We start from the raw sequence: 115,343 nt of genomic DNA on the forward strand, positions 1-115,343 counted from the left end.
TTCTGGAAAGTCGGCCGGATGCACGAATGCCTCCCAACCACGATGCTTGAACTCCTCAAACCTCATGCCGCTATAGTCCAACATGCGCTGACTGACATGGGTCGGTTCGCCTTCGGGCCCATTTGACCAGATGAGGCCTGGCACCGTTTCGATGATTTGACGGAGCCTGTATTCGCTTTCCCGCAGGGCCTCGTCGGCCCGCTTGCGCTCCGTCACGTCGATCTGTGTAGTGACAATTTCGACAAGGTCCTCGCTTGGCGAGAACACGGGTTGGCCGATTGATTCGATGTGTTTGACCGTTCCATCGGGCAGTACGATTCTGTACCCGATTGAGTAGTCTCTTTTCTCGCCCACTGCGCGCTGAACCTCCGCGTTCAGCCGATCGCGGTCGCCCGGGTGGATCCGTTCGAACACGTCTTCGCGGCTCGGAACACCCTGTGCCGGATCAAACCCCCAGATGCGGTAAGTCTCCTCCGATCCATAAAGAATCTTCGTGTCGTTGTACGCCGACACACCGCTGTGACTGAGCCTCTGTGCTTCCGCCAGATAGGCTTCGCTGCGACGCAACAGATCTTCGGCCCTCTTGGCTTCATCAATGTCGATCAGGACGCCGTACCAGCAGAGCACGGTGCCATCACTGGCCCGCAATGGTTCTCCGCGAACATTGAACCAGCGATATCGGCCGTCCGCTCCGCGAAATCTGCAGACTACATCGTGAGGATTTTCCGTTTCCAGATTTTCGAGCCAGCTGCTAACGTTGAATGTGACGTCCTCCGGGTGGACTCTTTCCGCCCATCCCCAGCCAACGATTTCGCCAAGCGGTGCGCCAAAATATTCAAGCACACGCTTGTTGACGTATTCGACATTGCCCTCGGGCCCAGCGCGCCACACCAGCGCCGGAATCGTCTCCACCAGCAAGCGAAGCTCTTGCTCGCCGCTGAAAAGTGCCCTCTCAGTTCCATCACCGTCCTTTGACATAGTTCGCTCCATGGCCGCCCGACCATTCGGACTCGTCATTGGTGGAGACGTCATCTCGCAAAGCCTGACGCTCCGGCACAGACCATGCAGCATCTTACCGATTGGACGGGAGACGGACCAGACCATCTGCTTTCGACCTGTTTGGCCACTTGACAAAGCTTTGCGCCCAAATTTGGTCCGGGGGTGGCAACCTCGGCTGTCGGTTTAGGGAATTAGTTGTCTATCCATGTTAGTTAGCGGTTGAGAGGCTGGATCGGCTGCTCTAGAGCAACCGGCTTTTCCACAACGGACTCGCTTGCAATGGTGATTTCACGCAGTTTGGCGGCAAGATCCGTACTTACTTACCAGCATCAGGAGTTTGGCGCGGAGCGCCGGCCTGAGGGCGGCGAACCCCAGCAGTCGTTGCCAATCCCACTTTACGACAGTTCCATAGCTGCGAGCCACGACATTCACCGGACTGGAAAGACCGCTTTAGACGCTCACATCCCCGATAAGTTGACCGGGGCGAAATGCCATCCTAGCGCCATTGACAAAAATGGCTTCAACTTCGCCTGAAACGAGGACAGTCACGTCGGAGATCGGCTGGCCCTTTTCCAGAATGACGTCCCCGAACAGTCGACCCACCGGGCAAGATTGATCAATGTCAAAAATTCCTTCCTCTCGATAGATGTGAAGGCAATGCGATAAAGCTGATCCTCCTTTTCGCTGAGAAGGATAGGCCGTCGCTCCAAAGCAGTTGCCACGATGCGAACCGCATTGACGACCATGAACATTACGCTCCAAAAAGTGGCGCCCATAGAGTTTCATGCTGAAAGTAGTAATACGGGAGTATCGCTGCCTCGCCGAAGAACGACAGAAGCCGCAGCTTAAGGATGTCCCGGACCGAGAACACAACCAGAAACAGGATGTTCGATAGGTTAACGAGACCCTCAATTCCGAGAACCTGATTGGCCACAACCTCGTACATATAAACTTCCCGATATGGACGCCGTCGATGGACACCGGATTCGACGGAAACTGCGATCCGCCATGCCTATGGAGACGCTTTGATGCGAAGCCATACAATACCTTGAGCGTCCCCCCGGACGCTCTTGCCGTGTTCAAAATCAAAACTTCATCTGCATGTCCATCAGATCGGGCGGCGGCATCATGCTGCTGTTCAAGTTGAACATGATGGCTAGCGAACCGACCACTACCAACGTTACGATCAGCACTCCAAAGGCAAGTGCCAGGACATTGTTGGTGTTCTCCGGGCCTGTGGTGATGTGCAGGAAGAACACGACGTGAATCCCCATCTGGGCGATGGCGAGAACGGCAAGGCCAAGCGGGATGCCTGGTGCCCAGAGTAGTTGCGTGTTGGCGACCCAGAACGAGGCCCCTGTAAGAAGGACCGCGAGCAGCAGGCCAATGCTATAGGTGATCATGCCTGACGACGTCGCTTCTTCGGTGTCGGTCGGTATTGCCCCCTCGCCGGGGGCACGATGATGAGTTGGTATTGTCATGAGGTGACTCCCATCAGATAAACAACCGTGAACAGCCCAACCCAAATGATGTCGAGCGCGTGCCAGAACAGCGAAAAGCACTGCAACCGACGAAGCACTGGATCACGAAAGCCCTTCCTGGCGACCTGCCCCATCATCACCACCAACCAGATCAGCCCTGCTGCAACGTGCAGTCCGTGGCAACCAACAAGCGTGAAGAGAGCCGAGAGAAATGCGCTTCGTTGGGGGGTTGCGCCCTGGCCAATCATGTCGGTGAATTCGTGGAGCTCGAGAGCGAGAAACGCCGCCCCCAGCACAAATGTAAGCAAAGCACCGATATATGTGCCAAAGCGGCGGCGCGAATTGACGGATAATGTCATCAGCCCGCAGGTATAGCTCGAGGCGAGAAGACAGGCGGTTTCGATGGCGACCCTGCCCTGACTGAACAGTTCGGAGCCAGTCGGTCCGCCTGCGGTGGCGTTCCGCAAGACAACGAAGGCGGCAAAGAGCGCTGAGAACATAACGATGTCGCTCAGCAGGAATATCCAGAAGCCGTAGGCTACGACGATGCGCTTCGACGCCGGACCAGCTTCGCTTACGCGAAGTGGCGTTTCTTCTGCATCAATGGCAGCGGTGGCGTTCATCCCGCAACCTCCGCCGTGTGGATCCTGTCAAATTGGGCAAGTTGCACTGGCGGCACCTCGTCCTCATCCTCATCGCGAAAGGCGAAGATAAGTACCGCCATGAACGTGCCGAGCAGTCCCAGTATGGCCAACCACCAGATGTGCCAGACCAGGGCAAAACCGGCCACAACCGCGAAGAATGCATTGACGAACCCGACCGGACTGTTTCTCGGCATTTCGATGGGTTCGTACTCGGGCGTCTGTTGCGCTTGAGCCGGTTGCTCGCTCGCGCGTTGCTTCCTGACCCAAAACGTGTCGCGCTCGGCTACTTGTGGCAGAACCGCGAAATTCCAGGCCGGTGGTGGGGACGCGGTGGACCATTCGAGAGTACGGCCATTCCAAGGATCGCCGCCAACGCGGAGCAAGTCGCGGTTGCGGATCGACACAACCAGCTGCACGATCTGGCAGACAATTCCGCCCAGAATGATAACGGCGCCGACAGCCGCCACGACAAGCCACGGTTGCCAAGCCAAATTGTCGTAGTGCTGCATGCGCCGGGTCATGCCCATGAGGCCCAGCACGTAGAGCGGCATGAACGCCACGTAGAAGCCGATCAACCAGCACCAGAACGATGCCCTGCCCCAACGTTCGTCCAGCTTGAAGCCGAATACCTTGGGGAACCAATAGTTGTAGCCCGCCATCGCTCCGAAAACCACGCCGCCGATGATGACATTATGGAAATGGGCAACAAGGAAGAGGCTGTTGTGAAGCTGGAAATCCGCAGGGGGTACCGCCATCAACACGCCCGTCATGCCGCCGAGGACGAAAGTTACCATGAACCCCAGCGACCAGAGGATGGGAACTTCGAAGCGAATACGGCCACCATACATCGTGAACAGCCAGTTGAAGACTTTGACGCCTGTCGGTACCGCGATGATCATGGTCATGACGCCAAAAAAGCCGTTGACGTCGGCGCTGGCGCCCATGGTGAAAAAGTGGTGCAGCCAGACGAGGAACGAGAGGACGCAGATCGCCATTGTCGCGGCAACCATGGAGCGGTAGCCGAACAGCGGCTTGCCCGAGAAGGTCGCAACCACTTCCGAAAAAACGCCGAACGCCGGAAGGATCAAAATGTAGACCTCCGGGTGCCCCCAGATCCAGAACAGGTTGACATACATCATCGCATTGCCTTGTCCGTCGACCGTGAAGAAATGAAAGCCGAGATAACGATCGAGCAGCAACATCGCGAAAGTTGCGGTCAGAACAGGAAATGCCGCGACAATGAGCCAGTTGGCCGCCAGCGAGGTCCAGCAGAAGACTGGCATACGCATGTAGCCCATTCCCGGCGCGCGAAGCTTCAGAATTGTGGTGACGAAATTGATTCCAGTCAGCAGCGTGCCGACGCCAGAGATCTGGAGTGACCAGAGATAGTAATCGACACCGACGCCGGGCGAGAACTGCAACTCGCTGAGGGGCGGATAGGCGATCCACCCCGTTTTGGCGAACTCGCCGACCACTAGGGACACGTTGATCAACAGAACGCCGGAAGCCGTCAGCCAGAAGCTCACCGAGTTCAGCGTCGGAAAGGCGACATCGCGGACACCAAGCTGCAGCGGCAAGACAAAGTTCATCAAGCCGATGACCAACGGCATCGCCACAAAGAATATCATTATGGTGCCGTGCGCCGAGAATATCTGATCGAAATGCTCCGGCGGCAGGTATCCTTGCGCATCACCCGCCGCGACCGCCTGCTGACTTCGCATCATGATCGCATCGGCGAATCCGCGCAGCGGCATCACCAGCGCCAGCAGGAAATACATCACGCCAACCCGCTTGTGGTCGACCGATGTGATCCATTCACGCCACAAATAGGGGACATATCCTTTCAGGGTAACCCACGACAGGATAGAGACGATCGCCAGGACAATGAACGCCCCCGCGCCCATGATGATCGGCTGGTCGAACGGAATTGCGCTCCAGCTGAGTTTGCCAAGAAGATTCATTTCTCTTCCCTTTGTGAAGCCGGACCGGTGAGCGATGAGTGGTCGTGCGGTTGCATCGCAGGGCTCAAGACACCGTTGAACAGATCCGCTGCAACACCGCGATAAGTGAAAGGAGCAACCGCCTGGCTGGGCTTCACCAGCTCGGCATAAGACGCCGTATCAAGCAGTGGACCGGTCTTGCGAACATCGGCGGCCCACTGCGCGAAGCCTTCCGGTGGGACCGCCTCGACAGAGAAGCGCATGTCCGCGAAACCCTCCCCGCTGTAGTTGGCCGAAAGACCGCGATATGTCCCAGGATCGTCTGCCTGGAGATGAAGTCTCGTAACCATCCCGGCCATGGTATAGATCTGGCTGCCGAGCTGCGGCACGAAGAAACTATTCATCACGCCTGACGAGGTGAGATCGAAGCTGATCGGCGTGCCTACTGGAATTGTCAATTGATTGACGCTGGCAATGCCCTCGTCAGGATAGATAAACAACCATTTCCAATCGAGCGAGACCACCTGAACCCTCACAGGGTCAACTGCGGATGCAATTGGTTTGCGCGGATCGAGGTCATGTGCGCCGACCCAAGCAACGCCGCCCACCAGAAGGACCGTCATCGCAGGAATCGACCAGACGAGCATCTCGAGACGGCCCGAATACTCGAAATCGGGCATGTAGTGAGCGCGCCAGTTTGACGAACGAAACCAAAAGGCGACAGCCGCCGTGGCGAGGATCGTTGGGATCACGATCGCCAGCATGATGCCAAGCGAATTGAACAGAATCTGCCGCTGGGCGGAGGCGATTGGCCCCTGCGGGCTGAGCACACCCTCCGAACAACCGGCGTGTGTTGCGGCCCCGATCAAGCTGACGGCAAGTAGCGAATGCCGCATATCAGACCTCATCTAGCTGGATGTTGATGTAACTGCAGGCGGTTCCGATGGCTGCCGCCCACGTCCAATCACTGGTGCCCACACGCCAGCCAGCGGCACCGACGATACCGACTTTCCGCAGTTCCTGCGGCATTTGGCTATTCTGGCCCGCAAGGGAGTTGACGCCCATCATGCTGCTCCGTTCATTCGAAATGAGGCAATCTGTGGTGTGGTAGTCGTGGTCGGCGATCATTCTCCGACGTTGCATGTTCATGGAAATAACGCTTGTACGGCACTGCTGAACCGAGGGCGATCGTGCTCAAAGAATAGATTGATGCGTGAGGTCAACATCAACTGTGCATGCCCCCCTAACAAGCTGCAACGCGTTGCAGTTGGCACATGTTGTTCCACCCTGGTGTAATGGGGAAAGTGAACCGAAGCATCACGACCGGAGACTGCGGGTAGGCATCTATTGAGGTCAGCTACGGTTTGCTGTATTTCGCTCTGAGCTCATTCTTGTTGAACTTCCCGACACTTGTCTTGGGGAGCTCTTCGACAAATAGAACGGTTTCCGGGATTCCGTACTTCGAAATTACTCCGGCATCGGCGAACGACTTTAGATGCGACTTGATCTGCGTGTCGTTGAGATCGTCGCCCGTTACTGCATTTCTGACGACGAGCGCCAATGGCCGCTCACCCCATTTGTCGTCTTTAATGCCAATGACAGCGGCTTCCGACACACCCTTGCATTGCAAAATGAGGTCTTCGATCTGGAGCGATGACACCCACTCGCCGCCGGTCTTGATGACGTCCTTGATCCGGTCGACGATGCGAAGATAGCCGTCCGGCTCAATGACGCCGATGTCACTGGTGTGCAAGTAGCCGCCAGCCCACAATTGCTCCGACGCTTCGGGGTTGTCGACGTATCCCTGAGTGAGCCATGGCGCGCGCACGACGACCTCGCCAGACGTCTTTCCATCGTGGGGTACGTCGTTCAGATGCGAATCGACCAAACGGATATCGACAAGTGGTGCGGACATGCCGCCCTTGGTTCGGATATCCACCTCGTGATCCATGTCACCAGTAAGGTCTGCGGATTTCACCTGTGCCAAGCAAAGCAGCGGCGCACTCTCCGACATCCCATAGCCACTATAGACATCAACGCCCAGCGAAAGCGCCCTCTTCGCAAGCGCCTTTGATAGTTCCGAACCTCCCACGACCATCTTCAGGCCGGCAAGATCGGTATTTGCTTTGCTGGCCGCATCAAGCAGCATTTGCAGGATCGTCGGCACACCGTGCGTGAAAGTTACGCCTTCCGTTTTGATTAATTTTACGAGAAGAGCGGGGTCGTAACGACCCGGATACACTTGCTTGACACCAGACAGCGTTGCGGTCCACGGAAAACCCCAGGCATGCACGTGAAACATCGGGGTGATGGGCATATAGACGTCGTCGCGGCAAAATCGGCCCTGTTTCGCGGCGCTACCAAAGAAAGCCATTTCGGCGAGTGAGTGAAGGACCAGTTGCCGATGGCTGAAGTAGACACCCTTTGGCGAGCCTGTTGTTCCGGACGTATAGAAAGTGGTGGCAAGCGTGTTCTCGTCAAAGTCCGGGAACTCGTAACCTGGCGAAGCGCCTCGTAGAAGTTCCTCATAATTGCCAGCGAATGTAAGCCCGCCGACTTCGGGAACCGCGCGATCCGACATCAGGATCAGCGTTTTGACTTTCGGCAGTTGGTGCTTGATGCCTTCCAGAATCGGGACGAAGTCGTCATTGACAAGAAGGACCGACGAGCCCCCGTGATCGATCGTATAGGCGATCTGCTCGGGCGACAGACGGACATTTACCATCTGTAACACAGCCCCCATCATCGGAATTGCAAAGTAGGTTTCCAGAAAACGATTGCTGTCCCAATCCAGCACCCCGACCGTATCGCCAGCGATGACACCGAGCTTGGCGAGGCTTGACGCGAGCCGTCCAACGCGCTCGCGCAACTGCCGGTAAGTGAAGCGACCCGCGTCACGATAGACGATCTCTTGGTCAGGCGCTTGCTGCAGCGGCGTATGCCACAACTGCTTTATGAGCAGTGGATACTGATACGCGGACTTGGTGACTTGTATGGGCCTTCCTGTCATGGCGGCGTCCTCGATATATGTTGCGCGTGAGCGCTCAATGGCGAGCACGCCGGTTTGACGCGCCTCTAGGCGACGCGGTCACTTTGTCTCGACTGCGCCGCGTTTTCGGCCGTCTTGTTTCGCAATTCCAGTAGCCCAAGCAGGACTTCGTCCCGTTCAGCCGCCAAGTCCTCAATCGAGCGGGAGCCCACTTCGGCGCGAACGCCTGCGATTAGCTTTTGCTGGAGCTCGGGGGTCAGTTCCGGTGAACCCAGGACCTTCCACCACGCCGTCATCGGACCGGTAAATTGCTGGAGGAAATGTTCCATGCCACCTTGGCCGCCACCGAGATGATTGAGGAGAACTTGGCCCATGATGCCCCACCGCAGTCCAGGTCCCCAGGAGAGCGCGGTGTCGACGTCAGCGACGCTGACGACACCCTGGTCCACCAAATGATACACCTCCCGGGCAAGGGCAGCTTGCAGCCGATTGGCAACATGTCCCGGCACTTCCTTGTGCAGTCGAACGGTTCGCTTGCCTAGCGCGGTATAAAATTCAGAAGCGCGCCGGATTGTTTCTTCTGCCGTCTTCGCACCACCGACAATCTCGACCAGCGGAATCAGATGTGGGGGATTGAACGGATGCGCGATGACGCAACGTTCCGGATGAAAAGGGCAACCGGATTGGATTTCGCTCATCGTCAGGCCGGACGAACTCGACGCGATGATAACATCGGGCGGCAGCAGTTCGTCGAGCTGACCATAGAGCTCCTTCTTAAAATCGATCCGCTCCGGTCCGTTCTCCTGTACAAGATGGGCACCATTCGCAGCCTCTGCCAAATCGTCCGTAAAAGCCAGCCGAAGCGGAGAGGCGCCAGAAGTGAGGCCCAGTCTTTCGAGCGCTGGCCAAGCGTCATCAACGAAGCGCCTCAACGACGCCTCGGCGTGCGGCGCTACATCAGTTGCCACGACATCAAGACCCTTGGCGAGAAAGAGTGCCGCCCAACTCGCGCCGATGACGCCGGTGCCAATAATGGCAACTTGAGAAATGGGGTTGTTGTCCATGATTAGTTCTCCTCTGAAGCGATTTCGGCGTATGCGACGCCGGACAGATTGCCTTGGGCGAAAAGAAACGTGCGCTTCTCGGAGCCGTCGAGCTTTGCAGAATAGACCGAGCCACCGAGATCGGTGATGAACATTCGGTTGCCGGGAACGTCGAGCGCAATGCCGATGCCCTCCATCAGATCGCCGAGGACAGGCTGAGGCGCGTGTCGATTTCTGGCTGGCGCATCGATTGAGGAGCGATTGACCGTGTTTCCAAGCGGTGGGTTGCCGCGATCCGTCCAGTAGAGGACCCGGTTTTCGAGATCGAGTTCGAGGTCGATCGGTTCAGGCAGATTGTCCAACCATACTTCGACGTCCGTTCGCTTTGCGGCGTCCTCGCCGTTGGGTATGTCTATGCTCGCGCGGAGAATACGGCCGAGGCCGGAATTGTCCGCACCCTTCTGTGTCCAGTAGACTTGCCCACGCTCGGGGTCGATGGTGATTCCGACACACCACCGCGTGGCGTCACGGCTTTCGATCTCGCCCTCACCTGTCTTGACCAGCGTCTCGACGTTGGTGCCATCGAGATTTGCACGCATCACCCGCATGCCTTCGCGGTCGCACCAGTAGAGCTTACCGCTCCGCTTTTCGAGGTGAAGTTGTTTGGGAGTGTGCGTGACGCCTTGCGGGACGACGACCTTGCGATTGCTTCCGTCGAGATCGGCGCGCTCGATCGAGCCGTCGTTGAGGTTGGGAATCCCCATGTTTGTCCAGTAGATGTGACCGGCTTCGGCATCGACCACAATGCCGTCGGGCAGATGACAATCGGTAACGATGACCCTTCGGTTAGAACCGTCCGGACTCATCGAGTGAATACGCCCTCCGCTCAATTCGAGGACAAACAGCCGGTCGACCACGTGATCGTGCCCAGGCATTGATTTTGAATTCGTCGCAAAAGCGTCGGTCATGTCTTTCTCCTATGAACGCTTGGGCCTCAAGGCCAAATAATGCTGCGGCATCTCTGCGTGGTCGCCCGCGCCGTTACTTGCCCGATACTGATTTCCCGGCTTTGATGAAGTTGGGGGGACGTTTTTCCAGGAAGGCCGTCAACGCTTCCTTCGCGTCCTCTGAATGAATTTGCACGCTGAATGCCTCGTTCTCGGCCTTCATCGCCGAATTGATCTGCTCACGAAAGGAATGCTTGAGAAGTCGCTTGGAGACGCGCATCGCTTCCGCCGGTTTCGCGGCCAGATCCTTTGCCGTGTCAGTTGCCACTTCAAGGAGATTCTGGTCGGGCACGACCTGCGTGATCAACCCTAACTCCAGGGCGCGCTTGGCACCGAACGGCAATCCCAGGAGGATCAGCTCAGCGGCGCGAAGATGCCCGATTGCAAGCGGAACCAGGCAGCTGGATCCAAATTCCGGCACCACGGCGAGGTTGATGAAGGGCATCTGAAAATTGGTGTTCTCCGCTGCGTAGACGAAATCGCAGTGCAACAGCATGGTGGTTCCGCCTCCGATCGCGGCGCCGTGGACGGCTGCAACCAGCGGCTTGTCGAAATCGACCAGCGCTGTCATGAGCCGTGCTTGAGGCGATTCCCCGGGACCCGGAGGGTTGTCCAGGAAATCCTTGATGTCATTGCCGGCGCTGAAAGCATCTCCAGCGCCATGCCAAAGCACAACGCGTATGTGCTCGTCCTTAGCCGCCTCATCGAAGATGTTGGCGAGCTTCGTATACATGCTCGACGTCATCGCGTTAAGCTTTTCTGGGCGGTTCAATTCGACGCGAAGGACGCCTTCGGTGCGTTTAGTGACTATGTCATCCACGGTCTTCAACCTCGTATGCTTGACAATCGCCGGATCGGCACGGATTGAGCGGCTGACCCGCCCCAACTCTAGGCTGCCCGGTCTTTTGGTTTCGGAACGGCACCGCTGCTGTGGAGGCCGCCAATCGCATTAGCACTGAAGCCGAGTTGCTTGAGGATTTCCTCGCTGTGTTCACCGAGTTCCGGAGCCCGTGTGGCCGGTACCTTGGCTACGCCATGCACCTGAAGAGGACTGCTGATCGTAAACTCGAGGTTTCCGCCCGCGCCCTCGAGCGGAACAACGATGTCGTTTGCCCTGAGCTGCGGGTCCTTGATCACTTCGCTGGGTGGCTGCACGACACCAAACGTAAGATGCGCCTGCTCGAAGACCTCATGCCAATGTGCCATCGGCTGCGAGGCAAAGGTCTGATCCAGGATCGCAGTGAGCTGCATTGAATTGGCTGCCTGTTTTGCAGGGTCGGCAAACCGGTCATCCGTCAAGAGATCCGGACGGCCTATTCCATTGGCCAGAGCCGTCCACTTGTCGGGCGTCAGGACGATCACAAACCATGTGTCGTCGTTGGCCCGATAGACATTGAAGGTCGGGTTCGGCGGGTTCGCCCGATCGTGCAACGGGAAGAACGTGGCCTCGGCAAGCGCAGCTTGGGTCGAGACGGCAGAGGCCCAGACGCCAGCAGCAAGCAATGAGGTTGTGACGTACGAACCCTTTCCGGTGTGTTCCCGTCGGTAGAGTGCGGTTACGATCGCCGAATAAAGGCTGACTGCCGTCGCATGGTCCCCGCTGCCTGCCACCGGCAGTGTCGGCGGAGCACCCGCGTCTCGCGTCAGGGAGAGCAGTCCGCTTCGTGCCCAATAGGCCGTAATATCAAACCCTGGCAGCTGTGCATCGGGCCCGTTGTCGCCATAACCGGTCACGTCCGCATAGATCAAACGCGGATTCCACTGTGCAACATCGTCATAACCGAGCTTCAGTTTTTCGCGAGCGGGGTGTGGCGTGTTGACGATCAGAACGTCGGCCCACTCGACAAGGCGCTGCAGAACTTCCCTCGCCTCGGGCGATTTCAGATCGAGCGCCAATCCGCGCTTGTTCCGATTGTTGAGATGCCAGGGATAGTTGTCCTTGGCACGAGGTTGCGGCGGAATCTTGTAGCCGATCCGCCAGGTGTCGCCGGTTGGTGCTTCAACCTTGATCACGTCGGCGCCGAAGTCGGACAGGATCACTGCGGCGCCAGGACCTGCGATGAAGCTCGCCAAATCCACCACCTTCAGTCCGGAGAAAATGTTGTCGCTTGCCATGGGCTTTCCTTCTGTTGGCGTGTGCGCAGGGTTTCTTCACCGCCCGCGGAATTGCGGTGCGCGCTTTTCGAGGAAGGCAGACGTACCCTCCTTCTTGTCCTCGGTTGCGGCGCAAAGCCCGAAGTAAGCGGCCTCGAGCAGCAACCCTTGGCTCTGGCTCGTCTCCATCCCCTTATTTGTCGCCTCGAGCGCGAACTTGATGGCTATGGGAGCGTTGAAGGCGATTTTCCTAAGGATTGCCTCGGCGCGTGTGATCAGACCAGCGGCCGGAACGATCTCGTTAACCAGGCCGATGCGATAGGCCTCCTGTGCTGTGATCATGTCGCCGGAGAGGATGAGTTGAAGAGCCCGCCCTTTGCCGACCAGCCGCGGAAGACGTTGCGTTCCGCCACCACCGGGTAGCAACCCAAGTGCGACTTCTGGCTGGCCGAACTTCGCCGTTTCCACCGCGATCCTGATGGTACAGGCCATCGCCGTCTCACAGCCGCCGCCAAGCGCGAAGCCGTTTACAGCGGCAATCACCGGCTTGCCGAGATTCTCGATGAGATCGAGGACCTCCTGTCCAAAGCGACTGGACTGCTCAGCCTCGAACGCCCCTACCTGAATGAGTTCGCTGATGTCGGCGCCAGCGATAAAAGCCTTCTCGCCGGCGCCGGTCAGAATGACGCCTCGTATTGCGGCATCGTCCCGGGCATCCTCGAAGGCAGTTTTCAGGTCCGACCACGTCGGCGTATTCAGAGCGTTGAGCACTTTGGGGCGATTGACAGTGATGTAGGCAATGCTACCCTTTTTCGCATAAACGACATTTGCGAGCGTCAGGCCCGCGCTTTCTGAAGCCATGATGATGAATCTCCTGTTTTAGGAACGGGCGAGCCAGGGTGGGGGGAAGCCCTGGCCCGCCTTTGCTCACACAAATGCACCAAGCCCGGTAATGGCTTTGCCTACGATCAGATTCTGCATCTGATAGGTGCCTTCGTATGAGTAAAGCGCTTCGGCGTCCGCGAAGAACCGCGCGACGTTGTAATCGGCGACGATGCCGTTGCCGCCCAACACTTCGCGGCCCCATGCAACGGTCTCGCGTGACTTTGCAGTGCAGAACGCCTTGGCTAGCGACGCGTGGTGGTCGGCAAGCTTGCCTTCATCATCCATCTGCGCGAGGCGGACCATCAGGCACTGGCATGCGGTAACGTTGGCGAGCATCTTGGCGAGGAGATCCTGGATCATCTGGAACGAAGCGATCGGCTTGCCGAACTGTAGACGCTCCTGAGCGTATTTCAGTGTTGCTTCGAACGCCCCCATCTGGATGCCGGTCGAGGCCCAGCCAACCATGTACCGCGTCATCCGCAGCACGCGCGCGGTATCGCGGAACGAGTTGCCGCCCTGAAGGCGGTTCGCTTCCGGTATCCGGACATCATTCAGCGTGATCTGGCCGTTCTGAACGACCTTGAGCGCGATCTTGTGCTCGATCTTCTCGACACTGAATCCTGGCGTCGTTTTGTTCTCGACGATAAAACCTTTCACCTGATTGTCGGCGAGGTCGCGCGCCCAGATGATCGAAACGTCGCACCACGTCGCATTGCCGATCCAGCGCTTCTGCCCATTGAGCACCCAGGTGTCGCCCTCGCGCTTGGCAGTCGTCGTCATCCCGCCGCTCGTGCCGGAACCGACCAGTGGCTCGGTAAGACCGAAGCAGCCGATCTTTTCCCAACGCGCCATCGGCGGCAACCACTTCTGCTTCTGTTCTTCCGAGCCGTCGAGATAGATCGAGCCCATTGCCAGACCGCTGTGCACTCCGAAGAAGGTGCAGAACGAAGCGTCGACGCGTGCCAATTCCATTGCGACGAAGCCGAAGAGCTTCTGGCTCCCGCCAGCGCAGCCGTAGCCCTCGTACCCAAGGCCGCCAAGTCCGAGCTCTTTGAACGAAGGCAGCACCTCGAAGGGAAACGCGTCGTCGGACCAGTATTTGTTGATGATGGGTTGGACCCTGGTCTCCATGTATGTCCGTATCTGCTTGACCATCGCCAATTCGTCGGAAGTCAGGACATCGACCAACTGATAGAAGTCGCTGTTTGGCGCTGGCAAAGGTTTGGTCTTCTTGTCTTCCGTGGTTGTTGCGGTTGCCATCTCATTCTCCTGCTCAATGGTGCCGATCTCTCGGTATGATGCGTGAGTAGGGATACGACTTAATCCGACTATCCTCTTGAAGAACTCTGCGGCGGGTAGGATGCCTCTGCCCCATCTCTAGCGTGTCTGGGAGATCGTTCGTGTGGAGTGATGTGAGTTATAGCCAGGCGCTGAGCCCCGGAACGCGATCGGGTGTACTGGTTCGTCACGATGGCCTCCGATGTTGGACGCCAGTCCGGAGGAATCACGCCAACAGGATGCGGGGTAGAATCAGCCCGACTGTCGTCCAAGATGATTAGAAAAGCTGTAGCTCCGTCCGCGACTACGCCGGCCAGCAAATCCGCAGGTGCCCGCGACCCTATGGAAACGAGTTCGACCAAGGTCCCGGCTGCGTGGACAGGAGGAGGCCAGGCATCATCGAAACTACGGCAGAGAAACCGAGCGCGGCGAAGGGCAAATGTAATCGGTCCGCGATCGGCGTCACGACTAAACTGACCAAAGCAGAGGCGACGAGCGTGCCTGTCGAAACGTCTGCTCCGACGAAAGAGAGGACTGCCCATCGCGCCGCATGCGCCACCATGCCGATGCCCATCCGGAACGCCAGCATGCGCCATGGCATGGAAAAGAAGGTTCCAAAGGCGGCAACAGCGCACCCTGCCGCGACCACATCGGCCGCGAGTGGCACGGAGATGGACGCTCCGGTGGTCTGAATTGTTGCTCCACCGGCCGCGAGGCCGGCCAACACTCCGCTGCTGATCATGAGGATGGTTACACCAGCGTAGGCGAGGCGCACGATGCCAAAGGCACTCCCAAGTCGTTCGGCAGCAATGACAGTCTGTTCGGTGGTCTGCCCATTCTCGAAGAGAATCAGGGCTGCGAGCGCTATGGTGTCCAACATCGTGTCGTGCGTTTTCGGGACGCCAAGAGGTGAGGACTGGACACCCGCGGTCAGGGGCAGGCCGTATGCGCCTGGCTGAACAAAGCACCTCTCGTATAAGCTACCGCATGTTTTTGAACGTCGGTTCGGCTATTGATCACTGGACACGATCTTTGATCATTGCGGAAGCGTCTGCTTCGTTGGTTGTGACGCATTTGCGATTGGCGGCGCTTCAGAAATCAGCCGTGAGCTGCGCTGGCCGGTCAGATAAGACCACAGCCATTGGGATTGAACTCTCCAACGGTTCTGAAGTTGGGGGAGAGCCAAAAGGTGAACGAAAGCCCATATGAACCAAGTGAAAAAGCCTCCTATTTTCAGATGACCGGCCTCCAGGATGGCGAAATTCTTGCCGACGACTGCCATATTGCCCTTGTCCCGGTACCGAAACGCTCGTTTTCGTCCCCACCCGCCAATTTGATCGGAGATCAGACGTCCCACGTAGCGCCCCTGCTGGATTGCAGCTTGCGCAACTCCGGGTACAGGTCGCCCGTCCTGCTTTATGGACGCCGCGTCGCCGACGACGAATATGTTCGGCTCACTCGGCAAATTGAGAAAGGGCTCGACCAAAGCCCTGCCCGCCCGGTCCGTTTTGACGCCGAGCAGCTGAACGATCGGTGACGCGGCCACGCCTGCCGTCCACAACACGGTCGCGCTTGGGATTCTTGTGTCTTTTGCGATGACTCCCAGTGCGTCAACACCCTCGACCTTGACGCCTGTCAGGACCTTGACGCCCAGCTTCGCGAGACGCTTGGCGGCCTTCTTTGACAGTGAAGGAGCAAAGCTCGGAAGAACCCGGTCGCCTCCTTCCAGCAGGGTGATTGTGCTGGTAGCAGGATCGATTTGCCGGAAATTCCCACGCAGTGTGACGGTGACCAGTTGTGCGATCGATGCCGCGAGTTCGACGCCGGTCGGTCCGGCACCGACGAGCACAAAATTCATCTGGCGGGCGCGCTCGTTCTCGTCATCGGTCGCCTCTGCCATTTCGAACGCGCTCAAGATCTTCGTTCGGATCGCCTCGGCGTCGGCGAGATTCTTGAGACCCGGTGCAAAGGCTGCGAATTCGTCGCGGCCGAAATAGCTCGGACGCGTGCCTGTAGCGACCACGAGGAAATCGAACCGCACCTTGCGGATGCCGATGCCGGGACATAGAGCATCGACCGTGCGATGGGTTGAATCGACGTCGACAACGTCGGCAAGTATGACATTCAAATTGGCTTGCTTCGCCTCAAGCTGCCGGATAGGCGCCGCGATCTCGGATGGTGCAAGCACTGCCGTCGCCACCTGATAAAGCAGCGGCTGGAAGATATGATGATTGCGGCGATCGATCAGAACCACCTCCGCATCGGATCTCCTAAGGGCCCGTGCGGCTGCAACTCCCGCAAACCCCCCGCCTATAATCACGACACGCGGCCTTGCGCCTGGGACGTGAATCTCGAAGGGATCAGTTTCCGCCAACATCGTTCATCACCTCATCTGACAACCATGCAATGGAATATCTTCCCTATGCATCTCTCTTGTACTGATCTGCCGCGAGCCGAACGTGCTTGCTGCGTTCGCATATAGACAAGGTCAATCGGCGGATGACCGCGACCACGCCGGACGTGGCAATCAAGGTTCCAACGGGCGCGTTGAAGACGTAGGCGATGACGGATAGTACTGCCCCGACATAGATCACCCCAACAAGGAGATCCTGAAAAAGCCGGCCCTCTCGGGGCTGCCGTTCGAAGATCAGAAAAACCCGATGCTTATTAGGGACCAGGCGGCGTTGATCCACCAGATGACTTTCGCGATCCCTATGAACACACGTTGTAGCGTGGACGTGTTCGGCGGGCCGAGTTCGTAAGGAACTATGCCGTGATAGAGCATCAGGGTCGTGAGCGCCAAAAAAGAATGTCAACTGACCGACAAGACGACGTGTCGGGTGGCCACGTAGGAGAACACGCGTAACCAAGGCCCCCAGCGCTGCAAGCACACCAGTCTGTACGATAGGATCAGCGATGGCATTTAGGAGGTCAGTGTAGTTTGTCATTGTTCCTGGCAACGAACCTTGTGCCCCTACGGTTGGGCGGTTAGCCAAACGGTCATGCCGGGCTCCAGTCCATCTGTATTGCCGGTTGGTTCAAGGCGGAGCCGGAACGAATTGAGATCATGGTCGCCGACGGCACGGGCTGCGCGCCAGGTCGCGAACTCCCCGAGTGGACGCAGTTCCGTCACATGAGTATCGATTTGGCGGCCGTCTTGCGCCGTGAGCGTTAGGGCTTTGCCGACCGTTATTTCCTGCAGATCATCTTCGCGCAGTGTAAAGGCGAACCAGGCTTGGCCATCGGCCTCTAACGTCATTACCGGTTTTCCAGGCTGGATGATTTCGCCCGGCTCCGCAACGCGGATGCCGATCATCCCATCCGCCGGCGCTGTAAGTTTGGTCTTATTCAACTGGGCCTCGAGGTCCGCGACTGTCGCCTCTGCGAGAGCCACCCGGGCATCGGCCAGAAAGCGCTCCTCAGCGGTGGGACCTGCGGCTGCTTTTGCAGCTTGTGCACGCTTGAGATCGACGTCGGCTTTTGCCTTTGCAAGCGAGGCTGTACTCTGGTCGAGTGTTTGTTTGCTGGCGAAGACCTTGCCGGCAAGGTCGGATGCACGCGCATACGTCTGCTTCGCTAGCAGAAGATTGGCTTCAGCCGTCTGGACCGCCTGTGTGGCGATTGCCACCTCTTCCGCCCGCACACCTGAATAGACCCGATCCCGCTCAGCCTTGGCGCTCGCTGCAGCCGCCTTAGCTTCACCAACCGATGCTGTCAGCTCTGGATTGTCTAGCACGGCAAGAAGCTCACCCTTGTGGACATGCTGGCCCGGCGTCACCGCAATCGACGCCAGCCGGCCGGTTGTATCGGGTGCGATACGAATCTCGGTCTGCCGTACTATACCCGGAATCGGTCGCTTGCCCTGCTCCGCCGCTGCCTGTCCAACGATACATGTTATAGCGCTCGCGATAGCGAGTACGATTGCAAATCCGCGTCTCGATCTAACGCGCATCAGACATCCTCTTGCGCGAAGCCATCCGGGCAGCAACAACGGCAAGGATCGCGTAAACGACTGTCAGCACCCAAAGCCGCATCCAATCTCGCGAGACGTCCGCCAGAGTCGCTCCCATTTGGTTGACCCGCACCAGGCCGTCGATCCCGGAGGTGCTTGGAAGGACAAAACTGATCGTCCGAAGGATTGGCGGGATCGCTTCCAGCGGCCACGCGACGCCAACCAGAAAGAAGATCGGAAGACTGATCGCAATGAACAGCATTACCGCGGTCTCGCGCCGCTTGAACCAGCTACCGACGAACTGGCCGAGGAGGCTGACCGACAGGATGAAGGGAATGGCCAGGACGATCAGGTCGAGCACACGATCATTTGCAGAGAAACCGTAGACCCTTGGCAACACGACTAGGAACAAGGCATAGCCCGGCAACGCCAGCAGCAGATGCGCTAAGGTTTGACCAATCATCGCTGACACGGTGCCACGACGGCGGCGACCGCTGCGACCGCCGTGCTCATAGGCGACCCCACCTAACGTTGCGGAGCCCATCAGCAGCGTCTGCTGCAAGATCAATAGAAAAGCGGCCGGAACAACATAACTGGCATAACCGCCGGTGGGGTTGAACAGCGGCTGGTTCAGAATCTCGACAGGCGAGCTTTTCACGAGAGCAGCGCGGAACAGGCTGCCATCTGGCCGGGCGCCGCGCCCCGCGATATCCGTCGTTACCGCTCCTACTCCCTCCTGAATACCCTGCAATGTCCGGTTGTAGAGCAGGAAATAGGCCGAATCGACGTAGGCGGGCAATCTGGCTTGATCGCCCTTCAGTATCTCGCGCTCAGTTCCTGCTGGAATACTCAGGATACCGAACACTTCCCGGCGTGAGAGAGCCGCCTGCGCTTCTGCCAACGTCGTCGGTCGAAGCGCTACTTTCACTGCTTCGTCGGCATCGACCGCTTGGATGATCGTATGGCTGACGGCGGAGGAATCGTTGTCCACGACGGCGATTGGGATGTCCTTGATGAGCTGGCTGAGATAGGGTTGCGGGTAGAAAACACCGTAGATGATCGGCGCCACAACAATCAGGCCGAAGGCGCTGCGGTCGCGGATGACTCGGCCATATTCCTCAGTGAATGCCCGAACGATGCCGAACCTACAAGACGTGTGCCGTTCGGGAGCTTCGACCGGCCTTGGTAGCGGGTGCCGTGCAACAGAGCGCAGCCTCAGCCAGGCCAAGCCGAAATAGACCACGGCCAATCCCCCGAGCATCATGAAAGGTTGCACGGAATCTGCTACCGGAGCGCCACGGGCCGCTTGGTCGAACAGGATTTGGATGTACCAGCGCAGAGGCAGTATTGTGCCCCAGGCGAGGGCGAAGGCATTCATTGCCAGGACCGGAAAGCCGACGCCGGCGAAGCCGAAAGCCGGTGAGCAGATGACGCCGGTCAGGCTGAGACCGAAAGCCAGGTTCTTGACAAGGAGTTGCAGCAGTGCGCCCAACGACAAATAGGCAACGATCAGAAAACAAGCCGCAGAACCCGCCAACGCGGGGTCGCCACGGAATGGTATCTCGAAACCGCCGTGAATAATCATAAGCCCGGCAGCCATCATGACGAGGAATATCCCAAAGTAAGGTGCCAGCTTGCCGACAAGTGCGATGAGCATGCTGTCTCCGGCCGTGGAAAGCCATTCGCGCATGTTGCGCGACCCGAACTCGGAGCCGACCGCAAAGCCCCCCGAAATTGCCATCATGACATGGAGCACAGTCGGCAGGATCGCCCGTAGCAGAAACTGGGCGTAGTTCAATGCGGGATTGGTCAAGACATATTGTTCGACAACAAGCGCCCCTGGCGCGTAGGCAGTACTCTGTGACCCTGGCTGCAGGTCGGCGACGGCCGCCGATATCGCGGCCTGCAGCGCACTCGATGCGACATTGCCGGGCGTGAAGAACTGTTTGTTGAAGAAAATCACCGCTTGGGGTCGACTTCCTTTTGTGATGTTGCGCTCGAAATTATCTGGAATATAGACCGCCGCTATCGCATCGCCTGAACGGACGGCGTGCATGGCACCATTGAGATCGGAGGAACGTCTCGCCACGCTGACCCCGGGTGCTGAATTGATTGCCTGCACGAAGGTCTCGGACGTTTTGGACCGGTCCTGATCGACCACGTCCACCTGGAGATCGCGGATCACGGCATTGCTGAATGTTGCGGCAAGGATCGCAAAGGCAATCACCGGGATGCCGGCAACGAGCAGCAGCGCAACCTTGTCGCGCCAGATCCAGATCACCTCGCGGACGGCGACGTCGATAATCCCGAAACGACGCACGCTTGGCATCAGTGCGCTCCATTCCAGTCCGCGTAGGCACTCATGCCGGGCCTGAGGTTGGCGAGCTTCTCGATCGGATAGGCCCGCACCTCGAAGGTCCTGAGATCGAAGTCGCCGGTCGCGCGCGTGGCACGCCATCCGGCGTATTCACCGCGGGTGGCGATCGTGCGGACCTCGACGGTTATGGGAGTATCGCCAAGCGCAGGAATCTTGGCCGTGAACCGGTCGCCCACTTTCAGATCCTTGACCAGATCCTCGCGAAGATCGAAGCGCAACCAGATGTCGTCGAGATCCACAAGCGAGAGTAGCGGCACGCCGGGCGAGACATATTCGCCGAGTTCCACGCCGATCTGATACACCTGCCCCGCAATCGGGGCCTTGACGGTTAGCTCGTTAACCTGTGCCTGGAGGGTCGCGATCGCAGCCTCAGCTTTGGCGACGGCAGCCTTGGCCACGCCACGCTCCTGGGCAGTGTAGCCGGCCACAGCTTCCTGATAGGCAAGCTTTGCTTGCTCCAGAGTTCGCCTGGCCACATCCAGCGATGCGGTCGCCTCATCGAGCTTCGCCACTGGCTCGAAGCCGCCCGCAGTGACTTGCTTGACCCTGTCATACGTCTGTTGGTCAAGCGTCAGACTGGCCTCGGCCGACGCGACCGCAACCTTTCGTTCTGCAATATCCTCGGCGCGCGTGCCTACCTCAATGCGTGCCAGGTCGGCTAGGGCGACGGTCCTTGCGGCCTCCGCCTCATGGAGCTTCATCAACAGCTCCGGATTATCGATCGCCACGAGCAATTGCTGGGCCGCGATGTTGTTGCCACGTGAAACCGGCCGCTGCCCGACCCTGCCATCAACACGAGCCGCAATATCAATGCGCGTGGCGTCGGCTTCACCCTGCACCAGAAGCGGCTGCGGTTGAACGAGATACCATAATGACAAACCAACGATCGCCAGCACACTGAACGCAACGATGATCGCCGCCGCTTTCGAAGCCTTGGGCGGCTCAGCGGCCGCAAGATGGATTGGTGTGGGCTCGCCAAGATCATCGGTCTGATCTTTTGATATGCTTAGCGAGTCACGTGACGTGTCCGGCACCTTAAGTCTCCACTCGTTTGGTTGGGACAATATTTGATGGCGCTCGTTAACTGGTCTTGTCGGTTCCTGCTCCAAAGCACCAATTAGCTGACGCCTTGGGGTTCGACCGCACGGTTGAATGTCTCTTTCTACGAGCTTGGCATTTCGTGCGATTCTTAATCAGAAGCTGCAGCCGGATTTAAGGTTACAGTTATGACCCCACGGGCAATGTTTATGCCTTCCTGACCTTCGACAGAGATCGGCTGCAATGAAAATGCGCGCCTGTGCCACCAGCCAGGATATTTGCTCCTGCGCCGGGGCCGACCGACGCGTTTGCACCAATTCCGCTATACGTGCCGGCAAGCGCCCCCTTGGGCAGACCGTTGGTCTCCGCCAGGAGATAGCGCTCAGGAATGGTCTGCAAACGGTGTGCCGGAGAGTGTGATGTTGCAAAAACCGTTTGTGATCGCACAGCTCGTTACCGCCGTAACCACCCTGTTGAACGCAGCAAGCAACGCTACTGCTTTAAGTGATGCAATGTCGCCTGATGATAGTTCGAAGCCAGTAAATAGCTCGCCTAAATCACTATGATGTTCCAAAGCTGCCCACCAGGATACATTGACTCTGTAGCAACAAATTCCATTTAGTACTACGCCCCCGTGAACCGACTATCTCGAATGATAAAGTTGTTAAAGCGCGTGACTGTGGAAGTGGTTGGAATTGGTAATTGGTTTAATAGCCCATGACGAAATACGATGATGCGATCAAAGCCGCGCGAAATGCCAAGGCCGCTGAAGGGATGCGGAAGTGGCGAGCCGCCAAGTTCATCTGGCCACCGAACTCGCGCCGGGTTGCACCTGGGCAATCGATGTCTGGCGTCTCAGATGCCGGTGATCGAAGATCAACAGCGACCAAGACCAGCGAGACACTATCCCGCCGATCCGTTTCGAGCCTGTCTCAATGCTGTTTCGGCGATGGATCAGGCCTAGCCCTTCACGAACGCTAAGAGGTCGGGATTGATGACGTCGGCGTGAGTCGTGAGCATGCCGTGCGGATAGCCTTTGTAGACCTTGAGGTTGCCGTTTTTGACCAGCTTAACCGACAGGCGGCCGGCGTCGTCGATCGGCACCACCTGGTCGTCATCACCATGCATCACAAGCGTCGGCACGGTCATCGCCCTCAGGTCTCCTGTCTGGTCGGTTTCCGAGAAGGCCTTGATACCATCGTAGTGAGCCTTCGCGCCACCCATCATGCCTTGACGCCACCAATTCTGGATGACTCCCTGGTAGACCTTGGCACCCGGACGATTGAAGCCATAGAACGGGCCAGTGGGGAAATCGACGAACAACTGAGCACGGTTCTCAGCGACGCCCTTGCGGATGCCATCAAACACTTCCATTGGAAGGCCGCCCGGATTGGATGAAGTCTTCAGCATCAGTGGCGGTACGGCGCTGACAAGTACAGCCTTGGCGACCCGACCCTGCGGCTCACCATACCTCACAACGTAGCGAGCGACTTCGCCGCCGCCGGTCGAGTGGCCGATATGGACCGCGTTCTTCAGATTCAGGTGTTCGACGACGGTCGAGGCATCGGCAGCATAGTGATCCATATCGTGACCATAGCTTACTTGCTCGGAGCGACCATGCCCACGACGGTCGTGAGCAACAACACGGTAGCCGTTGTGAAGAAAGAAGAGCATTTGTGTATCCCAGTCGTCCGACGAAAGCGGCCAACCGTGATGGAAAACGATGGGCTGCGCATCCTTCGGACCCCAGTCCTTGTAGTAGATGGAAACGCCGTCTTTGGTTCGCACGTAGGCTTCAGTCATGGATTCAGTTCCTTTGCGGTGAGTTGACTTCTGTTGCGCTGCGAGCGTCGGGACGCTGATGGTAAGGGAAGTGGTTGCTCCGGCGATCAAAGCTTGTCGGCGCGTCAGAGGGAAAAAAGATTCAAAATTCACTTGAAGCTCCATCTGGTGGATTGGGCCGGGACGTTTGGCTTGTTTAGCCTTGCCACCGCCCAGGTTCTTGTCGTTTCCTCTGCCGTTTTGTATTTTTGTAGGGTCCAATTGTGCTGCGAGAGCATTGCAATCCGGCGGGCAAACGACCCGAACGCAGTCCCCTGTTCAGACTTTGCAACTACGGCGAGGCACCTGCCGGGACTTTGCCGTGCTGATGATCGAGGCCGCCCGTTTATTGGGATTAGCGGCGCGCTTTGTCACGCGTTACATTTACGTGCCAAGTCGCGATGGCTCGACAACTCGCGGCGGCGGATCGACTCATGCGTGGTGCCAAATCTATCTTCCGGGAGCCGGATGGGTGGAATTCGATCCGACGAACGGGATATTGGGAAACAGGGATCTGATCCGGGTGGCTGTTGCCCGTGACCCGCGGCAAGCCATTCCATTGACCGGAAGCTACGACGGTGACGCCTCCGCCTATGATGGAATGTCGGTGCAGGTGAATGTCACTACAGAGAACACGATGCCATAATTAAAGGTTTGCAGGGAACCCATTGTGGCTCCCTGCGTTGCCGCATGATTGTCAACAAGGCAGTCGGCTATCAATCAAGGAGAGACGATGAAGATACGCGCCGGGTTCACGTTGGGCTACGAGTGCCCGCAGCCGACAGCGATGTTGCTCGAGCTGATATTCATCCCTCGCGGCGTGTCGATCTTCTGACGGAACAGAAACTGACTTTCGACCAGCCAATCGATGCGTGGGGTTATAAGGATAGATTTGGCATGCCTGCACCCGTATCGTCGCCCCGCCCGGACTTACGACAATTTCCGCTGAATTTGTAATCTATGACGGCGGCGAGCCAGACGTCATTCCCCGAAATGCATCCAGCACTAAATCAAGGATTTGCCCGACGATGTGCTCGTCTTCCTCCTCGGCAGCCGCTATTGCGACACGGACAGACTGGGCGACTTTGCCTGGTCGCAGTTCTCATCGACACCCTTGGGATGGCCTCGGGTTGAGGCGATCCGGGACTATGTCCATGACCACATAACCTTCCACTATCAGAAAGCCGATCCCCTCAGGACAGCCTACGGCGGATATACGGACAGGACAGGCGTGTGCAGAGATTTTTCCCATCTCGCCATCACCCTTTGCCGCTGCATGAACATTCCCGCGCGTTATTGCACGGGCTATCTTGGCGACATCGGCGTCCCATTCAATCCGGATCCCATGGACTTCAGCGCATGGTTCGAGGTGTATCTTGGCGGCCACTGGCACACCGTCGATGCCCGCCACAATACGCCGCGCATAGGGCGCATACTCATGGCCACCGGGCGTGACGCAACCGACGTGGCCATATCCACCAGTTTCGGTGCCTCATTACTAACTCGCTTCGAGGTAATTACAGAGGAAGTAACGACGGCCAATCCGACCTAACCGAGGTCACTCCCAACGGCCCGTGCTGGTGGCACACGTTGACAGGTTAAGGGAGCGTTTTTGGCGTGACGGCGTGCGCCCCGCACCCCTATCACTGTTCGAGACCGTCGGAAGGCTTGCGCAATTGGTTTTCGATAACGGCGAACTTGATGTCGCTGTGGATATAGACTTAACAACCACCGTGCAGGAAGGTGCCAAATTAGCTGTCTATGGGACTCGGTACGAACGAAAACCAGAGTTGCGCGCGTTAGCTATCAAGATTCACGGAACGGCCTGCCTAGCGTGCGAAGCTGACTTGAAAAACGTTTATGGAGAGCTCGCTAAGGGCTACATTCATATCCATCACAAACGTCCCCTTTCGGTATCAGGCCCGACTATCGTAAATGCGGAAACTGATCTAGTTCCTTTGTGCCCCAATCGTTCTATCTTGCCCGCTTTCGTGTAGTGGCGATCGCCTCTAAGAAGCTTCGACTTTCTGCTGGGCTTTGTAGACTAGCATGCTCGACTCAAGCACATCCAATATCGATTAATTTATTTGGCCACAATATCCATATTGTCGGCCTCCCGGATAAGGCTGTCGCGGAAAGCCGCGAGCGGGTCCAAGCCGCCTTGCATGCATCCGGGTTGTCGATGCCGGTCAAGAAGGTAACCGTCAACCTTGCGCCCGCGGACCTTCCCAAGGAAGGCAGTCACTACGATCTTCCCATCGCCGTGGGGTTGATGGCCGGGCTCGGCGCCATCCCCGCCGATGTGCTGCAATCCTATGTCGTACTTGGCGAACTCTCGCTCGACGGCACCATCACGCATGTGGCGGGGGTTCTCCCTGCAGCCATCGCCGCTAACCGCCAGGATCGGGGGCTGATATGCCCGGCCCCGTGTGGACCTGAGGCTGCCTGGGCCGGACCCGAGATCGATATCCTTGCGCCGCGCAGCCTCATTGCCCTCGCCAACCACTTTCGCGGCACACAGGTTCTCTCCCGGCCCGAGCCGGCCATGCAGACGAGCGCGACCGGCCTGCCCGATCTTGCCGACATCCGCGGGCAGGAAAGCGCCCGGCGCGCACTCGAAGTCGCGGCGGCTGGCGGGCACAATCTCCTTATGTTGTGTGATATTAAATTTGACTAAGCGACCTTTCGGAAACCTCAGTTTTCGGGTGCAGACAACTGCATAAAACCTGCGCAGTGTCCGCTAAGGATCACGATGCTTGCTAAACACAACTCGACCGTAGACGGTCCGGTAATGGACACGAAAATACGGGCCGGTGTATGCGCGCCTCCATTATGGAGGACGCTGAACATCGACAAAAACAAAGGGTTGAACAATCTGGCGGAAAATTCCCACCTGCCGATGCGAAATGGGAGCGATTCAATGTTTCCGATAGTCGGGATGCTTGCAGCGGTTTTGACCACCGCGCGCAACTTCTTCGTTCCACCCATTTACGCCGTTCGGTACACCCAATGTATCTCCACCGCCTGAATGCCCTGCCAGAGTGGAAGGCCGTGCCGAAAACATGCGCCTGAAACAGGCATCTTAGTACCCCGAAAAGTTAGCCTGACATCGTGTTGACGGTTCGCCGGGGCACCAGAAACGGCTACTTCTTGAATTTAAACTCGGGCAGCTTTTGCAGCGCCTCTTTGGAGGCTCCCGCAAGCGTGATTTTGCGCCCGTCATCACTGATGTTCAGGCTCTCGTAGGGGATAGCGACCAAATAGCCACCGAGCCCCAGGAAACCCCCGACTTGCAGAATCGCAAAGAGGCTGCGATCCTTTGTGACAATGAGATCGTCAAGGGTACCAATTTTCTCGTCCTTATCGTTCTTGATTGCTGTTCCGACCAGTTCCGAAGTTTGAAAACCTTGGGCCACCTCCTTAACATTGACTTCGATAAGCGCCACCGCCGCCTGCACCAAGGTCTGGGGTGCTGCGGATGCAAACAGCACGGCGATTGACAGCATCACCCCTGATAGGGTGCGGCGGCTTACGCTATGAGGGCGCGTTGTTGTGAGGACGCCTGCATTCGAGTTATCGTCGAGCGATAGCATAGTAAATCTCCTTGTGGCAGAGCACCGGTTGTGATGCGGTAAAATGATGGTCAATCGCCCCTGTACGCCTTGACGATTGTCACTTCACGCAGAGGCGTCATCACGCTGCAGCGGCAAGGATCGCCTGATCAATCGCTGAGGACAGCGTCGCCACGCCGTAGGGGCTGTCGTGCCGTACACCATTCACGAAAAACGTCGGCGTTCCATTGACGCCGCTTCGCACACCTCCGATGAAGTCCCCTTGGATCTTGATCGCAAACGTGCCGGATGCGAGCGCGTCGCGCAGCGCGATTGGCGAAAGCTTCAGGTTTGCGGCCAGCGAAATGAGAAGCGGTATGCTCAATAGGTGTTGATTGGCAAAAATGGCCTGGTGCATCTGCCAGAAGACTCCGCGGCTGCCGGCGAATTCTGCTGCTTCGGCCGCCGCACCGGCGAAGGGATGGACCTCAACCAACGGGAAGTGCCGGTAGACAAGACGAAGCCGGTTTCCAAAGTGCTCCAGGATCTGAGCGAGGATCGGCTGCGCCGCCCCACAATGCGGACACTGGTAGTCGCCGTATTCGACAATCGTCACGATCGCATTGTCGTCTCCCAGGATATGGTCATGCGACGTTATGGGAATTCTGAGCTGTGCCATCTTTCTTCTCCATCGGAGGAAGCGCTTCGAGCGCATCCAGGATACCGTCAGCGCCTGGATTGACCGCAATAGGTGAGCAGTAGCTCCACGCGATCATCCCCTTTTCGTCGATGACAAAAAGCGCCCTCTCGGCAACCCCCTCCGCACTTCGATAGGCGCCGTAAGATTTGGCCACGTCACCCTTTGGCTCGAAATCCGACAGTAGTGCAAAGTGCAGCTTGCGTTCACGCGCGAACGCCTGATGACACCAGGCTCCATCGACCGAAATACCGAGCAGCTCTGCGCCGTGCTTGCGAAATTCGGGCAGGATGTGGTTATAAAGACTCATCTGGTCACCGCAGACGGGACTCCAATCGGCGGGGTAGAAAGCGAGGACCACGCGTCTACCCGTAAACTCGTTCAGGGACAGGGTTTGATCCGGCGTGACATGCAGGGTGAAGCCGGGAGCTCGTGTTCCTTTAGCAAGGGTGTTGGCCATGACTCTCTCCATAACTCAGCCCGATGCCGCTATGGCATCCGGCATATGTTCGCCTCGATGCTTGCGAAGCCTGAAGGCAAGCGCGAGCAAAGTTACGCCGAAAACAAGTGCGTGTGCTCCCATCCACCATGTGAGCACGAGGGCACCAATCAACGGACTTACAAGCAGAAGCGCCCCATAGATGATGGAAGCTATAGCACCAAAAACAAGCAACCAGCGGCCGTGGCTGATTTTGAGCGCGAAGGCCGCCCCAAGCATCAAGCCTCCCGACACCAAAGCCCAAGCAGCGACCATGAGGACGAAGGCGAGCACCGTAATGCCAGGCAACATCGCCGCGGCGATCCCGATTGCGATCCCGAACAGTCCATTGAGAAACAGGAGTCCCCAGCGTTCACCCTTACGGGCGCCTCGTACTGCCAGCGCCATGCTGAATAGCCCGTCAACGAGGCTATAGGCGGCGAAGACCAGCACGAAGGCCAGCATCGTTGCAGCCGGCACAATGAATGCAGCGACGCCAAACGTGATCGCCAACGCGCCCCGCAGTGCAACGACCCACCAGTTGTCTGCGAGCATCGCATTTCGTGCGCTCTCTAGGTCTGAATTGTAGGCCTGGAACCAGGTCATGGGGCACCTCGTCGGTCTGGTCGTTTTTTGCGAAGCTGTACTGCGCACCGTATCGGCGGGAGGAAACGATCGCCTTGACGATCGTCAACGGCGCGAAATCGGAGCTGTTGCATGGCCGCACGTCGTCAGATGTCGACTTCTTCCCGAAGCTCCGAATTGAACTCGGCGCGAAGGGAGGTAATGACCTTTGCTGCTCGCTCGCGAACTTCAGGATCCGTTCCAACGCGGAGTGCCTATCAAAAGTTATGACGACCGCCTGGCCTTTGCGAGGCCGGCGGCGGACAGGATCCGGCGATGTGCGGCATCACCGTGAACGACCGTGTGGCCTAGTCGTTGAATTTCGTTGAAGCGCGCGAGATCGGACTTGATGGCGATGTATGACATCTTTGCCACCCTCAAATGCAGTAGCAACGAGGCGCCCGACGCGTCCGCATTCACCCATCACAACATGTCGGTCGAGCAATGCGCTTTTCGTGCGAATTGCGGTTTCCGGCCACGTTCGCGACGCGCCTTCGCAGCATGAGCCCAACGTAACCGGGGACCGGCTACTTTTTTCCCGTCCGGCAGGCATCATGCGGACCTTCATCGGGTGACTGTTTCGCAAGGACATCCACGATTTGCTCATTGCGACTCCCCGGGGGGTGTGGATCGGAGAACACAATGCCCCGGAAGGCAAACTAGCAAGTGCTGGTCGCAAAATCCAAAGAACCTTCTGAACCGAGACGATGCGCCGGTCGCCACGATCTTCCGTAGCGCTTCCGGCGCATCATTCAAGCGGGTCGTCCTGGTCTAAGCTGATCGGCTGCCGCTGGTGCGTCAGACGCTGATGGTAATACGGTTATCGACCTTTGTAACTCCAGGCGCCCGCCAAGCGGCGCGTTCGGCTTCTTGACGCTCGGCCCAAGATCGAACTGTACCCTTCAGGATCACCTCGCCGCCGTTGGCTTCGACGGTGATGCGTTTGGCGTCAATCTCCGCACTGCGGCGGAAAGCTTCCTCTATCTTGCCCTTGATCTCGGACGGCGCCACGCTGGGCTTGAGAACAATCAGGTTTCTCACCCCCCTGACACCCTTGACCCGCCGCACCGCCTCCTCAGCGCGCGTGCGCTGGTAGTTCCACTCGGCGCTACCTTCGAGTTCTACCCAGCCACTCTTGACGGTCACCTTCATGTTCTGGGAGGAATACGGCAGCTCTGCCTTGAGGGCGGCGACCGCATCGCGTGCGATTTCCGGGTCTGGCCGTTCACTACCCGACGGAAGTCGGACTTCAATGTCGTTGGCGACACCGGCCACACCGGCGACACGCTTCACATCTCGTTCGGCTTGATATTTATGCATGTAGCTGCGCACGAAACCGGTTAGGGTCACGACGCCACCCTTTACGGCAACACCGATGTCCGTCGCATCGATGTCAGGGTCCCATTTCAATTCTGCTTCGACGTCGCGCTTAATGTCACTATCGGTCCTCATCTCAATCTCTCCCTTGGTTGGTGCGGTTTGACCTGCAACAGCAGGACTTGTGCAGCGAGAGAAATGCTAGGACGGGGACATCCTGACCGCCTTGACGGTTATCAGATTCGGGCAGAGCTGTTGCAACAGCTCGTCTAATGTCGGCTTGCTTGATCGCGCTGGGACTGGATGAGCAACGCTTCGTGGAGAAGCGCCAAACCTTGCATCGTCCGGCCGTAATCGAGGCGTCGCGATGCATATCCGTGCGCCATCTGCAGGAGTTCGGGGTTGGCAACTTCGAGATTGTCGATCGCTTCGCGTGTGAAAGTTTCGCTGCCGGTACGATCGATGCGTTTGACGATAGCGTCGCGAACTTCGATCGACACGCGAGGAAGCGGGTTGAGGGCACTGGATCTCATGGGAGCATGCACTTCTGCCGCAAGGAGCCGGTAGAACATACCGAACGCTGTCATGAGACCGGCTGCTTCTGGTTCTCCCCCGGCCCATCGAATCGCCATGTCAAGCAATTCGGGATTATGCTGGCTCAGGTCCGCCTTGATCTCGGCCAAGCAGGCGTCTGGTCCGAGGTCGTCGAATTCCCGCGAAATCCGTTCCCGGGTCAATTCCGTCACACGTGGCAACACACTCATCGACTGCCCTTCCTTCTTCGCGTAGGTAGCCGTGAAGATGCTAGAAAAAATGCGGCGCCTTTGTGACAGCACCGCATTCAGGTGGGGAGGCTCATCTGTGTCGTCGATCGTAGGCAAGTCCCCGCCAGTGCCGTCAATTGGACCGCACCGGGATGCGCTTTGAGCCGCTCTGCGCTTCAGCTGTCTTCGGGATCGTCACTGTCAAGACGCCGCTCTTGAACTGTGCCTGGGCTGCGCCCGCATTGATGCCGTCTGGTAAGGGCAAGGCTCGTTCAACAACACCGAAACTTCGCTCGCGCAGAATATAGCCGTTCTCATCGACCTCACGGTCGGTCTTTTTCTCACCGCGGATCACAAGTGTGCCATCGCTTACCTTGACGTCAATGTCCGCGTCGTCCATTCCCGGCAATTCCGCCGAGACCTTCACCTCTTTATCTGTATCGGCGACGTCAACCTGAATGCCGGAGCTGCCGTCAAGAAACGAGGCGGGGAAACCAGAGAAGGGCACATTAAATAGGCGCAGGAAATCATCGAAGGCACGGTTGACGTCGTTCTGCAGCGTCGCAACGGGATCACGCTCGCTGCGCGCTGCGGGCTCGAACCCGCGCGCAGACTTCCACGGGATAAGATCGGTCACTCGCATGGCATCCTCCTTTATTCTGACTTGACGTGGATCTTCTTGGTGGTGTTGGTAGCCTTGGGGATGGTCAGGCGGAGAACCCCGTCCTTCAGCAGGGCGTCGATGTGCTCGCCGTCCATTTCTTCTGAAAAGACAAAGCGGCGCTCATAGGTGCCGTCTCGAAATTCGATATAGGTGGGCATATACCCCTCCGGAGCGGCCGACGTCACACGAGCCGCAATTGTCAGGATACGTTTGTCGAGCGTGACATCAAGGCTCGCGGGATCGGCGCCCGGAATGTCAAGAAGCATGACGACCGTTTCTCCCTTTTCAAGGATGTCTGCCGGGGGCGTGAAGGTCGGACCGGAACTCGTAGGCTCGGTCGAGACTGAACTCCCGTTTGAAATGATCTGGTTCATCGCGGACTCCTGTTCAGTTGGCGGACATCACGACCGCGTCACCTTTATCTGGTGGGGTTTGTCATCCTCGGGGCGGGGTAAGGTCAGGGTGACGACGCCGCGCTCGAACTTGGCCGACGCCTTGTCGGCATCGATCAGAAATGGAAGCACGACGGTGCGTGCGAAGGGACCGTGCATTCGTTCCTGCCGTTGCACGAGAGTACCGTCATCGACTGTCTCTGGAGGTCGGTTCCCCCGCACGGTGACGGTGTCGCGACGGATCGTGATGTCGAGATTCTCGGGCGCAACGCCAGGGACCTCCCCCGCAACGATGCCGCCATCGGGACCCGTCCACAAATTCAGCAACGGGAATTCCGTTGCGGGATAAAAACGCAGGCCACCGAACAGTTTGTTCAGGTCGGTCTGCGCCCTTTGCATCTGGTGGACCGGATCAAATCGTCGGCCTGCAGGTGGCATTTCTCTGAACGTCGTCTCACCGCGCATGGCACCTCTCCTTTTGTCCGAAAGCATGGAATTTGGGAGCAACAATGCCCAGTCCGGTCGTCGGCGTCGTTGACGACCGTCAATTCATGTCGCCTGTCCAAGGATTATCGTCGCAAAGATGATCAGCGCCCTTTGGGCTCATCCGAAACGGAGAATGGAAGCGATGGCCAGCGCCGATCCCTATGACCAACTTGGAGTGGCACGGGATGCATCGCAGAAGGACATCCAGAAGGCCTATCGCCGGCTCGCCAAAAAACTTCATCCCGACCTCAATCCGGGGGACAAGGAGGCGCAGGGCAAATTTCAGGACCTCTCCGCCGCCTACGAGATCCTGAGCGATGAGGAGAAGCGAGCGCGTTTCGATCGCGGCGAAATCGATGCATCCGGCGCGGAGCAGCAGCAACAGCGATACTATCGCGACTTCGCGCAGGCTGGTACCGGTTCACAGCGCTATGAAGATTCGTCCGGTTTTGCCGATTTCGGCGACGCGAGCGACGTCTTTTCGACCTTCTTCTCCCAACGCGGCCGTCGCAATTTCCGTCTGCGCGGCGCTGATAGGCACTACCAACTCGAAGTGGATTTTCTGGATGCGGTGAACGGCGCATCACGCCGTATTACTCTGCCAGGAGGGTCCACCATAGACGTGTCTATTCCGCCTGGCACGCGCGATGGACAAACACTTCGTCTGGAGGGAAAGGGCGAACCCGGGCCGGATGGCGGCCAAGCTGGCGACGCATTGATCGAAATCGCCGTCCGACCGCACCCCTTCTTCAATCGTGACGGCAGGGATATCCGCCTCGATCTGCCGATCTCGCTGACCGAAGCGGTACTCGGTGGCAAGGTGACCGTGCCGACACCCACTGGGCCGGTCACGGCGACGATCCCCAAGGGGTCGAACACCGGTAAGACGCTTCGGCTGAAAGGCAAGGGCATTCCAGGGCGGGACGGCAGGCGCGGTGACGAATATCTTACCCTACAGGTGACGCTCCCCGATCCACCCGATGCCGAGCTTGAAGCGTTTGTCTCCCAATGGGCGGCGGGACGCTCCCATAATCCACGACGCAAGATGGGGTTATAATGTTCGATTCGACCGAGTTTTGCCGAATATCCGGTATCCAGCCAAAAGCACTCGCGGAATGGATCGAGGATGATTGGATTCGTCCGGTGCAACAGCACGATGGCTGGCGATTCTCGACAATAGACCTTATGCGAGCGCAGCTCATTCTTGATCTTCGTGGTGACATGGGTGTCAATGACCAGGGCATCGCCATTGTCCTGCATCTAGTGGATCAGATCCACGGACTTCGCCGGGCGCTCCGCGGTGCAGCGTCAACACTGGTCGAAGTCGCGCCTGCTCTGCGGAGCCGGGCATCCCGACTGAAAGGCCGACGTACTGCCATGTAAGCGCAGCTTTTAGAGGATCAATCAATGTCAATCAGGGAAGAGTTGAAGGTCGCCAAGGCAGAGTTCAGGCTTCTTACGTTTTATCAGCGTTTCGAACATGCCGTCATCCTGATCTTGACGGCGCTTATTGCATTTGTCGTTGTCGCCGCCGTCTGGAATCTCATCCTGAAAATTCTATCAGACTTCATCTTTTCCGGTAACTTCGATCCATTGGACTATTCGGTGTTTCAGGCTGTATTCGGCATGATATTCACTGTAATCATTGCCTTGGAATTCAAGAAATCCCTCCTGGTCGTTGCGGAGCGCAAGGATAGCGTCGTGCAGATACAAACGGTCGTGGTGATCGCCCTGCTCGCCATTTGCCGCAAGGTTATTATCCTTGACCTGACCGAGGCGGACGCCTGGCACATCCTTTCGCTGGCAGCGGCGATCCTCGCACTCGGTGCGGTCTACTGGCTCATCCGCGATCGTTATCGGGCCGATAAAGTCTCTGATTGAGAAAGATTATGGTGCATCGGTCTTAGAGCGGGTCTCGACAGGCGTGGCGGACGCGTCTTCGAACGTCTTATTGACGCCAACAAGCGCCGGTCGCAGGAGGCGATCATGATGCACATAACCGGACTGAATGACGTTCGTCACGGTTCCTGGCGCGTATCGCGGATCCGCAGCTTCGAAACTGGCTTCGTGTTTATGCGGGTTGAACGGCTCACCGATTGGGTCCAGGCGCTTGATCCCATGTTTATTGAAGGCGTCGACAAGCGCCCGCCGCGTCGCTTCGACCCCGGCCAGAACTCCGGCGACTGCCGGGTCCGAGCGCTTGTCATTCGGCACGCTGGCAATGGCACGTTCCAGATTGTCAACCACCGACAACAAATCGCTGGCAAAACCCGATGCCGCATATCTGATGGCTTCATCCCGATCCCGTCGTGCCTGATTGCGAATGTTTTCCTGCTCGGCAAGCGAGCGCAGCAAACGGTCCTTCGTCGCCGCCAATTCTGTAGTAACACCAGCAACCGATTGTTCCGGCCCTTGCAGGGGCGTTGCCGCGGGGGTATCACGCTCGGAATCGGGATGGTACTTCGGGGCGTCTTTCTCGGGCATGTGTCGGCCTCCCGTAATGGGTCCAGCTAATTTACGATTTGGAACCCTTTTGATTGTCGACCTCCTCAAACTCGGCATCTACGACTTCGTCATCGCCGGTCGTGGTCGACGTCTGGTCGCCAGCGCCCTCCGCCTTGGGCTGGCTGGCTTTATAGATCGCCTCTCCGAGCTTGGTGGCAGCTTGCGTCAAGGCGCGGGTCTTCGACTCGATTTCGCCAAGATTGTCGCCAGAAATCGCTGATTTGAGGTTGGACAGCGCCGTCTCGATGCCGGTCTTGTCTGCCGCTTCGAGCTTTTCGCCGTGCTCCGTCAAGGTCTTTTCCGTTGAGTGAATCAAACTCTCCGCCTGATTGCGCGCTTCAACAAGGGCGCGGCGCTTCTTATCCTCTTCCGCATGGGCCTCGGCTTCCTTCACCATCTTTTCAATGTCGGCTTCGGAAAGTCCGCCCGATGCCTGGATCCGGATCTGTTGCTCCTTGCCTGTGCCTCTATCCTTCGCCGAAACATTGACGATGCCATTGGCGTCGATGTCAAAGGTGACCTCGATTTGGGGCACGCCGCGCGGCGCCGGTGGAATGCCCACGAGATCGAACTGGCCCAACAGTTTGTTGTCGGCAGCCATCTCGCGTTCACCCTGGAAGACCCGGATCGTCACAGCCTGCTGGTTATCTTCGGCAGTCGAAAACACCTGGCTCTTCTTGGCCGGGATTGTGGTGTTGCGGTCGATAAGGCGCGTGAATACCCCGCCAAGCGTCTCGATGCCGAGTGAGAGCGGCGTCACGTCGAGTAGCAGGACATCCTTCACATCGCCTTGCAGAACACCGGCTTGGATCGCGGCACCTATGGCGACGACCTCATCCGGGTTCACGCCCTGGTGCGGATCCTTGCCAAAGTAGTTCTTCACGATTTCCTGAATTTTAGGCATGCGGGTCATGCCGCCGACAAGTACAACTTCGTCGATCTTCTTGGCGTCTATACCAGCGTCCTTGAGGGCCGCTATACACGGTCCGATCGTGCGCTGGACGAGATCGTCGACGAGGGTTTCAAATTTTGCGCGCGAGAGTTTGATATCGAGATGCTTCGGCCCGTTTTGATCGGCGGTGATGAATGGCAGGTTTATGGTTGTTTCCGTCGTGGAGGAAAGTTCGATCTTTGCCTTCTCTGCGGCCTCACGCAGGCGCTGCAAAGCGAGACGGTCGTTACGTAGATCGATGCCTTGCTGCTTCTTGAACTCGTCGGCGAGGAAATCCATGATGCGTTTGTCGAAGTCCTCACCGCCGAGGAACGTGTCGCCATTGGTCGCCTTTACCTCAAAGACACCCTCCCCAATGTCAAGAATCGAGATATCGAATGTACCGCCACCGAGATCATAGACGGCGATTGTCCCATGTCTCTTTTTCTCAAGCCCATATGCAAGGGCCGCCGCTGTCGGCTCGTTGATAATGCGCAGGACTTCAAGGCCAGCGATCTTGCCCGCATCTTTGGTTGCCTGACGCTGGGAGTCGTTAAAATACGCGGGGACAGTGATGACGGCCTTCTCGACTTTGTCTCCGAGATAACGTTCCGCCGTCTCCTTCATCTTCTGCAGGATAAAAGCGGAGATCTGGGAGGGAGAGTATTTTTTGCCATTTGCCTCCACCCATGCGTCGCCATTGTCGCCGCGGACAATCTTGTAGGGGACGAGCCCCTTATCCTTCTCGACAATGGGATCATCAAACCGACGGCCAATCAGTCGCTTGATAGCAAAGATGGTATTTTCCGGATTGGTTACGGCCTGGCGCTTCGCCGGTTGACCCACGAGTACTTCGCCGCCCTTACCGAACGCGACCATGGACGGTGTCGTCCGTGCTCCTTCAGCATTTTCGATCACCTTCCCCTGCTTGCCTTCCATTACGGCAACACAGGAATTCGTCGTTCCCAGATCGATACCGATCACCTTGGTGCCCATGTCCGCCTCCATCGCTGACTCTTCACTGCACGCGGGGGATGATCTTGGCCCACCGCAACGCTTGAGACGCACTCAACACCGTTCGCCAGGTGCCCGCCTTGACAATCGTCAACACGTCGAACACTCGCGAGAACGACTGGGATTAGTGGCAAGTGGGTCGTTGGGGAAGTAATTAACTCACCAACGACTTTGCTGGTGCCTGATCAACAACAGCATTAAAATTGACGGTGGTCAGCGCGGGCGGGGAAGCAACACGTCATACTGATGGCGATCTGCCAAAAGAACCCGTCATTGGCAGCAAATCTATAAAAAATGACACCAGGAGCGCAGCCATGAAATCCGATACAAGATCCGACATCGATATTAAACGCGACGTTGAGGAAGAACTCCGATCGAACCCCGACATTGATGCCACTGACATCGCCGTCGCCGTTAAAAGCGGCGTCGTTACGTTGAGCGGCTTCGTCCGCAGTTACAGTCAGAGGTGGGAAGCCGAACGCACCGTCAAGCGTGTCAATGGAGTCACAGGTGTGGCCAACGACATCGAAGTGCGCCTGCCTGTGTTCAATCAGCGACCAGACCCGGAGATTGCCCGCGACGCTGTTTCTGCCATCCAGGCCGATCTACCGTATTCTTCCGAGCATATCCGCGTGGTCGTCCGCGACGGCTGGCTGACGCTCGAGGGCCAGGTTGAGTGGTACTACTCGAAGGATCGGGCGGAACGTGCGGTTCGGCACGTTCGCGGGGTCAAAGGCGTCTCCAACCTCATCCAGGTCAGCCCGCGCGTACCGCCGGTGGAGGTCAAGCGTAAGATCGAAGAGTCCTTTCGTCGCAACGCCGAGGTCGATGCCAATCGGATAACCGTCGAGACCGATGGTGGAACCGTCACACTGAGCGGCTCCGTTCGATCTTGGGCTGAACGCCGGGAGGCTGAGCGGGTCGCCTGGCAGGTGCCAGGTGTCTCGCGCGTTGAAAACCTGATCACCGTCAGTCCATGACGTGATGACCCGCGATGCCTCCGCAATGGCAGGGACTGACGCGGGTCTACCACCGCTTCGCCACGAACACGGGCCTGGTTGTGCTTGAAGAGTCATTGCTGCACGCGCGATGCAGGCCGATTCTGCGGCTGGCGGTTGCGACGCTCTGATGAACCGTTTGCCCCAATGATTGATAATCGTCCGTCAGCATCAGCGTGGCCACGCTCCTCGTCTTGGAGACACAAAAAACATCTATGCCGTGGGAAGGGAGGCGAGCCATGCGCGCAAGGAGGCTCGGTCAAGCGCACCAGCATGATGTGCGAGGAGAATGCCGTTGCGGAATATCATCAGCATCGGAATACTCCTGATCTGAAAGCGCGCCGCCATTGCCGGTTCCGCTTCGGTGTCAACCTTCAGAAAGCGCAACGCGGGTTCCATCTCAGCGGTGACGGCCTCAAAATTCGGGGCCATCATCTTACACGGGCCACACCATTCGGCCCAAAAATCGGCGACCACCGGGATGTCATTGCGAGTGATGTGCCTGTCGAATGCAGCCTCGTCAACGGCGTGTGGGTGGCCATCGAATAGGCGTTCCCTGCATTTGCCACACTTCGCTCGTCTGGCGTCACGGTCGTCGCCTAGTCTGTTGACGCTCAGACAGTGAGGGCAGACAATTTTCATTGTTAAAGGCATCAGCACTATTCCATCGTTGATATCACACTTGGTAAATCTTCAGGCTTCAGAGGTTGTAGAGAAAAACCGGCAGTTTCAACAGGGCTGCGCGACTGGCGCCAGGCAGCACGATCGAACCCAATCGATCCTCGAATTTGAGGTTGCGAAAGGGTACGGCTATCAGGTGGCTACCAAAACCGACAAAGTCGCCGACAGCCAGGACAGCGAAGACCCGTTCGCGATCTCGACTGAAGATGAAATCATCGATGCGGCCTATGGTTTCGCCCTTGTCGTTCACCACCGATCGCACTTTGAGGGCATTGCCGCTGATACCTTTTGCAACCTCTTTAATGTCGAACGCTACGAGGCCAATTTCCTCGGCCGATGCGCCAGAAGGCGCCAACAGGAAGAGTGCGACTGCACAGGCAAGCGCCGATCTACGATGTGAACGTCTGCGTATCATGGATGATCCTGCCTCCATTTTCGTCACCTTGGCGTGGCGCGGTTTCGGCGTCATCGCGGCGCGCGATGACATCGGCAAGCGGAATATCTTCCAGACGCTTGTCGATCACGATTTCGTGGATACGGACGTGCTCGACACCCTGCTCTCGCATGATCTCCTCCGCCTGCCTTTCGGCCTCTTCCGATCGCACCCGCACCCAGAGTACAAGACCACCTTCCATCATCATGGTTTCGATCATCCTGGCTCGCTCGCGGGTAAGGAACCGTGTGGCGAGGGCTCCGATGCCTCCGCTCGCCGCGCCTGCCGCGGCGGCGGCAGCGAGAGCGGCGGCCAGGCTGCCGCCGGATGCAACTATGCTTAGAGCCGCGACGGTAGCACCGACATAGAACAGCACGCCAGTCGCTCCGACGCGTACCATCGAGACGTCGTCCCGCTGGATGAAGGCGCCGCGGGGAGTGCCCGGGACATCGGCGAGTTCGTCGACAGGAATGAACATGGTTCCGAAGCGGTCTCGGATGGTCTCAGAATCCGCCATAACGTCGATGTCCCCGCGATCGAAGCCAGCGTGTTCGAGAGCCTCCACCACATGGTCCAGAATCTTTGGGGTCCGGACGATGCCTGCAACTTCGCGGACAGCACTCTGTTCGAGGATTTCATCGGCTTCGGGCTTCATGGTCGTCCGCTCCTAAGGATAACGCCTTCATGCCTCCGGAATTCGTGACGCGCCTTGACGATCGTCAGGGAGATATCGCCGCTCAGGAGAAATCCTGCAATATTCCGTCGGCCAGCTTCCGGGTGTCGCGTACGACCAAGCTGCGTGGAGTTTCGAGTTCGATAACCCCCTGCCGTCGCAATTCGGTTATGGCGCGGCTCACCGTCTCGACCGCAATCCCGACATGATCCGCGATGTCATACCGCGACATCGGCAAAACCACCGGTGCACCGTGTTGTTCAGATAGTCGGCGCGACAATAGGCAAAGGTAGCTCGCGATCTTCTGCGCCGAGGTTGTGCGGCCCTGAATCAGTATATGGTCTTCGAGTCGGGAATTGGTCTGACACGTTCGCTCATAGAAGAACCGATAGAGCACGGGCTGCAGCGTCGCCAACGAATTGAAATCCCGACGTGCAATTCTTGCTGTCACCGTTTCATCTGTCGATACCTCGAAGGAAAATTGCCGGGTGTCATCACTCTTAAGACAGAAAAAATCACCCGGCATGATCAAGTCGACGATGCGTCGCTGTCCACTTTCAAGTATGAGGCACTTCCGAACGATCCCAGACAACACCCAACCGATTCCACCATTGGCAACGATAGAGTCACAGCAATCCGCACGCTCCCAACGCGCCAAGGTCACGACAGCGCCAAGTTCCTGCGTGAAGAACATCACATTGTCATCTCGTGGCAAATGAGGAGTTTGGCGCGGAACCTCGTCCGGAGGGGAGGAAATTTTATCAAGGCTGATTATGTTCATACCGTTCCTCCTTTAGCGATGAATACCAAGCATACCCGGCATGTCGTCGCGCGAGATCAGAAGTGCAGCGCCTTCGTCCTGGGCTTTGGAAATCCTCTCGCTCAAGCGAAGTGTCTCCTGCTAAGCCCCCCCCCGCGATCAACAAAGTGGCATCAGCATCGGCGGCAATCCTTACAAAGGAAATTCGGGGACTTTCCGTATCGTAATTTCCCTTAATCCAACCCGCTGTCCTCCAATCCATCAGGCCATCACACTCCTCCCAATTGATGTCTTGCCGAAGACAACAAGCTCCCATCCGCAGGATTGGCCGACTGTTGGTCGCGATGGTCAAACGGCCAATAAACAACACCCAGCGCAAAAATCGCCGTTGCAAGTGCCACGATATGGAGGAATTAGGAGATTGAGTGTGCGTCGGGCTGGTATTGCCTGGCGGCCAGCCTGCGAGTGTGTTGCGGATAAACCCGAAGCATTTTGGACGCAGGCCCAATTCGCGTGTGTCCCTGCGCTGAGCCGGGCTGGTGCGTTCCAGACTTCGATGGTCCGCAGCGTGAACGATTCGGCGCCCTCTTCATCGATTCGCGCACAGCGAATCGCGCGTTTTCGCCGTCACGCAGAGCAATGGGTGCATAACTTGCATCTCGTTTGTGTCGGACGATGCCGAAACCAGGAGCTGATAAAACATGCCAATGCCAACCTTACTTAGGCCCGTTGTCCACATCGGTTGCGGAGTTGCGCGCCATGTCGAGAAGTTCCGGGTTTTCGCGCGTCAGGCAATCGTGATTTCCGTAGGCAGGCCTCCGGCTCGAGATCATCTCCCGGGTCCATTTGGTCACACGATGAAGAGAATTCCTTGGCAGCGTTCCTTCTGGAGCGATTCCATTTTGCACAAAATGGGTGGGGCTTGTGCGAAAGAAAAATTAAGGATCCGTAGAAGAAAGTGCCGACGGTCGCAGCAACGCACCTTTGACTTAGGGCCATGTTCATTGACCACCGTCAACGCGCTGCCGGCGGCAGGATCTAAACTGAGTGCTCCGAGAAGAAGCCCCGCCCCAGGATCTTCTGCGAGGAGCAAAACATGTGGATTGGCAGTGATCGCCTTTTGCAAGAACTTCAGTCCGCCGTCATAACGTGTCGTCGCGACGTCCGGTTCGAACGGATACGTTACGAGAGGAATCGTGTTCGCCGCGCGCCGTTGGCCGCCCTTGCACCCACAGCGCAGGCAAGGGCGACACCAGCTACAGACGAGACGACGGCCTATTTCCTTCGCAGCGAAATGGCAGAATTTCTTGCAGTTATCACCCGCCGCTATACGGTATTGCTAAGGCCCTGGCTGAATTTTTGATGGAATTGCCACCGTGGCGATGACATCTTGCAGCAATTATGCGCGATTGGATACTGAGCGTTTCGTCTCCACACCCACGTCCGTCGATCTGCAAACTCCAGCAGTCGCAAACGGAACGCAGACAGAAATGTTTGGGCATTATCGGAACGTAAGCACGGAAGGTCGGTCGTGTCACCTGAATGGATTTCCGCATGGGCCAATCTAATGACCGGTATGGCGGCTCTTCTGGCTGGCTGGGCCGGGATGCGCGGGCTCAATGCATGGCGGGCCGAAACAGTCGGCAGGCGAAAGGCCGAGCTGGCGGAAGAGGTTTTGGCTGGTTTCTATCGCACCAGGGATATTCTGACATGGGCGCGATTTCCCGCGTCGGATGCCGATCAAGGTGAAACTGCTCGGCTAGAAATTGGCCAGGATGATGATGAGCCCGAAAAGAGCGAGATCATCGCCCCCGTGGACCGCTTGACGAAGGAAAGCCAGGTCTTCTCTGAGCTCCGGGCGAGCCGGTACCGCTTCATGGCTTACTTCGGCGAAGAGGCTGCGCGGCCGTTTGACGAGATAAGGGCAATTCACAATGAAATTGTCGATTCGGCCCGCAATTTGGTCCGCACGCATGGGCAGGACCCAGCCGGACGAGAACAAGAACGCAATCAATGGGAGGCCGCGATCGGTTGGGGAGAAACGGAGGGAGACTCTCTGAGGAAGAGACTTGACCTTGCAGTAAAGGCGGTCGAGCAGACCTGCCGCCCCCTAATCGAGGAACGTCATAAGGCGCGTCGCGATAGTATCTTCTAATGGTTTTGAGTGCATGACTTCACCAGTGTATATCGTGGCGCGGCGTTGATCGTTTCCACCAAATTGCGCTCGACGTAGGGGTTGAAGGACCCGCAGAATCTACCGGGCCGAGCAGCTCGCGGGGCTTTCCGTCGTTCCCACGACCATGCCACAGCCGCACGAGGCTAAGGGCCGCCCGCAATTTCGCACCTTAATCGCGGGCCATCGTCACGCCCGCTTGAACCAGCTTTCGTCGGTGTCATCTTTAGATTTTGCCGCTGCAGGCGTCGCGTCCAATCTCGCGATACGACATTGCGGCTATCTGGCGGTTTGGGTTGAAACCGCGAGGGGAGCGCCGAACGAACTCAAATAGCGCAGCCTGATCCATCACCGGAACCCCATGTCATCCAAATCATTGGCCTGGAAGCGCTTGAGGCTGGCGAGCATAACGATGTGCTGAAGCGGACACCCTCAGCACAGCAAATATCCGCTCACCCCTGCCCCGTTGAAAGGCTCGCGAGAACTGAAAGCCGGACAGCTTGGCCGAGCTGATGCACCCCCAAGCGGTCCATCATATGTGAGCGGTGAACCTCGACCGTGCGCACACTAATACCGAGGCGGAAGGCAATAACCTTGTTTGGCTGCCCGGCCACCAGCGCCTCGAGAACCTGCCGCTCTCGTGGACTGAGCGTATCGATCAGCACTTCCGCCGCAGCAATATCATCCGTTCGCCCCTTAGCGGCGCCGGTCTTCAGCGCGGACTCAATCGCCGCTATCAGGGCGTCGTCGCTGTAGGGCTTTTCAATGAAGTCCACAGCTCCGGCCTTCATCACTCGGACCGCGGTCTGCACGTCGCCTTGAGCCGTTATCACAATGACCGGCAAGTCCCGGTTTACCGGCAGCAAGCGAGCCAAAACCTCGAAGCCGTCCATCTCCGGCATGCGAAGATCCAGCAGAGCGCAGCCCGCGGGCAAGTCGCCCGCGACGCCGAGGAATGCGTTTGGCGTGGCATACGACACCACGCGGAAACCGACGGCATCCAGTAGCCGCTCCAGCGACCGGCGGATCGCCGGGTCGTCATCAACAATATATATGGATCGCTCGGCGGCCATCTTCGGCTCATCGCTCCACCGGGACAGGCAGCGTCACGCGAAAAATTGCTCCGCCGCCGCGATTTGGCTCATAACGCAACCTGCCCCCGTGGGCCTCGACAATCGATCGGCAGATCGAGAGGCCCAATCCCATGCCATTGCTTTTTGTGGTCTGAAATGGCTCGAAGAGGTGTTCGGCAATATCGTCCGGCAGGCCCGAACCACGATCTGCTACAGCGATATCAATCGTCTCGTCATCGAGCAACGTCGTGGCCACGTCCAACTCACGCCCCTCACTCTCTGCTAACGCCTCACGCGCATTGCGTATCAGGTTAAGCATGACCTGCTGCAGTTGAATTCGGTTCCCCATCACCGCGTCAGCCCGCGGATCGAAGCTCAGCCGGACCTGCACGCCGTGGTCTCCGGTTCCCGCGGAGGCAAAAGCACTCGCCTCGCGGATCAAGTCGGGCAGTTTTTCGAGCCGCATTTCCGTCTCCCCGCGCGAAACGAACTCTCGCAGGCGCCGAATGATCTCGCCGGCGCGGAGCGCCTGATCGGCGGCTTCGTCGAGGACATCGCGTACGGTGTCGACCCTGGGCGCGGCGTTGGCCATCATCCGGCGCCCAGCGTTAACCGAATTGGTGAACGCGGTCAGCGGCTGGTTCAATTCATGCGCCAACGCGCCAGCCATCTGACCCGCAGCGCTCAGCCGCGACGCATGAAGCAGCTCCAATTGCAGCTCCTGCGCTCGGACATCCGCTCGCATGCGCTCTTCGGCTTCGAGCGTCAGTTGTTGGAGCGCGTCCGCCAATTCCGACGTTCGTTCCGCCACCCGCTGCTCCAACGATTCGTTGAGGCGTCGAAGATTGTCTTCAAGCTGTCTCTGTCCCCTCAGATCGCGGCTGACGGTCGCTATGTTCATAGGGCGGCCCGTGATCACGTCGTCGATGCGGAACCAATCGACGAGGAAGGGAATGTCTTCTCCAGTTTTAAAGTGCCGGAGATTGAGCTCGCCGAGCCAGCGTCCGGTCCTCATCACCCGCGGAATCAACTCACGATGCGCCCGATTCCGCTCATCGGGAGCCAGGAAATCGACGATATTAAACCGCTCCATTTCCTCAATGCCAGAAAGGCCCAGTAGCTCGCAGCCAGCCTTGTTGAGATATTGCGGCGTGCCATCTAAGCGGGCGAAACCAACGAACTCGGACGACCGCTCGATCAGGCTCGCCAGACGCCGTTGCTGAGCCTCCACGTGCCAGCGTTGGATGGCGAGCGTTGCTTGGCTCGCCGCAATTCCGAGAAGCAGTCGATGCGTCTCGCTCGGAAAACTCGGATTGACGGAACCCGCGATAATCGCCGCGTCCCCGCCAAAGCCCATCGGCATCGCCGCGATTTGTAACGTTCCCTTTCCAAGCGGGTTGTCAATTGCGAATGTCTGCTCGCGGCTTCCAAGCCACGCACCGCGTAGGATGCGTTCAATATGACCAGACGACCCAACGGATACCGCTTGGCTCGTGCGCATCACGTCGACCGCAGCGTCGTCGCGTACCCTTGGCGCAGACACATAAATGACGTCTGCATTGAGCATCGAAATCAATGCGGCCGCCACACTGTCGGCGATCTGCCGCGAATTATAGTCTTTCCAGATTGCCGGCAGCGTAGAAAGCGCGACGAGATCGCGGATGCAGTGCCTAAGCTCTTGCGGCTCGGTAAGCTCATCGACCCTGGGCATGTCACCTGATCCAAATACAAACGGACTGAGATATTCAGCGCCTGTTCCGACGCCGAATCAGAACTGCAGAGATTCACCTTCGAAACGGGCGATCCGCGGTTGCAATGCTTTATGGCTTCGCACAGGCCGGACGTGGCTATTTCTTACGGCCCGTCCACACAACTGAGACAACGTAAAAAACCACTCTACACCACCCACGTCAATTGCCGATTGGATTGATTCCAACGTTTGGCACCCTCGGTTTCGGGCGCGATGATGTTGTCGGATGGGCTTTCGCTCCCCCCAGAGGTCCTTCTGTCCGCTCTCGGGGCCGCCGCAATGGCACCAATCGCTGACACTCGGCGGGGAGACACTGTGAAAGAATACCCGTGCGCATGCGCCAGACTCATCCTGTCATGGCCACATCGGACTCTGCCGATCCGTTTCTTCGTCGTAGAACTGTGTCGGCACGAACAAAACCGCCAATCAGAGTGTCGTCAGTTGCCGGGAAGTGCTTCTTGCAGGAGTCACAGCACTGCCGATGTCGCCGCACGCACATCGACTATTATCAGATTTCGCTGGCGGGCATGACAAAAATGACGATAATTACCTAATCTGGCTGGCAATCCCCGGGCGCGGCAATGTTCGCGCGTCACGATTCGCAGAGGCAAGGAAATGGCAAAACTCAGGGATCCGCTCGACGCCGCAAATGAGCAACAAAACTATGCTGTCCTGAAGCGGCTGAGAAATTCCGAGGATGTCGGTGCGGACCTGCAGCGGGTCCTCGATATGATGATCGGCGTAACGCGCGCAGAATTTGGCACGCTGCAGCGCTTCGACCAACGAGCCGACTGCCTGACAATTGTTGCCAGTCGCGGATTCTCTAGTGAAGCCCTAACTTTTTTCGGCGTCGTACGCCGCGACACTAACACCACATGCGCTGCCGCGCTGACGCGGCGCATGCGTATCTTTGTCGAGGACGTCTCGACGAGCTACCTATTTGTGGGCACGAGCGAGCTCGATATGCTGCGTGCCCACGGTATTGCCGCGGCTCATTCGACGCCCCTCATCAGCAGCAACGGCCGCCTCTTTGGCGTGTTCACAGCGCACTTTCGCGAACCGCAGAAAGAGAGCGAGTTCGATCATGCTCCGCTGGATCGGCTCGCCGTCCAAGTTGCGGACAACCTGGAGCAACGAGAGGGCCTGGTACCGAGCCGGCACGTTCACGGCAGGGAGGTCCCAAAGCACTCTTAACCGGGAGACTGATTATGGGGACAACACAGACGCGCATCGATGGACTTATGCACCGGAACGACGCCGGATCAACTCCTGAGCAATGCGCGGACGATCGCCGAAACATAACACAAGCTCGGATCGGAGGACTGACATGAATTCAACGGCCCAGCCCATTCCTTTTGGCGGATCCATGTTGGGTGAGCACCGCCATGTCTGCGCGTTCTTCAACTCGGCGGAAGAGGAATACGACACGCTGGTGCCGTTCATTTGCGACGGCATCAACTGCGGCCAGCGCGCCTATCATGTGCTCCCTGATAGGCATAGGCAGGATCACCTCCAGCGGTTGCGCAACGCTGGCATCGACGTCGAGAGGGCGATGAAAAGCCGCCAACTCGAAGTCGTGCTGCCACAGGACACCTATCTCAAGACTGGACGTTTTGACAAGGACGCTATGCTCGTCCTCATCCAGGAAGCCTTGAAGGCCGGCGCCGCGCTCGGCTTCCCGTTGACGCGCATGATCGCGCACGCTGAAACTGCCGTAGAAGACTGGAAGAGCGGGATCGATTGGATTGAATACGAGATGCGGCTCAATAGCGTGCTGCCGAATTACGACGACCCGGTGATCTGCACCTTCGACGTCAATCTGCTGACGGCGCCGCATGCCGTCGATATTCTTCGCACGCATCCGATGGTCATCATCGGAGGCGTTTTGGTCGAAAATAGCTTCTTCACGCGCCCGGAGGACTTTATCCGCGAGGTGCATTCGCGAACTGAACCCAGCCGATCCTATATGGGATAGCCCGACGAAGCTCCAAGTCCATTTTGACGATCGCCACGTTCGCAACATTCTCAGACACCGCGCGCCGCCGATCGGGCGTACTGTCGCCATTCAACACATCATAGAACGGTGCTATCGACGCCTCGCCGGGCCTTATGAGAGTGGACTAGTTTTGGCATAATCAGATCGATACCGCGGAGATGTATGGCGCCGGCGCCGCCGAGACCCGACGCGGCGATCAAACGGGGGGATGGTCGCGTCGATCGCGGTGAAGTTTCCGCTGGGTCAAGCGGCGGAAGTGTATCAATGCCTCGCGGCCAGCCATGTGCTCGGAAAAATCGTCCTACGCCTGCAGCCGGATTGACCGCGCGCTCCGATGAACAGTCTGGTTCCCTTTGCCGCGCGTCGCCGAGCGCGTTGACCGTCGTCAATGCGCTGCGCCGTGTATCGCGCTAGTAAAGGCTCCAGTTGCGCCAGTTGAGGGCGATCCGATATTCGCGCCGGCGGATGCCGATACCGCGGCATTGCGCCTGCGCATCGACCTGGGCACGAGCTTGATCGACACGGCAGACAAGTTCGCCGACGTGCTTGTGCACCAAGGCCGCGCGATCAAGGCCGTGAGATGAACCCGTGAGGTATATGATGCCGAAGGTCGATCCGAGCGATGAGAGGATGTTTCCGAAATTCTCGGCGGCGGAAATCGATCGGCTTTGTCGCTTCGGCCACCAGCAGCGTTACAGCAAGGGCCAGCCGCTGTTCGTGACGGGAGAGATCGCGCCCGGCATGTTTCTGCTCAAGAGCGGTCGCGCCCAGGTGACAGGACGCGACCCGCTCGGACATCTCACTCCGATCGTGGAAGAGACTGCAGGCGATTTCGTCGCCGAAGTGGAACAACTTTCCGGTCGGCCGGCGCTGGTGGACGTTCACGCGGTCGACGATATCGAGGCCATTCTCATTCCGGCCGAGAACCTGCGCAGCGTCATGATCGCGGAGCCAGAGCTTGGCGACCGCATCATGCGCGCATTAATTCTGCGCCGCGTCTCACTGATTGAAGCAGGCGCCGGCGGACCGGTGCTGATCGGGCACGACGACGCTCCGGATGTCGTGCGGCTGCAAGGCTTCCTCGCTCGGAACGCCTATCCCTATCAGATGCTCGATCCTGCGAAGGATCGCGATGCCGCGGATCTTGTCGACAGATATGCGCCGGATTCGAGCAACCTTCCACTGGCGGTATGTCCAAAGGGCACCATCCTAAAGAACCCCAGTGAGGCAGACCTAGCACGCGCCCTCGGAATGGTGCGGAGGGACGGTCGAGATCGAACGTACGACGTCGCCATCGTGGGCGCCGGCCCCGCGGGTCTTGCCACCGCGGTCTATGCGGCGTCCGAAGGGCTTTCGATCGTGGTCTTCGACGCACAGGCGTTCGGTGGACAGGCCGGGGCGAGCGCGCGCATCGAGAACTACCTCGGATTCCCGACCGGCATTTCTGGCCGGGACCTCACTGGGCGAGCCTATGTGCAGGCGCAAAAATTCGGCGCCGAAATGGCGATCCCTTCCACCATCGCACGCCTTGACTGCGGTCACAAACCGCTGATGCTTGAATTCGCGGACGGAGATCTCACCAAGGCTTCAGCCGTGGTGATTGCCTCCGGCGCACGTTACCGTCGGCTCGACATCCCCAATCTGAGCGAGTTCGAAGGACGAGGCGTGTGGTATTGGGCCTCGCCCATCGAGGCGAGGCTTTGCCGGCGCGAAGAAATCGTCCTTGTCGGAGGCGGCAACTCCGCGGGGCAGGCCGCCGTGTTCTTGCGCGACTACGCCGCCAAGATCTGGCTGGTCGTGCGTGGGCCAAGCCTGTCCGAAAGCATGTCCCGATATCTCATTGACCGGATTTATGCGACCAGCACCATCGAGGTGCTCACGAACACCGAGGTTGTCGCGCTCACGGGCTCACCGCAACGACAGCTTGAGCGCATCCGGTGGCGCAACCGGGTTTCAGGTGAAGAAACGGAACGGCCGGTTCGGCATCTGTTTTTGTTCATCGGAGCCGAGCCGGAGTCTGGGTGGCTGCACGGCTGCGTTTCTCTCGACGCCAAAGGCTTCGTGCACACAGGTGCGAGCGTGCCGCAGGCGATCCGCTCCGCCATCGACGGAGCAGAACCGCTGTCGCTGCAATCCAGCATTCCCGGCGTCTTCGCGGTCGGGGACGTGCGCTCCGGCTCGGTCAAACGCGTCGGCGCTGCGATCGGCGAAGGAGCCGAAGTGGTCGCCCAACTGCATACCTATCTTGCGGGCAAAGCGAAGGCCGCCGCCGAGCTTCCGCCCATCTCTCCGCCTCCAACAAAGTGATGTCAGGCCCTTGTCGCGGCCTGACGCAGCAACGCCAGATAACGTCGGCTCCTTTTTTCGACCGGCAACACGATCTGGCAATGGGTCTCAACGAGACGAGTTACCCGTGTAGTCGGCACGTCAGGCAGGCAACCAAGAGGCAGCTCGCCAAATAGGTAGCACAGTATCATTTTAACCACGGGATGGGATTTTCTCTTACCACCCGTATATCAGTTTTGCAGTTGAGAGCCAAATTTCGACAATTGCTTTCGTTCATGCCGGGTACGGCATGAAGTGCCTCCGAGGATTGGCGAGAAAAATTCTACTTTTCGTGTCAATTATTCATTGGAATAGCCGGAAGCAAAATCCGCGTAGGAACGTTCCAGCAAGGATAACCGCCACCTGGTTCTAACGTGACAGCCAAGTGCGGCTCGCCATCGATTTTGGTGGTATCGGCAACACCTGGATGGGGCATCGCGCAAGCAAAAACAATACTTCCCCGGACAATTAGGTAGCCAGGTTCCAGAGGGTACAACACGGTTTCAGTAATATAGAAAGCTTGAGGAGAGTTTAGTTCCGGGGCGTTTTTCATCTAATAATCCTCGTTGCCAACCATATGATTGGCAACAGCGAAAGATTTTTTTGATCCATGCCCTACGGCAAAATCCAAAGAGCCGGCGCACTCGGAATTTCAAAGCTGGGTGACTGGGCATTGTCTCCGACGTTTGTCAAATGGCTCATTTGAAACGGCGAGGATGCCAAGGAACCAGTGGACTTATTATTACAGAGGGGTATTAGGCCGGGCAATTAGTGCAGAGGATCATAAACATATGGAAGAACAAACACTTTGGGTAGCCCGACCAGTTTTGAGAGACGTATTTATAAATCCAGTTTATTACCTATTGGCGATGACTGGTGTTGGTGCAATGATCCCGCTTTATGCCATCGGTAAAAGTACACGCTGACCACTCACAGGCTTATCGTAGAGGTCGGTATAATTTCTAAGCGGGTTGACGACATCGAGCTTTATCGTATCAAGGACACTAAATCTAACCAAGGCTTGATCGACAGATTGCTCCAAATTGGATCGGTGAGTGTGAATACAACCGATGCGTCTGGTAACTGGAATCTGCAAAAAATAACGTCACCAAGACAGGCCCGTGAAACCATTCGCCACGCCACTGAACAGCTGAAACAAAGTCGCAACGTTCTCATTCACACCGAGTAGCAATCTAACAGTTCAAGGTTGGAATGGATGGGTGTTGCGCACGGCGACGGTAAAAAAAATGACAGGCTATGTGCTCTCCCGAACAAAGTGGATCTTCTCGGTTCCAGACGGCATAGAGGTTCCAAATCGGGGCTGTCTAGCGGCTGAAGTTGCGCGAGAAGAATGCCGCGGACTGACAGCCTTGGGCGGATGAAGCGCCTATCTTTCCCCAACCTCGATTAAATGGCTCGCAAGATTTTCCATCATTGTCTGCGTCGAGATTGCCCCAATATCCGGGTTGGCCGCGATGTGCGGGAGCAAGCCCCTCTCCGGTTACTTAGCGAGATGTGCAATCAATTGCGATCCATGTGAACGCTTTAATCGTGGCATCTCGGTAATGGCGTTGGGAACCGCCGACGGAAAGAGGAGAATTTTGCCAATAAGCGTAGCAGCTGTGCAATACCATTTCTTGAGAACCTCTCCGAACATGGCTAATCGTTATTCAGTGGACGCGGTGCTCCTCCCATTTTGCCGCTTCCACTGTTCCCCTCTGGAGGTTTTACATCCTTCACAATTGGGCCGGGCTTTTCAGTCCGGCTTTTTTGCATTCGTGAACGCCGCGGTGACGAATATCTTTCGTGCCTGGCGTCAGGCCTGAAGGCCGGATTAGATGAAGATACCCGACGCAACATCGCTGCTGAGGGATTGGATTCGAACCAGTCACCTACAGAATAATGATCCGAATGCTCTCCACCTCGGCGAACTACAGTCCTGGGAAAACCAGCTGCTGTGAACCGCCACCGACAAGACCAGCAAAACGCTGGTTAAGCACTTTCCTTCAGATAATCGTGGAAGATGTTGGCTTCTTTCGCTGCATCGATAAACGCGGCACGCGCTTCTGCGGTGCCCGCCTCTCCTTCCAGGGCGTCAAAGCACAGCTGGCGGGCAATCTTCAATCTAGGTCCGTCGTATATCGGCCATTTCATAAACAAAAACTCTGCCGCTTGCGTGACGGAACAGATATTCGTCGGCTTCCCAAGGCGGGCGGCCTCGATGGTAACTGGCGGGAAGGATTTAATCATGGGCTGAAACTCCTATAACATTCAGGTTCCACACCGGTTCGCAGGATACAATACTGCCGCACCTTACAGCCGTATGACGCGTTTCTGCGAATCTGTTTTGTTATCCCGCGGCGCTGGTAGCAGCGGACCTTTCTACCGCAATAAACGGCCGTACTTCACTTACGGCCTGGGTAATCCGTGCGTTGAGGTTGGCGGTGGCAATTTCATAGTCCAGAAAATCACGATCGACGGCAGAAACACGGTCGGCAATGTGTGTGCCATGAAGAAGCCGAAGTGCGGACGCAGTTGGTGCTCGGTAATCAACGCATGCCGGTCACTGCCTCCTGTGGCCGTCAGGAGAATGGGTTTGCCCTCCAAGGCCAGCGGATCGAGCAAATCAATGAGGTGCTTGAAAAACCCGGTGTAGCTGCCTTTATAGGTCGGCGTTCCGACCACAAGAACGTCAGCTGCCAGTATCTTCTCAACAATGCGCGTTGAGGGGCGTCAAGATCCTTGACGTGGCGGGCTACGCCAAGGCTGTCAGTGAAATCAACCAGATCAAAGAGGAAGAAGCCGCTTCCCTGCGGCTTCTTCAGACGAGACGAAGATTAGCTGTCCGGCAGTCCGGGAGGGTTGGTCGTAGCCTTATCGATCGCCTCGGAGCCAAGATTCCAGCGGTTGAGAACCTGCTTATATTTCCCGTTTGCGATGAGCTCATTGAGCGCTTCGGTAATGCCGTCGGCAGCACCACTTCCCTTACGCGTTGTCACGGCGACCTCGGCCGTGATCGGCCAACCGCCGCTCACGGTACCGACGAGCCTAGTCTTGCCATTGACCTTCGCCTTGTAGGCTTGTGTGGCGTTGACGCTGAAAACGGCATCAGCACGTCCGGATTCGATCGCGAGGTATTTCACCGCCTCGTCATCGTAATATTGAACTTCGATCGGCTTCAGGCCGTTGCCGACGTTCTGCTTGTCCCAGGCAAGCAGAATTTTCTCCTGATTCGTGCCCGGATCCGTGATCACTTTGAGACCGGCTATATCCTTTGGCTCCTTGATCTCCTTTATGGGGCCATCGGCCTTGACGTAGAAGCCGAGCTCGTCCTTGCGATAGGTTGAAAAATCGAATTTCTGCTTGCGCTGCTCGGTAACGGTGACGTTGGAAATAACGGCATCGAATTTGCCGGATTCCAGCCCCAGCGGCCAGTCGGCCCAGGCGACTGGAACGAGCACAAGTTCGCGCCCGAGACTGTCTGCGACCAGTTGTGCGAGATCGACATCATATCCGACCACCGTCGTCGCATCGGTTGCATAGGTGCTGAGTGGGGGATTTCCGGGGTTCAGACCAATAGTGAGTTTGCCGTCGCTGATAAACTTGAAGTCCTTGGAAACGGCCTCGATCGCCTTTTCGCTTTTCTCCGCCCGGACACGGTCCTTTTGCTGTGGACTTAGGTCGAAATCATCGCTTGCCGCGTAGCCCAGCCCTGCACTGGCGGCAATTAAACAGCCGGCGATTGCAGTTATCAATGCTAGTCTCTTTGTCATGATTGGCCCCTTTCAATAGTGGTGGTGTTGGTTGACGTCTGTCGGTTATTTTCAACTCTTTCCCGAACAAGAGAAGTTTGCTCAGAGAACTTTGGCCAGGAACTCGGCAGTCCGGGCGTTTGCGGGACGGTTCAGGATCTGATCGGGTGAGCCTGTTTCAACGATCTTCCCGGCATCCATGAAGATCACCGTGTCGGCAACTTCGCGGGCAAAACCGATTTCATGGGTCACGATGATCAGTGTCGTGCCGGAGCGCGCGAGCTCCTTGATCACATCCAGAACCTCGCCGACGAGCTCGGGATCGAGTGCCGATGTCGGCTCGTCAAACAACAGGACTTTGGGACGAAGCGCGAGCGCTCGAGCAATCGCAACACGCTGTTGCTGGCCGCCCGAAAGCTGCCGGGGATAGGCGTTGATCTTGTCGCCAAGACCGACACGGGCGAGCAGGTCGCGTGCGAGGTTGATGGCTTCGGGACGGCTCAGCCGCTTCAGCGAAACCGGTGCTTCTATGATATTCTCAAGCACAGTCAGATGAGGAAAGAGATTGAAACTCTGGAACACCATGCCGACTTCGGCGCGGCGCTTCAAAATGTCTTTCTCCTTCAGCTCATAGAGTGTCCTGCCGCTCTTGCGGTATCCTACGAGTTCACCGTCGACAGTGATAAAACCATCATCCACACGCTCAAGATGATTGATCGTACGCAGGAGAGTGGATTTGCCCGAGCCTGACGGGCCGAGAATTGCCGTGACGCTTCCGGCTTTGATATCGAGGCGGATATTGTCCAGAACCTTCAATTGTCCGAAGCTTTTTGACACGCCGTGGATTTTCACCGATCCCGGTGCGCGCCATTGCCCGAATGTCTCCCGTTGCGTGCCCGTCAACCGCCATGTCGGAAGCTGGCCATGCGAACTGCCTGGAGACGCAGGCGCAATTTGCGGCTGCACCAGGACCGGTGCGCCGAACAGACGGCGTAGTGTAGGGCCAAACAGCGGGGCCGGCGCGCTGCGCAGCGCGCCTTTGGCAAAATATCGCTCGATATAATACTGCCCGACGGAGAGCACCGTCATGATGATCAGGTACCAGACGGTCGCAACCATGAGCAATGGCACAACTTCAAGGTTGCGGCGATAGATCACCTGCACCGTGTAGAAGAGTTCCGGCAGGGCGAGCACGTAGACCATGGACGTGCCCTTGGCCAGACTGATGATCTCGTTGAAGCCCGTCGGCAAGATGGTGCGCATCGCCTGGGGAAGCACGATCCGGAAGGCTTGCCGGCGACGCGGGAGACCGAGAGCCGCCGCCGCCTCGAGCTGCCCCTGGTCGACCGACAGGATCCCTCCGCGGATGATTTCCGAGGAGAAGGCCGCCTGATTGAGGCTGAGCCCGATCAGGGCTGCGGCAAAGGGGCTCAAGATCGATATCGTCGGATATTCGGCGAACAGAATATCCGTGTAGGGAACACCGATCCGGACGGTCGCGTAAAGATAGCCGAGGTTGTTGAGTATCAAGAGGAGGACGATCAGCGGGATGGAACGAAGCAGCCAGATGTAGGCCCAGGAAAGTCCGCCCAGCAGCGGCGATTTCGAGACCCGGGCCAGAGCCAGGGCCGTGCCAAGCGTAAAGCCCAGGACCGTCGCCAAAGCAGTCAGCAGAAGGGTTCGGGCGAGGCCGGCCAGGATAGGCTCTGCAAAAAACCACTCGGCAAAAACGCTCCAGCCCCACTTCGGGTTTGTGAGTATAGACTGCAACGTGACGAAAATGACGGATGCGGCAAATAGTGTTCCGACGAAACGCGCCGGGTACTTTGCCTTGACAATCTTGTAGTGCGTGTAGTCCTCACCTCCGCTGGAAGATTGCGTCAGAGATCGATTATCGGAATAGTCTGTCGCAATCGCCATGTGGCCAGATCCTCTTTACAATACGTGCCAGTGAGTATCACGGTTTGGCGTAATACTTTCCGGGAGCAAATTTTACTCTACTGATTTAGTAGTGTATTGAGAAAACAGTCAAAGACGGATGCTGCGTTTCCTGGCAATTATCGGAAGCATTGTTGCAAAGATTGCTGCTTCCTGAGCATTAAATCCCATTGCACGTTTGGCCGCTGGATGGCGGTATTTGGCCCATCAGGCCGCATGTGTGGAAAGCCTGCCGGCTTCAACGGCAGGCGACGGCGTCTGAGTTGCAAGGTGGCTGATGTCTTTTTCGAATGCCAAATGCCCATAGACTTCCGGATCAACATCGACGTCAAAGAGCGCGGTATACCCCGAACGCAGATAGAGCTGGGTAGCCTCCGGCTGCCTGAATCCGGTTGTCAGGTAAATGCGGGAATATCCCTGGCGTGCCGCCTGCGCCTCCAGTTCATAGACAACCTTCCGCGCCAGTCCCTGCTGGCGCAAATCAGCATGGGTCCAGATACGCTTCAGTTCTGCCGTCCGCTCATCATAGCGCTTGAATGCGCCGCCGCCGATGGTCAGTCCGTCACGCAGCACCAGGAGGAATGAACCGTGTGGCGGTGCGAAATATTCGGCTGGATAACGGCTCAGTTCATTCCGTGCCGGTTCGCCGAAGTAGTTGCCGTAACGGCTTTCATATTCTTCAATCAGCGCTTCGATAAGGGGGACTGCCCTCTCGTCATTGGGAGTGGTGTAGACGAAAACATCAGTCATGATTGTCTCGTTTCCTTTCACAATTCAGGATGGATTCTTGGCAAGATATTCTTCGGCCAGCCTGACCCAGTAACGGGATGCCGGGACGATGATCTCGTCATTGAAGTCATAGCGCGGGCTGTGCAATGGCGCGCTGTCGCCGTTCCCTATGAAGAGATAGCTGCCGGGCAAAGCCTCAAGCATGAAGGCGAAATCCTCGCTTGCGGAAATCGGCTGGAAATTGCTCTCAACTCTCTCTTCGCCAAAGTGGGCGACGGCGACCTGACGTGCGAATTCCGTCTCGCCGGGGTGGTTGACAAGCACAGGATATCCGCTGGGATAGTCGATTTCGGCGGTCGCTCCATAGCTCTCCGCTTGTGCCTTAGCCAGGTCCGTGATGCGTTGTTTGATTTTTTCACGCACGTCCACACGGAACGTCCGGACCGTCAGTTCAAGTTCGACACTATCGGGAATGACGTTCGGTGCGATGCCGGCGTGAATGGTGCCAACAGTGATGACGGCCGCGTCCAGCGGATCGATATTGCGTGCCACGATGCTTTGCAATGCCATGATCAGGGAAGCGCTGGCAACTACGGGATCGACCGCTTCCTGCGGACGCGCTCCGTGACCGCCCTTCCCCACTATACGGATCGTCACCTTGTCAACCGAGGCCATGGCGGGACCGGTGATAAAGCCAAATTGCCCCGTTGCCACGCCCGGCCAGTTGTGCAAGCCAAATACCGCGTCGCAGGGGAAACGCTCGAACAGGCCATCCCTTATCATGCGGCGAGCACCTGCCCCACCCTCTTCCGCCGGCTGGAAAATGAGATTGAGAGTTCCGGAGAAATCTCGCGTGTCGGCGAGATAGCGGGCGCTGTTCAGGAGGATGGTGGTATGGCCGTCATGACCGCAGGCGTGCATCCGGCCCGCAGTGCTGCTGGCATAGGAAAGACCGGTAGTTTCAATGATTGGCAGCGCGTCCATATCTGCCCGAATGCCAAGGCGTTTTTTACCTTTTCCGTTCTGCAACTTGCCAACGACGCCCGTACCGCCGATCCCGGTGGCAACCTCATATCCCCAGGCGCTGAGCTTTTCGGCAACGATGCGGCTGGTCCGATGTTCATGATAGCCGAGCTCAGGGTGGGCATGCAGGTCGCGCCGAAGTGCGATCGCCTCGTCGCGAAATCGATCGAGGCCTGCCGCAACCTTGTCCGGACGATGCGCCATCGCTAGACAGTTTCCTTTTGAGTGAGAGGCGTGGTGGGCGACGCGTTCTTTTCGGCATAGCGGCTTTCGCGGAATGGAAGTCCGAGATTTTCCCGCAGGGTTGCTCCAGCAAGGACGGAACGGTGGTAGCCGCGGCTTTCGAGAATGGGCAGCACGTCACACACGAAATCGTCGAGTCCCGCCGCGAGAATCTGGAAACCGAGGATGAAGCCGTCCGCCGCATTATTGTCGATCCAGCGGATCAGTTCCTCGGCAATCTTTTCCGGCGTTCCGGTGAAGGAATTGCGGGGTGTCGTGACCTCAAGCGCCACCTCACGCAGGGTCTGGCCCTTCGCCTTCGCGTCACGTTTTATGCGATCGGTGGTGGAGCGAAAATTGTTCTTGCCGATGTCGCCAAGTTCCGGAAACGGCGCGTCGAGCGGATAGGCACCGAAATCATGGTGATCGAAGAAACGCCCAAGATAAGCCAGCGCCTCGTCGATCGTGACCAGATCGCGGATTTCGCGGTATTTCGCTTCGGCCTCTTCTTCCGTTGCGCCGACGATGGGCGAGATGCCTGGGAAAATCAGAATTTCATCGGGGTTGCGGCCATGCGCCTTGGCGCTTTCCTTGATGCGGCGGTAGAAGATCCGGGCGTCCTCTATGGGCACGTGATTGGTAAAAACCCCGTCGGCGTGCTTGCCGGCCAATTCGATGCCATCATCCGACGAACCAGCCTGGAAAACTACAGGCTGGCCCTGCGGCGAGCGGCCAATGTTGAGCGGGCCTTCTGAATTGAAGAAGCGGCCGTGGTGATCCAGCTTGTGTAGTTTCGACTTGTCGAAAAACTGCCCCGTGGCGCGATTCCGAATGAACGCGTCATCGTCCCATGAGTCCCAAAGGCCCTTGACCACATCGAGATGCTCTTCCGCGATCTCGTAGCGGAGGGCGTGATCGGGATGGTCGCGACCGTAGTTTTTACCCGAACCTTCGAGGGGCGAGGTCACAGCGTTCCAGCCAGCACGGCCGTTGCTGATCTTGTCGATCGATCCGAACTGCCGTGCAACGGTGAACGGGTCACTGTAGGAGGTGGACAACGTGCCGACCAAGCCAAGCTTCGAGGTGGTGGCGGCGAGCGCCGACAGGATCGCAATCGGTTCGAAGCGATTCAAAAAATGCGGAATCGATTTTTCGTTGATGTAGAGTCCATCGGCAATGAAAGCGAAGGCTATGCCGGCCGCTTCGGCCTTTTTGGCCTGCTCCAGATAGAAATTGAAGTTGACGCTCGCATCCGGCGGCGAGCTCGGATGCTTCCACGAATTCATATGGCCGCCAGGGCCCTGCAGCATAACCCCGAAGCGGACAGGTTTCTTAGTCATCTGATTTCTCCGTGCTATGCGGCGACCGCATATTGTGCCTGCGCCAGAAGTTCGATCGACGCGAGACGTCGCGCCGCATCGTTGACAGGTGTGTCGATGATGAATTCCCTGATGCCGTAGCGTTCGTGAAAATGGTCAAGATCAGCAATGACCTTGCGAGCAGATCCGCAAATGACGTTGGGAATTTTCTTTTCGATACGGTAGTCGCGCGCTCCGGACTGCCGGGCAAACTCCTTGGCCTGCTCGACACTGCCGACCGTCACGCTCTGCCCGCCGTTGACATGAACCTTGAAAAGATCGAGATCGTCCACAAGCCGTTCTGCCTCAGCGTCCGTTTCCGCCGCAACCACGCCAACGGCGAGAATTGGACTGCGATCAGGTGCCAGTCTCCGGTACGCATCTAGTGTATTCCTCAGAACCTCCTCGTCGCCGTTGAGATGGCTGGCGAACACGAAGGCCCATCCCTGCTCTGCGGCGAGCACCGCACTGTCGACACTCGCTCCAAGCAGGAAACGCTGGACCGCAACAGCAGGCACCGGAGTAGCCTTCACGCCGGCAAGCGGATGAACCGATGGCAGGGTATCGTCGAGAAATGCACTGAGCTGCGCGAGCTGCGCGGCAAAATCCGGCTTTTCCGGGCGGGCGAGCAATCCCTGCAGCGCACGGGTCGAGAATGGCAAGCCGCCAGGCGCTTTCCCGACACCGAGATCAATCCGGTCAGGCGCAAGAGCCGCCAGGACATTGAAATTTTCCGCGACTTTGTAGGGGCTGTAGTGCTGCAGCATAACCCCGCCGGAGCCAATGCGGATGTGCGAGGTATTTGCCGCCAGGAAAGCGATCAACACCTCAGGTGACGAACTTGCAACGCCTGATGTATCGTGGTGCTCGGCCACCCAGAACCGGTGAAAACCCCATTTCTCGGCCTGTTTGGCGAGCGCAACCGTTCGTTTTAACGCTGCACCAGCAGTTTCGCCGTCAAAAATCGGACTTTTGTCAAGCAGACTGAGTGCATAACCCATTTTGAGAAATCGCCTCGTTAAGGGAAGCGCTCAAGTGGGATGGGATGAGCGCCTCGTGTCAGAGCACCTAGATTTTCTTCAATTGGGTCAATCGTCAAAGAAAGCCTTACTAAAATCTCGGGGAACCTCAGAAATAAATCACACGGAATTAGGCACAGCAATTTCCGGCGAATCCAGCGTCACAGCATGCAGCCGCAGTATGCGATCGCATTTGGATGTGAGGTTTCTTACGCGCACGCGTTCGTTTATGCTGATGATCTCAATCTTTCTGGGCGGTCTAATTTCGCGCCCATAGGAATTTCGTGTCGAATTTGCGAGCGGGTCAGTTGCCCGCAGAGAGCCGTTCCTCCGCTAATGCGGAGACTTATCGTTGACCACGACAACAGATCGGCTCTGCCTTACACAATTGGCGAGGGCTGAACGAGCCTGGCGTATTCATCTGCCAGGGGAAGACGACAATACGATCCGGTGTTTCTGAGCATGGTGGCCGCTGCGTCTTTCCCCAGCAGCCAGTGCTTTCCTGTCCAATTCCGGCCAGTGGGGCGGGCTAGATATTGTTCAGCAAGCTACTTTCCAACAGAGACTCTTTCGCGTGGTGTTGAGACACTCAGATTGATCGCACTGCTGGGCCGGACCAATTTTTTGCAACCGGTTGCAATTTTCTACTAACCGCAAAAAACCTCGGGATACGCGCCCGAAGACCTTTGCGGCGCTGTCGATGGCCTGCCAATCATATGGGCGGCGATGGCCTTAGCACTATGGAACGGCGCAGAGTGCGGGGCTGGTCGCGACCAGAAGTCCCCCAATCCGGAGCTTCGGAGGGGTCTTTGTCTTGGGAGGCGAAACGTCTTAGCAGCGAGGGAGTGCCAGCCGATTATCAGGTTCGATGGGGTCCGGCTGCGTCTTGAGATATTTGCGGCGATTTGACCGTCTCGCTACGGTCACCCACACAGACTGACCTTTTGCGACTGCCCAGAGACGGTAGCTGCCGCGTTCGATGCCTGCAATGAGGTTATCTATGGTCTCGTACCAATCGACGCCGCCGACACATGGTTTTTGGGTAACGCCACGCACGTTGGCGGGGCAAACACATTCCGCGAGACGATCAACGTCCCTGGGATACCGGCGCCCCACCAAGAGGGGCAATCGTGGTATAAGGAACTTGACCACACCGCCTAGTTCGCCCTTATCGCAGGGATCAGCAACCTCATCGGTACCGTCCAAAATGGATAATCCCCTGCCGGATCAAGCGTGACCGCCAAATAGGGTTCCCTCATCGCCAGGCTGTCACCGATGGCAATGCCATAGTCTGGTTGCAGACATGCAAAGACAATGCTTCCACGTTTAATCCAGCAATCCGGTTCGGGTAGGTAAGGAACGTCCTCAAACAGTATATAGGCTCGAAGATTTTCGGGAATTGAGGCTTTCGGCATATTCATAGTGTCAGACCAAATGAGCCTTTAAACAACGGAGCGATTCTTCAAGGTTTCAACTCAGCTTGCCTGCAATCGCCATTTTTTGAATCTGTGCGAGTACCAAGGGCCTACCTTGAATAAAATCAAATACTTATGGAGTATGTCAGAAATCTGCCAGGCCGAATTGGGCCGAAACGTTGATGAAATGAGCGATTTTAACTTGTTTCGCCGGTACCTCAGTGCCCCTAAAACTCATTAGAAATGCATGGAAATGCAACTTTGTACGCAAGGGAGCCGATCCGCTTATGAAGCGCTGGGATAGTAGTTGTATAGTGTCAATTTTGTGTTGAAGTAATTGTTTTAAATAATTTATCATTGTAAAGAAGAAAACTTCGCAAACTAGCTTTTTCGATTGCAATGAAATTGAATACATGATATAAGTGGAACGTGTTTTAAAAACACAACCCACATCCTTCTATCACAGCTTAATATACATCATTTTATATTGACAATATTACAAGGTTTTAAATGAATAATTACATCTATAATTCAACAATATATTTCAACGGTCCGATTAGCCACGACAGCATCCACGCCTTTAAGCGAATGATCGACCACAACATCACTTCGGACGAGTGCACGATGGTGCTCGTCACTGAAGGGGGTGATTATAACGCGGCCTTTCATCTGGCTAAATTTTTGCGCGCGCATTTCGATCGAATTCGCATTGTATTGCCCAGCGTATGCAAGGGACCCGGGATGCTCATTGCAGCGGTAGCGGACGAATTGGTCTTCGACGTTTACGGGGAGCTCGGCCCTGTCAGTACGGCATCTCAGGCAGTAACCGGCAAGAACGAAATGCTCACCAAGTATCTGACCCAACTAGACGTGAACTTTCGACCAGGCGCGATTGATCGGCTCGTTAGCGGATATTGTACGGAACAATATGCCATTGACCAAGATGAAGCGCGGGAGCTTGTCTTTGCGATCGAGGAGCTAACAAGTGAGGATAGGCAGGCTATATTTTTGCTGGGAGACCCATCCGTAGTGCCCGTCCAAGGTGAAGCAGTTATCCGGGTCCTGGCACCCGAGGACGTCAACAAAGCCAGCGATGGTGTACACGTGGAAAACATTTCCAACGAAGACGACGATGCCGTCCCTCCGGGACTTCGCCACGTTCAGATCATTCATTTTGGAAAATGATCCGATTCAACAGGAGGGTGCCATTGGGAACCCTCCTTTTTCGAATTGAATACAAAATCCCCAGAACCGAATTATCATCGATTCGGCGATCGCCGCTTCGACACATACCCACCCCCAAAACTATGGAAGGAACCTTTGTCAGACCATATTATACAATCAATTTTCACGGCCAATTCGGCCCAAATTTCCCACACACACACATCGACCAGCACCGGATTAGATGAAGACTCAGCGACCCCACGTGTCAACAATCAAGAGCTATACTGGCTGGCGCGTAAGTATACGTGCCCGGCCCGGTGAGGTCTCGCTCGCCCATCACGGCGTTCTCTTCCTCGATGAGTTCCCGGAATTTACGCCGCAAGTCCTCGATTCGCTGCGCCAGCCGCTGGAGACGGGCGAATGTCTGATCGCGCGCGCCAATCACCGCATCGTCTATCCGGCACAGATCCAGCTGGTGGCGGCGATGAACCCCTGCCGTTGCGGGATGGCGGGCGAGCCCGGCCATCAATGTGCGCGTGGCCCGCGCTGCCGCCAGGACTATCAGGCACGTCTTTCCGGGCCGCTGCTCGACCGCATCGACATCAGGATCGACGTTCCTTCCGTGAGCGCGAGCGATCTCATCCGCCCGGCGGTGTCAGAAGCGAGTGTCACGGTGGCGGCGCGGGTCGCACGGGCGCGCGCTGTTCAAAAGCGGCGCTACGAAGAACTCGGCGCCCCCTCGATCACGACCAATGCGCATTCCTCCGTCGCGCTTATCGAAAAGGTCGCCGCACCCGATGCTTCCGGCATGGCGCTACTGCACCAGGCAAGCGAGCAGATGCGATTCTCGGCCCGCGCCTATCACCGTGTGCTGAAGGTTGCGCGCACGCTGGCCGATCTCGACGCCCAGGATACGGTCGGGCGCATTCACCTTGCCGAAGCAATCTCCTATCGGATGACGACGGACAGGATGGGCGAGCCGGCGTGAGATCGAGGCAGAATGGCTGAGGGTAGCCAAGAAGCGCCATGCCTGCGCCTGCACGCAAAGATGCGGAGACTTTATCAGTCGCGGACATCGCGCCTATCTGGTGCAGAACCATAGGCAATAGGACGGCGCAAATAAAAACTGCCGGCCCCTTCGATCCGGCAGTTCGAGTTTCGCGGCCTCTTCCCGATTACTGGACGGAACCGACGAGGATGTTGGACGGAGCTTCGATGCTGACCCAGCGCCCGGTATTGTTGGTCGCCTGGCGCTTCAGATAAGTATACTCGGTCTCCGACCAGTTCTTCACGCCGTCAACGAGGTTATCGAGAACGAAATCACCCTTGTCGGTGCGCACGGTCAGGACCGCGTGACCCTCGCCATCAGGCTTGCGGACAACGGTGATCAGCAGATTGGCGGGCGAGATGCCCTGCTGCATCAGGTCGCGGCGCTTCAGGAGCACATAGTCTTCGCAATCGCCGACTTTGTCCGGATAGGCCCAGTATTCCTCGACCCCGTAAATTTCCTTGTCAGTGAGCGGCTTGATCTTCTGGTTCACGTCGCTGTTGACGTTGACGATCAACTGCCAGAAATCGTGGCTCATCTTTTCAGGCATGATATTGCGGCTGCGGATCGAGCATTCTTCCGGCATACGCTTGCACAACTCGTAATGACCAATTGGTTGTGACGTGAGGCCACCGGTGGTCATGAACGCTTCAGACGCCGAGGCGGAGTTTGCCCCAAATGCGGCCGTGAAGAGCGCTGCCGCGATCCCCATCGACTTCAAAACCCGCCCCATTCCGAACATGCCCTACTCCACACCAGCAGCCTTCGTTAACAAAACGTTAATGGCCGGACGGGACATGAGTCAATCACAATGGCGCCACGGTCTTGCCATTGTTAATATATGGTTAAAATTTGAGAAGCCGCCTATCCCCACGTTCGATTGATATGCGCCGACGTGGAATTGCTGCGAAACCGGAGGGCTTCCAAAGCAACATAGCAAATGGGCAAAGGCCAAAGCCATTGCTCAACGCACTGAAAACAAATGGTTATTGCTGGCGATCTTTCCTTAGGGCAGACTATTCGATCTGCCTCTCCACTGCCCGAGGCTAGACCGAAGGTTCTAGCCCGCCGCGCGTTTGCCGATCGGGGTAACGTTGCTCGTCTGGCGGTTCACGCGTGCGTGATCGTTAACGAATTTGACGATTCGTGGTGCAATTTCGGCACGGAAGCGCGAACCGTTGAACACGCCATAGTGCCCAACCTTCGGCTGCAGGTAATGCATGCGCATCTCTTTGGGGATATTTACGCAGAGGGTCTGCGCTGCCTTGGTCTGCCCGACGCCGGAGATATCGTCATTTTCGCCTTCCACCGTAAGCAGCGCCACATTGCGAATTGCGGATGGATCGACAAGGATGCCGCGGTGGGTCATCTCGCCCTTCGGCAGGGCATGGCGGACGAAGACAGTATCGACGGTCTGCAGGTAGAACTCGGCCGTCAAATCCATCACCGCCATATATTCATCATAGAATTCGCGGTGCTTGTCTGCCGAGTCGCCATCCTCCTTCACGAGATGCATGAAGAATTCCTTGTGCGCCGTGATATGGCGGTCGAGATTCATGCTCATGAAGCCGGAAAGCTGCAGGAAACCCGGATAGACCTCACGCATGAAGCCCGCATGCGGCCAGGGAACCGACATGACGACATTGTCGCGGAACCAGTCGATACCCTTTTCCTCGGCGAGTTTGTTGACCACCGTCGGATTCTTGCGGGTATCGATCGGCCCACCCATCAGCGTCATGCTCGAAGGCGCGAAACGGTCGCCATTGGCTTCCATGACCGAAACGGCGGCAAGTACCGGCACGGAAGGCTGGCACACCGCAACCACATGCGTATCTTCGCCCAACGCATGGAACATCTCGATGACGTAATCGATATAGTCGTCGAGATCGAACTTGCCGTCAGTCAGCGAAACGGTGCGGGCGTCCACCCAATCGGTGATATAGACCTCCGCATGCGGCAGAAGCGCTTCGACGGTGCCGCGCAGCAGCGTCGCATAGTGTCCCGACATCGGCGCGACAATCAGAATCCTCGGATCGGCGGCACGCTTTGCCAGCAGGGCGCGCTTGAAATGGATGAGGTTGCAGAACGGCTTCTTCCAGACGATCTTCTCTTTGACGTCGGTCTCAACTCCGTCGACCACCGTGGTAGGGAGGCCGAATGCCGGCTTGCCGTAGGCACGGGTGGTGCGCTCGAAGAGCTCGCACATCGCCGCGATGGAGCGCCCGACTACCGTCTGGGATAATGGATTGAGCGGGTTATCGTAGAACAGCTTGGTGGCGTCGGCGAAAGCCCGGTAAGGCTGAAGCGCGGCATGGTTGAGTTCATAAAGTTGGTAAAACATTCCACTTTCCGATCAATCACCACAGCTGCAATTCAAGAACAATGACGCCCACATATGAAAATGTTCTTGACGGGTCAGTGACCGTAGCTGGTTTTACCGCTATTGCAATGCAACAAAGGTATGAGAGAACAGAAAAATGTTCGCATCGAAAGGCGTATCTGCGGTTAGCCGGCTTCAGCGCCTTCGACCAGCAGCATCTCACCCTCGGCGACTGTCAGGCGGATAGTCTTGGCCGCCTGATATTCCGGCGAATTATAGCAATCGAGCGCGGCCTGGAGCGAGGGAAACTCGATGACGACGTTGCGTCCGCGCGCCGGCCCTTCGAGAACGTGATAGGCGCCGCCGCGCGCCAGGAAATTGGCGCCATATTTCTCGAAAGCGGGTTTCGCTGTGGCGATATAGTCCTTGTAGCGTTCGGGGTCTTTTACATCCATCCGCGCGATCCAGTATCCCTTGGGCATTTTTCTCGCTCCTTTGATGTCCGATTATACTTTGGCCATTTCAGCCAGAATCTCTTCCGCTGCCGCACGGCGATCGCCCGCGCCGACAATGGGGCGGCTGACCACAAGGTGGCTCGCCCCGGCGCGCAGGGCGTCTGCCGGGGTCATCACACGCTTCTGATCGCCCGCGGCGGAACCTGCCGGGCGAATGCCCGGCGTGACGATGGCAAGCTTCGGGCCGACGATCTTGCGCACAGCCTCGGCCTCCGTCGCCGCGCAAACGATCCCGCCCATGCCGGCGTTGAATGCCTGTTCGGCCCGGATCAGCACCAGCGTATGCGGGTCGTGCTCATAACCGGCATCGACGAGATCCTGCTGGTCCATCGAGGTCAGCACTGTCACGCCGAGCAAGCAAAGGTCTGATCCCCGTGCTGCCTCGACGGCGGCCCGCATGGCTTTCGGATAGGCATGCAGCGTCAGCATCGACACGCCCATTTTCACGATATTCTCAACGGCCTTCGCCACCGTGTTGTCGATGTCGAGAAGTTTCATGTCGAGAAAGACTTTCTTGCCGGAGCGAGCAAGTTCGCTGGCCAGACCAAGCCCGCCGGCGAAGGCGAGCTGATAGCCGATCTTGTAGTATGAAACCGTATCGCCGAGTTCGCTGATCACCTCTTCGGCGACGTCGAGCGTCGGCACGTCAAGGCCGACGATCAGGCGCTCGCGCAAAGCCGCATCCGTCATGACAATCATCCCTTTTTCTTTGATCGCATCCCATTGGCACAGATGCGGCCGATTGAAAACAGCTATTGCCGCGAGCAGCCGCAAAACGCCGACTATGCGCGGGATTTGGCAAAGCGCGTGTGGTCGATCAACGATTGGCAGACCCGTTCCATCGACTTTGCCGTGCGCTCGTTGCGAAACGATCCGTCCTCGGCGAAGGCTTCATGCGCATGGATTACCGAGCATTGTTCCGTGATGATCTGCGTCCCGACATTCATCAGGACCGACCGCAAATGATAAAGCCCGCGCGCACCGCCAAAATTGCCCTCGGATGAAGAGCAAAGTCCAACGACCTTGCCGGAATAGGGCTTGAGCGGCTTGTCGCCATCCTTCGAAATACGGCTGACCCAGTCGATGGTATTTTTGAGAAGCGGCGGAATCGACGAATTGTACTCGGGCGAGGCAATCAGGATGCCGTCATGAGCCGCAAAGAGCCGGCCAAGCTTCATGGCATTGTCAGGAATTCCCTTTTTCTCTTCGAGATCCTCATCCATCAACGGCAAGGGATAATCGAAAAGCGCAATAAGCGTCACATCGGCGCCGAGTTCGGCCAATGTCTTGACCGCAGCGTTTGCTACCTTCTTGCTGTAGGCACCCGTACGGTTCGACCCGGCAAACACCAGAATCTTCGGCAGCATTCAAACCCTCTATCGAAATGGCAGCGCAGGGCAGTTAAGCGGAGTCAGTCGACCCTGCGGTAGACCCAGAGCCGTGCCGGGGGCACGTTGCGGATGATGAAATCGAGATGCTCAATCTTGTAGTTGCCGCGCCCGGCCGGCACCGGCGAAAGTGGCCCATAGGTAATCTGGACGACGGGCCGTCCGTGCGGAATACGCCGCAGCAGATCCTCGACGATGGCAACGCGGTCACTCACAGGGAAATTCAAAAGTGGAACCGCAGAGATGACGCTGTCGAATTTCTGGTCGCGCTTCTCGCCCAGCGTGGTGTCGAGATCGAACGCATCGCCCTCGATGATGTTAACGCCAGGGAAATCCTCGCGCAGATGCTGGGCAAAATCCGACGAATACTCGACGCTATAAAGATTGGCCGAGGCAACGCCGCGATTGAGAATGGCCCGGGTGATTACCCCTGTGCCGGGGCCGAGTTCGAGCACGGGAAGCCCGGAATGCGGATTGACGACGCTCGCCATGCGCCGGGCAGTGATCGAACTCGTTGGAAGAATCGAGCCCACCGCCTTGGGACCGTGCATCCAACCCTTGAAGAACCGGATTTCCTCGCCGAACTTCTCGGCCAGTTTCTTCCCCAAAGGTCTCGACATGCTCATCCTCCGTCGCAGTTAGACAAGTTTATGCCGCAACACGTGACGGAAGCAAGGCCGCCAAGGGGAAAAGATCCAATAAAACTACTCGCTTAGACTTTCGAAGAACTCTTTCATGCGGGCAAAGAAGCCTGACGATTGCGGGCTGTTATCCTGCGATGAAATGCGCTCGAACTCTTCGAGCAGCTCGCGCTGGCGCTTGTTGAGATTCTGCGGCGTTTCAATGGCCATCTGGATGTAGAGATCGCCCATGGCAGGCTGGCGCAGCACCGGCATGCCCTTGCCCTTGAGGCGGAACTGCTTGGCATTTTGCGTGCCATCGGGAATCTTGACGCGCGTCTGGGTACCGTCCAGCGTCGCAACTTCGATCTGCCCGCCAAGCGCGGCAGTCGTCATCGAAATCGGCACCTTGCAATAGAGATCGGCGCCGTCGCGCTGGAAAAACTCATGCGGCTTCAGCGACAGGAAAATATAAAGATCGCCCGCCGGTCCGCCGCGCAAGCCGGCTTCGCCCTCGCCGGTCAGGCGAATGCGGGTGCCATCCTCGATGCCGGCAGGAATGTTGACGGAAAGCGCGCGTTCTTCGGTAACGCGGCCCTGGCCCGAACATTTGGTGCAAGGATCCTTTATGATCTGGCCGCGGCCGTGGCAGGTCGGGCAGGTGCGCTCGATCGAGAAGAACCCTTGAGCAGCGCGCACGCGGCCCGAACCACTACAGGTGCTGCAGGTGACAGGCGAGGTGCCGACTTTCGCGCCGGTACCCGAGCATTCGTCGCAGGTGATCGAGGTCGGAACCCGGATTTGCGCCGTCTTGCCGGTATAGGCTTCCTCGAGCGTGATCTCCATATTGTAGCGCAGATCGGCGCCACGCTCGCGGCCGCCGGAGCGGCGCTGACGTCCGCCGCCCATCATCTCGCCAAAAATATCTTCGAAAATATCGGCAAAACCACCGGCGCTGCCGAAGCCACCACCGCCATTCATGCCGCCATGCTCGAAGGCCGCATGACCGAAACGGTCGTAGGCTGCCCGCTTCTGCGGGTCCTTCAGGGTCTCGTAGGCCTCGCCAATTTCCTTGAATCGGTGTTCGGCGGCTGCGTCTCCCGGATTCTTGTCGGGGTGAAATTGCATTGCCAGCTTACGGAAAGCGCTCTTGAGCTCTTTCTCATCAGCGCCTTTCGTGACGCCGAGGGTTTCGTAATAGTCAGCCTTCATCCAGACACTCGTTCCGTGAAAATCGCGTACGCTTCTTCAAGAAGCTTGTTTAATGCCGGTATTTAGGTGTTCGCCGCCATGAATGCCATAGCCAACTTACATTGATTCGCAAGAAATGCCGCATATTCGCGGATTATCGCGGGAATGTGGCGGGAATCACCTTTTGCTTTCGACTTTCTTTCGCGAAGGCGAGAAAAGCCCGGCGCGATCGCCGGGCTCCGCTCGTTTCTCTGATATGCATTCGGTCGCGTCGTAGTGGCTCGCCTAGATCAACCGAGTGGCGGGTCGCCTGGCCTTCAGGAACCCCCGAGCCCCTCTCCACCAGCTCCCGCGCCTGCACCGGACGAGGACTAGCCTCCTGAGGTTGAGGGCGGCGTGGAAGGCACGGGTGCTGGTACGGTGGTCGCCGCCGAAGCGTCAGTCGAGCCAAGTAACTCGAACTCTGTAACGGAGACGTCATTGGTCCCGATAAACTCCAACCGGTATCTGGCATAGGAAGCCGGCACCTTCAGCGCGAACGGACGGGTCTGCCGGCGCCACGCGAAGGTCTGGCCTTCGCGGGTGTCGAGCGTGACCCACGCTAAACCGTCATTCGATCCTTTCAGGGTCCACCCAGTCGGGTCCTTCGTCGCATCATTCGATGACGACAGGGTGTAGAGCGATACGGCATCGATCATTGTCGGCGCTTTTTTCTCCGCCTCGATCCAGCCTGCGCCTGTATTGGTCCACGTGCTATCAGAGGTCCGATCGAAAATGGCATCCTTTTTATCTGGGTTACTCGCCGTGACGTCGTAGTTGCCAAGCGGCAAAAGCGATTTCAGCGGGCTCGGAGCCTTGTTGTCTTGGGTAATCGATGTGGGAACTTCCTTGGCGCCGGTACCCCATTGCGAAGGGTTAGGCCCCATGACGAAGTCGAGCGTCGCCCCATCGGTAAGTTCCGAATGTAAGAGATAGCTGCGCGTAAGATCCTTTCCGTTGAGCTTCACGCTTTGGACATAACGATTGGAAGAGCTGACATTCGGTGCCTTGATCACGATCATCTTGCCGCTTTCCAGGGTCACAGTCATTTCCTTGAAATAGGGCGCGCCGATCGCGTATTCGGGGCGTCCCATGCTGACCGGATAGATGCCCATGGAACTCAACAAGTACCAGGACGATTGCTCACCATTGTCCTCGTCGCCGATATAGCCTTCACCTGTCGAATTGCCGTTGGCGTCGAAACCGGAGAAGTAGAGCTTGTCCATGACATCGCGCAGGTACTTTTGTCCGCTCGAAGGAGAACCTGCGAAATTATACATGTAGATGGAGTGATGGACCGTCTGGTTGGAATGCTGGTATTCGCCGACATTGGCAAGTTCATGGACCTTGGCAGCCTCCTTGACCTCATGTATCGCAAAGCCGTAACTGCCGCCGTCGTAGCTTGGAGCAGTTGTAAAGAACTTGTCAAGCTTGGCTTTCAGCTTGTCACGACCGCCATAGAGATTGGCCAGGCCCTGGCCATCTTGCGGCGCCAGGAAGGCGTAGGACCATGCATTGCCTTCCGTATAACCGTAACCCCAGCTCTGCGGCGTGCTTGGGCCCGAAGCCCAGTTTCCAGCTTGATCTTTGGTACGGAACCAGCCGTTCGCCCACGTTCCCGTCGACGTCCCATCGAACAGATTGGCGTAGCTGATCGCCCGATTGGCAAAATAGGCGTAGTCATCTTCTTTCTTGAGCACCTTTGCCATCTGGCCGATGCCGAAATCGTTCAAGTCGGCTTCCAGCGACCATGCAACGTGGCCGGGAGCCGGGTCGTTGATGTACACTTCCCTAGGCGTGTAGCCGTAGAAAATGGACTTATCCATGCCCTTGCGCCCCTTGGCGCTGTCAGGGCTGTACGTCGTCGCATTCCGCAACATCGACGCATACGCCGCGCCGACGTCGAAATTGCGTACGCCCTTCATATAGGCATCGGCGATGATGATATCCGAACTCGTGGCCACCATGCTGTCATTGTAGCCTGGTCCAGACCAGCGGGTGACCCAGCCCCCATCCTTGTAGCCATTGACGAAGCCGTCGATCATCTGTCCGGCCTGCGTCGGTATCAGCAGCGAATAGAGCGGCCAGTTTGTCCGATACGTGTCCCAGAAGCCGTTATTGACCCAGATCTTCCCATCCTTTTGCGTCGAGGGGCTGGTGTAAGGGCTCATATAAATGGGCTTGCCGGTCCCCTTTTCCTTTTCCCAAGCTGAGTTGGGGTAAAGGAAAGCACGATACATATTGGAATAGAGAATTGTCTTTTGATCGGTCGTGGCATCCTTGACCCGTATTTGGCCAAGTTTTTTCAACCATGCAGCCTCGGCGAGATCCTTGATCTGGTCAAAGGATTTGCCGCCGATTTCGTCTTCGAGATTAGCTTTGGCCTGATCCACGCTGATGAAAGACGTGGCAATTCTCATCCCGACCGACTTGCTGCCCGTCGCGTCGAACTGAACCCACGATGTGTCCCCATATACGGCCTTTGATTTCGTAACCGGTGCATCGAAGACCGCGTGGAAGTACATTTGCGGCGAGCCGTGGAACGTATAGCCCGATATCGCACCAGTGGCAGCATCATACGAAAACGCGCCGCCGGCGCTCAGTGTATCGAACAGAACCGTCACAACCTTTTTATCCGCCGGGACGGTAAAGCGGAAATACGCTGCATGGTCGGTCGGTGTGATCTCGGTCCTGGTGCCATTGTCAAAGGTCAGGCTGTAATAATGCGCTTGGGCGATTTCATTCTTGCGGTCGAATTTCTGCGCCGCGCCGCCGAGGCTGGTCACCGTTTCGTTGTCGAGCGGCATGATGCCCAGGGTTTGCCGGTTGCCTATCCACGGGCTCGGCTCGTGGACTACCGCAAACGCCCGAATGGTATCGATCAGACTGCCATTTTCCCCGGTCTTGAACTGATAAAACCAATTTGCATCGCTCTGATTGACGGGGCTCCACATATTGAACCCGAACGGCACTGCCGTAGCAGGGAAGGTGTTACCGCGCGTGAAGTCGCCGCTCGACTGGGCGCCGCGCATCGTGTTTACATATTCCGCGAGGTTCTGGCCGGTAAGATCGCCGATCTTCCTCTTGAGATCGACTATTCCCTTGTCGTAGCCTGCCACAAGGTCCTGGAGCGGCTTATAGTTGCTCTTGAGCGCCGAGAACAATGCACTGATACTGTCATCGATACCCGCCACTTCGTTAACGGTTGCGTTTGCGGGCAGTTCCCTGATCGATTTGAGGATACCATCACCTTGGGCTAGGCTGGCGGCAACGCTGCTTTTTTCGCCGGAAATGCTGTCGCCGAGCTTGGCAAGTTCTTCGATGTAGGCATCTACTGCGGCGACTTCTTCGGCCGACATCTCTTCTTTGTTGGCCCTTTCCGTGAGAGTCTTTACCGCTGCTATCCGGTCGGTCATCGTGCCGAGTGCCGCAATCGTCGGCGGTACCTTGCCGAGTTCAGCCTGCAGATCCGCAATATGCGGCTGCATAGTCTCAAGCTTTACAACCTTGACGATCTGAGACAGCGATGTGAGAGCGCCCTGCAACTCTTTGACGGTTGCGGTCGTGGTTGCCGCTCCAGTCTTCAAATCGTCGAGTTGCTGGGAGAGGGCCATGATTGTAGTCGCGGCGGTCGATTGCTCCGTCTTCACGTCGCCGATTTGCTTTGCAAGATCAGAGCGCGACGCACTGGTCGTATTGCCGGCTGTTTGCAGTTCGCTGATCTGGCGAACCAGCTCGGCCAGCGAATTCGCATTCTCCTCATTGGCATTCTTTTGATTGTTGATCTGATCGGCAAGCGCGGCCACCGCAGCGCCGGCGGTCTTATCCGCGTTTTGCAGGTTGCCTACCTCGGATGACAACCCGGCGATTTCTGTCGAAGCCTTGAGGTTGGCGTCCTTGACCGTATTGGCCTCGGCAGCAAGCGCGGACAATCCGACTGCCACTTCCGACGCGCCCTTGTTGGCGGCTTGAAGTTCGCCGACCTGTGCCGTCAGTGCAGCGTTGGTCTTGTTCAACGTGTCAACCTGCGAAGCGAATGTGCCCTGGTCGTTACCGGCAGTGGCCCTGTCGTTGCCGTCGTCGCAGCCAGCGAGCATCGTGCACCCGAGAAGGGCGGTGATAAATGTCTTCTTCAAAATGACTTTCCTCCAATGAATTCAATATTGAATCCTGCTGAAACAGCTTGGAGGGCAAGGGTCCGAAATAGGGACCTGGTTCGATTGCTCCTCCCAGTAGCAATTCAACCGATTGAATACGCCAGATACGCCTATTTTCCGCAGCTCTCAATTGAGCGAAAGTCTAACCCCGCTAACAAAAAGCCCGGCACGATGGCCGGGCTTTTCCGTGTGTTCTTTAGTAGGCGTCAGGCAGACTTCTTCTTGCCGTCCTCGTCGATTTCTTCGAAATCGGCGTCGACCACATCGTCGTCGGCCTTGGCCGTTGCCTCGGCGCCTGCGCCGCCTTCAGCTGCTTCCGCAGCCTGCGAGGCTTCGTACATTGCCTGGCCAAGCTTCATGGAAGCTTCGGCAAGGGTCTGCGTCTTTGCCTTGATGACGTCGGCGTCATCGCCTTCGATTACAGACTTCAGGTCGGCAAGCGCGGTCTCGATGGCGCCCTTGTCCTCAGCCGAAACCTTGTCGCCATAATCCTTGAGCGACTTTTCGGTCGAATGGACCAGAGCTTCCGCCTGGTTCTTCGCCTCGACAGCCTCGCGACGCTTCTTGTCGCTCTCGGCATTGGCTTCGGCGTCCTTCACCATCTTCTCGATGTCGGCATCGGAGAGACCACCGGATGCCTGGATGCGGATCTGGTGTTCCTTGCCGGTGCCCTTGTCCTTGGCCGAAACGTTGACGATGCCGTTGGCGTCGATGTCGAACGTGACCTCGATCTGCGGGACGCCGCGCGGCGCTGGCGGTATGCCGACGAGATCGAACTGGCCAAGCGCCTTGTTGTCGGCAGCCATTTCGCGCTCACCCTGGAAGACGCGGATCGTCACGGCGGACTGATTGTCCTCGGCCGTGGAGAAAGTCTGCGACTTCTTCGTCGGGATCGTCGTGTTGCGCTCGATCAGGCGGGTGAAGACACCGCCCAGCGTTTCGATGCCGAGCGAAAGCGGCGTGACGTCGAGCAGGAGCACGTCCTTGACATCGCCCTGGAGAACACCGGCCTGAATTGCGGCGCCCATTGCAACCACTTCGTCCGGATTGACGCCCTTATGGGGTTCCTTGCCGAAGAAGGCTTTGACGATTTCCTGGATCTTCGGCATGCGGGTCATGCCGCCGACGAGAACCACTTCATCGATCTCGCCAGCCTTGAGGCCGGCATCCTTGAGCGCCGACTTGCAGGGCTCGACCGTGCGCTGGACCAGATCGTCGACAAGGCTTTCGAACTTGGCGCGCGACAGCTTCATCGTCAGATGCTTCGGACCCGTCGCATCGGCGGTGATGAACGGCAGGTTGATTTCCGTCTGCTGTGCCGAGGAAAGTTCAATCTTTGCCTTTTCGGCAGCTTCCTTGAGGCGCTGCAGCGCGAGTTTGTCGTTCTTCAGGTCGATGCCCTGTTCCTTCTTGAACTCGGCTGCGAAATATTCGACCAGACGCATGTCGAAGTCTTCACCGCCGAGGAACGTATCGCCATTGGTCGACTTCACTTCGAAGACGCCGTCGCCGATCTCGAGAATCGACACGTCGAACGTGCCGCCGCCAAGATCGTATACGGCAATCGTCTTGCCTTCCTTCTTGTCAAGCCCGTAGGCGAGAGCCGCCGCGGTCGGCTCGTTGATGATGCGCAGAACTTCGAGACCCGCGATCTTGCCGGCATCCTTCGTCGCCTGGCGCTGGGCATCGTTGAAGTAGGCCGGAACCGTGATGACGGCTTTCTCGACCTTTTCGCCGAGATAGGCTTCGGCGGTTTCCTTCATCTTCTGCAGGACCATCGCGGAAATCTGCGACGGCGAATATTTCTTGCCGTGGACTTCAACCCAGGCATCGCCATTGTCGCCCTTCACAATGTGATAGGGGACGAGCTTCTTGTCCTTCTCGACGGTCGGATCGTCGAAGCGGCGGCCGATGAGGCGCTTGACCGCAAAGACGGTGCCTTCCGGATTGGTGACAGCCTGGCGCTTGGCCGGCTGGCCAACGAGACGCTCGTCGCTATCCGTAAATGCAACGATGGATGGCGTCGTGCGCGCGCCTTCCGCATTTTCAATGACCTTCGCGTTCTTGCCATCCATGACGGCGACGCAGGAATTGGTCGTTCCCAAATCAATACCGATAACTTTTGCCATTACTTCATCTCCATTCAGCAGGCTGCTGGGACCTCTGCCGAGCATTCCATTCAGCAGCCCCTAGGGGGTTTCAACAATAGGGGACCGCCGAGGCGAGCGGTACTTACATTGTTGGGGGCTATATAAGAAGGGTAAATTTGCCATGCAAGTTCTAAGCTACAGCATTTGTCGGGGGAAATGTTGCAAAAGAGTCGTAAATACCGGGTCTGGGCGCTCTATTGCCCAAATACGGCGATGACCCCATATTTCGAGGATGACCGAAAGCGCGCTCCACCCCCCTATTCCTGAGCATCGCCGCAGCCAATTGATCAATATGCTTCACACCTGGCTGCTGCTCGCAGGCAGCCTTGCACTCTTGATCGCCTGTGCCTGGACGCTGGCAGGGCCGGCAGGCATTGCCTATGCCCTCGTCTTCGGCGGCATCAGTCTTTATGCGATCAGGCGCATCAGCCCGCAAATGGTGCTTGCCATGTACAAGGCGCGCCCCGTCACCCAATCGGAATTTCCGCAAGGATTGGCAATCGTAGCGGAACTCGCCCGGCGGGCCGAACTTGCAGCCGTGCCGAAGCTCCACGTCATCCCCTCGAGGATGATGAACGCCTTTGCCGTTGGCTCCAAAGAAATGGCGGTCGTCGCTGTTACCGATCAGTTGGTCAGGACCCTGACCGCGCGCGAACTTACCGGCGTTCTCGCCCACGAAATAAGCCATATCCGTAATGAAGATTTGCGGGTTATGGCGCTTGCCGACACGGTCTCCCGCTTCACGTCGCTGATGTCGACGATCGGCATTGTCTCGCTGCTTTTCAATATTACCTGGCTCGCCAGCGGATCGACGCCGCAAATACCTTGGCTTGGGGTTCTGGTGCTGCTGGTGGCTCCGACGGTCGGCGGCCTCCTGCAAATGGCGCTTTCGCGCACGCGCGAATTCAATGCCGATCTCGGTGCCGCAATGCTCACCGGCGATCCTGAAGGCCTCGCGCATGCGCTGACGAAGCTCGAAAAGGCGCAAGGCAAGGTTTGGGAAAGCCTGATCCTGCCCGGCGGGCGCATACCCGATCCCTCGGTCCTGCGCACGCACCCGCTGACCGAGGCCCGCGTCGCACGGCTGCTGGCCTTGAAGGATGCGTGCGCCGTTGTGGCGCGCGGCGAAAAGATGCCGGACGACATTCTTGTCAAACTGGCGCTTGAGCCGCAGGAGCATATTCGCACCCGCCCGCGATCAGTCCCGCAGATTGGCCAGCAATATGGCCGCTGGAACTCCAACAACCTTGAGATCCTGTCACTCATCAATACGCAGGCGACGCATCCGGTCGTCGCCGACAAGGATGCCGACTGCGAGGCATGCGCTGCAAGCCTTTATACGCCGGACGGCGATCCGCGAGTCCATGTGACCCGCGGCGGGGTTTATTGGTAGGTTAACGTACCTTCTCCCAAAATAAACCTCTGCTTTTGCTGAAAAAACACCCAGACCGCGACTTTGGTTGAATTGTCACCACCGATTTCATTTGCTGAATTCGCCTTTTCACAGGGGAAATTTCAATGAACTTAAAAATACTTTACCTTTTTCCACTTTTAGGCCTCGCTGCCTGCGACAACTCCGATAACCCGGCCCCGGCAGGTGCAGCGCTTCCCGTCGAAGTATCCTCGGCGGGAACCTTTGAAGCATCGCCTCCGGCAGCGCCGCCAGAAACTGCTCAAGCGGGTGCGCCGGCAACCACGATCGTGGTTACGCCGGAGGTAACCAAAGCAGGGGCGCCGGAACCAACTGTAGCGGTGGTGCCGGAACCAACTGGAAGGGGTGTTCCGCAAGCCACTACAACGCGATCGCCGGAAACAACTGTTGCGGTGATCCCGGAGGCAACCAAAGTGGTGGCGCCGGAAACAGCTGTAGTTGCGGTCCCGGAAGCAACCAAAGCATCGCCGGAAACAACTGTTGCGGTGGTCCCCGAAACAACTGTAGCGGTGGCGCCGGAAACAACTGGAAGGGGCGTTCCGCAAGCCACTACAACGCGAGCGCCGGAAACAACCAAAGCGGTGGTGCCGGAACCAACCAAAGCGATTGCGCCGGAAACGACTAAACCAGTGGCGCCGGAAACAACTGTAGCGGTGGCGCCGGAACCAACTGGAAGGGGTGTTCCGCAAGCCCCTTCAACGCGAGCGCCGGAAACAACTAAAGTGGCGGCGCTGGAACCAACCAAAGCGATTGCGCCGGAAACGACTAAAGCAGTGGCCCCGGAAACAACTGGAAGAGGAGCGCCGGACGCAACCGGAAGGGGGGCGCCGGAAGCCACGAGAGCGGGTGTCCCGTCAGCCTCGAGAGCGGGTGCGCCTGAAATAGCTAAAGCGGTGGCCCCGGAAGCAACCAAGGTGGTGACCCCGGAAGCAACTGGAAGGGGAGCGCCGGACGCAACCGGAAGGGGGGCGCCGGAAGCCACGCGAGCGGGTGTGCCGTCAGCCACGAGAGCCGGGGCGCCTGAAATAGCTAAAGCGGTGGCCCCGGAAGCAACCAAGGTGGTGACCCCGGAAGCAACTGGACGGGGGGCGCCGGAAGCCACCGGAAGGAGCGCACTGGAAGCCGCTGGAAGGGGTGCGCCGGAAGCCACGAGAGCAGGCGTGCCGTCAGCGCCTCGAGCCGGGGCGCCGGAAGTAGCTGAAGCTGTGGCGCCGGAAACATCTTTCGCGGTGGTCCCGGAAGCCACTGGAAGGAGCGCACTGGAAGCCGCTGGAAGGGGCACGCCGGAAGCCGCTGGAAGGGGTGCGTCGGAAGCCACGCGAGCCGGTGTGCCGTCAGCCCCTAGAGCGGGGGCGCCTGAAGTATCTAAAGCGGTGGTCCCGGAAACAACTGTAGCGGTGGCCCCGGAATCCACTGGAAGGGGGGCGACGGAATCAACTGGAAGAGGGGCACTGACACCCCCGGCCGCGACGGTCGACCCAAGTGCTGCCGCTCGCCTGAAGGCTGCAGAATTGATGGCGGCAGGCAAGCCCTACGAGGCCGTGGACGCTCTCAAGCAAGTGGGTCTCGACGAAGAAGCCTACGCGCTGGTTGCGCCGGTGGATTATACATTCAACCAAAAGGATCATCCTGCAAGTGACGCAATGCCGGCCGACGAAACGCCGTCATCGAAGCGTCATTCAATGACGATCAATGGCAAGAAGGTCTGGTTTACCGCCAAAGCCGGTCACTATAACGCCTATGCACCGAAGAACCCCAAAAACCCCGACAAACAAGACGCGAAGGCGGCGATTTTCTATGTGGCCTATACGCGGGATGACCTGCCTCGTGAAAACCGTCGCGTCACTTTCTTCTTCAATGGTGGACCAGGATATCCCGCGCTGTTTTTGCATGCTGCTTCGTGGGCACCGCAACGCATCAAAATGGACGCGCCCAATTATCCGAAACTTTATAAGGACCTGAAATTTCCGCTTATCGAAGCTTCGGATACGCTGCTCGACCAGACCGATCTTGTCTTCGTTGATCCCGTCGGCACGGGTTTTTCCAAGGCGATCGCTCCGCACAAGAATGAAGAATTCTACGCCCCTACCCCCGACGCCGCAATCGTTCGCGACTTTGTAGCGCGCTATGTCAGCAAGAACGGCAGGCAGAGTTCGCCCAAATATCTGTACGGTGAATCATGGGGCGGATCGCGCGTTGCCTATGCCGGCTCCCTCATAGAAGACGCCGGCACCAGCCTTTACGAGCCCGATCCTTCCGGCAAACCGACGAAACTGCTCACCGGTATCGTCTTTCATTCGCCGTCGCTGTCCGGCGACGCCTGCAAATTTCTTGATCTTTCCTTGTGCTTTTTGACCTTGCCCACCAAAGCCATGACGGTCGATTATCTACTGGGTCCGGCGAAGAGTTGGCGCGGCACACGCACCCTGGATGAATACGCCGACTATCTGCGCGTATTCTTCGCGGAACGCTTCGCCCCGACATTAGTGAAGTACAAGGAAAAGAAACAAGTACCTGGAACCGGAGGAAGAGACGGCAAGCCGCTGGCATATGAGCCTAAAACTCCCGAGGTACTTGCCTTGGCGGAGACAACACTGGCCGAACTGCGGAACATTTTCGGCGACCAATCGCTAACGGCCGATGAAGCGTTCTTGCACGAGGGCGATATACCCATCAGAGTCCCAGGACTTGGCCCAAGCGGTTACGACATGCGAGTGAAGGCGGACGATTACGACGTAGATCTCATTGAAGTAAAGATCTTTGGGGACTACCTCGATTCAATGCTGCCTGCATATGTCAATTACTTCCCCGAAAGTAAATATGTCACGAATATTTGCGAGAAGTGTGAGACCGATTGGGAAAGTGCCAGTTTATTCGATGAAAGCGGTCACTCGAGGGGCGCAGTTGTTGAGATAGCGCAGGCACTAGCGCACGACCCCAAATTGAAGATGCTGGTCATTCATGGTTACTTCGACAGGGTAACCCCATTCCTGACAAGCGAGGAGCTATTGAAACAGGCGAAGCTCGACAAATACGTACCAGTGAAAACATTCGAGGGCGGGCACATGATGTACTACACGGAGGCGGCGCGGGGCCCAATGAAGCAAGCGCTGGACGAGTTCTACATGGCGCAACCAACAACGACCGTTGCCGCGAAAAAATAGAACCGAGCCCAAGCGGCAAGCAAGATGAAAACCGGCGGCGAGACCGCCGGTTTTTTATTAAGCGTTTCCAAGTCTCAAATCGTTTCCCAGGCCCCACTTCTATCGGCGCGGTAGATCGCATCGATGAGCTTCTGGTTGCGCACCGAATCCTCCAGCGTGAAGATTTGGACCTTCTCGCCCTGGGCGGCGCGGGCGAAAGCCTCCACCTCCAGACGGTAGTGGTTCACATCGCTGAAGTTGAACTCGATCGCGCTGCTATGGCTGGCATTGTGCAGCGTGATCTTGGCATGATCGTATTTGCCGGTGTTGAACGGCGCCAGGACCTCGATGAACCCCTTGTCGCCGTGGAACACGATGGACTGGCGGGCGGCGAGCTGCGTGGCGACGTAGAAAGTGAGTTCGAACCCGTCAAAATCGGCCCGCACGCTGGCATAGCGATCGGTGCCGAATTCGGGATCGCGCTCGACGCTCGCAGCGACGCGCAACGGCTCCTTGCCGGTAACGAAGCGGGTCGCGACCGTCGGATAGACGCCGATATCCGGCAGGGCGCCGCCGCCAAGCGACACCTGATTGCGCATATTGCCGGCGTCCTTGTTGAAATAGGTGAAGGCCGCCTGGACCTGGCGCAGCGTACCGATGGCGCCGTCGGCGACGAGCTCCCGCACCTTCAGCCATTGCGGATGATAGGTGACCATGAAGGCCTCAGAAATCACAACGCCATTCTTGTCGCGCGCGGCCAGCAGCGCATCGATTTCACCGGCATTGAGCGAAATAGGCTTCTCGCACAGGACGTGCTTGCCGGCCTCGGCGGCTTTCAGCGACCATTCGACGTGCTGGGATGTCGGCAGCGGGATGTAAACGCCGTCGATTTCGCTTGACGCGAGCATATCCTCATAGGAGCCGAATGCATGCGGCGCGCCGAAACGATCGGCAACCGCGCGCGCCCTGGCAAGATCGCGGCTGGCAATCCCAGCGAGAACGCCGTTTTCCGCGTCGCAGATTGCCGGAATGACGGCTGTCACTCCGATTTTGGCAGTTGATAAAACACCCCAGCGGAACATGACGGCTTCTCCTGTTTCGGCGAATGGAAGCACTGCTCTAGGTCGTAAAGCGGAAGAAATCAATGAAGGCGCGCAGCGCCGGGCGCATTTGCCGGCGGCTCGGATAGTAAAGGTAGACGCCCGGAAATGGCGCGCACCAATCTTCAAGGACGCAGCGAAGCCGACCATCGGCAATCGCATCCTGCGCCATATGCTGGAGGAGAAAAGCGAGCCCGGCACCGCCAAGAGCGGCGGCGATAACCAGACCGTCATCGCCAAGGATCAACGGGCCATTCACATCGATGACGATCTCCTCTCCATCCTTTTCAAACTCCCAGCGATAGACCTGGCCGCTTGCAAAGCGACGGCGGATACAGCGATACGCGGCAAGATCGCGCGGATGCAACGGCAGCGGGTGCTGATCGAGGTAGGCAGGCGCGCCGACGATATTGGCATGGATCGGACCGCTCAGCGGTACGGCGATCATGTCGGGCTCGAGGCTTTCGCCAAGGCGCATGCCGGCATCAAGTCCGGCGGCGACGATATCATTGAACGGTTCCTCGACCCTGAGTTCCAGCGTGACCCCGGGATAGGCCGCGCTGAAGGCGGCGAGCCGCGGCGCAAGCAGCCAGTGAGCGGCGAAAGGCGGAACGCTAAGGCGCAGATTGCCGGCAACGCGATTATTCGCTTCCTTGACCGCATCGAACGCAAGGTCGATCTCGCCGAGCGCCGGGCGCAGCCGCTTCAAGAGCAGCGCGCCTTCCTCGGTAACGGTAACGCTGCGCGTGGTGCGAGCGAGCAGCCTGACGCCCAAGGCCTGTTCGAGACTGGAAATGGCATGGCTCACTGCGGATGGCGCTATGCCCAGTTCCTTGGCTGCACCGCGAAAACCGCCGCAGGCGGCGACGCTGGCGAAAACGGCAAGTTGCGGCAGGCGGGAACGTTCCATTGATCTACCATATCGAACAAGCTGTGCCACCCACAAGGAATTATCGAACACTCCGATAGGCCTTATCTTCGGCTCACCACACGAGACAAGGAGATCAGTGATGGAAAAACGCAAACTTGGAACGGAACTCAACGTCTCGGCCGTCGGTCTCGGCTGCATGGGCATGAGCTTCGCCTATGGCGGGCAGGAGGAAGCAGATGCAATCCGAACGCTGCAGCACGCAGTCGATATCGGCGTTACCTTCTTCGACACGGCCGAGGTCTACGGCCCGTTCGAGAATGAGATTCTGGTCGGCAAGGCGCTGAAAGACCGCAGGGACAAGGTGGTGATCGCCACGAAATTCGGCTTCAAGATTTCCGATGAGGGCGTGGGCGCAGCACGTATGGCCGGCGTCGACAGCCGTCCGGAGCACGTGAAAGCAGTCGCGGAGGCCTCGCTCGGACGCCTTGGCATTGAACAGATCGATCTCTTCTACCAGCACCGCGTCGATCCGAACGTCCCGATCGAAGACACGGTGGGCGCGATGGCCGACCTCGTAAAGAACGGCAAGGTCAAGGCGCTTGGCCTTTCCGAAGCGAGCGCCGCCACGATCCGCCGTGCGCACAAGGTGCACCCCATCGCCGCTGTACAAAGCGAATATTCCCTGTGGAGCCGCGATCCCGAGGACGAGGTTCTTGCAGTCTGCAAGGAGTTGGGCATCGGCTTCGTTCCCTATAGCCCGCTCGGGCGCGGCCTTCTGACCGGCACGATCAGCAAGCCCGACGAACTCGGAACGGATGACTGGCGGAGGACACTGCCGCGCTTCCAGGCTGAAAACATGGATGCCAATGCGGTGCTGATCGCCACGCTGAAGGGCCTTGCTGCCGACAAGGGTATCACTCCGGCGCAACTCGCGCTCGCTTGGGTGCTGCATCAGGGCGATTTCATCGTACCGATACCGGGAGCGCGCAAGATCAAGCACCTCGAGGAGAATGCCGCTGCGGCTGATATTGAATTGTCCGGGACGGACCTTGCGAAGATCGGTGATGCGCTCTCTCCCAACCGCGTTGCCGGCAAGCGCTATACAGAGGCGGCTCTCGCCCTCGTCAACGGCTGATTGCAACCGCAGGGCGTTTCCGAAAGGGCGCCCTGCCATTCCTTCCAGAGGCTTGACAGACTGCCGACCCCCGGTGCCTATACCTGACCGCCGTTCGCCACTTTTAAAAATGCGTCGGCGGTTGTATATCGCGCAGGATCGATTTGTCTCAACAAGCCGCGCCGTTGGCCAATCTGTAATGGCGCTCAACTGGAACATCATGGAAAAAGCAACGAAAAAGTCGCTTAGGCGCTGGGGTATCGGATTGGTTGTACTGGCAATTATCGCCTGGTTCGTACCATATCTGGTGATCTTCTATCTGATCTGCGGCATCTATGATTTGTCGCGCAACAAGAATCTCAACTTGCAGGTGATCGAACAGTATTTCTTCGGCAACGGCATTTTCACCTGGGTTCTTTCGCCGCTGAATATCATTCTCGACCTTCTCTCGCTCCCTTATATCAACAAGGGCGTTTACCGCCTGCAGGACCTGCCTTCCGATTATCAGGCCGAGGTCAAGCGCCTGATTACGGCGACTCAGAAGGAGAATATCGTCGGCCAGTTGCAGCAGCGCGCCGAGCAGCAATCGCGCAGCATGTTCTTCTTCAAATGGTACGGCAAGGATCAGCCGAGCTTCGCCAACGTGCCTTCGTTCTACGAGAAGTACAACTTCGTGAAGACGATCGGGGTTTCGGTCTTCAACAAGAAGAATTCGACGTCGAAGCACTTCGGGCCGATGCGCGCAACGATCCGCGTCCTCTACAATATCAACGACATGAATGACCGCTCGGCCTATATCTGGTGCGGCGATACCACCAGTTACTGGAAGGACGACAAGCTCTTCATCTTCGATGATACACTGATGCACCAGTCCGTGAATCAGACCGACCAGACCCGCTATTGCCTCTTCGTCGATATCCTGCGCCCGTCCTACGTACCGGGATTCTTCGCCGCCGTCGTCGCCTTCATGGGGGTCGTGCTTAAGGGCAGCAATTCGGTATTCTACAAGAACTGGAAGGTCATTCAGAAGTGAGGCAACGTTCGCCTGTGCTTCTTCTTCGCCTTATAGACTCTGCCATTATCCTCGGGCTCTTGTCCCGAGGACTAGGCGGATCGCCAATGACCCGCGATAGCAGTGGGAACGACGTGGTCCGGGGGAAGGGGGTTATCCCCGCAATACGCCGCCGGTCTGCTTGGCGACATTCTCGACAATCCGCTTCGAAAGCGCCTCCAGATCCTCGTCGTTCAGCGTGCGCTCCTGCGGCTGGATCGCCACCTCGATCGCCACGGACTTCTTGTCTGCGCCCAGCGATGCGCCTTCGAACACGTCGAAGACCTGAACGCCGGTCACAAGCTTCTTGTCGCCGTTGAGAGCAGCCTTGACGATCGCGCCAGCTTCAACGCCCTTGTCGACGATGAACGCAAAGTCGCGGCGAAGCGCCTGGAAATCCGACAGGTTGAGCGCAGGCTTGGTACGCGTCGCCTTCTGCTTCGGCTCCGGGATAGCGTCGATGAAAACCTCGAAGCCACAGAGCGTGCCGCCGACATCGAGCGTTTCCAGAGTCTTCGGATGGAACTCGCCGAAGGTGCCGAGCACTACTTTGGGACCAAGCTTGATCACCCCCGAACGTCCGGGATGATACCAGCCGGGAGCACCGGATTCGACCTGCAGCTTGTCCACGGGCGCGCCGCAAGCCTCGAGCACGGCGAGCGCATCGGCCTTGGCGTCGAAAACGCCAACGGGCGCAGCATTGCCGGACCAATGGCGGCCTGATCCGTCGAGACGGGCGGTGCCACGGCGAACGCCAGCGGCAACGCGCCGCTGCGCTTCGGGTGTGTCGCCCTCATAGGTTCCGGAAACCTCGAACAGGGCAAGATCGCTAAAGCCGCGATCGGCATTGCGTTGGGCGGCAGCAAGCAGGCCGGGCAGCAGGGAGGGGCGCATGTCCGACATATCGGAAGCGATCGGATTGGCGAGCTTCAACTCGGGCTGGCCGCCACCAAATGCCTTGGCGGCCGTTTCGGAAATGAACGACCAGGTGACAGCTTCCATCATGCCCCGCGTTGCCAGCGCCCGGCGGGCGTGGCGGGTGCGGATCTGCAGGGTCGTCAAGATCTTGCCGTTGACCGTCGCATGGCTCGGCAGCGCTTGCGGCTCGATGAGGTCGACGCCGTGAATACGCATGACCTCCTCGACGAGATCGGCCTTACCGTCGATATCGGGACGCCAGGAGGGCACGATCACGTCCACAGCCTCGCCCGTGCCTTGTGGCACGAAACCCAGGCGCGAAAGGATGTCGAGACTGGTTGCGGCAGGCACCTCGATACCGGTCAGACGCTTGACGTCCGATAGCGGGAAGCGGACCACCTTCGGCGTGTGGCCTTCATAACCGACGACCTTCGCCTTCGACGGCGTTCCGCCGCAGAAATCGAGCACAAGCTGCGTTGCCAGTTCCAACCCAGGGATCATGAACTCCGGATCGACACCGCGCTCGAAGCGGTAACGCGCATCGGTGATGATGCCGAGATTACGGCCGGTACGAGCGATGTTCATCGCATCCCACAGGGCCGATTCAATCACCACATTGGTGGTGTTCTCATCGCAGCCGGAATGTTCGCCCCCCATGATACCGCCGATCGACTCGACCCCATCGGCATCGGCGATGACGACGTTGTCCGGGCCGAGCTTATACTCCTTGCCATTGAGGCCGAGGATTTCCTCGCCTGCCTTGGCATGGCGAACCGTAAGATCGCCCTTCACCTTGTCGGCGTCGAACACGTGCAAGGGCCGGCCGCGGTCGAAGGTCAGGTAGTTGGTAATATCGACAAGCGTATTGATCGGCCGCAGGCCAATGGCAATCAGCCGCTGCTGCAGCCATTGCGGGCTATGGCCGTTCTTGACGCCCTTGACCGTGCGCCAGGCGAAACCCGGGCAAAGGTGGCGATCAACGTCGAGCGCGACGCCGACCTGAGGCTCGCCCGTTCCCTTCACCGGCGCTATCGCCTGTTGCCTGAGCTTGCCGATCCCGGCGGCAGCCAGGTCGCGGGCGATGCCATAGACACTGGTGCAATCCGGACGGTTCGGCGTCAGATTGATCTCGATGACCGGATCGTCAAGCCCGGCATAGGCGGCAAAGCTGGTGCCCACGGGCGCATCTTCCGGCAGGTCGATAATGCCATTGTGCTCGTCAGACATCTGCAATTCGCGTTCCGAACACATCATGCCATGGCTCTCGACACCGCGAATCTTGCCGACCGACAGCGTAATATCAATGCCCGGGACATAGGTGCCGGGCGACGCAAACGCGCCGATCAATCCGGCTCGCGCATTGGGTGCGCCGCAGACAACCTGCAGCGGTTTGCCGTCGCCCGTGTCGACGGTCAGAACCTGCAATTTGTCGGCGTCGGGATGGCGGGCCGCAGTCAGCACCTTGGCAATGACGAAGGGCTTCAAAGCCGCCTTGTCGTCCAGCGACTCCACTTCGAGCCCGATCATCGTCAGGGTCTCGACGATCTTGTCGAGCGACGCATCGGTTTCAAGGTGGTCTTTTAGCCAGGAGAGTGTGAATTTCATGATTTCACTCGTTTTCAGATTTTAGCGTTGGAGCGTTTCGACAAGGCGAAGCCGCTCGCACCGGAAACAGGTTTCTAGCGCTGCGCTCACGCGCTGAGGCCCCCAAACAGGGTCGGCATGTCGAGCGGGCGGAAGCCGTAATGCGACAGCCAGCGCACATCCGCATCGAAGAAAGCGCGCAGATCCGGCATGCCGTATTTCAGCATGGCAATGCGGTCGATACCCATGCCCCAGGCGAAGCCCTGATATTCATCGGGATCGAGGCCGCCGGCGCGCAGCACATTCGGATGCACCATGCCGCAGCCGAGGATTTCCATCCAGTCATTGCCCTCGCCGAACTTCACTTCCTTGCCGGAGCGATCGCACTGGATGTCGACCTCGAGCGATGGTTCCGTGAACGGAAAATAGGAGGGACGGAAGCGCATCTTCAACGACGGCACTTCGAAGAACGCCTTGCAGAACTCTTCGAGCACCCATTTCATGTTGGCGACATTCGCCGTCTTGTCGATGACGAGGCCTTCGACCTGATGGAACATCGGCGAATGGGTCGCATCGGAATCCATGCGATAGGTCTTGCCCGGAATAACGATACGAATCGGCGGCTTCTGGTTCTCCATGGTGCGGACCTGAACCGGGCTCGTATGCGTACGCAACACACGCCGTTCGCCGTTGGCATCCGGATTGAAAAAGAAGGTGTCGTGCATCTCGCGCGCCGGATGGCCTTCCGGGAAATTAAGCGCGGTGAAATTGTAATAGTCGGTCTCGATGTCCGGCCCTTCGGCAATAGAGAAGCCCATGTCGGCGAAAATTGCCGTGATCTCGTCGATGACCTGGCTGATCGGATGGATGCGGCCGCGCTCGACCGGAGAGGCGCGGACCGGCAGCGTGATGTCGACCTTTTCCTTTTCGAGACGAAGAGCGATGGCAACGTCCTTGAGGGCGGCCTTGCGCGCCGTCAGCGCTTCGGTGATCCGGTTCTTCAGGCCATTGATGGCCGGGCCCTGGAACTGGCGCTCTTCCGGCGACATTGCGCCCAGCGACTTCAGCTTCTCCGAGATCGAGCCCTTCTTGCCGAGTGCAGCAATGCGTACGGCCTCGATGGCCGCTTCGTCATTAGCTGCCTCAATTTGCGCGGCAAGCACGCTTTCCAGTTCTACCAGGTCGTCCATCGTTCATCACCTGTCTGATCGTCAATGACAAAAATCGAAAAACCCGCGCCAGCCGAGCCAGCGCGGGTTTCCCAAGTCTAATTTTCCGAAAATGCTTTGGGAGCGCTGGGCTTAGTGGACAGCGCCTTCAAAAGCGTTCGGAGTGGTGTTCTTGAGGTACTCAAGCGCCTTCTTGGCAGAAGCGACGAGTGCACCGAATGCTTCCGGCTCGTGGATCGCGAGATCCGACAGAACCTTACGGTCGACTTCGATACCCGACTTCGACAGGCCGTCGATGAAACGGCTGTAGGTCAGGCCATGCTCGCGCACGGCGGCATTGATGCGCTGGGTCCAGAGCGCGCGGAACGTGCGCTTCTTGTTCTTGCGGTCGCGATAAGCGTACTGCTTCGAACGGTCAACGGCAGCCTTTGCGGTGCGGATCGTATTCTTGCGGCGGCCACGGAAACCCTCGGCCTGCTTCAGAACTTTTTTGTGCTTGGCGTGGGACGTAACGCCCCGTTTTACACGTGCCATGATATGATCTCCTTGTCTTAAGGACTAAAAACGCGCCCGGCTTAGAGGCCGTTGGGCAAGAACTTCTTCACGATCTTCGCATCGGCATCGGAAAGAACCATTGTGCCACGTGCGTCACGGATGAATTTGTTCGAACGTTTGATCATGCCATGGCGTTTGCCAGCGGCGGCGGCTTTGACTTTGCCAGTCCCGGTTACTTTGAACCGCTTCTTGGCAGCAGATTTGGTCTTCATCTTGGGCATTTTGCTACTCCATTCTTCTAAAGGAGCCCTTGTGTTTCCATGAAACGGCGGCTCCTGTTTTTCCACTTCAGGCCGACCAAAGCCTGAAAGCATACAAAACCGCCACGGCATGCCCTGCCGGGCGGTTTGAACGGGGCCTTATTACCAGAAGTCTGAAAAAGCGCAACAACTGAATCGATCAAGGCCGATTGTAAATGAAAAAGCCGCCCGAAGGCGGCTCTTGATCCCAGACAAGTGCCTGTCAGCGCGGTGCGAGCACCATCATCATCTGGCGGCCTTCAAGCTTCGGCTCCGCCTCGACCTTGGAAATCTCGACAGTGTCTTCCTTCACCCGGTCGAGCAGACGCATGCCGAGTTCCTGGTGCGCCATTTCGCGGCCGCGGAAACGCAGCGTTACCTTGACCTTGTCGCCCTCATCGAAGAACCGCTTGATCGCCTTCATCTTCACATCATAGTCATGCGTATCGATGTTCGGACGCATCTTGATTTCTTTGATTTCGACGGTCTTCTGCTTCTTGCGCGCCTCAGCGGCCTTCTTCTGGCCCTGGTACTTCAGCTTGCCCAGATCAACGATCTTGCAAACCGGCGGCTCGGCATTGGGGACGATCTCGACGAGATCAAGTCCGGCCTCATCGGCCATGGCCAGTGCTGCCTGAATGGTAACGATACCGTGGTTTTCACCTTCGGCATCGATCAATTGTACCTGAGGTACGCGGATATCGCGGTTCGAACGAGGTCCATCTTTCTGGACCGCCTGTGCTCTAAAGGGTCGGCGAATGGCAGTAGTCTCCTTGAATTATTTCGGTCAACGCAAATAGCACCGTCGGACCAGCGCCGCAATGCTTCTATGCGTCGGGCCCATGCGAATACCATTTTTTTCGGGATAAATCATCCATAACAGACATAGGATTGTTTCAGTTTTATGCAATATCGCGGGCTTTATTGCCAGGTGCGAACATGGCAAAAGGCAGTATAGCGATAGATGACAGGCATGCTCATGGACATTACCCCGCCCCAGTTCCACACCGTCGATGGAATCGAGATTGCCTACCGCAGGCGGAGTGGAGGCGAACCCGGTCTCGTCTGGCTCGGCGGCTACCGCTCGGACATGCTCGGCACCAAGGCCGAGTGGCTCGATCAATGGGCTGCGAGCAACGGCCTTGCCTATCTTCGGCACGACTACTCCGGGCACGGCGAATCCCGCGGTGAATTCCGCGACGGCACGATTTCGCTCTGGCTCGAACAGACGCTGGCGGTGTTCCGGGAGTTCACCTCCGGGCCCCAGATCGTAATCGGCTCGTCGATGGGCGGCTGGATTGCCCTACGCCTCATCGAGGAACTGCAGAAGGTCGGTGAAGGCGGACGGATCGCCGGCCTCGTCCTAATTGCGCCGGCGCCCGACTTCACCTCGGAGCTGGTCGAGCCGCAACTGACCAACAAGCAACGGCGGCAGATCGCCGAGCTTGGTTATATGGAAGAGCCGTCGGAATATTCGCCGGAGCCCTATATCTACACGAAGAAGCTGCTCGAAGACGGGCGTAACAACCAGGTATTGAAGGGTGTCATCCAGACCGACTGTCCCGTCCACATTCTCCAGGGCATGAAGGACGACGACGTTCCCTATCGCCATGCCTTGCGACTCGTCGATCATCTTCCCGTCGACGACGTGACGATCACCCTCGTTCGCGACGGCGACCACCGCCTTTCCCGCCCGCAGGACCTTGAACTTCTGACGCGAACCGTGTCTTCAATGGTCGATCACACCACCCATCCAAAGTCCCGCCCGCCCGTTCAATAGGTCACCCTCATGCGCTTTTCAGTGGTTGCTTCTGCCGTCGTTGCTGCGGTCGTCGGTTTCGGCGGTACGCTGGCGCTGATTATCGCGGCGGCGCAGGCGCTGGGCGCGACACAGGCTGAGACCGCAAGCTGGGTCACCGCGGTCTGTCTCGCCATGTTCTCCGCCACCGGCTACCTCAGCTGGCGCTACAAAATGCCTATCATCAGTGCATGGTCGACCCCCGGCCTTGCGCTTATCGGCGGGTCGATCGGCTTTACCATGCCTGAGGCCGTCGGTGCCTTTATCGTCACCGCCCTTGCCATCATTCTGACGGGGCTGATCAAGCCGGTCTCGGCTTTCGTCTCGAAGATCCCGGCTTCCATCGCCTCGGGCATGCTTGCCGGCGTGCTCTTTGCCTTCCTCATCGGCGCGGCGCGAACCATACCGGTTGATCCGCTGTTTGTTCTGCCGCTGGCGGCGCTGTTCTTCATCATCCGGCTCTATAACCCTGCCATGGCCGTCCTCGCGGTACTCTTCGGCGGCGTGATATACGCCTTTGCCAGCGGGCGCGTGGCAAGCGTACCCTCGGTCGAACTGTCGACGTTGACGCTGATCATGCCGGTGTTTGACCTCCGCGCCATGATCGGCCTCGCCCTGCCGCTTTATCTCGTCACCATGGCTTCGCAGAACTTACCGGGTTTCGCGGTCTTGCGCGCTGCAGGTTACGAGCCGCCCACGGCCGCGGCTTTGCAGGTGACCGGCCTCGTCTCGCTGCTCAGCGCGCCCTTTGGTGGGCATACCAGCAATATGGCGGCGATCTCGGCTGCCATCTGCACCGGTCCCGATGCCCATCCTGACCCGCAGAAGCGTTGGCTGACCGGACCGTTCTATGCGCTTTCCTATCTGATATTTGCGATCTTCGGCGCCTCCCTCGTCGCGCTCTTCGCGGTTCTGCCGGCGCCGCTGATCGCGCTCGTCGCCGGCCTCGCCCTCATCGGTGCATTTACCAACGCGCTGTCGCTTGCGCTCAAGATCGAAAAGGAGCGCCTTGCCGCAATCGTGACCTTCGCGGTCACGGCATCCGGCATCTCGATCGCCGGAATTGGTGCGGCCTTCTGGGCGCTCGTTGCGGGCCTGCTCGTCTATTGGCTCGATCACGTAAAGAAAGCGGTATGATTCCAAAGGCTTGTCGCATTTGGAGTCACGTTTTCTTGAAATGCCAAAATTTCCTTCCCATGTCGTAATCGATCGACCAATCGGGGTCGGGCTTTCTTCAGTAAGGAAGGGCTTTAGATGAACAATGCTGCTTTGATCCGGCCAGGCTGGACCCCGGCGACCATCGCTCTGATGATTATCGGTTTCATGCTGTTCTGGCCACTTGGCTTAGCCATGCTTGCCTACATTGTCTGGGGCAACCGGTTTGGCGGTTTCAAACACGAAATGAACAATGCCGCTGAAAACGTCTGCGGTGCGTGGCGCCGCAATCGCCGTTCGCAACGTTTCGGCAGAGGTCCGTTCGGCACCGGCAACGTCGCCTTCGACGAATGGCGCGAGAAGGAACTGGAGCGCCTCGACGAGGAACGCCGCAAGCTCGAAGAGATGCGCGCCGAGTTCGAGACCTACGCGCAGGAACTGCGCCGCGCCAAGGACAGGGAAGAATTCGACCGCTTCATGGCCGATCGCAACGCCAGGAAGCCTTCGGGATCGGTTCCTGATGTGAATAAAGGCAACGGCGAATAACCCTGTTTCAATCGTTCGTTGCTGTACGAGGCGGCGCCGGGATGTCCCGGCGCCGCTCCTGTTTTGGCTGGCGACACCCCTCGAATCAACTAAAGTGGCCGCATGATCCTGTCCCTGTTTCGGAATCCGCCGAAAAAGTCCGCCACGCTCACGGCTGAACGCAGCTATGAGGTGGCCGGGCGCGTTCTGCCGCTGCGCGTCATGGAGAACCCTCGCGCTACGCGCTTGACACTGCGGATCGACGCCGGTGGCAAGGGGCTGCGCATGACCGTGCCGCCCGGCATGCCGGCGCAAGAGATCGATAAGTTCCTCACGCGCCACGAGGGTTGGATCGAGACCCGCATCTCCAAGATGCCCGACCAGCCCAAGGTGCGCCCCGGCGTGAAGATACCGGTGCGGGGTGTGCCGCATCTCATCGTTCACGAACCCGCCAAACGCGGCACGGTCCGGCAGGAGCAGGGCCCAGACGGGCCATTACTCATCGTTTGCGGTGACCGCCCGCATCTTGCCCGCCGTGTCGGCGACTTCCTCAAGCGGGAAGCCCGCCGCGACCTTGAGATGCTCGTCGCGCGCCATACTGCAGCTGTCGGCCGACGCGCAAAAGCGGTGCGGTTGAAGGATACGAGAAGCCGCTGGGGCTCCTGTACCTCCGATGGCACGCTGTCCTTTTCCTGGCGCATCATGATGGCCCCGCCGCCGATCATCAATTATCTAGTCGCGCACGAGGTCGCCCACCTTAAGGAAATGAACCACGGTCCGAAATTCTGGAAGCTGTGCAGCGAACTTTGCCCGGATACCGATCGCTGCAAGGCCTGGCTGAAGCGCAATGGCGGCGCATTGCAGGCAATCGATTTCAGCTGATGGCAGTGGATCTTCCAATGCCGGTTTTGCAGGCCGCAAAAACGCTGTGGGAGTATCACCACATCTACGATCCGCTCGCCAAGTCGGACCTGATCATCGGGCTCGGCAGCTACGATCTGCGCGTCGCCGACCATTGCGCCGCGTTGTTTCGCCAGGGTCTGGCGCCGCGCATTCTCTTTACCGGCAAATCCGGCAACTGGACCGGCAACCTTTATGAAAGCAGCGAAGCAGAGGCGTTCGCGCACCGTGCCGTCAATCTTGGCGTGCCCGCCGCCTCCATTCTCATCGAGCCCCGCGCCACCAATATCGGCGAGAATATCTGCTTCGCCAGGTCAATGGCCGGCGAGCAGGTCCGGCGGGTCATTATGGTCACCAAGCCGCAGACCCAGCGGCGCGTCCGCGCCACGGCGGATGCACAATGGCCTGAAGTTACAACACTGGTGACCGCGCCGCCTACCCGTTTCGAAGACCAACCAACGACGGCCTATCCGCTTGAGGGCCTTATCAACGAGATGGTTGGGGACGTGCATCGCATGAGGATTTACCCCATGAAAGGCTATCAGACAGCGCAATCCATCGCGGTATCCGTCGCGGATGCGTTCGAATTTCTTGTCGCGAAGGGCTATCACCACCATCTGTGACAGAGTCCGATGCAAAATCCTCGACTTTGGCGCATTTTCATGCGAGTGGCGGGTCATGAGCCTTGATATAAAGATATGCGGATTGAAAACCGACGAAGCAGTTGCCGCTGCCCTCGACGGTGGCGCCACGCATATCGGCTTCATCTTCTTTGCAAAGAGCCCGCGCAATATTGACCCTGCCGAGGCCAGCCGTCTGCGCCGCGCCGCTGCAGGCCGGGCAAAGGCCGTTGCCGTTACCGTCGACGCCGACGATGCCGCGCTCGATGCGATCGTTTCCGAAATGGCGCCTGATATGCTGCAGTTGCACGGCCACGAGAGCGTCTCGCGCTTGCGGCACGTGAAAGCGCGTTATGGCCTGCCGGTGATCAAGGTGTTCTCGCTGCGCGAACGCGGCGACCTTGCACAGATCGAGCCGTACATCGGCATCGCCGATCGGCTAATGTTCGATGCCAAGGCACCCGCCGGCTCGGCCTTGCCGGGCGGCAATGGTGTCGCGTTCGATTGGCAGGTCTTGAGTGAACTTGACGGCTCGCTCGATTACATTCTGTCCGGCGGGCTGAATGCCGGTAATATCGCCCAGGCATTGCAGGAGACATTGCCGGGCGGCATTGATATTTCATCCGGTGTCGAATCGGCGCCCGGCGTGAAGGATATCGGGCTTATCAAGGAATTTTTCAGGGCCGTGCGCGCTGCCAAAAGCGCCGATGCGGCTTAAGGCGGGCAGTCGTTTCGGCGACTATCCCAGGAACGGAGTGGAGCAGTGAACAAGGTGGTGGAGCCCAATTCATTCAAGACAGGTCCCGACGAAGAGGGCATGTTCGGTATTTTCGGCGGGCGCTTTGTTGCCGAAACGCTGATGCCGCTCATTCTTGAATTGCAGCAGGCCTATGACGACGCCAAGAATGATCCTGCGTTCAAGGCAGAGCTTCAGGCGCTTTCCACGCACTATGCCGGCCGCCCCTCCAAGCTTTATTATGCCGAGGGCCTTACCCGGCACGTGCGCCAGCTCGCCAAGGACCAGGGCGGCAATGGCGGCGCCAAGATCTACTTCAAGCGCGAAGACCTCAATCATACCGGCAGCCACAAGATCAACAATTGCCTCGGGCAAATCCTGCTCGCCAGGCGCATGGGCAAGACCCGCATTATCGCCGAGACAGGCGCCGGACAGCATGGCGTTGCCTCGGCTACCGTGTCGGCTCGCTTCGGGCTCCCCTGCGTCGTTTATATGGGCGCGACCGACGTCGAACGGCAGAAGCCGAACGTCTTCCGCATGAAGCTGCTTGGTGCCGAAGTGAAGCCCGTCTCCTCCGGCCATGGCACGCTCAAGGATGCCATGAACGAAGCGTTGCGTGACTGGGTCACCAATGTCGACGACACCTACTACCTGATCGGCACAGCCGCTGGTCCCCATCCCTATCCCGAACTCGTTCGCGACTTCCAGTCCGTCATCGGCATTGAGGCACGCGAGCAGATCCTCGAACAGGAGGGACGCCTGCCCGACACGATCATCGCTGCCGTCGGCGGCGGGTCCAACGCAATCGGCCTGTTCCACCCGTTCCTTGACGACAAGAGCGTCGAGATCATCGGCATCGAGGCTGGCGGACGAGGGCTCGACGGCATCGAACATTGTGCCTCAATGAGCGCTGGCCGTCCCGGCGTTTTGCACGGCAACCGCACCTACCTCCTGCAGGATGAGGACGGCCAGATCCTTGACGGTCACTCGGTCTCGGCCGGCCTTGATTATCCGGGCGTCGGACCCGAGCATTCCTGGCTGCGCGATACGGGCCGTGTTTCCTACGTGCCGATCCTCGACAATGAGGCGCTCGACGCCTTCCAGCTGACGACACGCGTCGAAGGGATTATTCCCGCGCTCGAATCCGCCCATGCCATCGCGCATGCGGTGAAGATCGCGCCGCAGATGGAGCAGGACAAGATCATGATCGTCAATCTATCCGGCCGCGGCGACAAGGATGTACACACGGTCGGCAAACTGCTTGGAATGGACATCTGATCATGACGACCCGTATCGACAGGAAATTTGCCGCACTGAGAGCCGAGGGCCGTCCGGCGCTCGTGACCTACTTCATGGGCGGCGATCCGGATTTCGACACCTCGCTCAGGATCATGCAGTCGCTGCCGGTCGCGGGTTCCGATATCATCGAACTCGGCGTGCCCTTTTCCGATCCCATGGCTGATGGCCCCGCTATCCAGGCTGCGGGCCTGCGGGCGCTGAAAAAAGGCATGACCCTGACGAAGACCCTGGAGCTTGCCAGGCAGTTTCGCGCGAGCGACGATACGACCCCGATCGTACTGATGGGCTACTACAATCCCATCTACATTTACGGTGTCGATCGCTTCCTGAAGGATGCCGTGGCTGCGGGAATCGATGGTCTCATCATTGTCGACCTGCCGCCGGAAATGGATGAAGAGCTGTGCATCCCCGCCATCAAGGCCGGGATTAACTTCATTCGCCTGGCGACGCCGACGACGGACGAAAAGCGCCTGCCGAAAGTGCTGCAGAACACCTCCGGCTTCGTCTACTACGTATCGATGACCGGCATCACCGGCTCGGCGCTTCCTGACACGTCGAAGGTTGCGAGCGCCGTCGAGCGCATCAAGAAGCACACGGACCTTCCGGTCGTCGTCGGTTTCGGCGTCAAGACCGCAGAACAGGCAAAGGTGATCGGCAGCGCCGCCGACGGTGTTGTCGTCGGTACGGCGATTATCAATGCCGTTGCCAATACCATCCGTCCCGATGGCTCGCTGGTCGCCGATCCTGCCGAGGCAGTTGCCACCATGGTGCAGGGCCTCTCCAGCGGCGTCAGGGCTGTACGCCTTGCGGCGGCCGAGTAGAAGCTCTAAATCACCTGAACCTTTGACGGAAGAACAGGACCGATCATGAACTGGATCACGAATTACGTTCGGCCAAAGATCAACTCGATGCTTGGCCGCCGTGAAATGCCGGAGAATCTCTGGATCAAGGATCCCGAGTCCGGAGAGATGGTCTTCCACACGGATCTCGAAAAGAACCAGTGGGTCGTCCCGTCTTCCGGCCACCACATGCGCATTCCGGCGCGTGATCGGTTGCGCTTTTTCTTCGATGACGGGATTTTCGAGACGCTCGAGCAGCCCAAGGTCGCCATCGATCCTTTGAAATTCCGCGATGAGAAGCGCTATATCGACCGCCTCAAGGAACATCGCACCAAGACCGGGCAGGACGACGCGATCATCAACGCGCTCGGCACCATCGAGGGTCTGCCGATCGTCGTCACGATCCACGACTTCAGCTTCATGGGCGGTTCGCTCGGGATGGCAGCAGGCGAGGCAATCATCAAGGGTTTTGAAACAGCGATCGCGCAGAAGAAGCCGCTGGTGCTCTTTGCCGCGTCGGGCGGGGCGCGCATGCAGGAGGGCATTCTTTCGTTGATGCAGCTGCCGCGCACCACGGTTGCCGTGGAAATGCTGAAGGAAGCCGGCCTGCCCTATATCGTCGTCCTGACCAATCCGACGACCGGTGGGGTCTCGGCATCCTATGCCATGCTCGGCGATATCCATATTGCCGAACCCGGCGCCCTGATCGGCTTTGCGGGGCAGCGCGTCATCGAACAGACGATTCGCGAAAAACTGCCGGAAGGCTTCCAGCGCGCCGAATATTTGAAAACCCACGGCATGGTCGACATGGTGGTGCCGCGGCCGCAGCTCAAGACGACCATTGCCCGTCTCCTCAAGATGATGATGGGCCAGCCAGCGACGGAAATTGCCGAGGAGACCGATGTGCCGAACGGTCTCGCGACCACCGCTCTGCCGGTTCCGGCCAAGGCCGATTCCTGATGCCACTGCGCCATACCTAAAGCCGGATGTGCAATGTCGTCGCATGCTGAAAAGGAAATAGAACGGCTGCTCGGCTTGCACCCGAAGGGCTTCGACCTGTCGCTCGGCCGGATCACACGCCTGCTCGACACGTTGGGCAATCCGCATCTGAGACTCCCGCCCGTGATCCATGTCGCCGGGACCAACGGCAAGGGTTCGGCGGTAGCCTTCTCCCGGGCACTGCTCGAGGCCGCGGGCTATACCGTGCATGTGCATACCTCCCCCCATCTTGTTCGCTGGCATGAGCGTTACAGGCTCGGTGCGCCGGGGGGCGGCAAGATTGTCGAGGATGCGGTTCTGGCGGAAGCGGTGAAACGCGTCGCCGAAGCCAATGCCGGGCAGGCGATTACCGTCTTTGAAATTCTGACGGCAGTCACCTTTGTGCTTTTTTCCGAGCACCCGGCGGACGCGGTTGTCCTTGAAGTCGGTCTTGGCGGAAGGTTCGACGCGACAAATGTGATCCCGGAGCCGGCGGTCAGCGTCATCATGCCGATCTCGCTCGACCACCAGCCCTATCTTGGCGATCGCGTGGAGCTGATTGCAGCCGAGAAGGCGGGTATTATCAAGCCCCGTTGCCCCGTCGTTATCGGCGCGCAGGACGAAGAAGCCGTGCGCATGGTCCTGATCGAGACCGCCGAGCGCCGCGATTGCCCCTATGCCGTCTATGGCCAGGATTTCCTGAGTTTCGAAGAGCGCGGCCGCATAATCTATCAGGACAATACCGGCCTGATGGATCTGCCCCTGCCGAACCTTGTTGGCCGCCATCAACTGGCCAATGCGGCGGCCGCCATCCAGGCCGTGCGGACCGCCGGCTTTAAAGTTCCCGAACAGGCCGTCGAGCGCGCCATGACCACCGTGGAGTGGCCGGCGCGCATGCAGCGCCTCGTCAAGGGCAAGCTTGTTGAACTATCCGTACCCGGTTCGGAGATCTGGCTCGACGGCGGACACAATCCCGGTGCGGGCCTCGTGGTCGCAGAGGCGATCGCCACCCTTGAAGACCGCAGCCAGCGCCCGCTTTTCCTCATTACGGGCATGATCAATACCAAGGACCCGGTCGGCTACTTCCAGGCATTCACCGGCATGGCGCGCCACGTCTATACGGTGCCGATCCGCTCCAGCGGCGCCGGCATCCCGCACGACGAGTTGGCAATTGCTGCCAACGAAGCGGGTCTTTCCGCCGAGCCGGTGCATTCGGTCGAGAATGCCTTGAAAATCTTGCGCGATAGCTGGGACTCCAGCGAACCCGCGCCGCGCATCCTCATCGGCGGCTCCCTCTATCTTGCCGGCGAAGTGCTCTCGGATAACGGCACGCCGCCGCAATAAAAAACCCGGCACAAGGCCGGGTTTTCAGTCTGTAGTCCGGATTGATCAGGCAGCCGAATTTCTGATCCAGTCGCTGAGCTTGCTCTTCGGAGCAGCACCAACGAGGTTGGCGGCAAGCTCGCCATCCTTGAACATCAGAAGGGTCGGGATGGAACGGACGCCGAACTGGGCGGCCAGTTCCGGATTCTCATCGATGTTGACCTTGGCGATCGTGACCTTGCCTTCCATCTCCGAAGCGATCTCCTCGAGGGCCGGCGCGATCATCTTGCAGGGGCCGCACCACTCCGCCCAGAAATCAACGACGACAGGCTGGCCAGCCTGGATTACATCGGACTGAAAATTGCTGGTGTCGATCTTGACGGTAGCCATAGGCTTTTCCTTGTAGGTTTGTTGAATGTGTTGCACATCATGTGGTGAGTCTATCCACACTCGTCAAGCTAGGTCTTGTCACGATTCAGTGCAAAGGTCTACGTGGGTGCCTATCGCAGACGCTCGAGCGCCTCGTTCATTGCCGCCTCGGGAATGTCGACAAGGTGGGGGCCCTCGGTGAAGAGCAAGGCGGTTTCGATGGTCTTGCCGGGATAAAGCGGCGCAAGCAGCTCGCGGTAGAGCGCAAGCTGGGCGACATAGGTTTCCGGTACTTTCGACAGCGTTTGAGGCGCCGGCCGGTTGGTCTTGTAGTCGATGATGACGACACGATCGCCCACGACCGCAAGACGATCGACGACGCCGGATACGGCGTGGTCCTTGCCGCGCAGATGCAATGTCCCCATGACGGCCACCTCGGCCAGCGAGCCTTCGGCAAAGACGGCAGCGAACTTCGCATCGTCGAGGATCGCAAATACCGACCTCCGCGCCACGTCAAGCTCCTGTGGTTCCCAGTCGAAGGCGGCCCGCGCCAGATAGCGATCCGCCGCTGCCATCCGTTGTTCAACGGGGAGATCAGGCAGTGTCTGCAACAGAGCGTGGATGACGATGCCGCGGCGGATGGCAAAGGATGACGTGCCGCGATCCCCGGCGAGAACCGGTGATCCGGTGACCAGTGGGGCTTCGTCGTCGGGCTCGATCACAACCGACACGCCCGACGGGGCGAGCGGCCGCGGCAGACCCAGTTCGCGCGGCATCGGCTTCCTGAAGGCAGCGGGAAACGCGACCTCGGTGGCTGCCGGCCGGTCTTCGGGAACCGCAATATCGCGATTGTCGGGCTGGGTGATGCGATAGCGCCTCGCGTTGACGCCTTCCACAGGATGATCGAACGGCAGGCTCGCATCGCCGAGACCGGCATCAACCAGATTGTGCCACGTCTCGGGGGCCTGCCTTATGCCGCGATAGCCGCAGACGATCAGGCGGTCCTCGGCGCGGGTCATCCCAACATAGAGCAGGCGGCGATACTCCTCTTCAGCGCGCAGCTTCAAGGTGTCGAGCAATGTGCCCGTGAATGCTGTTGCGTGGAATTTCGACGGTACGAAAAGGAAACCCTTGCCCTGCCAGCCGTCCTGTTCGCGCATATCGAAGGAAACGAGGTTGGGATTCCGTCCGCCGGCCGAAGCCGCGCTGCCGGGATCAACGAGAAAGACCACTGCGGCCTCCAGGCCCTTCGAGGCATGGACGGTCATGATCCGTACTTCGTTCCGGCTCTGGTCGAATTCGCGCTTGATCTCCGGCGTTGCCGCTTCCAGCGTTTCGAGAAACGCTTGCAGGCCCGGCAACCCGGTGCGCTCGGTCGCGATCGCATAATTCTGAAACTCGTCGATGACGTCACCGGCTTCCTGGCCAAGCCGCGCCAGCAAGTCGCGCCGCGCACCGCCTGGTCCAAGGATATGAGCGTAGAACTCGAAGACAGGGAGCGTATCGGCGCGGCTGCGCCACTCCTTCAGGCGCTGGGCAATAGCATGGAACGTAAGGTCGTCCTCGGCACGGCTGTTCAGCCGGTCGAATAAAGTCTCGTTTTCGGCGCGTCCATGGGCAAGGACGAACAGTTCATCGTCTCCAAGCTTGAACATCGGGCTTTTCAGCAGGGCGGCCAGAGAAAGATCATCAGCGGGCAACAACATGAAGCGACCAAGCGCCATCAGATCCTTGATCGCAATGTGGTCGGTCAGCTTCAGCCGATCCGCCCCGCCGACCGGCACGTGCCGCCGTTTCAGTTCGCGCGACAGGGCATGCATGAACTGGTCGCGCTTGCGCACCAGCACCATGATGTCGCGTGCCTCGAGCCTGCGTCCCTGGCCCTGCAACACCTCGCCGTTCTTCAGCCAGAGCTCGATGGTCCTGGCGATCTGCTCGGCGAGCCGCACGGGCGGGGCGCGCAGGCTGTCGACAGGCGTGCGCCAGTCCTCCACCTCCGGGGTCGTGTCCGGCGTCAGCACGTCCCATATTTCAACTTCGCCCGGATCGCTGCCGCGTATGGCTGTGTGGACAGTCGACCCATGATCGCGGCCAAAACCACGGTGCGCTTCGGCCCTTGCAAAAACCTTGTCTACAGCCGAGAGCACGTCCGGGGCGGAGCGGAAAGAGAAATTGAGGCTGACCTTGGCGAAGCTCAGATCCGCCTGACCGGCATTGCGTTCCGTTGCCCTGCCGTGAGCGGCAAAATCCTCCGGAATGGCCCCCTGAAACGAATAGATCGACTGCTTCTCGTCACCCACCGCAAACAGAGTACGGCGTATCTCACGCGCTGTTTTGCCGGCGAAGAATTCCTCACTGAGCAGCCGGATAACTTTCCACTGGTTCGGGCTCGTATCCTGCGCCTCGTCGACAAGAATGTGATCGATGCCCTTGTCGAGCTTGTACTGCACCCAGGGGCCCGCATCCTGGCGCGCCAGCAGATTGACCGTGCGCACGATAAGGTCGTCGAAATCGAGCAGTCCGCGCGACCGTTTCATTTCCTGATAGCGGCCGAGCAGCTCGTCCACCAGCACGAATGCGGACAGGGTCAGTCCGACGAGCCTGCATTGCTTGAGGCGGTCAAGGCCCCCGCGCACCCGCTCCGCCGCCGTTTCGAAGCGATCCTCGAAGTCGGGCACCCTGTCGACCACGGCCCGGGTCGCGAGCTTGGCGCCGCTGACCGGTTCGCCGGATTTCAGGTAGAAGGCTTCCCGCAGAAACTCCTCCAGTTCCTCGGTGCGGTTCGCCTGCTCGGCGGACCGGATCAGCCACGCGAAGTCGACTGCGCGCTTGGCGCCTTCGGAGATGTCGAGAAGCTCCCCGAGCACCCCATCATCGAGTTCAGGCAGCGGCCAGAATTCGGCGACTATTTCGTCTTCCGCCTCATCGCCTCTAAAACCGAAGTGCCCGTAGAACGTCTGGCGACGCAATCCATCGTGGCCGACTTCGCGGATGAATGACGTGAGGTCATGCCGTTTCACGATGGCTTCATCGAGCAGCGCCTGCAGGCCGAATTCACCTGCCGCGTCGAGCACGTCACCGAAGGCGCCTGCAAGCTCGACATTGTGGTCGAGCCGGGCGGTTTGCAACAGTTGCCGGCGCGCTTCGCCGACGAGCGCGACCTGCATCAAATCGTCCATCAATTCGAAATGACCGGCGATATTCGCTTCGAGCGGAAACTGATGCAGGATCGCTTCACAGAAGGCGTGGATGGTCTGGATTTTCAGCCCGCCCGGTGTCTCGAGTGCGCGGGCAAAGAGGCGGCGTGCCTGCGTCAACCTTTTCGGACCCGGACGTTCCCCGTCGATCTTCTCAATCGTGCGGCTGAGCGCTGCCTCATCCATCGTCGCCCATTCCGACAGGCGGGCAAAGACACGGTTCTGCATGACCGCGGCCGCGGCCTTCGTATAGGTCAGGCACAGGATCTTGGACGGATCGGTCCCATCCAGCAGCAGCCGGATGACGCGTTCGGTGAGAACATGAGTCTTGCCCGAACCGGCATTCGCCGACACCCAGACGGAATCCTTCGGGTCGGCGGCGCGGTTCTGGTCGCGAATGGTTTCCACCGGAATGGCAAGCGGCTTCTTCATGACCCTTCACCCTCGTCGTCGGCGCCGCCCGCTGACCATTCCAGCACGCGAGCGAGGTGATCATAGTCGCCGGTCAGATCGCCCTCCTTGAACGGCAGGGCGCGTGACAGGTAGCCTTTGCCGACATCGCGGTAGGCGTTCAAAAGCTCGCTCAGGCGATGCCACGCCAACTCTCCAAGGTCCGGCGCGGATTTCCTGCTGTTGCGGGTTTCTAGAATCGATTCGGGGACGACCTTTCCTCGTGGCCTCAAACGGACGTACAGCAGGTCGGTTGCATTGCGCCGCCCGACCTCATGAAATCCTCCGCGGGCCAGCAACGCCGCTTCCAACGCGAGCTGCGGGGCAAGCAGGACGTGCGCCTGCCGGACCGACGGTGTCGAACCGGTCTTGTAATCAATGATGTCGACGGTTCCGTCGCGGCGGATATCGACGCGGTCGGCGCGCCCCGACAAGGTAACGCCGGTCGAATCGACCGCAATCTTTTTGGATGCGATTTCCGCATGCCGCTCGGCGATGAGTTGCGCACGCCCCCGCTCCCAATTGATGAACTCCGGTACCAGCATCTGAAATCGCGGCCACCAAACCGCGTCGATTTCCTCCGGCAGAGCGCTCGCATCAAAATGGCGCCGCCCTATATCCATGAGCTTTGCCATGGCATCGGCATCAACCGGATCGATGTTTTCGCCAGTGAATGCGGCAAGGATGTCATGAAAGAGCGAGCCGCGTTCGGCAACGTCGGGATCGCGGATCAAAGGCTCGATCGGGCGCAGGCGCAGGATGCGCCGCGCAAAAATCGCGTATGGATCACGCCGCAAGGTTTCGATTTCGGTCACCGAGAAATGCTTCGGCCGCGCATCGAGCGGCGGCTTCGGTTCCGGGCGCTTGACGAAATCTTCATCGACGGCGCGATCGATTTCGCGCGCCCAGCCAAGATACTTGCCGCCTTGCTGCCGCAGGCTCGCACCGGCATCCTTGCCAAGCACCGTATCCAGCCGCTGCAGCCAGCGGGAAGCCACCGTCGGTGCATTCGCCGAGCGTTGCGAACGGGTGAGAACGACCTTCCCCATGCCCATCGCCATCTGGAAATCATGGGCCGCAAGGCCGGTCCGCCGTTCCGGCGGTTCGAGCTTGATGATCGACTTCATCGGCCGCGACATGAAAGGATCGTTGCGCGTCTTGCCCGGCCAGGAACCTTCATTCAAACCGCCAATGACGACTGTATCGACGGTTTGCAGGCGGGCTTCGAGCGCGCCCCAGATGAAGAGGCGTGGATGGGCGCCGACTTTCGGCTTCACGACTTCGCCGGCGAGGAGCGCCTCGACCATGGCGGGCCATTCGGCCGGCGCAAATTCCAGACCGGTATCGGCCGAGACGAGGTTGCGCAAGAAAGCCGCAAACTGCTCACCCGCCGGCCCCTCGTAAAGCGCGGAAATATCGCCATTATCGTCGCGCACAAGGTTTTCAAGCGCGGTAACACTCGCATGAACGATTTCGGGCAAGGCGACAGCGCCGGACTGACCTGCCATGGCAACGATTGGCGCCATGCACTGGCTCAGCGCATCGCAGATCGCTCGTGCCTCCTCGATATCCGTCGCTGACAGGTGCCGCAGCCACATCGGTTCGAAGGGCGTGCCGCTCGTTTCCGCGAGCCGGTGATTGAAGAAGGCTCCAAGGTCCGCAAGGGTCGCGCGTCCGGTCCCTCCACGCAGGGCGACGAGTTCGATGGTCTCTGCCACCCTACGCACCTTGCCGCGTTGCCCGCCGATGCGCGTCAGCGGATGCTTAAGCAGTGCCAAAAGCGCAGCGGGATCGCCAGGGTTGAATACCGTCTCCAGCGCCAGGCGCATCAACGTCGCCGGCAAGGTCTCGCGGAGTGCATGGCCGCCGGAATCGTCGGCGATGATGTTGAAGCGGGCGAGTTCCGTCGAAACGCGCCGCGCCAGATCCCGATCGGCGGTTACGAGCGCTGCGGTACGACCCGAATCCTCAATCGCTTCGCGCAGGGCCAATGCGGCAGCGAGCGCTTCTTCCCGTTCATTCGCCGCCTCGATCAGACAGATATCGGCAGTGGCTTCGGAAAATGCCCCGCCCGCCCGGTCGAGATATGCCCAAGCCTCGCTGGTGTCGGCGGGTCGCATGGCCTCGCTGACAAGGCGCTCGCGCGCCCGCATCCCAGGCTGCGGCGTCCCCAGCGGAACGACATCGTCGCGCAGAATGCCAAGCTCCCCCAGGAGTTTGCGCAGGCCGTATTGGGGATGGCCAAATATGGAGGGGTTGTCGTCGACCTTGGCCAGGATATCCCAACTCGCTGGGTCGAGATCGCGATCAAGGCCGGGCAGAACGACCGCACCTTGCGGCAATGATGCGATTGCCGCAAGGAGTCTGGCGGTCGCCGGGATCGACCCTGTCGAACCGGCCGCGATCACCGGCCCCGACGGCGGACTTCGCAAGAGACGTTCGGCCTCCAGCTCGATAAGGCGATTGCGATGCGCAGCCGGATTGGAACGACGGCGCTCCTCCAGGATTTGCGGCCAGACGCCGGTGACGATGTCGAGGAATTCGAGCGTGACCTGCCACCAGTTCGGCAGGTCTTCGGCCACAATATTGCCAAGCGTCGCCCAGCCACTCGCCTCGGTTTCCACCTGGTCCATCAGTCCGGCAAGATCGCGCGCCAGCCATATCGCATCGGCGGTTGTCGCCGGAATGGCGATTTCCTCATTGCCGAACAGCGCACGCACATGGTCTGGCAAACGCTCGCGCCAAGGCCTTACCAGGCTCGCCAGAAGCAGGAGCCGCTCCGTCGCATTGATCGGCGGCAAAAGGTCGAAGAACGCCTCCGAGCCCATGTCGAACATCGCGGCATCTTCGTCCACATCCCCGAGTGGCCGGATGACGGGGAGGATCGCCGATTTCACCGGGCTTTTTTCAACAAGCAGCGAGCGCAGCGTTCGCGCTGCGCGCCGCGTCGGAACGTAGATCGTTGCCCGCGCCAACGCCATCGGATCGCGAGGGTCAGCGGGAAAGCCCGGGATCAGTGTTCCCGACTGGATGGCTTCGATGAGCGCCGGCAGGAATGGGACGCCGGGAGCAATCGAAAAGACCCGCGGCCGTCTGCGCTCAACCATGAACCTTATGTGCGGCGATGGCCGCTTCCGCCTCGCCGATTGCCGCCGGCGTGCCCACCGTCAGCCAAAGGCCGTCCATCTGCAGGCCATAGAGCCGGTCCGCAGTAATCGCCGCGTCGAAATAGCGATTGAGCGACGCCTTTCCTGGCGCCGCGCCGGCGAAGATGCGCGGGTGGATGATTGCGGCGCCGGCATAGATATAGGGCGATGTTTCGCCCACCCGGAGACGACTGAGCCGCCCCTGCTTGTCCATATGAAAATCGCCGCGCCCGTCATAGCCCGTCGCCCGGTTCTTGTTCGCGATCATGAGAAGAATATCCATCCGATCATCATCCCACCCTTCCGCGAGCAGGACAAGATTTGGGCGCGCCCCATCGATCCAGAATGTATCGGCGTTGATGACGTAGAATGGATCGTTTCCAATTTGGTCCAGTGCATTGACGATGCCGCCCGCGGAATCCAGAAGTTCAGCCCGCTCGTCCGATACGATAATCGATGGCAGCCTGTACCCACCGACATGCTGTTCAATCTGATCCGCAAGATAGTGCACGTTGACGATTGCGTGCTCGACATCCACAGCACGCAAGGCCTCAAGGCCCCAATCCAGCAATGGTTTGCCGGCTACCTTAATCAACGGTTTTGGCGTCGTGAGCGTAAGTGGCGCCATGCGCGTGCCGAGACCGGCTGCGAGAACCATCGCTGTGCGAGGAGATTTCATCAATGGAACTCCGGATCGAGTATGCCGACCTTCTCGCACCAATTTCTGATCGGCGCCAGAGCCTCGTGCTGCAAAGCACGGATAAAATACGCATGAATGCGTGGTAGATGCTTCAGATAGGCCGGCTTGCCGTCGCGCTCGTCGAGGCGGACAAAAATGCCGAGTATCTTGGCGTTGCGCTGCGCAGCCATGATGGCAAAGGCTTTGCGGAAATTCGCTTCATCGAATTTCGGGTCGGCGGCCCGTCTTTCCGCCAGATATGCCAGGAGCAAATGATCTTGCAGTTCCGGAGAGATGGTCACCCGGGCATCAAGAACGAGGGACGCGACGTCATAGGCGGAAGGCCCGATCATCGCATCCTGAAAATCGATCAGCCCCACCCGCTCCATGCCTTTCCTGTCAGCGCGCCACAGAATATTGGGGGCGTGCACGTCCCTGAGGAGCAGGCTCTGCTCGGCGTCTTTAAGTTGGCTAAAGACTTCGTCCCATTTTGCCACGTAGTCCTGTTTCAACTCTTGCGGGAGTGTTGCATCACGCATTCGCGGCACATACCACTCGGAGAGGAGTTCCACCTCGATCATCATCGCGTCGCGATCGAAGCGGTGGATATGATGTGCATAACCGTCAGCGGCTTCGATGTCCTGCGGCCACGAAAATTGATGCAATCTAGCCAGCAGGCGCACCGCTGCCTCATACCGGGCGAGCACCGGAAGTCCCTCAGCATCGAGGATGCCCTCGCTGCCGAGATTCTCTGTAATCAGAAAGCCCGCATCGAGATCGGCGGCATGGATTTCGGGAACGGAGAAGCCATTAGCTTGAAGCAGTTTGTCGATCGCGACGAAGGCGGTCACCGACTGCGACAGATGCGCAATCTCCATGTAGGTCTTGCCGTCGCGCAGGATCGGACCGCCGGGATTGTAGGGCGAGTTCATCAGGATCAGCGGCGACTGACCATCGTTGGCAATCGTCTCGTAGCTGCGCGCCGAGGCGTCGCCGAGAAGATAGCGCCGCTCCGCCTTTGCAAAGCCCGACGAGGCAAGGAAAGCGCGAATGGCGAGGGAGCGTTCGACGCGAGCAAGTGCCGCAGCGTCACCATCGATCCTGACCTCTCGTCCCTCCCCCACATGGGTAAGCTCGATATGAAGGTTCTCGCGCGGCAGAGCGCCTGCGGCCCGCTCCGGCCACTCGACCAGCACGACGCCATCCTCCAGCGCTTCCTCCAGGCCAAGTTCGTCAACTTCCTCGGCCGCGGAGAGGCGATAGAGATCGACATGGCTGACCGGCAGTCGCAATTCCGGGTAGGATTGAACCAATGTAAACGTGGGACTTGGGACCTCGTAATCATTGTCCGCTGCAATCGTGCGGATGAGACCGCGGGCGAGCGTCGACTTGCCGGCACCAAGATCGCCCGAAAGAGCCACGAGATCACCCTTGCGCAACGCCAGGGCAAGATCCTGTCCAAACCGCTCAGTATCCTCAGTCGTTGCCAATTGAACGATGATCGGTGCCATGGACGCCTTATTCGGCAGCGATGCTGAAGGTCCGCGCCTCGAGCGGGAAGCGGCATGTCACCAGCGTGCCTTTGCCGGCGGCGCTTTCAATATCGACTGTGCCGCCATGCAGTTCGACGAAACCCTTGACGATGGAAAGGCCTAATCCGGCGCCGCGCTTGCGCCCGCCATTCGGATAGGGCTGGAATCGCTTGAAGATGCTGTCGAGCACATAGCCCGGCATGCCCGGCCCCTTGTCCTCGACGCTGAAGACCATTTCGGCCTGCTCGCGCCAGCAGGACAGGGTTACGGTGCTGCCTTCCGGCGCATAGTTGGCGGCATTGCTCAGGAGATTTGCCAGCACCTGCTTCACCCGGCTGGCGTCGGCCCGGAAAGAGCCCGCTCCTGGCGTGATGCGGATGTCGAGAAGTATATTGTGCTCCTTCAGTCGGTCGGCGACTTTTTCCGACGCGGTCGTGATCGCGTCCGCGACGGAAACATCGCTGATATCAAGTTCCATGATCCCCGCATCGACCGTGGCGAGATCTAGAATATCATTGACGATCGTCAAAAGGACCGACGACGAAGTTCCTATATGGTCGAGATAATCGCGTTGCTTCTCGTTCAGCGGCCCCGTCATCGGCGTCTGCAGGAGTTCGGTGAAGCCAATGATATTGGTCAGCGGTGAGCGCAACTCGTAAGAGACGTGCTGTACGAAGTCGTTCTTCAATTCGTCCGTACGTTCGAGCGCTTCGTTCTTCTCCTTCAAGGCTCGCTCAACCTGTACCGAGTCGGTCACATTGACGAAGGTCAGCATGGTCTGGCCGTTCGGCAGAGGGGCCGTCGCGTAGGACAATATCTTGCCGGTGCTGAGCTCTATATGCCCGGAGAGCGACTGCCGCTCATCATCAAAGCCGGTTACGGTCGTCACGAACGCTTCCCAATGCGCCGCATCCGAAACCGGTTCGCACAGGCGGCGGACGGCCGAAATATGCATGCCTTCGGCGATCTGTTCCTTTTTCAGCGACCAGAGCGACGCAAAAGCAGGATTGAAAAGGCGGATCTTGCCGTCTGATCCAAATACGGCCACACCCTCGGCCAGGTGATCGAGCGTCTGGCCCTGCACCTTGATCAGCGTGTTGTACCGGCTCTGGAGTTCTAGCTTTTCCGTGAGATTCTCGAAGACCCAGGTGACGCCGCCCTTCGGCTGCGGATTGACGATGACCCGCAGCGTGCGGCCATCCGTCAGGTACCAGAGGTGTTCCTGCGGTTCGACCGAATGATAGGCCGAAAGAACCTGTTCCTTCCAGCGGCGCCAATCCGGTTGCTCCGGCAAAATGCCGTCACTGCGGAACCTGTCAAGCAGCATGGAATTGTCGGGATGGCTTTCGAGAAACGCCGTTTCGAGTCCCCAGACCTTTGCAAAGGCCTGGTTGAAGAATTGCAGCTTGCGGTTGGCATCGAACATTGCCACGGCCGAGTTCAACTGGTCCAGCGTGTCGGAATGATTGAGGACGGTTTGCTTGTATTCTTCGCGGATAAGTTCGACTTCGCTGATATCAACGGCGACACCGGCCGAGCCCGTTGTGCCGGCAACGTCGGTCACACGGAAAACGCGGCGGTCCCCGCCTACCACTGTCGAAACCTGTTCGTTGAAGCGCCGCGACGCGGCTTTTTCCCGTTCCATGCGTTCGCGTGCCTGTGCGCCGAACAACTCACGCGCCTCACTGACGGCGGCGTGCGGGTCACGCGCCTCGACTGCCTTGGCGTAAGCAAGATTGGCCCAATTGAGCCGCCCATCGGCATCGCGGCTCCATGCGGGCATGTCAACCGATTCGAGCAATCCCCGCAGGGTGCCGATCGCTTCGCTCAACTGGTAGTTCTCGGTCTTGAGCAGCGCTTGCTCGGCCCTTGCCTCGCCAAGATTGATGAAACGGACAATGGCATATCCGCCCGAGGTGCGGCCCTGGATTTCCAGCGGTGCACCCTTTGTCGTTTCGACAGTGATATCGAAGGGGCGTGCCTTTTCGCGCAAAGCGGCGATGGAGCGATCGAGCAGGGTAACCGAATCCACGCGCAACCAACGGCCGAAGGCAAGGAAAAGCGAGCGGGGCTCCGGCACGCCGATCTCCGGCGGCAGATTGCCGATCAGGTTGGGTGTGCTCGATCCACCTTCCCAGACGATGATGCGCTGATCCTTCAGGTTCAGCATGGCCTCGTTACGCTGCACCGTAACATTGAGATCCGCGACCTTGTCGCGCAACTGGCGGTTTTCATTGGCTATGCGGCTGCGTTCACGGATCAGCCAGCCTGCCGAGAGCAGGGCGGCACCCATGGCGCCAAGGAACATGGCGAACTGGATGACCTCGAACGTGCCGACCTCCACCCCAAAAGGCGTGTTGATCTTGCCAAAAGCATCCTCGGCGCTGGCCGGAAATGAAAACGCCGAAAGAATTGCGAGAGAGGAGCAGGCGCGGCACGCCAAGATCCGCAGTTCCTTCTGCACCGGAAATGCCCGTGCCGGATGTCTCCTGCGAACACCGCTTTCAATCTTCATATCAACCGTCGCTACCCCGTCTGGCGAATGCCCGCTGCTCCCTCCCTTCGATTTTTCAATCGCTTGGCCCACCGGGAACAGCGCTATCCCGAATCACTAGAATAAACCTTGAGCGAATCGACGGGAAGAACTGGCGGTAAAAAAGAAAGCCGGAGAATTTGTCAATCCCCCGGCGTCCATATCTCGTGTCGTTACTAACGAGAATTAATATCTGTAGTGGTCGGACTTGAAGGGGCCCTTCGGCGTTACACCGATATAGGCCGCCTGTTCTTCGGAAAGCACCGACAATTTCGCGCCGAGCTTGTCGAGATGCAGACGCGCGACTTTTTCGTCGAGGTGCTTGGGCAGAACATAGACTTCGTTCTTGTACTTCTCGCCACGGCTGTAGAGCTCGATTTGCGCCAGCACCTGGTTGGTGAAGGAGGCGGACATGACGAAGCTCGGATGACCGGTCGCGTTACCGAGATTGAGCAGGCGTCCTTCCGACAGAAGCAGCATGCGCTTGCCATCCGGGAATTCGATCATGTCGACCTGCGGCTTGATGTTGGTCCACTTGAGATTGCGTAGCGCTGCGACCTGAATCTCATTGTCGAAGTGGCCGATATTGCCGACGATGACCATGTCCTTCATCTTGCGCATGGTATCGAGCGTGATGACGTCCTTGTTGCCGGTCGTGGTGATCACGATGTCAGCCGTCGGCGCTGCGTCCTCGAGCGTGACGACTTCGAAGCCGTCCATGGCGGCCTGCAGCGCGCAGATGGGGTCGACTTCCGTTACCTTGACGCGTGCGCCGGCGCCGTTGAGCGACTGGGCAGAGCCCTTGCCGACGTCGCCATAGCCACAAACGACGGCAACTTTGCCGGCCATCATAACGTCGGTGGCGCGGCGGATACCGTCGACCAGCGATTCCTTGCAGCCATACTTGTTGTCGAACTTCGACTTGGTGACGCTGTCATTGACATTGATCGCCGGGAAAGGAAGCAAGCCCTTCTTCTGCAGCTGATAAAGACGGTTGACGCCCGTCGTCGTCTCTTCCGTGACGCCCTTGATGGCTTCGCGTTGCTTGGTGAAGAAGCCAGGCGTTTCCTTCATGCGCTTCTTGATCTGCGCAAACAGGATTTCCTCTTCCTCGCTGCCGGGATTGGAAAGAACGTCCTCGCCGGCTTCGGCGCGCGCGCCGATAAGGATATACATGGTGGCATCGCCGCCATCGTCGAGGATCATGTTTGACGGCTGACCGTCCGGCCACTGGAAAATCTGGTCCGTGTAGGTCCAATATTCCTCGAGTGTTTCGCCCTTGACGGCAAAGACCGGTGTGCCGGTGGCTGCAATTGCAGCTGCAGCGTGATCCTGCGTCGAGAAGATGTTGCACGAGGCCCAGCGCACCTCGGCGCCAAGCGCCTGCAAGGTTTCAATGAGAACGGCGGTCTGGATCGTCATATGCAGCGAACCGGTGATCCGGGCTCCCTTCAGCGGCTGCAATGGGCCAAATTCCTCGCGGCTCGCCATCAGGCCCGGCATTTCTGTCTCGGCGATCTCGATTTCCTTGCGGCCCCACGAGGCGAGCTCAAGGTCCTTGACGATATAATCCTGCTTCTCGGCCATCTGTGCCAACTCCATTTTTCGCAAATTCCGTATGGCCGCGCGCTTGAACAGCGCGGCCGGAGATGGAGTTGACTAGCAGATTAGGGCGCGCCGCACAATGGGACATAAAGAAATCCTTATGCGTGCATATCCAATTTCGAGCGATCTTAAATATCGGCGCTCAAGCTTCTTCGCCGAATTTGTCGGCGATCAGCGAACCGAGCGCTTGCATCACCTCGCGCGCCTGCACGCCGGAGGCGCTGACTTTTATGCAGCAACCGGGCGAAGCGGCCAGCATCATCAGGCCCATGATGGATGTTCCGCCGACTGTCATGCCATCTTTCTCGACGCGGACATGCGCATCAAAACCATCGACAAGTTGAACGAACTTGGCGGAAGCGCGCGCGTGCAAGCCGCGGCGATTGATGATTTCGAATGACTCCACAAGCGCGTTGTCCGGGTTGAACGTACCGGTCGTTTCTGCAGTCAGGCGCATTCATGACCTCTATTTGGCTGTCAGCACCTGGCTGGCCACGTTAATATATTTTCGACCGGCGTCCTGGCCTTCGCGCAACGACGCCGCCATGTCATTAGTCAGGCGAACGCTGGAGAGCTTGATGAGCATCGGCAGGTTCACGCCCGCAATCACTTCGATCTTGCCCGATTCCATCACGGATATGGCGAGATTGGAAGGCGTCCCGCCAAACATGTCCGTCAGGATAATAACACCCGAACCATTGTCGGCGCGGGCAACTGCATCTACGATATCCCGGCGACGCTGTTCCATATCATCATCCGCACCGATCGATACGGTTTCCAAATATTCCTGCTGGCCGACCACATGCTCAACAGCATGATGAAATTCTTCGGCCAGTCTTCCGTGCGTCACAAGCACGAGTCCGATCATTCTGAAACTGCTCCTGTCGCGCCGCGCCCTTCAGCTTGGGCTTTTTTCCGCGCATTGAATGCCCCGTTTGGCAGGTGTCGCATTCTGGCAGGACGAATCGCGAAGGCAAGTGGAAAAATGGCGCCACCAAGACGCATAGTCATTTTATCGCAGTGCAAAAGGGCAACCATTTGGATTAGCTCGTTAATTTTTTCCATTGGGGCTCGAAAAGCCTCGCCTCGACGGCCCTGCAAGCGGATTCCACCTCGCCTTCCGGTAGGCGGAGACGCTGAATTGCGACGCCCTGAAGTTGTGTCGTCTCCTCACCAGCAAATCGAACCGCCTCTGCTTTATCGACGAGTTCGACAACAAGATGAATGACGGCAGTGCCTTCATGATCGACCGCGTGAAGCCCCGAGCCGCGCACTTCCATACCGCCTCGCAGCGACGCTGGTGCCGAACAGACGAGACGTCCCGAAGACGGGTGCAATTGACATTGGTCATCACTGACAAGCGCTGCGAACATGCCCCTTGTGTTGGTACGCTCCATGAGTGCCCGCGCTATTGATGATTTCCCGGCACCGGACGGCCCGATGATCAGGACGCCGCGGTCGGCGACGATGAGCGCCGTTGCATGGATCAGTTCTCCCGGCATGCTCGCCATCAAGCCTCAACTGGTAGAATGGCGGTAAAGCGGGCGCCGAGATAATTCTCCGGATCCTTGGGATCGGGAATGTTTTCGGCATTGAGGGTGCCGCCATGCGCCTCGATGATCTGGCGGCTGATCGAAAGCCCGAGACCGGAATTCTGGCCAAAGGCCTCCCCGGCAGGCCGGTCGGTGTAGAAGCGCTCAAAAATGCGATCGATCTGCTCCACGCGGATGCCAGGGCCATTGTCCTCTACAAGAATGCGGATGCGATCACCCATATGCTGCAGCGAAACGGTAATGACGCCCCCTTCGATCGGGACGAAGGAGCGCGCATTCTCGATGAGGTTGGAGACGACCTGGCCAAGACGAAGATCGTGGCCGACGACATAGAAGCCCTTGCGGTTGTTTGGAAGCTTGCCGACGACCAGCTCGATGCGCGTGTCCTTCTTGTTGCGGCGGACTTCGCGGGCCGCTGTCACGAGGTTGCCGAGAAGCATCTTGAGGTCGACATGCTCGGAATCTTCGCGGGCCAGTTCAGCGTCGAGACGGGAGGCGTCGGATATATCGGTGATGAGGCGGTCAAGGCGCTTCACATCGTGCTGGATGACATCCATCAGGCGTTTGCGCGACTCGTCGTTCTTGGCGAGCGGCAAGGTTTCGACGGCGCTGCGCAGCGAAGTAAGCGGGTTCTTCAGTTCATGACTGACATCGGCCGCAAAGCTTTCTATCGACTCGATACGAGCATAGAGCGCGTTGGTCATGTCGCGAATGGACGTCGATAGATGACCGATCTCATCCTGGCGTTCGGAAAAATCCGGTATCTCCTCGCGGTTCTTCACGCCATGGCGCACGCGATCGGCCGCGGCGGCGAGACGGCGCAACGGATTGGCGATGGTGGATGCCAGGAACAGGGAAAGGATCGCCATGACCAGTGCCGCAACTGTGAAGACGCGGATGATCGCGTAACGTTCGCCCTGGACGATCTTGTCGATGTCGCCGCCTTCGGTGGAAAGCAGCAGAACACCGAGAACAGCGCGGAAACGCTGGATGGGAACGGCGACGGAAACGATCTGCTCGCCCTTCTCGGTCATACGCACGACGGTTGC

Annotated in this window: 102 protein-coding genes and 6 pseudogenes (2 of these 108 cut by a window edge); 29 read left to right on the forward strand and 79 right to left on the reverse strand. The window is 58.3% G+C overall.

Features of this window, described 5'->3' with window-relative positions:
• The 22 genes and pseudogenes from GF108_RS03250 to GF108_RS03350 form a co-directional block, all read right to left on the reverse strand.
• On the reverse strand, positions 1–978 hold the beginning of the coding sequence (locus tag GF108_RS03250; protein WP_210386050.1) for a PAS domain-containing protein. Its footprint begins 1,710 nt before the window's first position; only the first 978 of its 2,688 coding nucleotides appear in the window; the start codon lies at positions 976–978; its stop codon lies beyond the left edge, outside the window.
• A gap of 772 nt (positions 979–1,750) precedes the next feature.
• Positions 1,751–1,945, reverse strand: coding sequence for a hypothetical protein (locus GF108_RS03255; protein ID WP_153666846.1), 195 nt, complete (start codon positions 1,943–1,945; stop codon positions 1,751–1,753).
• 139 nt (positions 1,946–2,084) lie between these two features.
• Positions 2,085–2,480 carry a cytochrome o ubiquinol oxidase subunit IV gene (gene cyoD, locus GF108_RS03260; RefSeq protein ID WP_153666847.1) on the reverse strand — a complete coding sequence of 132 codons (396 nt, stop codon included), beginning with the start codon at positions 2,478–2,480 and terminating at the stop codon, positions 2,085–2,087.
• The gene (cyoC, locus tag GF108_RS03265) at positions 2,477–3,103 is read right to left on the reverse strand and encodes a cytochrome o ubiquinol oxidase subunit III (RefSeq protein ID WP_153666848.1); all 627 of its coding nucleotides are present in this window, start codon (positions 3,101–3,103) and stop codon (positions 2,477–2,479) included. Before cyoC ends, cyoD begins: the two co-directional genes overlap by 4 nt.
• Positions 3,100–5,085, reverse strand: coding sequence for a cytochrome o ubiquinol oxidase subunit I (cyoB, locus tag GF108_RS03270; protein WP_153666849.1), 1,986 nt, complete (start codon positions 5,083–5,085; stop codon positions 3,100–3,102). The genes cyoC and cyoB overlap by 4 nt, the downstream gene beginning before the upstream one ends.
• Positions 5,082–5,972, reverse strand: a complete 891-nt coding sequence (cyoA, locus tag GF108_RS03275) for a ubiquinol oxidase subunit II (RefSeq protein WP_370462061.1) — start codon at positions 5,970–5,972, stop codon at positions 5,082–5,084. The genes cyoB and cyoA overlap by 4 nt, the downstream gene beginning before the upstream one ends.
• Complete coding sequence (locus GF108_RS03280; RefSeq protein WP_172982559.1) at positions 5,962–6,192, reverse strand: hypothetical protein; 231 nt, start codon at positions 6,190–6,192, stop codon at positions 5,962–5,964. The genes cyoA and GF108_RS03280 overlap by 11 nt, the downstream gene beginning before the upstream one ends.
• Before the next feature lie 229 nt (positions 6,193–6,421).
• Entirely contained in the window at positions 6,422–8,074 is a 1,653-nt protein-coding gene (locus GF108_RS03285; protein WP_153666852.1) for a fatty acid--CoA ligase, read from the reverse strand.
• 65 nt (positions 8,075–8,139) lie between these two features.
• Complete coding sequence (locus tag GF108_RS03290) at positions 8,140–9,117, reverse strand: 3-hydroxyacyl-CoA dehydrogenase NAD-binding domain-containing protein (RefSeq protein WP_153666853.1); 978 nt, start codon at positions 9,115–9,117, stop codon at positions 8,140–8,142.
• 2 nt (positions 9,118–9,119) lie between these two features.
• Positions 9,120–10,064, reverse strand: a complete 945-nt coding sequence (locus GF108_RS03295; protein ID WP_153666854.1) for a 3-hydroxyacyl-CoA dehydrogenase — start codon at positions 10,062–10,064, stop codon at positions 9,120–9,122.
• A gap of 73 nt (positions 10,065–10,137) precedes the next feature.
• Complete coding sequence (locus tag GF108_RS03300; protein WP_370462062.1) at positions 10,138–10,923, reverse strand: enoyl-CoA hydratase; 786 nt, start codon at positions 10,921–10,923, stop codon at positions 10,138–10,140.
• Between the two features lie 68 nt (positions 10,924–10,991).
• Positions 10,992–12,218, reverse strand: a complete 1,227-nt coding sequence (locus tag GF108_RS03305; RefSeq protein ID WP_153666856.1) for a CaiB/BaiF CoA-transferase family protein — start codon at positions 12,216–12,218, stop codon at positions 10,992–10,994.
• A gap of 36 nt (positions 12,219–12,254) precedes the next feature.
• A complete protein-coding gene (locus GF108_RS03310; RefSeq protein ID WP_153666857.1) occupies positions 12,255–13,058 on the reverse strand; it encodes an enoyl-CoA hydratase-related protein in 804 nt (267 codons plus the stop codon).
• 66 nt (positions 13,059–13,124) lie between these two features.
• Entirely contained in the window at positions 13,125–14,342 is a 1,218-nt protein-coding gene (locus GF108_RS03315) for an acyl-CoA dehydrogenase family protein (RefSeq protein ID WP_153666858.1), read from the reverse strand.
• A gap of 358 nt (positions 14,343–14,700) precedes the next feature.
• Positions 14,701–15,240 (reverse strand): threonine/serine exporter family protein, encoded by a 540-nt coding sequence (locus GF108_RS03320; protein WP_153666859.1) that lies wholly within the window; start codon positions 15,238–15,240, stop codon positions 14,701–14,703.
• 156 nt (positions 15,241–15,396) lie between these two features.
• On the reverse strand, positions 15,397–16,737 hold the full coding sequence (locus tag GF108_RS03325; RefSeq protein WP_153666860.1) for an NAD(P)/FAD-dependent oxidoreductase: 1,341 nt from the start codon (positions 16,735–16,737) through the stop codon (positions 15,397–15,399).
• A gap of 106 nt (positions 16,738–16,843) precedes the next feature.
• Positions 16,844–17,308 (reverse strand): annotated as a pseudogene (locus GF108_RS22310) (mechanosensitive ion channel protein); the annotation flags it as partial.
• Positions 17,309–17,334: 26 nt separating this feature from the next.
• Positions 17,335–18,312 carry an HlyD family secretion protein gene (locus GF108_RS03330; RefSeq protein ID WP_153666861.1) on the reverse strand — a complete coding sequence of 326 codons (978 nt, stop codon included), beginning with the start codon at positions 18,310–18,312 and terminating at the stop codon, positions 17,335–17,337.
• The gene (locus GF108_RS03335; RefSeq protein WP_153666862.1) at positions 18,302–20,641 is read right to left on the reverse strand and encodes an ABC transporter permease; all 2,340 of its coding nucleotides are present in this window, start codon (positions 20,639–20,641) and stop codon (positions 18,302–18,304) included. Before GF108_RS03335 ends, GF108_RS03330 begins: the two co-directional genes overlap by 11 nt.
• The gene (locus GF108_RS03340) at positions 20,641–21,723 is read right to left on the reverse strand and encodes an HlyD family secretion protein (RefSeq protein ID WP_370462063.1); all 1,083 of its coding nucleotides are present in this window, start codon (positions 21,721–21,723) and stop codon (positions 20,641–20,643) included. The genes GF108_RS03335 and GF108_RS03340 overlap by 1 nt, the downstream gene beginning before the upstream one ends.
• Positions 21,724–21,878: 155 nt before the next feature.
• Positions 21,879–22,174: pseudogene (locus GF108_RS22655) on the reverse strand (DUF992 domain-containing protein).
• 513 nt (positions 22,175–22,687) lie between these two features.
• Entirely contained in the window at positions 22,688–23,530 is an 843-nt protein-coding gene (locus GF108_RS03350; protein WP_370462064.1) for an alpha/beta fold hydrolase, read from the reverse strand.
• A gap of 223 nt (positions 23,531–23,753) precedes the next feature.
• On the opposite strand from GF108_RS03350, the gene GF108_RS03355 reads away from it, so the two are divergent.
• The 3 genes and pseudogenes from GF108_RS03355 to GF108_RS03365 form a co-directional block, all read left to right on the forward strand.
• The gene (locus GF108_RS03355) at positions 23,754–24,194 is read left to right on the forward strand and encodes a transglutaminase family protein (protein ID WP_370462095.1); all 441 of its coding nucleotides are present in this window, start codon (positions 23,754–23,756) and stop codon (positions 24,192–24,194) included.
• 87 nt (positions 24,195–24,281) lie between these two features.
• A pseudogene (locus GF108_RS03360) lies at positions 24,282–25,100 on the forward strand (transglutaminase family protein).
• 552 nt (positions 25,101–25,652) lie between these two features.
• Positions 25,653–26,204 (forward strand): annotated as a pseudogene (locus GF108_RS03365) (magnesium chelatase domain-containing protein); the annotation flags it as partial.
• Positions 26,205–26,691: 487 nt separating this feature from the next.
• Here GF108_RS03365 and GF108_RS03370 read toward each other — a convergent pair.
• From GF108_RS03370 to GF108_RS03415, 10 genes are all read right to left on the reverse strand, one after another.
• On the reverse strand, positions 26,692–27,141 hold the full coding sequence (locus tag GF108_RS03370) for a PRC-barrel domain-containing protein (protein ID WP_172982560.1): 450 nt from the start codon (positions 27,139–27,141) through the stop codon (positions 26,692–26,694).
• A gap of 100 nt (positions 27,142–27,241) precedes the next feature.
• Positions 27,242–27,715, reverse strand: a complete 474-nt coding sequence (locus GF108_RS03375; protein ID WP_370462065.1) for a DsbA family protein — start codon at positions 27,713–27,715, stop codon at positions 27,242–27,244.
• A gap of 28 nt (positions 27,716–27,743) precedes the next feature.
• On the reverse strand, positions 27,744–28,256 hold the full coding sequence (locus tag GF108_RS03380) for a redoxin domain-containing protein (protein WP_153666865.1): 513 nt from the start codon (positions 28,254–28,256) through the stop codon (positions 27,744–27,746).
• A gap of 15 nt (positions 28,257–28,271) precedes the next feature.
• Positions 28,272–28,880, reverse strand: coding sequence for an HdeD family acid-resistance protein (locus GF108_RS03385; protein ID WP_153666866.1), 609 nt, complete (start codon positions 28,878–28,880; stop codon positions 28,272–28,274).
• 243 nt (positions 28,881–29,123) lie between these two features.
• A complete protein-coding gene (locus tag GF108_RS03390) occupies positions 29,124–29,318 on the reverse strand; it encodes an NAD-binding protein (RefSeq protein WP_370462066.1) in 195 nt (64 codons plus the stop codon).
• 378 nt (positions 29,319–29,696) lie between these two features.
• Positions 29,697–30,350: a BON domain-containing protein gene (locus tag GF108_RS03395; protein WP_153666868.1), complete on the reverse strand. Its 654-nt coding sequence runs from the start codon at positions 30,348–30,350 to the stop codon at positions 29,697–29,699.
• 134 nt (positions 30,351–30,484) lie between these two features.
• On the reverse strand, positions 30,485–31,096 hold the full coding sequence (locus tag GF108_RS03400; RefSeq protein ID WP_246663825.1) for a hypothetical protein: 612 nt from the start codon (positions 31,094–31,096) through the stop codon (positions 30,485–30,487).
• Positions 31,097–31,112: 16 nt separating this feature from the next.
• Positions 31,113–31,622, reverse strand: a complete 510-nt coding sequence (locus GF108_RS03405; protein ID WP_153666869.1) for an Hsp20/alpha crystallin family protein — start codon at positions 31,620–31,622, stop codon at positions 31,113–31,115.
• Between the two features lie 11 nt (positions 31,623–31,633).
• Positions 31,634–32,017: an Hsp20/alpha crystallin family protein gene (locus tag GF108_RS03410; protein ID WP_153666870.1), complete on the reverse strand. Its 384-nt coding sequence runs from the start codon at positions 32,015–32,017 to the stop codon at positions 31,634–31,636.
• A gap of 27 nt (positions 32,018–32,044) precedes the next feature.
• A complete protein-coding gene (locus GF108_RS03415) occupies positions 32,045–32,500 on the reverse strand; it encodes an Hsp20/alpha crystallin family protein (RefSeq protein WP_246663826.1) in 456 nt (151 codons plus the stop codon).
• A 163-nt stretch (positions 32,501–32,663) separates the two neighbouring features.
• On the opposite strand from GF108_RS03415, the gene GF108_RS03420 reads away from it, so the two are divergent.
• The 3 genes from GF108_RS03420 to GF108_RS03430 are packed head-to-tail and all read left to right on the forward strand — an operon-like array spanning position 32,664 to position 34,402.
• Positions 32,664–33,578: a DnaJ C-terminal domain-containing protein gene (locus GF108_RS03420; protein WP_153666871.1), complete on the forward strand. Its 915-nt coding sequence runs from the start codon at positions 32,664–32,666 to the stop codon at positions 33,576–33,578.
• Entirely contained in the window at positions 33,578–33,904 is a 327-nt protein-coding gene (locus GF108_RS03425; RefSeq protein ID WP_153666872.1) for a chaperone modulator CbpM, read from the forward strand. Before GF108_RS03420 ends, GF108_RS03425 begins: the two co-directional genes overlap by 1 nt.
• A gap of 24 nt (positions 33,905–33,928) precedes the next feature.
• Entirely contained in the window at positions 33,929–34,402 is a 474-nt protein-coding gene (locus tag GF108_RS03430; RefSeq protein WP_153666873.1) for a phosphate-starvation-inducible PsiE family protein, read from the forward strand.
• A 6-nt stretch (positions 34,403–34,408) separates the two neighbouring features.
• Here the strand turns inward: GF108_RS03430 and GF108_RS03435 are convergent, their stop codons facing one another.
• Together GF108_RS03435 and dnaK (GF108_RS03440) are read right to left on the reverse strand one after the other, a co-directional pair.
• Positions 34,409–35,005: a nucleotide exchange factor GrpE gene (locus GF108_RS03435; protein ID WP_172982561.1), complete on the reverse strand. Its 597-nt coding sequence runs from the start codon at positions 35,003–35,005 to the stop codon at positions 34,409–34,411.
• A gap of 31 nt (positions 35,006–35,036) precedes the next feature.
• The gene (dnaK, locus tag GF108_RS03440; RefSeq protein ID WP_153666875.1) at positions 35,037–36,953 is read right to left on the reverse strand and encodes a molecular chaperone DnaK; all 1,917 of its coding nucleotides are present in this window, start codon (positions 36,951–36,953) and stop codon (positions 35,037–35,039) included.
• A 332-nt stretch (positions 36,954–37,285) separates the two neighbouring features.
• On the opposite strand from dnaK (GF108_RS03440), the gene GF108_RS03445 reads away from it, so the two are divergent.
• On the forward strand, positions 37,286–37,951 hold the full coding sequence (locus GF108_RS03445) for a BON domain-containing protein (protein ID WP_153666876.1): 666 nt from the start codon (positions 37,286–37,288) through the stop codon (positions 37,949–37,951).
• Positions 37,952–38,182: 231 nt separating this feature from the next.
• Here the strand turns inward: GF108_RS03445 and trxC are convergent, their stop codons facing one another.
• From trxC to GF108_RS03465, 4 genes are all read right to left on the reverse strand, one after another.
• Positions 38,183–38,623 carry a thioredoxin TrxC gene (gene trxC / locus GF108_RS03450; protein ID WP_153667322.1) on the reverse strand — a complete coding sequence of 147 codons (441 nt, stop codon included), beginning with the start codon at positions 38,621–38,623 and terminating at the stop codon, positions 38,183–38,185.
• A gap of 46 nt (positions 38,624–38,669) precedes the next feature.
• Positions 38,670–39,065: a PRC-barrel domain-containing protein gene (locus GF108_RS03455; protein ID WP_153666877.1), complete on the reverse strand. Its 396-nt coding sequence runs from the start codon at positions 39,063–39,065 to the stop codon at positions 38,670–38,672.
• The gene (locus tag GF108_RS03460) at positions 39,040–39,738 is read right to left on the reverse strand and encodes a hypothetical protein (RefSeq protein ID WP_210386051.1); all 699 of its coding nucleotides are present in this window, start codon (positions 39,736–39,738) and stop codon (positions 39,040–39,042) included. Before GF108_RS03460 ends, GF108_RS03455 begins: the two co-directional genes overlap by 26 nt.
• A gap of 82 nt (positions 39,739–39,820) precedes the next feature.
• Positions 39,821–40,537: a helix-turn-helix domain-containing protein gene (locus tag GF108_RS03465; protein WP_153666878.1), complete on the reverse strand. Its 717-nt coding sequence runs from the start codon at positions 40,535–40,537 to the stop codon at positions 39,821–39,823.
• Positions 40,538–42,047: 1,510 nt separating this feature from the next.
• Between GF108_RS03465 and GF108_RS03470 the strand changes: the two genes are divergently transcribed.
• A complete protein-coding gene (locus GF108_RS03470; protein ID WP_153666879.1) occupies positions 42,048–42,671 on the forward strand; it encodes a hypothetical protein in 624 nt (207 codons plus the stop codon).
• A gap of 470 nt (positions 42,672–43,141) precedes the next feature.
• Here the strand turns inward: GF108_RS03470 and GF108_RS03475 are convergent, their stop codons facing one another.
• Both GF108_RS03475 and GF108_RS03480 read right to left on the reverse strand, forming a co-directional pair.
• On the reverse strand, positions 43,142–43,762 hold the full coding sequence (locus GF108_RS03475) for a response regulator transcription factor (protein ID WP_153666880.1): 621 nt from the start codon (positions 43,760–43,762) through the stop codon (positions 43,142–43,144).
• 7 nt (positions 43,763–43,769) lie between these two features.
• Complete coding sequence (locus GF108_RS03480; RefSeq protein WP_153666881.1) at positions 43,770–45,473, reverse strand: sensor histidine kinase; 1,704 nt, start codon at positions 45,471–45,473, stop codon at positions 43,770–43,772.
• A gap of 654 nt (positions 45,474–46,127) precedes the next feature.
• On the opposite strand from GF108_RS03480, the gene GF108_RS03485 reads away from it, so the two are divergent.
• Positions 46,128–46,706, forward strand: a complete 579-nt coding sequence (locus GF108_RS03485; RefSeq protein ID WP_153666882.1) for a GAF domain-containing protein — start codon at positions 46,128–46,130, stop codon at positions 46,704–46,706.
• Between the two features lie 133 nt (positions 46,707–46,839).
• Entirely contained in the window at positions 46,840–47,487 is a 648-nt protein-coding gene (locus GF108_RS03490; RefSeq protein WP_172982562.1) for an MEDS domain-containing protein, read from the forward strand.
• A gap of 431 nt (positions 47,488–47,918) precedes the next feature.
• On the opposite strand, the gene GF108_RS03495 is transcribed toward GF108_RS03490, so the two are convergent.
• Entirely contained in the window at positions 47,919–48,062 is a 144-nt protein-coding gene (locus GF108_RS03495) for a hypothetical protein (protein ID WP_153666884.1), read from the reverse strand.
• Between the two features lie 46 nt (positions 48,063–48,108).
• Between GF108_RS03495 and GF108_RS03500 the strand changes: the two genes are divergently transcribed.
• Entirely contained in the window at positions 48,109–49,815 is a 1,707-nt protein-coding gene (locus GF108_RS03500) for a cyclic nucleotide-binding domain-containing thioredoxin-disulfide reductase (protein ID WP_153666885.1), read from the forward strand.
• 313 nt (positions 49,816–50,128) lie between these two features.
• Here GF108_RS03500 and GF108_RS03505 read toward each other — a convergent pair whose 3' ends face one another.
• Positions 50,129–50,386: a hypothetical protein gene (locus GF108_RS03505; protein WP_153666886.1), complete on the reverse strand. Its 258-nt coding sequence runs from the start codon at positions 50,384–50,386 to the stop codon at positions 50,129–50,131.
• 369 nt (positions 50,387–50,755) lie between these two features.
• Between GF108_RS03505 and GF108_RS22660 the strand changes: the two genes are divergently transcribed.
• Positions 50,756–51,022, forward strand: coding sequence for a PH domain-containing protein (locus GF108_RS22660; protein WP_153667323.1), 267 nt, complete (start codon positions 50,756–50,758; stop codon positions 51,020–51,022).
• 136 nt (positions 51,023–51,158) lie between these two features.
• Here GF108_RS22660 and GF108_RS22665 read toward each other — a convergent pair.
• The 9 genes and pseudogenes from GF108_RS22665 to GF108_RS03550 form a co-directional block, all read right to left on the reverse strand.
• Positions 51,159–51,314, reverse strand: a pseudogene (locus GF108_RS22665) (hypothetical protein); the annotation flags it as partial.
• Positions 51,315–51,825: 511 nt separating this feature from the next.
• Positions 51,826–52,083: a DUF982 domain-containing protein gene (locus GF108_RS03515; protein WP_153666887.1), complete on the reverse strand. Its 258-nt coding sequence runs from the start codon at positions 52,081–52,083 to the stop codon at positions 51,826–51,828.
• Positions 52,084–52,242: 159 nt separating this feature from the next.
• Entirely contained in the window at positions 52,243–52,518 is a 276-nt protein-coding gene (locus GF108_RS22670) for an NAD(P)H-dependent oxidoreductase (protein WP_370462067.1), read from the reverse strand.
• A gap of 152 nt (positions 52,519–52,670) precedes the next feature.
• Positions 52,671–53,606 (reverse strand): ABC transporter substrate-binding protein, encoded by a 936-nt coding sequence (locus GF108_RS03525; RefSeq protein ID WP_153666888.1) that lies wholly within the window; start codon positions 53,604–53,606, stop codon positions 52,671–52,673.
• An 81-nt stretch (positions 53,607–53,687) separates the two neighbouring features.
• Complete coding sequence (locus tag GF108_RS22615; RefSeq protein WP_153666889.1) at positions 53,688–55,505, reverse strand: amino acid ABC transporter permease/ATP-binding protein; 1,818 nt, start codon at positions 55,503–55,505, stop codon at positions 53,688–53,690.
• A 225-nt stretch (positions 55,506–55,730) separates the two neighbouring features.
• The gene (locus GF108_RS03535; protein WP_153666890.1) at positions 55,731–56,273 is read right to left on the reverse strand and encodes a GNAT family N-acetyltransferase; all 543 of its coding nucleotides are present in this window, start codon (positions 56,271–56,273) and stop codon (positions 55,731–55,733) included.
• 24 nt (positions 56,274–56,297) lie between these two features.
• Positions 56,298–57,479 (reverse strand): M20 aminoacylase family protein, encoded by a 1,182-nt coding sequence (locus tag GF108_RS03540; RefSeq protein ID WP_153666891.1) that lies wholly within the window; start codon positions 57,477–57,479, stop codon positions 56,298–56,300.
• 2 nt (positions 57,480–57,481) lie between these two features.
• Positions 57,482–58,837, reverse strand: a complete 1,356-nt coding sequence (locus GF108_RS03545; protein WP_153666892.1) for an LLM class flavin-dependent oxidoreductase — start codon at positions 58,835–58,837, stop codon at positions 57,482–57,484.
• A 14-nt stretch (positions 58,838–58,851) separates the two neighbouring features.
• Positions 58,852–59,856, reverse strand: coding sequence for an LLM class flavin-dependent oxidoreductase (locus GF108_RS03550; protein ID WP_153666893.1), 1,005 nt, complete (start codon positions 59,854–59,856; stop codon positions 58,852–58,854).
• A gap of 114 nt (positions 59,857–59,970) precedes the next feature.
• On the opposite strand from GF108_RS03550, the gene GF108_RS03555 reads away from it, so the two are divergent.
• The gene (locus GF108_RS03555) at positions 59,971–60,276 is read left to right on the forward strand and encodes a short-chain fatty acyl-CoA regulator family protein (RefSeq protein WP_370462096.1); all 306 of its coding nucleotides are present in this window, start codon (positions 59,971–59,973) and stop codon (positions 60,274–60,276) included.
• Between the two features lie 429 nt (positions 60,277–60,705).
• Here the strand turns inward: GF108_RS03555 and GF108_RS03560 are convergent, their stop codons facing one another.
• Positions 60,706–61,026 (reverse strand): DUF3892 domain-containing protein, encoded by a 321-nt coding sequence (locus GF108_RS03560; RefSeq protein WP_370462097.1) that lies wholly within the window; start codon positions 61,024–61,026, stop codon positions 60,706–60,708.
• A 773-nt stretch (positions 61,027–61,799) separates the two neighbouring features.
• Here GF108_RS03560 and GF108_RS03565 point away from each other — a divergent pair.
• Together GF108_RS03565 and GF108_RS03570 are read left to right on the forward strand one after the other, a co-directional pair.
• Positions 61,800–62,474, forward strand: a complete 675-nt coding sequence (locus tag GF108_RS03565; RefSeq protein WP_153666895.1) for a hypothetical protein — start codon at positions 61,800–61,802, stop codon at positions 62,472–62,474.
• A gap of 280 nt (positions 62,475–62,754) precedes the next feature.
• Positions 62,755–63,441, forward strand: a pseudogene (locus GF108_RS03570) (ATP-binding protein); the annotation flags it as partial.
• Between the two features lie 187 nt (positions 63,442–63,628).
• Here GF108_RS03570 and GF108_RS03575 read toward each other — a convergent pair.
• From GF108_RS03575 to dnaK (GF108_RS03615), 9 genes are all read right to left on the reverse strand, one after another.
• Positions 63,629–64,243, reverse strand: coding sequence for a transglutaminase-like cysteine peptidase (locus GF108_RS03575; RefSeq protein WP_027230869.1), 615 nt, complete (start codon positions 64,241–64,243; stop codon positions 63,629–63,631).
• A gap of 318 nt (positions 64,244–64,561) precedes the next feature.
• Complete coding sequence (locus tag GF108_RS03580; RefSeq protein WP_153666896.1) at positions 64,562–65,842, reverse strand: polyhydroxyalkanoate depolymerase; 1,281 nt, start codon at positions 65,840–65,842, stop codon at positions 64,562–64,564.
• Positions 65,843–66,006: 164 nt separating this feature from the next.
• On the reverse strand, positions 66,007–66,303 hold the full coding sequence (locus GF108_RS03585; RefSeq protein ID WP_153666897.1) for a DUF1330 domain-containing protein: 297 nt from the start codon (positions 66,301–66,303) through the stop codon (positions 66,007–66,009).
• 24 nt (positions 66,304–66,327) lie between these two features.
• Positions 66,328–67,026 carry an orotidine-5'-phosphate decarboxylase gene (pyrF, locus tag GF108_RS03590; RefSeq protein WP_153666898.1) on the reverse strand — a complete coding sequence of 233 codons (699 nt, stop codon included), beginning with the start codon at positions 67,024–67,026 and terminating at the stop codon, positions 66,328–66,330.
• A gap of 92 nt (positions 67,027–67,118) precedes the next feature.
• On the reverse strand, positions 67,119–67,703 hold the full coding sequence (locus GF108_RS03595) for an NADPH-dependent FMN reductase (RefSeq protein WP_153666899.1): 585 nt from the start codon (positions 67,701–67,703) through the stop codon (positions 67,119–67,121).
• Positions 67,704–67,747: 44 nt separating this feature from the next.
• Positions 67,748–68,344, reverse strand: a complete 597-nt coding sequence (pmtA, locus tag GF108_RS03600; RefSeq protein ID WP_153666900.1) for a phospholipid N-methyltransferase PmtA — start codon at positions 68,342–68,344, stop codon at positions 67,748–67,750.
• Between the two features lie 84 nt (positions 68,345–68,428).
• The gene (gene dnaJ, locus GF108_RS03605) at positions 68,429–69,556 is read right to left on the reverse strand and encodes a molecular chaperone DnaJ (RefSeq protein ID WP_153666901.1); all 1,128 of its coding nucleotides are present in this window, start codon (positions 69,554–69,556) and stop codon (positions 68,429–68,431) included.
• A gap of 350 nt (positions 69,557–69,906) precedes the next feature.
• A complete protein-coding gene (locus GF108_RS03610; RefSeq protein ID WP_210386052.1) occupies positions 69,907–73,710 on the reverse strand; it encodes a GH92 family glycosyl hydrolase in 3,804 nt (1,267 codons plus the stop codon).
• 227 nt (positions 73,711–73,937) lie between these two features.
• Positions 73,938–75,860, reverse strand: a complete 1,923-nt coding sequence (dnaK, locus tag GF108_RS03615; protein ID WP_153666902.1) for a molecular chaperone DnaK — start codon at positions 75,858–75,860, stop codon at positions 73,938–73,940.
• A 313-nt stretch (positions 75,861–76,173) separates the two neighbouring features.
• Here dnaK (GF108_RS03615) and GF108_RS03620 point away from each other — a divergent pair, with 313 nt between their 5' ends.
• Both GF108_RS03620 and GF108_RS22335 read left to right on the forward strand, forming a co-directional pair.
• Entirely contained in the window at positions 76,174–77,274 is a 1,101-nt protein-coding gene (locus tag GF108_RS03620; RefSeq protein ID WP_246663864.1) for a zinc metalloprotease HtpX, read from the forward strand.
• Between the two features lie 1,553 nt (positions 77,275–78,827).
• Positions 78,828–80,477 carry a hypothetical protein gene (locus GF108_RS22335; RefSeq protein WP_246663828.1) on the forward strand — a complete coding sequence of 550 codons (1,650 nt, stop codon included), beginning with the start codon at positions 78,828–78,830 and terminating at the stop codon, positions 80,475–80,477.
• Between the two features lie 74 nt (positions 80,478–80,551).
• On the opposite strand, the gene GF108_RS03630 is transcribed toward GF108_RS22335, so the two are convergent.
• The gene (locus tag GF108_RS03630; protein WP_153666905.1) at positions 80,552–81,538 is read right to left on the reverse strand and encodes a Gfo/Idh/MocA family protein; all 987 of its coding nucleotides are present in this window, start codon (positions 81,536–81,538) and stop codon (positions 80,552–80,554) included.
• Positions 81,539–81,575: 37 nt separating this feature from the next.
• Positions 81,576–82,466 (reverse strand): LysR family transcriptional regulator, encoded by an 891-nt coding sequence (locus tag GF108_RS03635; protein WP_153666906.1) that lies wholly within the window; start codon positions 82,464–82,466, stop codon positions 81,576–81,578.
• Positions 82,467–82,566: 100 nt separating this feature from the next.
• On the opposite strand from GF108_RS03635, the gene GF108_RS03640 reads away from it, so the two are divergent.
• Entirely contained in the window at positions 82,567–83,562 is a 996-nt protein-coding gene (locus GF108_RS03640) for an aldo/keto reductase (RefSeq protein ID WP_153666907.1), read from the forward strand.
• 199 nt (positions 83,563–83,761) lie between these two features.
• The gene (locus GF108_RS03645) at positions 83,762–84,574 is read left to right on the forward strand and encodes an aspartyl/asparaginyl beta-hydroxylase domain-containing protein (RefSeq protein ID WP_027230881.1); all 813 of its coding nucleotides are present in this window, start codon (positions 83,762–83,764) and stop codon (positions 84,572–84,574) included.
• Between the two features lie 132 nt (positions 84,575–84,706).
• On the opposite strand, the gene pheT is transcribed toward GF108_RS03645, so the two are convergent.
• The 5 genes from pheT to infC all read right to left on the reverse strand — a co-directional run bounded on the left by pheT (position 84,707) and on the right by infC (position 89,817).
• A complete protein-coding gene (gene pheT / locus GF108_RS03650; protein WP_153666909.1) occupies positions 84,707–87,115 on the reverse strand; it encodes a phenylalanine--tRNA ligase subunit beta in 2,409 nt (802 codons plus the stop codon).
• A gap of 86 nt (positions 87,116–87,201) precedes the next feature.
• Complete coding sequence (gene pheS, locus GF108_RS03655) at positions 87,202–88,284, reverse strand: phenylalanine--tRNA ligase subunit alpha (protein ID WP_153666910.1); 1,083 nt, start codon at positions 88,282–88,284, stop codon at positions 87,202–87,204.
• Positions 88,285–88,395: 111 nt separating this feature from the next.
• Entirely contained in the window at positions 88,396–88,797 is a 402-nt protein-coding gene (gene rplT / locus GF108_RS03660; protein WP_027230884.1) for a 50S ribosomal protein L20, read from the reverse strand.
• 41 nt (positions 88,798–88,838) lie between these two features.
• On the reverse strand, positions 88,839–89,039 hold the full coding sequence (gene rpmI, locus GF108_RS03665) for a 50S ribosomal protein L35 (RefSeq protein ID WP_027230885.1): 201 nt from the start codon (positions 89,037–89,039) through the stop codon (positions 88,839–88,841).
• 241 nt (positions 89,040–89,280) lie between these two features.
• A complete protein-coding gene (infC, locus tag GF108_RS03670) occupies positions 89,281–89,817 on the reverse strand; it encodes a translation initiation factor IF-3 (protein WP_036813559.1) in 537 nt (178 codons plus the stop codon).
• Between the two features lie 219 nt (positions 89,818–90,036).
• On the opposite strand from infC, the gene GF108_RS03675 reads away from it, so the two are divergent.
• From GF108_RS03675 to GF108_RS03720, 10 genes are all read left to right on the forward strand, one after another.
• Positions 90,037–90,837 carry an alpha/beta fold hydrolase gene (locus tag GF108_RS03675; RefSeq protein ID WP_153667326.1) on the forward strand — a complete coding sequence of 267 codons (801 nt, stop codon included), beginning with the start codon at positions 90,037–90,039 and terminating at the stop codon, positions 90,835–90,837.
• 9 nt (positions 90,838–90,846) lie between these two features.
• Complete coding sequence (locus tag GF108_RS03680) at positions 90,847–91,992, forward strand: benzoate/H(+) symporter BenE family transporter (RefSeq protein WP_153666911.1); 1,146 nt, start codon at positions 90,847–90,849, stop codon at positions 91,990–91,992.
• 117 nt (positions 91,993–92,109) lie between these two features.
• On the forward strand, positions 92,110–92,556 hold the full coding sequence (locus tag GF108_RS03685; protein ID WP_153666912.1) for a DUF2852 domain-containing protein: 447 nt from the start codon (positions 92,110–92,112) through the stop codon (positions 92,554–92,556).
• A 102-nt stretch (positions 92,557–92,658) separates the two neighbouring features.
• Complete coding sequence (locus GF108_RS03690; protein WP_153666913.1) at positions 92,659–93,417, forward strand: M48 family metallopeptidase; 759 nt, start codon at positions 92,659–92,661, stop codon at positions 93,415–93,417.
• 17 nt (positions 93,418–93,434) lie between these two features.
• On the forward strand, positions 93,435–94,058 hold the full coding sequence (locus GF108_RS03695) for a YdcF family protein (protein ID WP_246663830.1): 624 nt from the start codon (positions 93,435–93,437) through the stop codon (positions 94,056–94,058).
• A gap of 55 nt (positions 94,059–94,113) precedes the next feature.
• Positions 94,114–94,773: a phosphoribosylanthranilate isomerase gene (locus GF108_RS03700; protein WP_153666915.1), complete on the forward strand. Its 660-nt coding sequence runs from the start codon at positions 94,114–94,116 to the stop codon at positions 94,771–94,773.
• 45 nt (positions 94,774–94,818) lie between these two features.
• Positions 94,819–96,069 carry a tryptophan synthase subunit beta gene (gene trpB / locus GF108_RS03705; RefSeq protein WP_370462068.1) on the forward strand — a complete coding sequence of 417 codons (1,251 nt, stop codon included), beginning with the start codon at positions 94,819–94,821 and terminating at the stop codon, positions 96,067–96,069.
• A gap of 2 nt (positions 96,070–96,071) precedes the next feature.
• Positions 96,072–96,911 (forward strand): tryptophan synthase subunit alpha, encoded by an 840-nt coding sequence (trpA, locus tag GF108_RS03710; protein ID WP_153666916.1) that lies wholly within the window; start codon positions 96,072–96,074, stop codon positions 96,909–96,911.
• Positions 96,912–96,956: 45 nt separating this feature from the next.
• Positions 96,957–97,889: an acetyl-CoA carboxylase, carboxyltransferase subunit beta gene (gene accD, locus GF108_RS03715; protein WP_027230895.1), complete on the forward strand. Its 933-nt coding sequence runs from the start codon at positions 96,957–96,959 to the stop codon at positions 97,887–97,889.
• Between the two features lie 33 nt (positions 97,890–97,922).
• Positions 97,923–99,251 (forward strand): folylpolyglutamate synthase/dihydrofolate synthase family protein, encoded by a 1,329-nt coding sequence (locus tag GF108_RS03720; RefSeq protein ID WP_153666917.1) that lies wholly within the window; start codon positions 97,923–97,925, stop codon positions 99,249–99,251.
• Between the two features lie 45 nt (positions 99,252–99,296).
• Here GF108_RS03720 and trxA read toward each other — a convergent pair whose 3' ends face one another.
• The 11 genes from trxA to GF108_RS03775 all read right to left on the reverse strand — a co-directional run.
• Positions 99,297–99,620 carry a thioredoxin gene (gene trxA, locus GF108_RS03725; RefSeq protein WP_027230897.1) on the reverse strand — a complete coding sequence of 108 codons (324 nt, stop codon included), beginning with the start codon at positions 99,618–99,620 and terminating at the stop codon, positions 99,297–99,299.
• A gap of 110 nt (positions 99,621–99,730) precedes the next feature.
• On the reverse strand, positions 99,731–103,228 hold the full coding sequence (gene addA / locus GF108_RS03730) for a double-strand break repair helicase AddA (RefSeq protein WP_153666918.1): 3,498 nt from the start codon (positions 103,226–103,228) through the stop codon (positions 99,731–99,733).
• Positions 103,225–106,353 carry a double-strand break repair protein AddB gene (gene addB / locus GF108_RS03735; protein WP_153666919.1) on the reverse strand — a complete coding sequence of 1,043 codons (3,129 nt, stop codon included), beginning with the start codon at positions 106,351–106,353 and terminating at the stop codon, positions 103,225–103,227. The genes addA and addB overlap by 4 nt, the downstream gene beginning before the upstream one ends.
• Complete coding sequence (locus GF108_RS03740; protein WP_153666920.1) at positions 106,346–107,071, reverse strand: nucleotidyltransferase family protein; 726 nt, start codon at positions 107,069–107,071, stop codon at positions 106,346–106,348. Before GF108_RS03740 ends, addB begins: the two co-directional genes overlap by 8 nt.
• A complete protein-coding gene (gene tsaE / locus GF108_RS03745; RefSeq protein ID WP_153666921.1) occupies positions 107,071–108,582 on the reverse strand; it encodes a tRNA (adenosine(37)-N6)-threonylcarbamoyltransferase complex ATPase subunit type 1 TsaE in 1,512 nt (503 codons plus the stop codon). Before tsaE ends, GF108_RS03740 begins: the two co-directional genes overlap by 1 nt.
• 7 nt (positions 108,583–108,589) lie before the next feature.
• Entirely contained in the window at positions 108,590–111,118 is a 2,529-nt protein-coding gene (locus GF108_RS03750) for a PAS domain-containing sensor histidine kinase (protein ID WP_153666922.1), read from the reverse strand.
• A gap of 204 nt (positions 111,119–111,322) precedes the next feature.
• The gene (gene ahcY, locus GF108_RS03755) at positions 111,323–112,723 is read right to left on the reverse strand and encodes an adenosylhomocysteinase (RefSeq protein WP_091921542.1); all 1,401 of its coding nucleotides are present in this window, start codon (positions 112,721–112,723) and stop codon (positions 111,323–111,325) included.
• Between the two features lie 160 nt (positions 112,724–112,883).
• A complete protein-coding gene (locus GF108_RS03760; protein WP_027230904.1) occupies positions 112,884–113,198 on the reverse strand; it encodes an HPr family phosphocarrier protein in 315 nt (104 codons plus the stop codon).
• 9 nt (positions 113,199–113,207) lie between these two features.
• Positions 113,208–113,609 carry a PTS sugar transporter subunit IIA gene (locus GF108_RS03765; RefSeq protein WP_027230905.1) on the reverse strand — a complete coding sequence of 134 codons (402 nt, stop codon included), beginning with the start codon at positions 113,607–113,609 and terminating at the stop codon, positions 113,208–113,210.
• Positions 113,610–113,784: 175 nt separating this feature from the next.
• Positions 113,785–114,252 (reverse strand): HPr kinase/phosphorylase, encoded by a 468-nt coding sequence (locus tag GF108_RS03770; RefSeq protein ID WP_153666923.1) that lies wholly within the window; start codon positions 114,250–114,252, stop codon positions 113,785–113,787.
• Positions 114,252–115,343, reverse strand: the 3' portion of a protein-coding gene (locus tag GF108_RS03775; RefSeq protein ID WP_027230907.1) for a sensor histidine kinase. Its footprint extends 696 nt past the window's final position; 1,092 of the gene's 1,788 nt are visible here — the last part of the coding sequence; the start codon falls outside the window, past its right edge; it ends in the stop codon at positions 114,252–114,254. The genes GF108_RS03770 and GF108_RS03775 overlap by 1 nt, the downstream gene beginning before the upstream one ends.

Origin of the sequence: Phyllobacterium sp. SYP-B3895 (genome assembly GCF_009647635.1) — a bacterium.
GTDB classification, from domain to species: Bacteria; Pseudomonadota; Alphaproteobacteria; order Rhizobiales; family Rhizobiaceae; genus Phyllobacterium; species Phyllobacterium pellucidum.

Excerpts from the sequence above, each read along its gene's own strand:
- GF108_RS03280 (WP_172982559.1), bottom strand. The coding sequence starts at position 6,192 with ATGATCGCCGACCACGACTACCACACCACAGATTGCCTCATTTCGAAT.
- tsaE (WP_153666921.1), bottom strand. The coding sequence starts at position 108,582 with ATGGCACCGATCATCGTTCAATTGGCAACGACTGAGGATACTGAGCGG.
- GF108_RS03305 (WP_153666856.1), bottom strand. The coding sequence starts at position 12,218 with ATGGCAAGCGACAACATTTTCTCCGGACTGAAGGTGGTGGATTTGGCG.
- GF108_RS03370 (WP_172982560.1), bottom strand. The coding sequence starts at position 27,141 with ATGCTATCGCTCGACGATAACTCGAATGCAGGCGTCCTCACAACAACG.
- pheS (WP_153666910.1), bottom strand. The coding sequence starts at position 88,284 with ATGGACGACCTGGTAGAACTGGAAAGCGTGCTTGCCGCGCAAATTGAG.
- GF108_RS03315 (WP_153666858.1), bottom strand. The coding sequence starts at position 14,342 with ATGGCAACCGCAACAACCACGGAAGACAAGAAGACCAAACCTTTGCCA.
- GF108_RS22335 (WP_246663828.1), top strand. The coding sequence starts at position 78,828 with ATGGCGGCAGGCAAGCCCTACGAGGCCGTGGACGCTCTCAAGCAAGTG.
- GF108_RS03720 (WP_153666917.1), top strand. The coding sequence starts at position 97,923 with ATGTCGTCGCATGCTGAAAAGGAAATAGAACGGCTGCTCGGCTTGCAC.
- GF108_RS03690 (WP_153666913.1), top strand. The coding sequence starts at position 92,659 with ATGATCCTGTCCCTGTTTCGGAATCCGCCGAAAAAGTCCGCCACGCTC.
- GF108_RS03765 (WP_027230905.1), bottom strand. The coding sequence starts at position 113,609 with ATGATCGGACTCGTGCTTGTGACGCACGGAAGACTGGCCGAAGAATTT.
- GF108_RS03490 (WP_172982562.1), top strand. The coding sequence starts at position 46,840 with ATGAATTCAACGGCCCAGCCCATTCCTTTTGGCGGATCCATGTTGGGT.
- GF108_RS03635 (WP_153666906.1), bottom strand. The coding sequence starts at position 82,466 with ATGGAACGTTCCCGCCTGCCGCAACTTGCCGTTTTCGCCAGCGTCGCC.
- GF108_RS03385 (WP_153666866.1), bottom strand. The coding sequence starts at position 28,880 with ATGACCTGGTTCCAGGCCTACAATTCAGACCTAGAGAGCGCACGAAAT.
- GF108_RS03575 (WP_027230869.1), bottom strand. The coding sequence starts at position 64,243 with ATGTTCGGAATGGGGCGGGTTTTGAAGTCGATGGGGATCGCGGCAGCG.
- GF108_RS03350 (WP_370462064.1), bottom strand. The coding sequence starts at position 23,530 with ATGACTGAAGCCTACGTGCGAACCAAAGACGGCGTTTCCATCTACTAC.
- GF108_RS03740 (WP_153666920.1), bottom strand. The coding sequence starts at position 107,071 with ATGAAATCTCCTCGCACAGCGATGGTTCTCGCAGCCGGTCTCGGCACG.
- cyoB (WP_153666849.1), bottom strand. The coding sequence starts at position 5,085 with ATGAATCTTCTTGGCAAACTCAGCTGGAGCGCAATTCCGTTCGACCAG.
- accD (WP_027230895.1), top strand. The coding sequence starts at position 96,957 with ATGAACTGGATCACGAATTACGTTCGGCCAAAGATCAACTCGATGCTT.
- ahcY (WP_091921542.1), bottom strand. The coding sequence starts at position 112,723 with ATGGCCGAGAAGCAGGATTATATCGTCAAGGACCTTGAGCTCGCCTCG.
- GF108_RS03505 (WP_153666886.1), bottom strand. The coding sequence starts at position 50,386 with ATGAAAAACGCCCCGGAACTAAACTCTCCTCAAGCTTTCTATATTACT.
- GF108_RS03595 (WP_153666899.1), bottom strand. The coding sequence starts at position 67,703 with ATGCTGCCGAAGATTCTGGTGTTTGCCGGGTCGAACCGTACGGGTGCC.
- addA (WP_153666918.1), bottom strand. The coding sequence starts at position 103,228 with ATGAAGAAGCCGCTTGCCATTCCGGTGGAAACCATTCGCGACCAGAAC.
- GF108_RS03770 (WP_153666923.1), bottom strand. The coding sequence starts at position 114,252 with ATGGCGAGCATGCCGGGAGAACTGATCCATGCAACGGCGCTCATCGTC.
- GF108_RS03700 (WP_153666915.1), top strand. The coding sequence starts at position 94,114 with ATGAGCCTTGATATAAAGATATGCGGATTGAAAACCGACGAAGCAGTT.
- GF108_RS03395 (WP_153666868.1), bottom strand. The coding sequence starts at position 30,350 with ATGAGGACCGATAGTGACATTAAGCGCGACGTCGAAGCAGAATTGAAA.
- dnaK (WP_153666875.1), bottom strand. The coding sequence starts at position 36,953 with ATGGGCACCAAGGTGATCGGTATCGATCTGGGAACGACGAATTCCTGT.
- GF108_RS03550 (WP_153666893.1), bottom strand. The coding sequence starts at position 59,856 with ATGGGTTATGCACTCAGTCTGCTTGACAAAAGTCCGATTTTTGACGGC.
- GF108_RS03430 (WP_153666873.1), top strand. The coding sequence starts at position 33,929 with ATGTCAATCAGGGAAGAGTTGAAGGTCGCCAAGGCAGAGTTCAGGCTT.
- GF108_RS03415 (WP_246663826.1), bottom strand. The coding sequence starts at position 32,500 with ATGCGCGGTGAGACGACGTTCAGAGAAATGCCACCTGCAGGCCGACGA.
- cyoC (WP_153666848.1), bottom strand. The coding sequence starts at position 3,103 with ATGAACGCCACCGCTGCCATTGATGCAGAAGAAACGCCACTTCGCGTA.
- GF108_RS03420 (WP_153666871.1), top strand. The coding sequence starts at position 32,664 with ATGGCCAGCGCCGATCCCTATGACCAACTTGGAGTGGCACGGGATGCA.
- cyoA (WP_370462061.1), bottom strand. The coding sequence starts at position 5,972 with ATGAGGTCTGATATGCGGCATTCGCTACTTGCCGTCAGCTTGATCGGG.
- GF108_RS03640 (WP_153666907.1), top strand. The coding sequence starts at position 82,567 with ATGGAAAAACGCAAACTTGGAACGGAACTCAACGTCTCGGCCGTCGGT.
- GF108_RS03685 (WP_153666912.1), top strand. The coding sequence starts at position 92,110 with ATGAACAATGCTGCTTTGATCCGGCCAGGCTGGACCCCGGCGACCATC.
- GF108_RS03295 (WP_153666854.1), bottom strand. The coding sequence starts at position 10,064 with ATGACCGACGCTTTTGCGACGAATTCAAAATCAATGCCTGGGCACGAT.
- GF108_RS03330 (WP_153666861.1), bottom strand. The coding sequence starts at position 18,312 with ATGCGCGTTAGATCGAGACGCGGATTTGCAATCGTACTCGCTATCGCG.
- GF108_RS22615 (WP_153666889.1), bottom strand. The coding sequence starts at position 55,505 with ATGGCGATTGCGACAGACTATTCCGATAATCGATCTCTGACGCAATCT.
- GF108_RS03500 (WP_153666885.1), top strand. The coding sequence starts at position 48,109 with ATGCCGAAGGTCGATCCGAGCGATGAGAGGATGTTTCCGAAATTCTCG.
- GF108_RS03675 (WP_153667326.1), top strand. The coding sequence starts at position 90,037 with ATGGACATTACCCCGCCCCAGTTCCACACCGTCGATGGAATCGAGATT.
- pmtA (WP_153666900.1), bottom strand. The coding sequence starts at position 68,344 with ATGTCGAGACCTTTGGGGAAGAAACTGGCCGAGAAGTTCGGCGAGGAA.
- GF108_RS03455 (WP_153666877.1), bottom strand. The coding sequence starts at position 39,065 with ATGATACGCAGACGTTCACATCGTAGATCGGCGCTTGCCTGTGCAGTC.
- GF108_RS03445 (WP_153666876.1), top strand. The coding sequence starts at position 37,286 with ATGAAATCCGATACAAGATCCGACATCGATATTAAACGCGACGTTGAG.
- GF108_RS03325 (WP_153666860.1), bottom strand. The coding sequence starts at position 16,737 with ATGTTGGCGGAAACTGATCCCTTCGAGATTCACGTCCCAGGCGCAAGG.
- trxA (WP_027230897.1), bottom strand. The coding sequence starts at position 99,620 with ATGGCTACCGTCAAGATCGACACCAGCAATTTTCAGTCCGATGTAATC.
- GF108_RS03535 (WP_153666890.1), bottom strand. The coding sequence starts at position 56,273 with ATGACTGATGTTTTCGTCTACACCACTCCCAATGACGAGAGGGCAGTC.
- addB (WP_153666919.1), bottom strand. The coding sequence starts at position 106,353 with ATGGTTGAGCGCAGACGGCCGCGGGTCTTTTCGATTGCTCCCGGCGTC.
- trpA (WP_153666916.1), top strand. The coding sequence starts at position 96,072 with ATGACGACCCGTATCGACAGGAAATTTGCCGCACTGAGAGCCGAGGGC.
- GF108_RS03525 (WP_153666888.1), bottom strand. The coding sequence starts at position 53,606 with ATGACAAAGAGACTAGCATTGATAACTGCAATCGCCGGCTGTTTAATT.
- GF108_RS03620 (WP_246663864.1), top strand. The coding sequence starts at position 76,174 with ATGCTTCACACCTGGCTGCTGCTCGCAGGCAGCCTTGCACTCTTGATC.
- rplT (WP_027230884.1), bottom strand. The coding sequence starts at position 88,797 with ATGGCACGTGTAAAACGGGGCGTTACGTCCCACGCCAAGCACAAAAAA.
- GF108_RS03695 (WP_246663830.1), top strand. The coding sequence starts at position 93,435 with ATGCCGGTTTTGCAGGCCGCAAAAACGCTGTGGGAGTATCACCACATC.
- GF108_RS03410 (WP_153666870.1), bottom strand. The coding sequence starts at position 32,017 with ATGAACCAGATCATTTCAAACGGGAGTTCAGTCTCGACCGAGCCTACG.
- GF108_RS03750 (WP_153666922.1), bottom strand. The coding sequence starts at position 111,118 with ATGAAGATTGAAAGCGGTGTTCGCAGGAGACATCCGGCACGGGCATTT.
- trxC (WP_153667322.1), bottom strand. The coding sequence starts at position 38,623 with ATGCCTTTAACAATGAAAATTGTCTGCCCTCACTGTCTGAGCGTCAAC.
- pyrF (WP_153666898.1), bottom strand. The coding sequence starts at position 67,026 with ATGACGGATGCGGCTTTGCGCGAGCGCCTGATCGTCGGCCTTGACGTG.
- GF108_RS03680 (WP_153666911.1), top strand. The coding sequence starts at position 90,847 with ATGCGCTTTTCAGTGGTTGCTTCTGCCGTCGTTGCTGCGGTCGTCGGT.
- GF108_RS03460 (WP_210386051.1), bottom strand. The coding sequence starts at position 39,738 with ATGAAGCCCGAAGCCGATGAAATCCTCGAACAGAGTGCTGTCCGCGAA.
- GF108_RS03565 (WP_153666895.1), top strand. The coding sequence starts at position 61,800 with ATGAATAATTACATCTATAATTCAACAATATATTTCAACGGTCCGATT.
- GF108_RS03290 (WP_153666853.1), bottom strand. The coding sequence starts at position 9,117 with ATGGACAACAACCCCATTTCTCAAGTTGCCATTATTGGCACCGGCGTC.
- GF108_RS03435 (WP_172982561.1), bottom strand. The coding sequence starts at position 35,005 with ATGCCCGAGAAAGACGCCCCGAAGTACCATCCCGATTCCGAGCGTGAT.
- GF108_RS03425 (WP_153666872.1), top strand. The coding sequence starts at position 33,578 with ATGTTCGATTCGACCGAGTTTTGCCGAATATCCGGTATCCAGCCAAAA.
- dnaJ (WP_153666901.1), bottom strand. The coding sequence starts at position 69,556 with ATGAAGGCTGACTATTACGAAACCCTCGGCGTCACGAAAGGCGCTGAT.
- cyoD (WP_153666847.1), bottom strand. The coding sequence starts at position 2,480 with ATGACAATACCAACTCATCATCGTGCCCCCGGCGAGGGGGCAATACCG.
- GF108_RS03255 (WP_153666846.1), bottom strand. The coding sequence starts at position 1,945 with ATGTACGAGGTTGTGGCCAATCAGGTTCTCGGAATTGAGGGTCTCGTT.
- GF108_RS03515 (WP_153666887.1), bottom strand. The coding sequence starts at position 52,083 with ATGATTAAATCCTTCCCGCCAGTTACCATCGAGGCCGCCCGCCTTGGG.
- GF108_RS03335 (WP_153666862.1), bottom strand. The coding sequence starts at position 20,641 with ATGCCAAGCGTGCGTCGTTTCGGGATTATCGACGTCGCCGTCCGCGAG.
- GF108_RS03405 (WP_153666869.1), bottom strand. The coding sequence starts at position 31,622 with ATGCGAGTGACCGATCTTATCCCGTGGAAGTCTGCGCGCGGGTTCGAG.
- dnaK (WP_153666902.1), bottom strand. The coding sequence starts at position 75,860 with ATGGCAAAAGTTATCGGTATTGATTTGGGAACGACCAATTCCTGCGTC.
- GF108_RS03760 (WP_027230904.1), bottom strand. The coding sequence starts at position 113,198 with ATGCGCCTGACTGCAGAAACGACCGGTACGTTCAACCCGGACAACGCG.
- pheT (WP_153666909.1), bottom strand. The coding sequence starts at position 87,115 with ATGAAATTCACACTCTCCTGGCTAAAAGACCACCTTGAAACCGATGCG.
- GF108_RS03465 (WP_153666878.1), bottom strand. The coding sequence starts at position 40,537 with ATGAACATAATCAGCCTTGATAAAATTTCCTCCCCTCCGGACGAGGTT.
- GF108_RS03485 (WP_153666882.1), top strand. The coding sequence starts at position 46,128 with ATGGCAAAACTCAGGGATCCGCTCGACGCCGCAAATGAGCAACAAAAC.
- GF108_RS03285 (WP_153666852.1), bottom strand. The coding sequence starts at position 8,074 with ATGACAGGAAGGCCCATACAAGTCACCAAGTCCGCGTATCAGTATCCA.
- rpmI (WP_027230885.1), bottom strand. The coding sequence starts at position 89,039 with ATGCCCAAGATGAAGACCAAATCTGCTGCCAAGAAGCGGTTCAAAGTA.
- GF108_RS03630 (WP_153666905.1), bottom strand. The coding sequence starts at position 81,538 with ATGTTCCGCTGGGGTGTTTTATCAACTGCCAAAATCGGAGTGACAGCC.
- GF108_RS03585 (WP_153666897.1), bottom strand. The coding sequence starts at position 66,303 with ATGCCCAAGGGATACTGGATCGCGCGGATGGATGTAAAAGACCCCGAA.
- GF108_RS03540 (WP_153666891.1), bottom strand. The coding sequence starts at position 57,479 with ATGGCGCATCGTCCGGACAAGGTTGCGGCAGGCCTCGATCGATTTCGC.
- GF108_RS03380 (WP_153666865.1), bottom strand. The coding sequence starts at position 28,256 with ATGGCCAACACCCTTGCTAAAGGAACACGAGCTCCCGGCTTCACCCTG.
- GF108_RS03475 (WP_153666880.1), bottom strand. The coding sequence starts at position 43,762 with ATGGCCGCCGAGCGATCCATATATATTGTTGATGACGACCCGGCGATC.
- GF108_RS03310 (WP_153666857.1), bottom strand. The coding sequence starts at position 13,058 with ATGGCTTCAGAAAGCGCGGGCCTGACGCTCGCAAATGTCGTTTATGCG.
- GF108_RS03480 (WP_153666881.1), bottom strand. The coding sequence starts at position 45,473 with ATGCCCAGGGTCGATGAGCTTACCGAGCCGCAAGAGCTTAGGCACTGC.
- GF108_RS03580 (WP_153666896.1), bottom strand. The coding sequence starts at position 65,842 with ATGTTTTACCAACTTTATGAACTCAACCATGCCGCGCTTCAGCCTTAC.
- GF108_RS03320 (WP_153666859.1), bottom strand. The coding sequence starts at position 15,240 with ATGTTGGACACCATAGCGCTCGCAGCCCTGATTCTCTTCGAGAATGGG.
- GF108_RS03545 (WP_153666892.1), bottom strand. The coding sequence starts at position 58,837 with ATGACTAAGAAACCTGTCCGCTTCGGGGTTATGCTGCAGGGCCCTGGC.
- GF108_RS03645 (WP_027230881.1), top strand. The coding sequence starts at position 83,762 with ATGGAAAAAGCAACGAAAAAGTCGCTTAGGCGCTGGGGTATCGGATTG.